The following is a 110960-nucleotide window of genomic DNA, read 5'->3' on the forward strand; positions in this document are numbered from 1 at the left end:
CGTGCCGGCAATGCCGTCCTGTGCGTTTTGCACGGGCGAAGCGCCCCGCGCGCGATACGCGGCATGCTGGAGATGCACCTCGCGGCTGAGCGCATCGTCGAAGAACAGCTGGCTGGTCAGTACCTCGGTCTTGCCGAGATGGATCTTCAAGTGGATATGCACCGCGCGCGGCGCGTACCAGCCCGGGTAGATCGTCAGGAACTGCGCGGCGCCATCGGCGCCGGTGGGCTGCACGCCGCGCAGGAAGCGGGCGGGACTGGCCGGCACGGCGTGCATGCCGCCGCCGTCCGGGCCCTGGCCCGGTCCTTGCCCCGGGCCGGAGCCTTCCGCTGGCGGCGGCGGCATGCTGCCCTGGTCGTAGCCGCTGTAGCTGCCGCCGGCATCGCAATGCCAGATGCTGGCCAGCGCGCCGGCCACGGGCGTGCAGCCGCGGCCGGTGTCCACCACGAGTAGCCTGAGCCGCAGCAACTGGCCCGGCCGGCCATCGCGGATATCGGTGCGCACCAGCGCCTGGTCGATATAGAACGGGCCCTCGGTCAGGGTCGGCGTGAGCAGGCAGGCGGCAGGTTGCGCGGCGGCGTCGCCCGCCAGCCCGATCAACCCGGCACCGAGTGATCCTCCCAGTACACCGCCGAGGAAACGGCGGCGGCCGCCGTTAGCGGCTATCGGGCCTGCGTGGTCGAGGGGCTTACTGGGCATCTGGCGCTCCTTGTTGGTGAAGCCCCGCAGCGCCGGGTACGCCGAATGGGCCATTCGCGCCGAAGGCGCAGGGCATGGGTGCAGGTCCACGGCCGGGCATGGGGCCTGCCATGGCGCCGGGGAAAGGGTGGGGGCCGGGGCCGAATGCGCCCCGCGGCGAACCCGCCAAGCGGCCCTCCGGCATGTCGCGCAGGCGCTTACGCTGGCCGGCATCCAGGCTTTCTTCAAATGCGATCCAGCGATCGCGCGCGGCGCGGCGATCCTTGTCGAGCGCATCGTGCAGGCGGTCTTCCCGCTCCGCGCGGGCGCGCAGCGACGACTCGGGACCCTGCGGCTGGCCGGGGCCGCCGCCTTCGCGGACAAAGCGAGCCTGCAGTTCCAGCGCGTGCGCATGCGCTTCCCGCGCCGCGTCCAGGGCGGCTTGCCATAGGATGGCCTGGGCAGGCGTGAGCACCAGCGCTTCGCGCAGCGATGCGGGTGCCACCGGCCGGCCGTGGCCGGCAACTGCCTGCGGGCTGGTTTGCAGCGCGTGCGCCGGCAGCGTCAAGGCGCAGGCGCCGCACAGCACGGCAAGGGACAACAAGGCGCGGATGCGGGGCAGCAAGGCTTGGGGCTGGGTCACAAGGATTCTCCATGGAGGTCATGCGGGGAGAGGCCCGGGATTGCCGACGTGATGCCGATGGCTTCAAGCATAGCGGGGGCGCCGGGCTGCCGTGGCCTGCCGGTCAGGAACTGGCAGGCACAAAAGCGGCGGGATAACGACATGCCATATTAGAAAGGCCCGCCCGCCGTTGCTTGAGCGCTTGGTCAGCGCGCGGAAGCAATGCCGTACAAAGCGGGCCGCCGGGCGCGCCGCTTTGTATCAAGCCCGGTACAAAGCGGCCACACCCTGCCTATCAGGCCGCCGCGCCGGGCTGGTAGAGTGAATCCCTGGCGGCGGCGGCTTGCCGGGCCGCCTCAATCCGCCCAAATCCGCTGCAATACCGGCATGCCGGCGCACAAACCTGCCGCGAACGACGCGGCGAACCGCTGCAAAGCACGACGAAACCCGATGGACCATTCTCCCGCCTCGCCCCTTCATTTGCTGATCGTCGACGACGATCCGCAGATCCGCGCCATGCTGGCCGAGTACCTATCCACCTTTGGCATCGAAGCGGATGGCGCCGAGGGCGGCGCCGCCATGCGCGCCGCCATGGCCACGCGCGACTACGACCTGGTGGTGCTCGACCTCTCTTTGCGTGGCGAAAACGGCCTGACGCTGTGCCGCGAGATCCGCGAGCGCGGCGACCTGCCGGTGATCATGCTCACCGCGCGCACCGAGCTGGCCGACCGCGTGGTCGGGCTGGAGGTCGGCGCCGACGACTATGTCACCAAGCCCTTCGAGATGCGCGAGCTGGTGGCGCGCATCCACACCGTGCTGCGCCGTGCCCGGGGCGGCGGCGTGAAGCGCCCGCCGGCGGCGGGCGGCCATGAACTGCGCTTCGGCAGCTGGCGCCTGAACACCACGCTGCGCCAGCTGGTCGATGGCGAGGAAACCGTGGTGCCGTTGTCCAATGCGGAATTCCGGCTGCTGCTGGCGTTCATCGAGCATCCGAACCGCGTGCTGGATCGCGAGCTGCTGATCAACCAGGCGCGCGGCCGCGATCTCGACGTCTTCGATCGCAGCATCGACCTGCTGGTTTCGCGCCTGCGCCAGAAGCTGCGCGACGATCCGCGCGACCCGACGCTGATCCGTACCGTCCGAGGCGAGGGCTATGTCTTTACCGGTGCCGTCGAAGCCTGAGCGCGCGGGCTGGGTGGCCCGCCACGACTCCATGTTCATCCGGCTGTTCCTGGTGATGGCCGCGATCATGCTGGCCGTGCACCTGCTCGGCGTCACGGTCATCGAGAGCGTGTTCCCGCGCCCGGGGCATACCGGGTTCAACTTCGTTCCCAGCGACGAGATGCCGCCACCCCCGCCCCCGGGTGAAGAGGGGCGGCGGGGCGAGTTCCCGCCGCCGCCGGATGCCGAGGCGCGCGCGGACAACGGCCAAGGCGGAGCCGGGGCCCCAGTGCCGCCACGCCGCCCGCGCCGCACGCACGGTCTTGGGCCGCCGCGCCTGGGCCAGCTGTTCCAGCTCGCCGCCATTGTGGCCGCGTCCTGGGTGGGCGCGCGATTGCTGGCCAGGCCGGTCCAGCGCCTGGCCAGCAGCGCCGGCCGGCTGGCCCAGGACGTGCATGCCCCGCCGCTGGACGAAGACAGCGGCCCGGCCGAGGCTCGCGCCGCAGCCCAGGCCTTCAACCACATGCAGCAGCGCATCCGCACCCAGCTGGCACAGCAATCGCGCTTCCTGGCTGCCGTGTCCCACGACCTGCGCACCCCGCTCACCCGCATGAGCCTGCGCATCGAAGGCGTCGACGACAACCAGGTCCGCTATCGCCTGCGCCAGGACCTGGCGGAGATGAATGGTCTGATCGATGCCACCCTGTATTACCTGCGCGAGCGCGACGGCGCCGCCGCGCCGCGCCAGCGGGTGGACGTGCATGCCTTGCTGCAGGCCGTGGTGGACGATGCCACGGAAGTCGGCCAGGACGTCACCTTGTCTGGCGACGCCGAGCCGCTGCTGGCCTATCCGCCTGAACTGCGCCGGGCCGTGGTCAACCTGGTCGAGAACGCGCACCGCTACGGCGGCAGCGCGTGCATTGAACTGGCGGACAGCCCCGAGCGGGTGGTGATCGATGTGTGCGACAGCGGCCCCGGCATTCCGCCGGAGGAAATGGCGCGCGTGCTGGAGCCGTTCTACCGGCTCGAATCCTCGCGCAACCGTGCCACCGGCGGGGTCGGCATGGGCCTGTCGATTGCCGCGGATATCGTTGCGCGCCACGGCGGCGAGCTCAGCCTGGCCAACCGGGCGGAGGGCGGCCTGCGGGTGCGCATCGTGTTGCCGCGCGCCTGAGCCGCGGGCGGCCCGGTGCCAGCGCTACCGCTCACCGTGCCGTGCCGCCCCCCATTGCCGCAAGCTGCACATACTGCGAGCCGCGCGAGCCGTGTGTGAAATCCAGCACGAAATCGCCCACGTCGACGCGGGCCTGCAGCGCGCGCCGCAGGTCCGCCGGGGTGGCCCCGCGCGGCGCGGCCAGCGCCGTGCGCACCAGCCAGGCCGCGCCGATATAGCCGGCCAGCGTGGCCGGCGAGGCGGGTTCGTCCAGGAACTGCTTCATCCGGCCCACGTGCTCCTTGACCACGCGCAGGGTCAGGTCCTGCGGCCCGGGGGCGATCTGCGTCAACACGATGCCGCCGGTGTAGCCGGCGCCAAGAATCTCGCGTGCCGCCAGCGAATTGACCGCCGACAAGCCCACCAGGAAGCCGTACCAGCCCCGCGCCGCCAGCGCGCGGCCGAGGTTGCCATAGGCCAGCGTATCGCCCGCCACGATCACCGCGGCCGGGCGCGCGGCGGCGATGCGTTGCGCCACCGCGCCGGCGTCGCTGCCCTTGCCCGCATCCAGCGTGAGTGCCTGCAGTCCCGGCTCCTGCTCGGCCTGGCGCCGCCACGGCGTGCCGCTAGCCAGGCTGCCGGCCGCAAAATCCGGCGCCACGGCCAGCATCAGTTGCTTGAGGCCATAGCTGCGCAACTGCCGGATGGCCGCATCCAGCTCGCTGCGGTAGTCGGCCCGCGTGTACCAGACGTGATCCGCCGCGAGCGACAGGCCTGACAACGGCGCCACGATCTGCACGCCGCGCCGGGCCAGCTCGGGCGAGGCGGCCAGCACCGGCAGCAGGGCATCGCTGGGGCCGAACAGCAATTCAGCCCGCTCCCCGTCAACCAGCGACAGCGCCTGCGCGGTGGCTGCGCGCGGATCGGCGTCGACCTCGCGCACCACATGCACCACGCGCGGCTCGCGCGCGCCGGCGTTGGCCGCATCGAACATCACTTTGGCCCCCGCCAGGTAGTCGCGCGCCAGGTCGGCCTGGGCGCCGCCCCGGTCCACCAGGTGGCCGATCACCAGCGGGCGGCGCGGCGGCGCCTGCGCCAGCAAGGAGGCAGGCGCCAGCATGGCGCTGCCAAGTGCGGCCAGGACCCGGCGGCGCGGCGGTCGTGCGGGGTTGGCGATCAGGGAAGAAGCGTGCATGGGAATCCGCGAGGCCAGGTGCAGAGCAATTGCATGATTGGGGAGAGCGCCGCGCAGCCTATACGGCCCAGGTGACGCTGGCATGACGCCGGCCATGTTCCGGCCGTGGCGCGCGGCATGTCATGGGCCGCGGCTTGACCCCGGTCAACGCAGGCGCGGGCGGCGCGCCCTACGATGGGTCATCGAATCCACGACAAAGGCCGCCCCATGGCTGCGACTGCCCCCGCCCAGTTCCCCAACGCAATGCCCGTCCCCGTTGCCGTCCCGAGCCAATCCCGCACCTGCTCCGGCAAGTGCGGCGCCGCCTGCACCGGCAAGCCGGCGGGACGGGGCGCGGCAGCGCCGGACCGGCATGCCTTGTCGGACTTTCGCGCGTTGGCGGGCCGCATGGATATCAACGGCCCGCGCTACACCTCCTACCCGACGGCGGACCGCTTCCACGGCGGCTTCGGCGCGCAGGACTACCAGCAGGCGCTGGCCGATTGCGCTGCTAGCGCCACCCACGCCGCCAACACGGCCAAAGCCGCCGCACCGCTCTCGCTGTACGTGCACGTGCCGTTCTGCGAGAACATCTGCTACTACTGCGGCTGCAACAAGATCATCACCAAGGACCACCGCCGCAGCGCCCGCTACGTGGACTACCTGGCGCGCGAGATGGCGCTGGTGGCGCAGCAGCTTGGCACGCGGCGCGAGGTGGTGCAGTCGCACTGGGGCGGCGGCACGCCGACCTTCCTCGATCCCGCCGAGATGCGCCGGGTCATGGATGCGCTGCACCAGCACTTCCACCTGCTGCCCGAGGGCGAGCACTCGATCGAGATCGACCCGCGCCGCATCGGCGACGCACAGATGGCGCTGCTGGCCGAACTTGGCTTCAACCGCATCAGCCTGGGCGTGCAGGATTTCGACGCCGAGGTCCAGCACGCCATCCACCGCGTGCAATCGCTGGCCGAGACGCAGGCGGTCGTCGACGCCGCGCGCCGGCTGGGTTTCCGCTCGGTCAGCATGGACCTGATCTACGGCCTGCCGCACCAGACCACGGCGCGTTTTGCCACCACCGTGGAGCAGGTACTGGCGATGCGCCCGGACCGGCTCTCGGTGTACAGCTACGCGCACCTGCCGCACGTGTTCAAGCCGCAGCGGCGCATCGATGAAAGCGCACTGCCGGCAGCCGCCGAAAAACTCGACATCCTGGTCGGCACGATCGAGCAGCTGACCGCCGCGGGCTATGTCTACATCGGCATGGACCACTTCGCGCTGCCGGACGACGCGCTCGCCGTGGCCCAGCGCGAGGGCCGGCTGCAGCGCAACTTCCAGGGCTATTCCACCCACGCCGGCCATGACCAGCTCGGCTTCGGCGTTTCGTCAATCGGCGCAGTGGCGGGCCGTTACGTGCAGAACGCCCGCACGCTGGATGACTACTACAGTGGCCTCGACGCCGGCGTGCTGCCGGTGATGCGCGGTTTCGCCATGCGCGACGAAGATCACTTGCGGCGCGATGTGATTGGCGCGCTGATGTGCAATGGCGTGTTGGATATGGCGGCGGTCGAAGCGCGCCACCGCATCGATTTTGCCGTGCACTTCGCGCATGAGCTTGCGGAGCTGGCGCGGCTGGCCGAAGACGGGCTGGTGCGCTGTGAGCCTGGCCGCATCGAGGTGACTCCGCTGGGGCGTTTGCTGGTGCGCCGCCTGGCCATGGTGTTCGACGGCTTCCTGCGCGAAGATGCCCGGCGCACCGAGCCCGCTGCCATCCGGAGCGCTGATGTAGGTACGCCTTTGCCGATGCCAAAGCGCTACTCGCGCGTGGTTTGAGTCACACCGGAAAGCAAAAAGCCCGCGGCATGCCGCGGGCTTTTTTGTTGAGAGCTGCTTGCGCTTACTTCGAAGCGTTGGCCATGTAGTCCACTGCGGCCATCACGTCGGCGTCGGGGCCGGCGTAGCCGCCCTTCGGCGGCATCACGCCCTTGCCCTTCAGGGCGAAGGCGTGCACGGCGTCCATGCCTTCCTTCAGGCGCGGTGCCCAGGCTGCCTTGTCGCCGAACTTCGGCGCACCGGCAACACCGGCTGCGTGGCAGGCGGCGCAGACTTGTTCGTAGACCTTCTTGCCTACTTCGGCGGAAGCCGGCGCGGCAGCTGCAGCAGCCGGTGCGGCGGCAGCGGCAGCGGGGGCAGCTGCGGGAGCGGCCGGAGCAGCGGCGGCTGCAGCCGCCACCGTGGCGTCCGAAGCGGCAGCCGTAGCCGGAGCAGCGGCGGGCGCGGCGGGTTCCGGGAACTTGGCGCCACCGGCGTCGGCCATGTAGACCACGGCGCGGCCGAGTTCGTAATCGGAGTAGTCGTCGGCGGTGGTGCCGGCGCGGGCTTGCATGGCGCCCTTGCCGTGCAGCACGGAATTCAGCAGGCCAGCAAAGCCCTGGCCAATACGCGGAGCCCAGTCACCGGCAGTGTTGTACTTGGGCGCGCCGGCAGCACCGGTGGCGTGGCAGGCAGCGCAGACTTCCTTATAGACCTGCTCGCCCGTCTTGTAGACGCGCGGTGCGTTCGGGTCCTTCAGTTCGAGCGAGGCGACCGGCTTGATGCGGTCATTGACAGCTTCCACGGTAGCGGTAGAACCCGCGCCTTCCTTGGCACCGTGTCCGACAAAGTTGACCAGCAGGATGATCACGATGATTGGCACCAGGAAGGCGGCAATCACCACAGCGATCAGCTGCTTGGGGGTCTTGATGGGAGACTCGTGTTCGTCTTGTGCGTTATGGACGTCGCTCATACTCAACTCTCAATTTTGCAGGAAACCTGTGGCCGCTCGCGATCGGCTGCTTATGTGGCCGCTTGCTCGGTGGCCAATTCCCCCTGGCCAATTGCGCGCATCGGACTATTATCCGGTGCCAACTGCCCCGAAACGGGCCAGCCAGCAGGGCGCGGCACCATCATCCCCGGACCTGAAGTGGACGTTGCGCAGCCCCGTTTTTACACAAATAACTCGCGATTATAGCCTCAAAGACCTACCGTATGGAGGCAAAAGCGGCTTGCAAGAGACGTCATCTGGCTGCACTTTTCAGCCCGGCGTGGACGTCTTTCGCCAAACACGGTATGCTATGCGACTTTCCGGCAGCGGCACTCGCGCGCTGCCCGCGTTGTACCCCGTCATACCCTGTGCGCCCGTAGCTCAATGGATAGAGTACTGCCCTCCGAAGGCAGGGGTTGCTGGTTCGATCCCAGCCGGGCGCACCAATCCTGACAAGGGATTGCGGCACTTCCCTCCACTACCTTGAACGCCCACTGTAGCTAAATTGCACCTAGCTTCAGTATCGGCACTTCTGTCAGTGGCATCACCCCAGCTTCCCCATTTCCTTGCCTCCCGTTTTTGGCCGGCCTAGAGGATCAGCTTGTAGCCTTCGTGGCTGGCAACAAAGCCAAGCCTTTCGTAGAACCGGTGCGCATCCGCACGGCCCTTGTCGGTGGTGAGTTGCACGATGGCGCATCCGCGGGACCTGCATTCCGCGATCGCCCATTCGAACATCTTCTGGCCGAACCCTGCGCTGCGAAACGGCGCCGCGATGCGGACCGCTTCGATCTGCCCCCGCCATGCACCTGCGCGGGCGATGCCGGGTATGAACGACAGTTGCAGCGTGCCGATTACCGTGTCGCCATCCACGGCTACCACGAGACGCTGATTCGGGTCCGCAGCGATGGCGTGGAAGGCGATAACGTACCTTTCGTCCACGGGCGTGCTGACGATCTCTCGCTGGCTGCCAAGCGCATCGTCCGCCAGCAATGCCACGATGGCGGGAAGATCGGCCAAGACTGCAGACCGGAAGAGGATGTGTTCCATGTCAGAACCGGGGGTAGCGCAACGCTGAAGGGTGAGTATATCGTCGCGCAAAAGAGAGAACGGAATGGGGAGCACGGAATGCGCTCAGGACAGTTCAGGATCCTTCGCTGCGAGATGCCTGGCGTGGAGGCCGTCGAGGCGAGCACGCGCCACACCTTTGCGCGGCATACCCACGAGCAATTTGGCATTGGCGTGATCTGGCAGGGCGCGCACAGGTCGCACAGCGGGCGCGGCATGGTCGAGGCGGGCCCGGGCGACATGATCATGGTCAACCCGGGCGAGGTGCACGATGGCATGCCCATCGGCGACGCCGGGCGCTCGTGGCGGATGCTTTACTTCAATCCTGCATGCATCGCGCGGGCCAGCCTGGACCTGAGCGAAGGCAGGACGAGGCAGTGCGAATTCCCTAGCCCGGTCGTCAGCGATGCCGCGGTGGCGGCCAGCTTCCAGCAGCTCTATCTGCTCGTTACGGCCGGCGGCGGCGCTGGCTCGGATCTGCAGTGCGAAGCGATGCTGCTCGCCCTGCTGGCACGGGTAGCGGAGCCCGGCCTTGCGCGCAGCGCCGGCGCGCAGGCGGGGGCACAGGCGGAGGCGATCGCTCGGGCGCGCAGCCTGATCGACGATGATCCGGCCGCAGCCGTCTCGCTGGCCGAACTCGCCGAGGTTGCCGGGCTGAGCCGGTTCCAGCTGCTGCGTGCGTTCTCCAAGGCAACCGGGCTGACGCCGCACGCGTACCTCTTGCAGCGACGCATCCATCTGGCTCGCGCGCTGATTGCGCAGGGCAAGGCCCTGGCCGATGCGGCCGCCGCCAGCGGCTTTGCCGACCAGAGCCACATGACGCGGATGTTCGTGCGCCAGTACGGCGTGTCGCCGCGCGCCTATGCAGCCGTGGTGAGCTGAGCTGAGCTGCAATTTCATTCAAGACCCGATGCGCCGGCCCGGCTAGCCTGCTGCTTTTCCATGGCGGGGGCTGCGCATGCCGGGCAAGCGGGGAAGCTATCTGGGGTATTGCTATCTGACCCTTGCGATGGTGCTGGTTGGCAGCACCGTGATTGCAAGCAAAGTCATTGCGTCCGGCCTGCCGCCGTTCACGGCCACCGCGCTGCGGTTCGCGATCGCCTTGCCTTGCTTGCTGGGCGCGTTGCGGCTGACCGGGGCGTCGTGGCCAAGGCCGCGCGGCCGTGACCGGATCACGCTGGTGGTGCAGGCGGCGGCGGGCAGCGTGGGCTATACGACGCTGCTGATCTCCGGTCTGCGGCTGACCTCGGCCGCGGATGCTGGCGTCATCATTGGTACGCTGCCCGTGGTATCGGCGGTGATTGCGATCCTGCTGCTTGGCGAGCGGCCCCATCGTTTCCTCATGCTCGCGATCGGGCTGGCCACGGCTGGGATTGTCATGGTTGCCTTTCCTTCCGGCGCTGGCAGCGGGCATTCCCTGCTCGGTAACGCGCTCGTCCTGGGAGCCGTAGTGTGCGAGGGGCTGTTCATCCTGCTCAACCGGCGGCTGGACCAGGCGATTGCGCCACTCGCGCTATCAGCGGTCATGTGCGGCATCGGGCTGGTCGCATCCGCGCTGTTTGCTGTGTTCGAGGCGCCGTGGACTTTGGCGTTTTCCACGCAGGCGGTGGCTGCGGTGATCTACTACGCAATCGTGCCAACGGTCGGCGGATTCCTGCTGTGGTACGCAGGTTCGGCGCGCACGAGCGGCAGCGAGGCAGCGCTGTTTACCGCGCTTGCGCCAGTGTCGGCGGTTGTGCTGGCGGCGGTGTTGCTGGGCGAGCGGGTCAGCGTGGCCCAGGTGGCCGGGGTCGGTTGCGTGCTCCTGGCTGTGGCAAGCCTGCTACTGGTGCGGCCGGCAAGCCAGGACGCGGTGCAGGGTCCTTGAGCGCAATCATTGCGCTGCGCGCGTTGTGCCGTTGATACAGCTGCGCGCGCCTCGGCAGGATTTGGGCAGCGGCGGAACCGCCGCCGGCGATTTCCGGCGGCGCTCGCGGTATGGCGCGTGGAGCATTCCGGTCTTGCGCCGCGCGGCTTGTCGAGCACGTGCCTTCCCGGAAAGTGCCATGACCGGCGCGTAGCCGCACCTGCGCGCGCTCCGGCTGCCCGGCGCGAGGCACTGTCAATCCGCAAACAGAAGCAATTTCTCCCCTTAATTGCGCCTTTTCGCCCGATCGGCCCAATGCGTAAATGGCCCGCATTAAACGCCTAGGGAAGCCATTCCATGTGCCATATCGCAGACAAAGTGCCCCGCGAACGGTCGCGCCGGGCCGTCGCTCACTCTCGGCTGCAGGGCGCGTGGGCAAAGCGCCTGGCGATGCCGCTGGCCGGCTCGGCAGCCTTGCTCGCGCTGGCGGGTTGTGCCCAACTGCCTGCCACTGCGACGGCGGACGCGCCGGCGCCGCAGAGCACGATTGTGAGCTTCGTGATCCCGCCCGATGCGCTTGGCGCGCGCGATGCGCAACTCGCGGCCGTGCTTACCAAGGCCGGTGCGCTGGCGGCCCGGCAGAAGCAGCCGGCGACCATTGTCGTCACCGCGCTCGGCCAGGACTTGCCCTACCTCAACCAGGCGATCTGGAAAGGCGTACCGGCACAGCGCACCACTGCCGTCCACCTCGAGAACCTGACGGCCGGCACGAGCCAGCCGTACAGCGTGACGATCAAGACGGCGCAATCGCAGTAGCACCGCGACAACACTGCAATAACACCGCAACAAGGAGCTGCAGCCGATGCACCGCCTCATCCTGTTTGCCGTCAGCCTGGCGCTGGCCATGCCGGCCCTTGCCACCGAGCCTGGCGCCGATGTCCGTCCTGCCTTGCCGGCAGCCGCACCGGCGGCGGACAAGGTTTATCCACCGCTGCCAACCCTGGCCATGTTGCCGCCCGCGAGCGGCAGTGACGAGCTCAGCGCGCCGCGCGTGGGACACACCGCCAGGGCCCGGATCAAAGCGCTGCCCGCGCCGGAACGCAAGAGCCTCGCGCCGGTGGTGCGGCTGGTGGTTTCGGACACCTCGCGTGCGTACCTGGACACCATCGGACGTCAGCTCGACCTGGCCCTGCAGCAGTCGTCCCCGCCCGGGTCGGCTGAAGATCATCGCCAACGTCTGGCAAGCGAGGGCATCAATCGTGTCCGTTAACACCCATACGAAGGCAGCCCGCCTGCGCCCGCACCGCGGGCATGCCGGCACGCTCGCCGGCAGCTTGCCGGCGGTTTCGCTGTTGCTGCTGATGATGCTCCATGGTGCGGCCCGCGCGCAGGATTGCTTCGAGCAAGCGGGCACCTACCAGGGCGTCAATCCCTCGGTGCTGCGTGCCATCGCGTGGTTCGAGTCGAAGGGCGATCCCGCCGCGGTGAACCGCAATGCGAACGGGTCGATCGACGTTGGGCAGTTGCAGATCAACTCGGTGCATTTCAACGATCTGGCACGCCACGGCGTGCCGAGCCGCGCGCTGACCGACTCGTGCGTCAACGTCTATGTCGCTGCCTGGCTGCTAAAGCAAAAGATGGTGAGGCATGGCAACACCTGGCGCGCCATTGGCGCCTACCACTCCGAATCGCCGGGGCAGCGCGACGCTTACGCGCGCAGCATCCAGCGAATCCTGGTGGCCTGGGGCGAGCTGCCGTCGGCCCGCTAGCGCATGGGTAGTGCATGGGTAGTGCATGGGTAGCGCATGGGAGCGGGCCGCATCGGCCCTTGCTATCATGCGTGCCATGCAGCCCGACATCACCATCCTCCACACCGAATACGAGATCACCGCGATCCGCGCGCAAGGCGCGGGCGGGCAAAACATCAACAAGGTGTCCAACGCGGTGCACCTGCGCTTCGATGTCCGCGCCTCGTCGCTGGAGGAAGGGCACAAGGCGCGGCTGCTGCAACTGCATGACCACCGCATCACGCGCGACGGCGTGGTCGTGATCAAGGCGCAGCAACACCGCAGCCTGGAGATGAATCGGGAAGAGGCGGTGCAGCGCCTGCACGACCTGGTGCGCAGCGTGGCTACGCCGCCGCGCACGCGCCGCCCCACGCGGCCCACCTTCGGCTCGAAGATGCGGCGCCTCGAGGGCAAGAGCCAGCGCAGCCAGGTCAAGGCGCAACGCGGCAAGGTGGTGGACTAGGCGCGACGCTCAGGCGGCCAGAGGCAGGCGCACCGTCAGCGTGACGCCGCGCCCGCCGATGCCCGGGCTCAGGCTTACCTGGCCTTGCGCCGTCAGCACGATCTCCTTGACGATGGCAAGCCCCAGGCCACTGCCTTCCTGGTTCGGCAGCGCGTTGCGGTAGAAACGATCGAATATCTTGGGCCGCGCTTCCGCGGGAATGCCAGGACCGTTGTCGCTCACCGCGAGGACGGCACTGTTCGCCTCGAGGGTCAGGGCCACGGTGACCTGGCCTTGCGCCGGCGTGTAGCGGATCGCGTTGTCGACCAGGTTCGATACCACGGCTGCCATCATCCACTCGTTGACGCTCACCCGTGCACTGTCGACCGCCAGCTCGGCGCCCAGGTCTATGCCCTTGCGCTGCGCCAGCACCACCATGTCTTCCAGCACGTTGGTCACCAGCGGCACCAGGTCCGCGCCTTGCTGCGCGGCACCGGCACTGCGCGCGGCTTCCGCCTGCGACAGCAGCAACAGCTTGTTGGCCAGGTTGGTCATGGCCTGTGTGCTGGTCTCCATCGAGCCGAGGATCTCGCGCAGCCTGGCTTCATCGTCCACCCGCGCGGCAAACTCCAGCTGCGCTCCCAGCACCGCGAGCGGCGTGCGGATCTGGTGCGCGGCATCGGCAATAAAGCGCTTTTGCTGGCGCACATATTCGTTCAGGCGCTGGATGCATTGGTTGATCGCCTCGACAATGGGCCGCAACTCCTGCGGCAGGTCGATTGCGCTCACCGGTACCAGATCCATCGGGTCGCGTCCCGCCACTTCGTCTTTCACGCGCAGCAGCGGGCTCAGCTCCACCGTGAGCCCGATCATCACCAGCCCCACGGCCAGCACCAGCATCACCACTTCGCGCAGCAGCGCCGGCATGCGCAGGCTGCGAACCAGCTCGTGGTTGCCGATCAGTGTCTGCCCCACGGTGACGGTGACCTTGCGGGCCTCGCCGGAGTCGAACATCGTGCGGGTGGCTTGCACTACCCGCACTGGCTGCGACTGGAAACGGGAAGAGTAGAACACCGGGCTGGCGGCACCCGCCATCGGTGGCTGCTCAAAGCGCGGATTGCCGGCCAGGATCCGGCCGCGATCGTCGACCACGTTGTAGAAAACGTGGTCGCCATAGGGCGAGTCGAACAGGGACAGCGCCGACGGTGGCACCTGCACCGTGATGCGTCCGTCCGCCCACGCGATGTGGCCCGCGATGACGTCGGCCGAAGCTTGCAGCGCGCGGTCTTGCACGCGGTTTGCGGTATCGGCCGCACTCAGGTAGGCGGCATAGCTGCTGATGCCCACAAAGCCCGCCAGCGGCACCAGCAGCCATAGCAGCAAACGTACGCGCAGGCTGTGGATCATTGCTTTTGCTGCAGCAGGTAGCCCAGGCCGCGCAGCGTCATGATGGTGGCCTGGCAGCCCTCGAGCTTCTTGCGGATGCGATGGATATAAATCTCGATGGCGTCCTCGCTAGCCTCCTCGTCGAGCGAATACACGCCCGACATGAGGCTCGCCTTGGACACGGTCTTGCCGAGCCGCATCATCAGGATTTCCAGTGCGGTGTGCTCTTTCAGGCGCAGCGAAAGCAGCTCGCCCGCGACATAGAACTGCCGCGTGTCGGTGTTGTAGGTGAGGTCGCCGCAAGCCAGTTCGGCTTGCTTCTCCCCGGTCTGCCGCCGCGCCAGGGCTTTGATGCGCGCGACCAGTTCCCGCACTTCGAAAGGCTTGACGAGGTAGTCGTCGGCGCCCAGGCCCAGGCACTCCACTTTTTCGTCGATCGACGCGCTTGCCGTCACCACCAATACCGGCACGTTGTTGCGGCGCGCGCGCAGCCGGCGCAATACGCTCTTGCCGGCCAGGCGCGGGATCTGCAGGTCTAGCAGCACCACGTCGTAGCTCTGCGTCTGCAGCAACTGATCGGCGTACTCGCCGTCCAGCGCGGTATCGACCATGAAGCGCTCTTCCTTCAGCAGCCTCGCTAGCCAGTGGATGAGCGAAGCGTTGTCTTCGATCAGCAATACCTTCATGAACCGCTCTGGTGAGGACCTACTGTTGCCGGGGTCTCCTTTTACCACTGCCCGCCACGCCGCAGACACAGCACCGCATCGGGATATTCCCTGAGATGCGGCGAAAGCTGCGTGAAGGTTTGCGCTGCCTAGAATGCTTCGAACCCCGCGCTGTGGCCCCGGCGAGCGCGGAGGCACGCCGTAACCAGAGCCCAATCATGCCCCGGCCACCAAGACCTGGCGCCAGCAAAACAAGGGAGACAAAGATGAATGCATACAGGAAGGGCGCGCTTGCCATGGCCTCCGCAGCACTTGCGGCACTTGCAGCTGCGCACACGGCGCAGGCGGCCGATGGAAAGCTGTCGATCATGGTGGGCGGCGCGACCAAGATCATCTACCTGCCGGCCAGGCTGACCGAGCAGCTGGGCTACTTCAAGGAGGAGGGGCTCGATGTCGAGATCCTCTCGCAGCCGGCCGGGGTCGACGCCGAAAACGAACTGCTGGCCGGCGCGGTGCAGGGCGTGGTGGGCTTCTACGATCACACCATCGATCTGCAGAGCAAGGGCAAGGAAGTGGAGGCCGTGGTGGTGTTCGGCAAGGTGCCGGGCGAGGTGGAGATGGTGGCCACGCGTGCGGCCGGCCAGATCAAGAGCATGGCCGATGTGAAAGGCAAGACGCTCGGTGTGACGGGCCTGGGCTCGTCGACCAACTTCCTGACGCAGTACCTGGCCTTCAAGGCGGGTGTGGCGCCCAGCCAGTACACGGTGCTGCCGGTCGGCGCCGATAACAGTTTCATGGCCGCGATCCGCCAGAGCCGCATCGATGCCGGCATGACCACCGAGCCCACCATCTCGCAATTGCTCAAGACCGGTGAGGCGCAGGTGCTGGTCGACATGCGCACGGCCGAGGGTACCACCCAGGCGCTGGGCGGGCTCTATCCGGCCTCCAGCCTTTATATGCAGCGCACCTGGGTGGAAGGACACAAGGAGCAGGTGCAGAAGCTGGCGCGCGCCTTCGTCAAGACCATGCGCTTTATCAAGACCCACAGCGCTGAGGAGATCGCGCAGAAGATGCCCAAGGACTACTACGGCAATAACCGCGAGCTCTACGTCAAGGCCCTGGGCGCCTCGCTGCCCATGTTCACCGACGACGGCAGAATGCCCGCCGGCGGCCCCGAAACGGTGCTCAAGGTGCTCGCCTCGTTCGATCCGACGGTCAAGGGCAAGCACATCGAACTGGGCCGCACCTTTACCAACGAGTTCGTCGACCGCGCCGCCAAGTGAGGCGCCAGGCGAACAACCGGTTCGCGCCGCCGGCGCGCGCGCACTGCAAGGAAACCTCATGACCAATACCATGCCGCAAGATGCGCCGGCCATCGAATTCGAGCGCGTCTCCTGCCGCTTCATCGCACCCGATGGCACTGCCACCGTGGCGTTGCGCGACTTCTCCATGTGTGTGGGCAAGGGCGAGTTCGTCGCCATTGTCGGGCCGACGGGATGCGGCAAATCGACCACACTGAGCCTGATCACCGGCTTGCTCAAGCCGAGCACCGGCGAGGTGCGCCTGATGGGCAAACGCGTGACCGGCATCGATCCGCGCATCGGCTTCGTGTTCCAGGCCGATGCGGTCTTCCCGTGGCGCTCGGTGCTGCACAACGTGGCGGCCGGGCCGCTGTTCCGCGGCGCCGGCCGCGACCAGGCCTATGGCCTGGCCGAGGAATGGGTGCGCAAGGTCGGCCTGGCCAAGTTCAGCAACCACTACCCGCATCAGTTGTCGGGCGGCATGCGCAAGCGCGTGGCGCTGGCGCAGACCTTCATCAACAACCCGCAGATCCTGCTGATGGACGAGCCATTCAGCGCGCTGGACATGCAGACCCGCACGCTGATGCAGGACGAGCTGCTGCAGCTCTGGTCGCAGAACGCCGGCTCGGTGGTGTTCGTCACGCACGACCTGGAAGAAGCCATCGCCATGGCCGACAGGGTCTTCGTGCTGAGTGCGCGTCCGGCCACCCTCAAGCGTGTCTATGAGATCGACCTGCCACGCCCGCGCGTGACTTCGGAGATCCGCTACGAAAAGCACTTTGTCGAACTGTCGCGCGAGATCTGGGCCGATCTGCGCGAAGAAGTCCACATCGACTGATGCCGCGCCGCCAACCGTAGCCAATGCCAACGCCAATGCCAATACCAATGAATATGGAAGCAAACACGGCCCTTGCCGACGAACTCGACGTCTTTGAACGGGAAGCCAGGCTAGCCATGCGCCGGCGCCGCCAACTGATCATCACCCTGCGCATTGCCTTGCTGGTGGTGGCGCTGGGCGGTTGGGAGCTGGCGGGGCGGCTGCACTGGATCGACCCGTTCTTCTTCTCCATGCCCTCGCTGATTGCGGAGCAGATCTATGACTGGTTCGTCAACGGCACCTCGCAGGGCCCGCTGCTGGAGCAGGTGGCGGTCACGCTGGAAGAGACCGGGCTGGGCTTCCTCATCGGCTCGGTCGCCGGCGTGATCTGCGGCATCGTGCTCGGGCGCAACAAGCTGCTGGCCGATGTGTTCAGCATCTACATCCAGATTGCCAACTCCATTCCACGCGTGGTGCTGGGCTCGATCTTCGTGATCGCGCTGGGCCTGGGCATGGCCTCCAAGGTGGCACTGGCGGTGGTGATGGTGTTCTTCGTGGTGTTCGGCAATGCCTTCCAGGGCGTGCGCGAAGCCGACCGCTACCTGATCGCCAATGCGCAGATCCTCGGCGCGTCCAAACGGCAGCTGACCTTCGCCGTGGTGGTGCCGTCGGCGTTGAGCTGGATCCTGGCCAGCCTGCACGTCAGCTTCGGCTTCGCGCTGGTCGGCGCCGTGGTGGGCGAGTTCCTGGGTTCCAAGCAGGGCATCGGCCTGCTGATCGCCACGGCGCAGGGCGCCTTCAATGCCAGCGGCGTGTTCGCCGCCATGATCGTGCTGGCGGTGGTGGCGCTTGCCGCGGATTTCTTGCTGACCACGCTGGAAAACCGCCTGCTTAAATGGAAGCCGGGCAACCTGGCCTGACCTTACGTCGCGGCGGCACAGCGCAATAGCGCTACGCACGCGCCGGGACGCCATCTCCCTTGCCCACGCCGACTCCCCGTCGGGGTGGGCCTTTTTACTTGGTTCGCCGGACTTCCTGCGAGCGCCCGCCCTCTCCCCCGGCCCCTCCCACAAGTGGGAGAGGGGAGCAGACCAGTGGCATTGAACGGAGCCGACGGAAGGGCCAACACCGCACGCCATCACGACGGCAGTCTCTTCCTCTCACCCCAGCCCATCTCTCACAAGTGGGAGATGGCGGCACACTTGAAGCACGGAAGAAGCACGGAACGATGCCGCCAGGCGAAAAAAACCCGGCTTGTGGCCGGGACAAGGAAAGTTCGGAGCCAGGCCCGCGCCGCCAGGCGCAGGCCGATGCAACGGGGGTCAGAAGCGCGTGCGCATGCCCACCGCGAATTCGCTCTGGTGCGCGAAGCCGTTCGATTGCGCGGCGTGATAGCCGTGCTGCAGGAACATGTAGTCGGCCGCGAGGTAGACCTCGGTGCGCTTCGAGAAGTGGTAGAAGATCGAGCCGTACACCGTGTTCTTGCGGCCGCTGTCGGTCGCGGTGGAGCCAGCGGTGTTGCCATAAGCATTGATGGTGAAGCCGTCGGCATTCAGGGCGGCGTGGCCGGCCTTCATCATCTGGTAGCCGATCTCATAGTCGAAGGCGCCTGCCGGGTCGATCTTGAGCGACACAGTGTAGGCGTCGTCCTTGCGCTGGCCCAGCGCGCCCTGCTCCGCGGTGTAGTGGAAATAGCCCGCGCTGGCGCGCACGATGCCCCACACATAGTTGCCGCCAGCCGAATAGGTTCGGTTGCGCTGGCCATTCACGTTGGCCTGCGTGAAGAAGCTCGAGACGTGGAAGTTCCCGCCGTTGTAGCCCAGGGTGACCGTCTCCGTGGTGTTGCGCGACGGCGCGCCCGGCACTTCGCCGAACTGGTAACCCGCGCCGGCGGTCAGGCCGTTGTCGAACAGCTTCTTCCACACCACGCCGTTGTCCATGCGCGTGCCGGTGGCGCTGCCCGCGTAGAACACCAGCTGCTTGAAGTTGTTGTTGTTGGTGTAGCCGCCTTCCTCGGTCGTGATCGCGGCCGGGCCGTAGGGGTCTCCATAGAGGCCCGAAGCCATCGGGTCGCGCCCGAGTGCATTCTGGCGGCCAAAGGTCAGCTTGCCGAAGACATCGCTGTTGATGCCGACCCAGGCGTCGCGGTTGAACAGCACGCCGGGGGTGTCCATCGCGCCGTTGTAGCTCTGGAATTCGCTCTCCAGCTTGAAGATCACCTTGGTGCCGAAGCCGATGTCTTCCGCTCCAGTCAGGCCCCAGCGGTTGCCGCTGAACCACGCCGGCTGGTGGTAGCCGGTGAGGCGGTCACCCTTGGCGTCGGCGTTGCTGATGGTGCTGATGGTGGTGTCGATGAGGCCATACAGCGTCACGTTCGATTGCGCGTTGGCGTGGCCGGCAAAGGCCGCGCCGATTGCCAGCGCGAGGGCTGTGGTTTTGGTTTGGGCTTTCAAGTTGATCTCCTCGGGGCTCGCTAGTCTTGTCGATGAATCCGGCTGCTCGGGGGCGGGACGCGTGTCCCGGCCATGAGAGAAGCCCCTGCATCGTAGGCATGGCAAGCCTTCATCCAGCTTTCCCGCCGTTGCGCGGCTGGCTCAGGGAAAATACCGAGGAGACCCGGCAGGGCTGGCGTTCAGCCGCTTGTTCAGGCGCTTGCCGCCCGCATTGCAAACGCAGCCGCAGCGGCCGGCGCGCTCAGTGCGGCCGGCGTTCCGTTGGCTTGCGCTTGCGCGCAGGTGCGGGTACGGGCGCCGGCTGATCCTGCGCCCGCTGCTGTTCGGCTGCGCCGCGCAGCAGCCAGCTGATCAACTGCTTGGATTGCTGGATGCGCAGGCGGCGTCCCTTGGCGTTATCTTCGAGATAGTCCGTCGACAGGTGGAACAGGTAGGACACCACGTAGCCGCAGAGGTCGTCGACGATGGGGCGCGACAGGCCCGGGCAGAGCGCCAGCCTCTCGATGTCTTCCGCCATCTCGCCGGCGATATCCGCCAGCACCTGGCGCACCGCTTCGCGCAGCGCCGGCTGCGGGCCGGTGCTGCCGCACACGCCGACAAAGAAGGCGTCGGGGTGGGCATCGGCGTAGGCGAAGAAGGCGTCGCAGGCGCGGGTGGCGACCTCGCCCGGGTTGTCCTGCGCCACCGCCCAGCGCACCGCGCGCAGCATGGGCCGCAGTTCGTTGCCGACCTCGGCCACGGCGCTCAGCGCCAGGTCTTCCATGTCGCGGAAGTGGCGATAGAAGGTATTGGGGTTCAGCCCCGCTTCGCGCGCGAGCTCGCGCAGGCCGAGGCCTGCGAAGCTGCGCCTGGCTGCCGCCAGGCGCAGCGCCGCGTCGATCAGTTTGCGTTTGCCGCCGGCAACGTCTTCCATGGTGTGAGGCAAAAAAGTTAAGGCCGGGATACACCGGCTTGAATACGCCGGCTAGAGCGAATCCGGTTTGGAATTGACACTCGGTCTACATTCGTCTACTTTGCTGCAAAAGTAGACGGTTGTCTACGTCGACTTGCAGGGATAGCCTTGTACGTCATGTACGTCATGTACGTCATGCACCCGGCAGAAAACAGAAAAACGAACAAGAGACACAAGGCGGCGCCTGAGCCCCTTGGCCCAACCCCGGCGTTTCGCCCGCCGACTACCATCTGGTGACCTGAACATGCAGCGCGCCTCCACTCCCGCCTCCGCCGCTCCGGCCGCAATCTCGGCAACCGCAGCAACCATTCCGGCGGCGCAGCCCGCACGCTCGCTCGAACCTATCCCGCGCGACCCGGGCTGGCCGCTGGTTGGCAACCTGTTGCAGGTCACGCCGGGCAAGGTCGGGCAGCACCTGCTGGCGCGCAGCCGCGCCTTCGATGGCATTTTCGAACTGGATTTCGCCGGGCGCCGGGTGGCGTTCGTGAGCGACGCCGCGCTGGTGGGCGAGCTGTCGGATGGGCAGCACTTTCGCAAGATCGTCGGGCCGCCGCTGTCGTACCTGCGCGACCTGGCTGGCGACGGCCTGTTCACCGCGCATGCCGAGGAAGAGAACTGGGGCCGTGCTCACCGCATCCTGATGCCCGCCTTCAGCCAGCGCGCGATGAAGGGCTACTTCGACGTGATGCTGCGCGCGGCCAACCGGCTGGTCGACAAGTGGGACCGCCAGGGCGCCGACACCGACATCCCGATCGCCGACGACATGACCCGGCTCACGCTGGACACCATTGCGCTGTCAGGCTTCGGCTATGACTTCGATTCGTTCTCGCGCGAGCAGCTCCATCCCTTTATCGACGCCATGGTCGGCGCGCTCGAGGAGGCCATGGGCAAGCTCACGCGCTTTGCGCTGCAGGACAAGTTCATGCACAAGGCGCACCGCAAGTTCGCCGACGATATCCAGTACATGCGAGAGCTGGTGGATGACGTGGTGCGGCAGCGCCGCGCCGCGGCCGGCAAGAACGCCGGACAGCCGCCCGCGCACGACCTGCTCAACCTGATGCTGGAGGCGCGCGACCCCGATACCGACCAGCGCCTGGACGACGTGAACATCCGCAACCAGGTCATCACCTTCCTGATCGCGGGGCACGAGACCACCAGCGGCCTGCTCACGTTCGCGCTGTATGAGCTGCTGCGCCATCCCGGCGTGCTGGCGCAAGCCTATGCCGAGGTGGACGCGGTGCTGCCGGGCGACGCGCCGCCGGTCTATGCCGACCTGGCGAAGCTGCAGGTGATTGACCGCGTGCTCAAGGAAACGCTGCGCCTGTGGCCCACGGCGCCCGCCTTTGCGGTGGCGCCATTCGAGGACACGGTGATCGGCGGGCGCTACCTGATCCGCAAGGATCGGCGCGTCTCGGTGGTGCTCACCGCGCTGCACCGCGACCCGAAAGTGTGGGCCGATCCGGAGACCTTCGACATCGACCGCTTCCTGCCCGAGAACGAGGCCAGGATCCATCCCCACGCCTACAAGCCGTTCGGCAATGGCGAGCGCGCCTGCATCGGCCGCCAGTTCGCGCTGACCGAAGCCAAGCTCGCGCTGGCCCTGATGTTGCGCAATTTCCAGTTCAGCGATCCGCACGATTACCAGTTCCGCATCAAGGAAACGCTGACCCTGAAGCCGGATGCGTTCACGCTGCGTGCACGGCGGCGCCGGGCGCATGAGCGCATTGCTGCCGCGGCTGCGCCCGGCGCTGCCAGCGCGCAGTCGCAAGCCCCGGCGGTGCGCGGCAACGGCCAGCCCCTTGCTGTGCTGTGCGGCTCCAGCCTGGGCACCGCGCGCGAGCTGGCCGAGCAGATCCACGCCGGCGCGCTGGCGGCCGGCTTTGCCGCCACGCTGCGCGACCTGGACGAAGCCGTAGGCGCCTTGCCCACCGATGGGCTTGCCGTGATCGTGGCGGCGACCTACAACGGGCGCGCACCCGATTCAGCGCGACGCTTCGAAGCGATGCTCGATAGCGGCGATGCCGGCGGCTACCGCGCAGAAGGCCTGCGCTTTGCGTTGCTAGGCTGCGGCAATTCGCAATGGGCCACGTACCAGGCATTCCCCAAGCGGCTGCACGACTTCTTCAGCGCGGCCGGCGCGGCGCCTTTGCTCGCGCGGGGCGAGGCGGATGGCAATGGCGACTTCGACCAGGCTGCGGAGTCGTGGCTCGCCGCGCTGTGGCAATCGCTGCAGGCGCTGCGCGTGGAGCAGGGCGCGGCACCCGATGCGGCGGGCGCCAGCCAGATCGCGGTGCGGCTGCGCGATATCGCCACCATCCGTGCCAGCACGCTGCCGCCGTCGACGCAGGCCTTCACGGTGCTGGCCAACACGGAGCTGGTGAACGATCCGGCGGGGCTGTGGGACTTCGCGCTGGAAGCGCCGCGCACCGCCACGCGCGACATCCAGCTGCGCCTGCCGGAAGGCGCAAGCTACGCGAGCGGCGATCATCTTGCGGTGTATCCACAGAACCATCCCGCCACCGTGCGGGACCTGTGCGAGCGGCTCGATCTCGATCCCGACGCCATGGTGACGCTGTCCGCCGCGCCTGGCTGCGCCGCGCGCGGGCTGCCACTGGACGAGGCATTGCCCTTGCGCGAACTGCTGACGCATTTCATCGAGCTGCAAGACGTGGTGTCGCGCCAGACGCTGCGCACGCTGCTGCAATACACACGTTGCCCGTTCACGCGTGCGGCGCTGGAGCGGCTCGGCTCGGACCACGCGCAAGAGGGCTACGCGGCGCGCGTGGCGTCGCAGCGGCTGGGGCTGGTGGATGTGCTGGTCAGCCACCCCGCCATCGCGCTCACGCTGCCGGGCCTGCTGGCTTGCACAGTGCCGATGCGGCCGCGCTTCTATTCCATCGCGTCGTCGCCCCTGGTCGCACCGGACGTGGCGACGATCACGGTCGGCACCGTGTGGTCGCCCGCGCTTTCGGGGCGCGGCATGTTCCGTGGCGTGGCATCCACCTGGCTGCAAGGACTCGCACCTGGCGCGGTGGTGGCGGCCGCGATCCGCACGCCCAACCCGGCCTTCGCGCCCGATCCCGACCCGGCGCGGCCGATGATCCTGGTCGGGCCAGGCACGGGCATCGCGCCGTTCCGCGGCTTCCTGGAAGAGCGCGCGGCGCAGAAGGCCGCCGGACAGGCGGTAGCCGCCAGCCAGTTTTATTACGGCTGCCGCCATCCCGGGCACGACTGGCTGTACCGCGATGACGTCGCACGCTGGCAGGCCGAGGGCGTGGTGCAGGCGCATGCGGCTTACTCCACTACCGCCGCTGCGGACCAGCGCTATGTGCAGCATCTGCTATGGCGCGATCGCCAGGCCATTTGGGCAATGCTGCAGGACGGCGCCACGATCTATGTGTGCGGCGATGGCCGGCAGATGGCGCCGGCGGTTCGGCGCACGCTGATCGAGATCGCGGCGCAGCAGGGCGGCATGAGCGAGGCCGCGGCCTCCGACTGGCTGGCAGGCATGGTGGCGCAGGGACGTTACCGCCAGGACGTGTTCAACTAGCCCAGCCAGGAGCGAGTTGGCAGGATTCTGCGGATCATTGTCAGCCACCACGCTCGCGCTTTTCGTACGCTCGGTGCCATCCCCGTCTCTTCCTCACCGGAGCGCCCGATGGCACGTCCCGCGATGTCCCAAGCCCGGGTCCTGGCAATCTGCCAGGCCCTGTTCACCTCGGCGCTGTCGGTCGACCTGACCCTGACCGGGCTGGTCGGCTACACGCTCGCGCCCGACAAGGCGCTGGCCACGCTGCCGTTCGCGCTGATCACGGTGGCGTCGGCGCTCACCGCCATCGCGGCCGCTTTCCTGATCGAGCGGCTGGGGCGCCGCATCGCTTTTTCGCTCGGCGGGCTCGCGTGCTGCGCAGGCGGGCTGGTGTCGGTGTGGGCCATCTCGCACCATGACTTCGTGGCGTTCTGCGTGGGCACGGCGCTGGTCGGCGTGTTCCAGGCGTTCGCGCGCTTCTACCGGCTGGCCGCGGCGGACGCCGCCGCGCCTGTGGATAAGCCGCGCGCCATTTCCACCGTGCTCACCGGCGGCGTGGTGGCCGCCGTGTGCGGGCCCGCCATCGCCGCGTGGAGCAGCGACCTGATGGTGGCGCAGCCCTTTGCCGGATCGTATGCGGTGGTCGCGGTGTTCGGCATGGCCACGGTCCTGCTGCTGGCCCTTGGCTACCGCGAGCCAAAGGCGCACGCAGGCGCGGCGGCGGCCGATCATGGCGCCGCGGCGTTGCCCGCGCGCCCGCTCGCCGAGATCGCGCGCCAGCCGGTGTTCCTGGCGGCGTTTGCCAACAACGGCATCGGCAACGCCGTGATGATGTTCGTGATGACTGCCACGCCGATTGCCGCGGTGGCATGCAGCCATACCATCACGCAGGGCGCGCAGATCATCGAGTGGCACCTGGTGGGCATGTACGCGCCGTCCTTCTTCTCCGGCTGGCTGCTGCAGCGTTTTGGGCGCGGGCCGATGTTGATGTGCGGCATCGCGCTCGCTGCAATGGGTTCGCTCGTGGCCCTGGCCTCGACGGCGTTGCCAGCCTTTTATGTCGCCTTGTTGTGCCTTGGCATTGGCTGGAACTTCATGTTTGTCGGCGGCACCACGCTGCTGGCGGAAAGCTACCGGCCCGCCGAGCGCGCGCGGACCCAGGCGCTGGCCGAATTCTCCGCCGCCGCGCTGACCGCGCTGGCCACGCTCGCGGCCGGGCAGGTGCTGTACCGCTATGGCTGGCAGGCCGTCAACCTCGCCGTGCTGCCAGCGCTGGCGGTGGCGCTGCTGGTCACGCTAGGCTGGCGGCGCGGCACGCCGCGCGCGGCGGTGCTGGCCGGATAAGCGCCGGCGCCGGTATGATCGGCGGCAACCGCACTAGCGCACTAGCGCACTAGCGCACTCGCGCACGCACACTCTCGCCCTGGGTCACCGTCCATGCCTGCCAGCCATCCCTTGCCGAATGATCCGCCGCGCATCGTCGTGCTCGTCGCGCCGGACCCGGCGCAGGAACTCGACGTGACCGGGCCCAGCGCGGTCTTCGGCCATGCCAACCGGCTCCCCGGCCGGGCCTCGCCGGCCTACGACATCCGCATTGCCAGCGTGCGCGACGACGGCCTGGTGTGCACCGAAAGCGGGATCCGGCTGCTGGCCGACGCGCCGTATCATCGCATCGGCGACATGCTGCCCGGGCCGATCGACACCTTGCTGATCGCCGGCGGCTCAGGCCACGCCGCGGCAGCCAACGACGCGCGCCTGATTGACTGGATCCGCGCGCAGGCACCGCGCGTGCGCCGCCTCGGCGCGGTCTGCACCGGCGCGTTCGTGCTGGCGCGCACCGGGCTGCTGGACCGCCATCGCGCCACCACGCACTGGCGCCACGCCGCGCGGCTGGCGCAGCGCCATCCGCTGGTACAGGTGGACCCGGACCCGATCTGGATCCGCGCGGGCGATCTGTACACCTCGGCCGGCGTGACCGCTGGCATGGACCTGGCGCTGGCCTTGGTGGAGGACGATCTCGGCCATGCCGCCTCGCTGGCCGTGGCGCGCGAACTGGTGCTGTTCCTGCGCCGTCCCGGCAGCCAGGCACAGTTCTCCACGCTGCTGCAGGCGCAGAGCGCGCAAAGCCCGGAGTTGCGCGAATTGCAGGCCTGGATGGCGGAGCACCTGGCGCGCGACCTGTCGGTGCAGGTGCTGGCCGAGCGCGTGGCGATGAGCCCGCGCAACTTCGCGCGCGTGTTCGCGCGGCAGGTCGGCGAGACGCCGGCGCGCTACGTGGAGCGGCTACGTGTGGAAGCGGTGCGCAGGATGCTGGAGGAAGATGGGCGACGCCTGGATGGCATCGCCCGTGCGACGGGATTTGCCAACGCCGACGTGATGCGGCAGGCGTTCCAGCGGCATGTGCAGACCACGCCGGAACGCTATCGGGCAGCGTTCCGGGCGAGGCCAGAGGAGTCCGGCAAGGGCCTCAGGCCTTAGCTTGCAAGGCGGCAATGCGCTGCTCGATCGGCGGATGGCTGGAGAACAGCGACATCCACGACTTGCCACCGGCAATGCCCATCGCCTGCATGTTCTGCGGCAGGCCTTCGGAGTCCAGGCCGCCCAGCCGGCGCAGCGCCGCCACCATCGGCGTGGGGCTGCCCATGAGCTTGGCCGCGCCGGCATCGGCACGGTATTCGCGATGGCGCGAGAAGGTGGCCACGATGATGCTGGCCAGGATGCCGAACACGATCTCGCAAACCACCACCGTGATCATGTAGCCGATGCCGGGGCCGCTCGATTCCTCATCGTTCTTGCGCAGCATCGAATCCACGAAGTAGCCCACCACGCGCGCCAGGAAGATCACGAAGGTGTTGACCACCCCCTGGATCAGCGTGAGCGTGACCATGTCGCCATTGGCGATGTGGGCGACTTCGTGCGCGAGCACGGCCTCCACTTCGTCGTGCGACATGGTTTGCAGCAAGCCGGTGGAAACGGCGACCAGCGAGCTTTTCTTGGTGGCGCCGGTGGCAAACGCATTGGCTTCGCCTTCATAGATGGCGACTTCAGGCATCGGCAGGCCGGCGCGGTCAGCCAGCTTCTGCACGGTCTGCACCAGCCAGACTTCGGTGGCGTTGCTGGGCTGGGTGATGACTTGCGCGCCGGTCGACCACTTGGCGATGGTCTTGGACATCAGCAGCGAGATGAAGGAACCACCGAAGCCCATCAGCGCGGCGAATGCCAGCAGCATGCCGAGGTTGAGGCCGTTGCCGGTGAGGAAGCGGTTCACGCCCAGCAAGCTGGCGGTGAAACTGAGGACAAGCATGACGGCGAGGTTGGTCGCCAGGAAGAGCAGGACGCGTTTCATTTTTTGTGTGAGGAAGTGATCAATGCCATGGTGAAAACAGGGGCGCGCATCGCCAGCACGCGCAGCGCCAAGGCCTGGCGCGCCGCGTGCAGGAGACTAACGACAGGAAAACCGGGAACCTGACTACGAGCGCACGCAAGGCCAGCGCGCGCGGGGGAGGCTCAGGCGTTGGGAGGGCGCTGCTGAAGGGGAAGGTCGGGGTCGGGCATGACGCCCGCGCGGTGCACGGGCGTTGCGCTGCGGGCAAGCCCTGCGGTGAAGCGCGGGGGCGAGGCCGGCAACAGGGATTCGGCGAGGTCGGCGCCGGGCTGCGACGGATCCTTGGCGTCGCCGGCACTGCCAACGTCAACGTCAGCGGGGCCCGGGGCGACAGCGGCATCTTGTGCCAAGGTGCTGCATGAATCCGCCTGCATCGTGTTGCCCACTGCGCACGTGCGCACGCCTGCCCAGCTTTGGAAGGGCATGACGGCAAGCATCAGGAGCAGCAGCAGGAAGCGGATTGCGCGCACAAAAAAATTGGGGTTGGGATCACGTGTCGGGGGATTCGACACGAAATCGAGCAAGGAATTCTACAGGATGCGCCGCCGCGGCATGTTATGGCGAAAGCATCACTCTGCCACGCTCAGCCCAGGATATTCCGCGCGGCGTGCGTACCCCACCACGCCGCTTCCTCGAACACCGACACGCCCGACAGGTCCGCATGGGCAAACAGGATGCGGCCATCGGCCGCGCGCAGGGCCGCGGCGCCGGCATTGCCCAGAAAGCCCGTGCGCGGCGAGGCCATGGCGTGCCCGCGCACCGTGATTTCCACCGCATCCGCGTGGCGCCAGAAGGCGCGCCCGTAGACCGTGCGCAGATCGGTGGTGGCATAGTCCATCAGCTCGGCGGCGCTGGCCTCGGCCAGCCAGCGGCGGGTGTCGGCGAGCGAGCGCGGCGCCGCGCCGGGGCTGGCCGCAACGTCCAGCGGACAGTACGCGGTAAAGACCGTGGCTGCCGGCTTTGCCTGCCGGATCAGTTGATGGGTACTCACCACATAGCCCAGCCCGCGTCCGCCATGCACCACGTTGTCCCACGCCAGCGGCACGCCCGGCGCTTCCGGCGGGAAGCCCTGCAGGCGGAAGCTGGACACCATCCAGGACGCGGTGGGCGGCAGGTGACGCGCCGGGTCGAAGCCGAATTCGCGCAGCGGCGCCACGCGGGCGGCCACATGCAGGGGCATGGCGCAGATCACGCGGCGCGCACGGATGCGGTAGAGGCGCGGCGGCCGGGCGCCAACGCCATCCGGCCACCAGGCGCACAGCACCGACACCCCACGGCCCTGCTCCTGCACTTGCAGCGCCATGCCGGGACGGCGCCAGGGCTGGGCGCCAGGTTTGACGCCGCGGTGCGCATCGATGCGCGCCGAGAGCCGCGTCACCAGCGCGTGCAATCCATCCGGCCAGGTCAGCACGGCGCCGTCGGCCGCATCGCTTGCATGGCCCGCGCGGCTGGCGAAGTAGTACAGGCCGGCCCAGGCCGAGATCAGCTCGTGCCCCGCGCCGTAGTCGTCGCGGCAGCAGTAGTCCACATAGGTATGCAGGGTGGGCGCGGTAAAGCCTTCGGCCAGCATCCACTGCCGCATGCTTTGCTGGTCAAGCCGGGTCCAGGCCGGGTCTTGCGAGGCCAGCGCCAGCGGGATGGCAAAGGCCTTGCGGCCGTCGCTGCCGCGCGCGCTCTTGAGCTGCTCGACGCGCGCGAGAAAGCGCGCGTGCTGCGCCGCTTCCTCGTCCGGCGCAGCGTCGCCAGGCAGCAGGCCGTCGTGCCACTTGCCATCGAAGAACAGGCGCTCGTCCGGCGCATGCACCAGCGCACGCTCGTCGAACTCGGGCCGCGCGGCGAACGGGTCGCGCTGGATTACGCCGGTGTCGGCCAGCATCTCGCGGATGTGCGTGGATTCGGGCGAGGGCAGCGGCAGATAGTGCGCGCCGCGCGGGAAGGCCAGGTCGCCGCCGAAACTCCCGGCTGCCGCGTTGCCGCCGAACTCCGGGCCATCCACCAGCAGGAAATCCTTCAGGCCGCCGCGCGCCAGCTGCCACGCGGCGCTGAGCCCGGCCACGCCACCGCCGAGAATGGCAACGTCGGTCACGATCTCATCCTGCGCGGAAACGGTCGACGGCCAGCTGGCGGCATCGCGCAGCGCGTGGCCCTCGGCCATGCCGGGGCGCAGCACCACGGGCACGGGCTCGCGCAGGCCGACGCCGGCCAGGAAGCGGCTGGCATCGTCGCCCAGGCGATCGCAGCCGGATAGCAAGCCCAGGCCGCTCGCGCCAGCGCCGGCGATCAGGAAGTGGCGGCGGTCCATGCCAGCTCCGATTGCGGGGGATGCAGATCAGCGAATGACATTGCGCCAGTCCTGCTCAAAGTCATGCACCAGCGACTGCTCGTTGAGCCGGTTGGCACGCGCCTCGCGCGGCGCCATGTCGGCGGGGAAGCGGAACATCAGCGCGGTGCTGTCGGCGTCGAGGAACTTGAGCGGCACGGTGTAGCGTGTGGGCGGCGTGTAGTCGTCGCGCTTGCCCGCAACGATGAAGCCCCACTCGCCGAATGACGGCACATAGGCGTGGTAGGGCCAGGTATGCAGGCCCGCCTCGCGCAGCGTGGCGTCGATATCCCAGAACGAGCGCGGCGCAAAGTACGGCGAGGTGGACTGCACCACCGCATAGCCCTTCTCCGCGAGGTGGTGCGACATCAGCTTGTACATCGGCACCGAGTACAGCTTGCCCAGGCCGAAGTTGGACGGGTCGGGCAGGTCGACGATGATGGCGTCGAACATCTCGTTGTGCTGCTCCATCCATTGCGCGGCATCCGCGTTGACCACCTGCACGCGCGCGTCCTTGAGCGAGCCCTGGTTCAGCGCCACCAGCGGCTCGCTGCGCGAGAACAGCGTGGTCATGGCGGGGTCGAGGTCGACCAGCGTCACGTGCTCGATGTTCTTGTGCTTGAGGATCTCGCGCACGGCCAGCCCGTCGCCGCCGCCGATCACCAGCACGCGGCGCGCCCACGGCAGCGCCTGCAGCACGGGATGCACCAGCGCCTCGTGGTAGCGGTGCTCGTCGCGCGAGGAGAACTGCAGGTTGCCGTTGATATAGAGGCGCATGTCGTCCTTCCAGCGCGTGATCACCAGGCGCTGGTACGGCGTGCTTTCACTATGGATGATCTCGTCGCCGAACATGCCGCGCTCGGCCCAGTGGGTCAGCCGCCCCGAGGCCAAAAAGCCACCCGCCAGCAGCACCAGCACCAGCGAGGCGCGCAGCATGCGCGACATTACCGGCTTGAGCTCGTCGCGGAAGATATGGATGGTGACAAGCGCCACGCCCGCATTGAGCATGCCAAACAAAAAGCCGGTGCGCGACAGCCCCAGGCGCGGCGCCAGCACCAGCGGGAACACCAGCGAGACAGCCAGCGCGCCAAGGTAGTCGAACGTCAGCACGCGGCTGACCAGCTCGCCAAAGGCGGTGCGGCGCGTGTTGAGCACTCGCATGACCAGCGGGATCTCCATGCCCACCAGCACGCCAAGCACGAACACCATGGCGTAGAGCGCGGTGCGAAAGGGCGCGGACAGCCAGGCGAACACCACGAACAGGAGCGCCGCGGAGATGCCGCCGAGCAGGCCGATCAGGATCTCGATATCGATGAAGCGCGCCAGCACGTCTTCGTCCTTCACATAGCGCGACAGCCAGGAACCCACGCCCATGGCGAACAGGTAGCAGCCGATGATGGAAGAAAACTGGAGAATGGAGTCGCCCAGCAGGTAGCTGGACAGGGCGCCGGCGATCAGCTCGTAGCCGAGCCCGCAGGACGCCACGATCAACACCGAAAGAACAAGGGTACGGTCGCGCATCGGGGCTAGGGAATCGGGGTTCGAAGAGGAAGCCGGGAAGGAAGCCGGGAGGGCAGGCGTGACGCTCAGGCGAGCCGCCGCGCGATGCGCGCACGCCTGGCAAACCGCAAAAAGTTGTAATGAACCGAAATGGACAACGGATATACTTGGGCGCGAACTGCCGACGATGCTGATATCGCCAATATGGCTTCACGATTCACGGCTCGCTTACTGTTGCGGCAGCCCGGAACACCGTCGTAGAACCAGCCGGAGAACAATCAAGATGCAAGCCATCTACGCCTATGTGCTGCACCTGCTGGCCGGCCTTGCCCTGCTGGCGGTGTTCGTCGGAGTCTACACCAGGATCACGCCGTTTCGCGAGTTCGCGCTGATCCGCCAGGGCAACCTCGCGGCGGCGCTTTCGCTGTCGGGGGCGATGATCGGTTTTTGCTTTACGCTGTCGTCCAGCATCCAGCACAACGACACCTTCCTGCTGTTCCTGGTGTGGTCGGTGGGGGCGATGCTGGTACAGGCGCTGGCCTACGCGGGCCTGGCGCGCGCGCTGCCCGACATGGATGCAGCGATCGAATCGAACAACATCGGCATGGGCGGCCTGATGGGCGCTATTTCAGTGACGGTCGGCTTGATCAATGCCGCCTGCCTGTCCTGACTTCCTGAACATGCTGGAACAACGCTGAGAACCTGGGGATTGCCATGAGCATCGGATCGTTCATCAAGAAGCAGTTTATCGACATCCTCCAGTGGACGGAGGACACGGACGGCGTACTGGCCTGGCGCTATCCGATGGAGGATATGGAAATCCAGTACGGTGGCAGCCTGACCGTGCGCGAGTCGCAGATGGCGGTGTTCGTCAACGAAGGCAAGATCGCCGACGTGTTTGGGCCCGGCATGCACAAGCTCACCACGCAAACGCTGCCGGTGCTGACGTACCTGAAGAACTGGGACAAGCTGTTCGAGTCGCCCTTCAAGTCGGATGTGTACTTCTTCAGCACGCGCCTGCAGATCGGCCGCAAGTGGGGCACCGCCCAGCCGATTACCATCCGCGACGCCGATTTCGGCATGGTGCGGCTGCGCGCCTTCGGCCTGTACTCGTACAAGGTGGCCGACGCCGCCAGGTTCTATACCGAGATCAGCGGCACGCGCGCCGAGTACACCCGCGACGAGGTGGAAGAGCAACTGCGCAACCTGCTGATCGCCACCATGACCGCCACGCTGGGCAGCGCCTCGGTGCCCTTCCTGGACATGGCCGCCAACCAGGCGCTGATGTCGCAGACCATCCGCGACAAGCTGGCGCCGGAGTTCGAGCGCTATGGCGTGGCGCTGGATAACTTCGCGGTGACCAATGTGTCGCTGCCGGAAGAACTGCAAAAGGCCATTGACACCCGTATCTCCATGGGCATGATGGGCGATATGGCGAAGTTCACGCAGTACCAGGTCGCCACCTCGATCCCGCTGGCCGCGCAGAACGAGGGCGGCGTGGCCGGCCTTGGCGCCAGCCTGGCGGCCGGCGCGGTGATGGGCCAGGCGATGGCGGGCGGGCTTGGCGCCGCCGCCGGCGTCCAGCCTGCCGCACCCGCTGCGGCAGCGGCGCCGGCCGCAGTGGCCGCACCTGCCGACGATCCCGCCGCACGCCTGCAAAAGCTCAAGGACCTGCTCGACAAGAGCCTGATCTCCCAGGCGGAGTTCGACACCGCCAAGGCCGAGATCCTCAAGAAACTGATCGGCTGAGCGCGCGCCCTTATCCCTTAAGCATGCAAGAAATCAACTGCCCAAGCTGCGGCGCGCCGGCGGCCTTCCGCTCGTCTGCCGCGGTGATGGTGGTGTGCGAGTTTTGCCACAGCACGCTGCTCAAGGACGCCGACACGGTCAAGGACGTCGGCAAGATGTCCACCGTGCTGGAGGACTACACGCCGCTGCAGATCCACACCTCGGGCCAGTGGGACGGGCAGGGCTTCACCCTGGTCGGCCGCATCCAGCTGCGCTACGACTCCGGCCTGTGGAACGAGTGGTACCTGCTGTTCGACGACGGCAGCGACGGCTGGCTGGCGGATGCCTCCGGCCAGTACATGCTGACGCGGCGCGTCACGGCCGAGCAATCCGCCGCCCAGCTCAACGGCGTGGCGCTGCCGCGCTATGACCAGCTCACGCCCGGCACGCCCCTGTACTTCGACAAGCATCGCTACCTGGCCAGCGACGTGCGCAGCGCGCGCTGCACCGGTGGGCAGGGGGAGCTGCCGTTCGCGGTAGGCGCCGGCTGGACCGCGCAGGTTGCGGACTTCCGCGACGAAGGCCGTTTCCTCACGCTCGACTACGCCGATGGCGATCCGCCCGCCATCTATACCGGCCAGGCGGTCACGCTCGACCAGCTCAAATGCCAGCTGCTGCGCGAAGCCGACCAGATCGCCGGCACCGCCGACCGCTACCGCGGCAAGGCCGTGCCGCTGGCCTGCCCGGGCTGCGGCGGCCCGATCGCCTACCGCGCGGGTGTGGCCAGCTTCGTGGTCTGCCCGAGCTGCCACAGCGAAATCGACTGCTCCACCTCCACGGCGCTCGTGCTGGAAAAGCAGCGTGAGCTCGACGCGCTCAAGACCAGCCTGGCGCCGGGCGACATCGGCAACATCGACGGCAAGCCGTACACGGTGCTGGGCCTGATGCAGTGCACCGACAACGACGAGGAAGAAGCCTCCACCTGGGTCGAGTATCTGCTGTTCAACGAGCAGCGTGGCCTGATGTGGCTGGTGGAGCAGGACAGCGGCTGGGACCGGGTCGAGGTACTGGATACCTGGCCGCGCATGGTCTCCGGCACGGCCGCAAGCTACCAGGGCCAGACGTTCCAGCAGGGCTACGACTACGAGAGCGAGGTGCTGTACGCAGCCGGCACCTTCAACTGGCGCGTCAAGGTGGGCGACACCACGCGCCTGACCGAATTCGGCAAGCCGGCGCGCCGGCTCACGCGCGAGACCTCCGGCACGGAGATCGTCTGGACTTTGTCCACCACCGTGGCGCGCGCGCAGCTGGCGCAGTGGTTCAAGTCCAGCCCGGGGCTGGCCGAGGCCGCCCGCGCGCCGCAGGCAGCGCGCGCATCGGCTGCGGGCAATAGCGCCGACCTCGCCTTTTGCCGCAAGAGCGCCAAGGTCTACGCCATCCTCCTCGCCATCCTCAATGTCCCGGTGGCGCTCGTCACCGATCGGGGCTGGTTCACTATCGTCATCGGTTTCCTGCTGCTTTGGGTGCCGATCTGGCTGGTCCAGCGCTGGGCCGGAAAGGATTGAGTCAGCGTGCGCCTGCTTTATCTTGTCTACGGCATCATCGTGCTGTTCGGCACGACCTTCTTCAACATCGGCGAATCCACCGGTTCCGGCTCGTCCGGATACGCGAGCTCGCGTGGCTGGAGCGGCGGTTCCTCCGGCTCCAGCGGCTGGTCCTCCGGCGGCGGCCACAAATGAGCCCGCGGCCATGAACGCGCCAGCCCTGCCTTGCCCGGCCGTGCTCGGCCACCACCTGCTTGCCGACATGCAAGGCGTGGCGAGCGATCTGCTGGCCGATGCCGCACTGGTCGAGCGCGTGCTTTACCAGGCGGCGCAGGCCGCCGGCGCCACCGTGGTGGATGCGCGCTTCCGGCACTTCGGGCCGGGGCTGGGCGTGACCGGGGTGCTGCTGCTCAAGGAGTCGCACATCAGCATCCATACCTGGCCCGAGTACGGCTTTGCCGCCGTGGATGTGTTCATGTGCGGCGCCGCCCGGCCAGAGCTGGCGGTGGAGGTGGTGCGCGCGGCCTTCGTGCCGCGCACGCTTACGCTGCGCGATCAGGCGCGGGGCCCGGCGCCTGGCTGAGCGCGAAGCTGGCAAGGCTTGCCGCGATGGTCTACACTGCTGGGTAACCCCGTAATTACTACAGGGTATTTGTTGCGGTCGGGAGTGACCTGGAGTCGGCATGCGTATCGGTGAGCTTGCAAAGCACAGCAGTTGCGACGTGGAGACCATCCGCTATTACGAGCGCGAAGGCCTGCTCGACGCGCCCCAGCGCGAGGACAACGGCTATCGCCGCTACGGCGACGGCCATTTGCTGCAGCTGAACTTCGTGCGGCACTGCCGCTCCCTCGGCATGAGCCTGTCCGATGTGCGCAGGCTGCGCGACTTCGAGCGCGATCCGGCCCTGGCCTGCGACGATATCAACAGCCTGCTGGATCGCCAGATCGAGCAGATCCACGCCCAGCGCGTGGCGCTGGAGGCGCTGGAAGGGCAGTTGCGGGCACTTCGCCATACTTGCGACCAGCCCCATCCGGTCAGCGAATGCGGCATCCTGCAGAACCTGCAGCAAGCTGCCGCCGGCGCCGCCTGCGAGTGCCATCCGCATCCGGAGCGCCACGCGTAAGGGTTGCGCCCCGGTGCCTGAAAGGTGCCGGCTATGCTACGATCCCTTTACCTGCCGCGCACCAAGCTGGTGAAAAAGCGGCGGGCCGAGCCCGCGACGAAGCCTTTGAGTGAGCCATTGCTCTCGTCAGTTTCGCCGCATGGCGCGCTTTCCGGATTTTCCATTCCAATTGCTGCCGCACCCAATGACGCCTTGCTGCCTGTCGCCGATTGCTGTCGAGCTTGCCCCTGTCGGGCAGGCTGGCGCGACCGTGCGCGCAGTCCAGGCGCCGCGCGCACAAGCCAAACAGGCGATTGCCTGCCGCCGGATCAGCGCACCGCTTGATCCTGCCCGGTTCCCAGCCTGACGTTCCCCCCAACGCAGGCAGACGCTGAACCGGGCCGAGTCACTCCCTGTTCGCGGTTTTCCCGCCGGTACTGACCGCCGGTAACGGCCCACCTTGTTTCATGACCTGGCAACGCCAGGAGCCGATCCCCGACGGATCGCTCCAGCCTGTTCCGGGTCGCCGCATCGCCACTTAGCGAGGATTCATCATGACGGCATCGTCCAAACAACAACCGACCCTTTACCTGACCGAGCTCGACGTGACCCGTCTGGAGCGCATCGCGGGCCGCGCCGGCGCCGCGCCGCTGGCTGAAATGCTCGACAGCATCCTCGAGCGCGCGGCCATCGTGCCGGCCGAGGCGATTCCCAAGGATGTGGTCACCATGAACTCCAGCCTGCTGTGCGCGCTGGAGGGCGAGGCCACACCGCGCCGCTGGACGCTGGTCTACCCGGACACCGCCGATTTCGATGAAGGCCGCCTGTCGGTACTGTCGCCGATCGGCCGTGTGCTGCTGGGCGCGCGCGCCGGGCAGACCGTGAGCTACCGCCTGCCGGACGGACGTGAGCAAAGCGTCACCGTGGTGGAGCTGTCTTTCCAGCCTGAGGCCAACGGCCAGTACACCGTATAAGGCCTGGTCAAAAACTTATCCGGCACTTTTTGGGTACTTTCAGGCCGATTCAAGGCTGATTCCGGGCGCCGGTCGTGGCGCCCTGGCGCGCGCGCATCGGCGCCGCCCATCCCGCAAAACGCTAGCCCGCCAGCAAGCTGTTCGCCCGCAGACCGGCCTGAGGCCTGGGCTGGCGGGCCATCAGGCATCGCTTCGGCCACCCGCCGCGCCCCCTCGCAAGCCCTCCCGTCACGCCATTGGGCGGCCAATCCGCGCCGTTCGTCCGACTTTCCAGCGTTTCACGACTCGCAACGCACCATTCGTCGCAGTGGTATTTCTCCTTGCCCGCCAAGCCACTAATCTTCAGTCCGTGCCTGCAGCGCAACATAGATTTGCCGGGGCAGCTAGTACAGCAAATTAAAAGCAAGAACGACACAATCAGTTGAAGGAGTCCCAAATGAATGCCAAACGCATCCTTGGCGGCGTTCTCGCCGTGCTGATGGTGGCCTCGTCGGCCGCGGCACTGGCAGCGCCCGCCAACAGCAAGGTCGGCAAGTTCGACGTGTACGCCGACGCGTTGCGCACCGGCAAGTTTGATACGTTCACCGATGGCGCCAAGGCCGGCAAGTTCGACACGTTCACCGATGGCGCCAAGGCTGGCAAGTTCGACACGTTCACCGACGGCGCCAAGGCTGGCAAGTTCGACACGTTCACCGATGGTGCCCGCGGCGCTTTCCGCGGCGAGATCGCAGCCAGCTCGCTGGACAACTCGCGCGGCGGCGACGGTTCGCTGTACGGCTACCGGGTCTGAAACCGACCCGTGTGGTACTTGGAGGCCACTTTGGTGGCCGCCAAGTACTGCTTTTGCTCCCCGTTTTATCTCCCACCTGCCCGGCTGACCTCCTCCTCCTTTTCTCTCCCGCCGGGTGGGTGATTTTTACCCGCCGCTCCCCGCACTAGCTGCCTTTCGTATTTCCTCCGGCAGCCTCGCAAGACCCCCACCCCGACTATCCCGAACGCCGCAGGCCGGCACGCGCCTTGTCATTCCCGTTCGCGCCCGGCACGCCTGCGCCCGATCAAGACATAGAGCAATGGCACCGCCAGCGAGCCGATCACGGTGGCGCCCAGCATGCCGCCCAGCACCCCGGTGCCGACCGCGCGCTGCGCGGCCGCACCCGGGCCGGTGCTGATCGCCAGCGGCACCACGCCCAGGATAAAGGCCAGCGAGGTCATCACCACCGGGCGCAACCGCTGGCGGGCGGCCTGGCCGGCGGCTTCCAGCAGGTCCATGCCGCCGCGGCGCAACTGCTCGGCGTATTCCACCACCAGGATGGCGTTCTTGGCCGCCAGCCCCATGATCACCACGCCGCCCACCTTGAAGTAGACGTCGTTCGGCATGCCGCGCAGCCAGATCGCCACCAGCGCGCCAACGAGGCCCGCCGGCACGATCAGCAGCACTGCCAGCGGCAAGGTCCAGTTTTCATAGAGCGCCACCAGGCACAAGAAGATGAACAACATCGACAAGGCGAACAGCCACGGCGCCTGCGTGCCGCTTTGCTGCTGCTCGAAGGCGCGTCCGGTCCAGCGCACGTCGTAGGCGCCGCCCAGCTCGCGCACCCTGGCCGTGAGGCGTTCCATGGCTGTGCCGGTGCTGTGGCCCGGCGCCACTTCGGCGTTGATGCGCACCGAGGTGAGCCCGTTGAACCGCTCCAGCGTCGCTTCGCCCTTGCCCCAGGCCAGTTCGGCGAAGGCACCCAGCGACACCATGCCACCGCTGGCATTGCGCACATGCACGCGGGACAGCTTGGCCGGGTCCATGCGGTAAGGCGCATCCGCTTGCAGGATCACCCGGCGGATACGGCCTTCGCGCGCGACTTCGTCGATATAGCGCGAGCCCAGGGTGGCCGACAGCGCATGGTGGATGGCCTGCGGCTCCACGCCAAAGCTGCGCGCGCGCTCGTAGTCGATGTGCAGGTCCAGCGCCGGCGCCGGCTGGCCGGTGGTGGCGCGCACCTCGCCCAGCGACGGCTCAGCCTTGATGGCGGCAAGCAGCTTGTCGCGCGCGGCAAACAGCGCTTCGCGCCCGGAGCCGGCCTGCGCCACCAGCCGCATGTCGAGCCCGCCGGTGCTGCCCAGCTCGGGCAGGGCCGCGCCGTTATACGCGTACAGCTGCGCCTGTCCCCGCCCAGGCCACGCTTCCAGCCCGGCCTGGAGCCTGGCCAGCACTGCGTCCGCGCGTTCGTCGGCGCCGCGCTCCGACCAATCCCGCAGCGCCAGGTACATGCTGGCGCGCTGCTCGCCGTTGCCGGAATTGCTCCAGCCCAGCACGGCGAAGGTCGAGCGCACGGGATACTTGCCGGCTTTCAGCCACGCCTCCAGCGTCGCCACGGTGGCGCGCGTCTGCTCCTGCGTGGCACCCGCGGGCAGTTCCATATCGATCACCAGTTCGCCGGTGTCCTCCTCTGGCAGGAAGCCGGCGGGGATCTGCCACATCAGCACGCCACCGGCCACCGCCAGCGCCAGGTAGATGCCCAGCCAGCGCAGGCGGCGCCGCTGCAGCGCCAGTACCCAGCCGGCATAGCGCGCGGTGAGCGCCGTGAAGCCGCGCTCGAACCAGGCCAGCGGGCCGCGCTGCGGGTGCGGGGCATGGCGCAGCAGGCTGGCGCACATGGCCGGCGCCAGCGAAAGCGCGAAGAACAGCGAGAAGGCAATGGAGATCGCCAGCGTGATGGCGAAGTGCCGATAGATCACGCCCACCGCACTGCCCAGGAACGCCATCGGCACGAACACCGCGCACAGCACCAGCGTGACACCTACCAGCGCGCCGGACACTTCGCGCATCGAGCGGGCCGCCGCCTCCATGGCGTCCACACCATCTTCGCGCATGATCCGCTCGACGTTCTCCACCACCACGATGGCGTCGTCGACCAGGATGCCGATCGCCAGCACCACGCCAAACAGCGTGATCACGTTGAGAGACAGGCCAAACGCGTACAGGCAGGCCACAGTGCCAAGCAGCGAGACCGGCACCACGATCACCGGGATCAGCGTGGCGCGCAGGTTGCCGAGGAACAGGTAGAGGATCAGGAAGACCAGCGCCGTGGCTTCGCCCAGCGTGGTCAGCACGCGCCAGATCGAGCGTTCGACGAACTGCGCGCTGTCGGATGAGATCTCGTAACGCATGCCCGCGGGGAAGCCGCGCGCGGCTTCGTCAAGCGCGGCGCGCACCGCGCGCGAGGTGGCCAGTACGTTAGCGCCGTCTGCCAGCTTGAGGCCGATCGAGGCTGCCACCTGGCCGTCGTGGCGCGAGCTGTAGCGGTAGTCGCTGGCGCCCAGCTCCACCCGCGCCACGTCGCGCAGCCGTACCAGCGAGGCGTCGCCGCCGGCGCGCACCACGATCTGGCCGAAGGCCTCCGGCTCGGCGAGCGGCCGGGGCGGGCGCACCAGCGCCTGGTAGGGCTGGCCCGGCACCGCCGGCGCACCGCCGAGCTGGCCCGGGGTGACGTCGCCGTTGCGCGCCTTGATGGCCTGCTCGACGTCCGCGGCTGTCAGGCCGTAGGCGTTGAGCTTGTCGGGGTCGAACCAGATGCGCAGTGCGTACTCGGCACCATAGGGTTCCGCCTTGCCGATGCCGGGCAGGCGGCGCAGCATCGGCAGCACCGAAGCGGCGGCAAAATCGCCGAGCGCGGTTTCGTCGAGCTGGCTGTTCTGCGACACCAGCGAGACATACATGAAGGGGCTGCTGCCGGCCTGGTCCACGAAGATGCCGCCGCGGCGCACCGCCTCCGGCAACAGCGGCTCGGCTTGCATGACGCGGTTGCGCACGTTGACCTGCGCCAGCTGCGCATCGGTGCCCTGGCGGAAGCCCAGCGTGATGGTGGCGGCGCCGCCCTCGCTGCTGGCATCCAGGTAGAGCAGCCCGGGAATGCCGTGCATCTGCTGCTCCAGCACTGCGGTCACCGCATCTTCCACGGTACGCGCCGACGCGCCGGCATAGTCCGCGTAGACGATCACGGTGGGCGGCGCCACCGCCGGATACTGGGCGATGGGAATGCGGGTGAGGGCGATCAGGCCCGCCACCATGGTGAGAATGGCAATAACCCACGCGAACGCGGGCCGGCGAAGAAAAAAGGACGCCATGGCACATTGGATTGTTTTGCGCCGGCGCGGCAGCTAGCCGCCGCGCCGGCGCGGTGGAACGGATCCGGCGCGCGGGCACTGCGAGATGCGAGCGGTGAAACGCGCCGGGCAGCGTGGCACAAACGCTGTGAGGGAAGTGTGTCTGGCCGTCGCTCTAGCGGGACGGTCGGGAGAAGCCGCGCAGCAGCGCCGTGAGCAGCACCTGCTGCCGATGCACCAGCGGCTGCCAGTCCTCGCGGGGCAGGTGCTCGAACGTGATATCGAGCGCGGCCAGCCCGTGCACGGCAGTCCACAGCGCGTTGGTGACATCGCCGGGGTCGTACATGGAATCGATCAGCGCGGTGGCTTGCTGGTCATGCACGCAGGCCATCAGCACCGCGTTCACCGGGTCTTCCGGGAAACGCTCGCCCCAGCGCAGGTCGATCGCGCGCTCGGCGTCGGCCGGCAGGCCCATCATCATCATCAGGTGATAGCTGTGGCGGTTGGCCAGGGCCCACGCCACATAGGCATCGAGCACGGCCGGCAACGCCAGGGCAGGCGTACCCGCGGCGGCGCGCGCGGCGGCCAGTGCCGCCGCGAGGCGTACCCAGTCCTGCGCGCACAGCTCGAACAGCAGTGCGGTCTTGTCGTCGAAATGCCGGTAGATGGCGGCCGCGCTATAGCCGCAGCGCTCGCCGATGCGGCGCAACGTGACGCCGCTGAAGCCCGCCTCGGCAAACAACGCGCGGGCAGCATTGAAAAAGGCTTCGCGCACACTTTCGCGCCGCAGCTCGGCACCGCTGACCCGCGCAACGGGCGCGCCGGCGCGTGCGGCAACCGGCGTGGCGGGTGCACTCACAGGCGGGGCCGACAGGCTGGATTGCGTTGGGCGGGTGGCGGACATGGCCGCGATTATAAACACCGCTCACTTTGTAAACAACGTTTACATGGCGAATTCAGCACAAATAAGTGCCCCACCAGCGAGGGGGCGCTGCCCGGAGCGCCGGCGCAGCGCGGTCATCCAGCGGCGTGGCTCAGAGTTGCTTGGCCGCGAAGGTGTCGCACTTGCGGATGTCGCCGCTGGTCAGGCCCTGGCGCAGCCAGCGCGTGCGCTGCTCGCTGGTGCCGTGGGTGAACGCCTCTGGCACGACATAGCCCTGGGCCTGCTTTTGCAGGCGGTCGTCGCCGATGGCGGCGGCGGCCTTGAGGCCTTCCTCGATATCGCCGGGCTCCAGCAACTGCTGGTTCATGCGCTCTGCGGTAGCGGCCCATACGCCGGCCAGGCAATCGGCCTGCAGTTCCACGCGCACCGACAACTGGTTGGCCTGCGCCTCGCCCATGCGGCGGCGCGCGGCGTCGACCTTGCCCGACACGCCGAGCAGGTTCTGCACATGATGGCCAATCTCGTGGGCAATCACGTAGGCCTGGGCAAAATCGCCGCCAGCCCCGAAGCGCTGGCGCAATTCATCGTAAAAGGCCAGGTCGATATAGACCTTCTGGTCGCCCGGGCAATAGAACGGCCCCATGGCCGACTGGCCCGTGCCGCAGGCGGTAGGCGTGGCGCCCGAGAAGATCACCAGCGTGGGCGGCGCATAGCGGCGGTTGAGATCGGTCTCGAAGATATGCGACCAGGTGCGCTCGGTGTTACCGAGCACCTTGCGCACGAAGACCGTCATCTGGTCCTTGGCGGGGGGATGGCTGGGCACATGCTGCTGTTGCGGCGCTTGCTGCTGCGAGCCCTGCAGCACCGAGGCGCCCTGCATGATCACGGAAGGGTCGACGCCAAAGAAATAAGACGCCGCCAGCGCCACCAGGATGGTGCCGATGCCGAGCGTCTTGGGCCCCGCGCCAAAGCCGCCGAAACCGCCGGAGCCTTCACCCCGGCGGTCTTCTACATTCTGGCTTTCGGCTTCGTCGTCGAGACGCATGGTGGCTCCGCATTACTGGTTGATCGCCGCGGCAAAAAGGTGGCCGCAGCGTGTCGATCAGTATAGCAACGGCAATGCCGCCAACGCATGCGTGTGGTGTATCAGGCGGTAACCGCCGGTGCCGTGCTGGCAGTGGCTTGCCCCTGCGCCTTGCCCGGCTCCGCGCCGCCGATTTCGGCCACGCGCAGCAGGTTGGTGGTGCCGCCCTGGCCAAACGGCATGCCTGCCGCGATGGTGATCTGGTCGCCGGGTTCGGCATAGCCTTCCGCCAGCGCCGCGCGGGTTGCCGCATTCACCATCTCGTCCACGCTTTGCACGTCCGGGCTGACGGTGGAATGCACGCCCCACGCAATCGCCAGCCGCCGTGCGATTTCCAGGTTCGGCGTGATGCTGACGATGGGCGCGCACGGCCGCTCGCGTGCGGCGCGCAGCGCGGTGGAGCCCGACGAGGTGTAGGTGACGGTAGCCACCGCGCCGATGATCTGCGTGACCTCGCGCAGCGCCGCGCAGATCGCATCCTGGCGGGTGGACAGCGGCGCCTCATGCCCCGCGTCCAGCAGGTTGCGGTACAGCGGATCGCGCTCCACCTCGGTGATGATGCGGTTCATGATGGCCACCGCCGGCACCGGGTGGCGGCCGTTGGCCGACTCGGCCGACAGCATCACCGCATCGGCGCCGTCATAGATGGCGCTGGCCACATCGGACGCCTCGGCGCGCGTGGGCACCGGCGAATCGATCATCGATTCCAGCATCTGCGTGGCGATCACGATGGGTTTGCCGTGCTGGCGGCAGATGCGCAAGATGCGCTTCTGCACACCCGGCACACGCTCCGGCGGCAGTTCCACGCCCAGGTCTCCGCGCGCCACCATCACCGCATCGGACACGCGCACGATTTCCTCGAGCTGCTGCAGCGCGGCGGGCTTTTCGATCTTGGACAGCACGCCGGCACGGGTGCCGATGATCTCGCGCGCTTCCACGATGTCGGCCGGGCGCTGCACGAACGACAGCGCGATCCAGTCGGCGCCCAGCGCCAGCGCGAAGTCGAGGTCCTTGCGGTCCTTCTCGGTCAGGGCGGGGATCGGGATCACGGCGTCGGGCACGTTCACGCCCTTGCGGTCGGACAGCGTGCCGTGGTTGACCACGCGCGTGGCGATGCTGCCGCTGGCCACCGCCTCGATCTTCAACTGCACCTTGCCGTCGTCGATCAGCAGCGACTGACCCGGCGCGGCCACCCGGAACAGTTCCGGATGTGGCAGGTGCACGCGGGTGGCGTCGCCCGGGCTGGGGTCGCTGTCGAGCACGAAGGCGTCGCCGGCCTTGACCGCCACCTTGCCCGCGGCGAAGGTGCCGATGCGCAGCTTGGGGCCTTGCAGGTCGGCCAGCACGGCGATGGGGCGGCCGGTCTCGGCCTCGACCTGGCGCACGGCGTCGTAGCGGCGCTTGTGGTCGTCGTGCGAGCCGTGGCTGAAGTTCAGGCGGAAGACATCCGCTCCGGCTTCGAACAACTGACGGATCACCTCGATGTCGGTGCTGGCCGGTCCGAGCGTGGCAACGATCTTGGCTTTGCGCTGGCGTCTCATTTTGTCTCCTCTTCCAATCTCGGGCGGCGCGCCGCGATGGGCGCGCCGTTGTTCAAATTCAGGGCTTACACAATCAGGATGGCGCGGAAATCGTTCACATTGGTACGGGTCGGGCCGGTAACGATCAGGTCGTCCAGGCCGGCGAAGAAGCCGTAGCCGTCGTTGTTGCCGAGGTGCGCGCGCGCGGACAGTCCGCGTGCCTCGGCACGGGTCAGCGTATCGGGGGCGAGCAACGCACCGGCGTTGTCTTCGGAACCATCGATGCCGTCGGTGTCGCAGGCAATGGCATGCACGCCCGGCAGGCTGTCCAGTGCGACCGCGAGCGCCAGCAGGAATTCGGCATTGCGCCCGCCGCGGCCGCTGCCGCGCACCGTCACCGTGGTCTCGCCGCCGGACAGGATCACGCAAGGCTTCCTGAACGGCTGGCCATGCCGCGCAACCTGCCGCGCGATGGCGGCATGCACCAGCGCCACATCGCGCGATTCGCCTTCGATGCTGTCGGACAGGATGTGGGCTTCAACGCCCAGCTCGCGCGCGCGCGCCGCCGCGGCTTCCAGCGATTGCTGCGCGGTGGCCAGCGTGACGCTGCGATGGCCGTCGAAGCGCGCATCGCCGGGCTTGGGCGTTTCGCCCGCGCCGCTCTCCAGGTGCGCGCGCACATTGGCGGGCACGTCGATGCCGTACTTGGCGATCACCGCCAGCGCATCGGCGCAGCTGGTGGCGTCGGGCAGGGTCGGGCCGCTGGCGATCAGCGTGGGATCGTCACCGGGAATATCGGAAATCAACAGGGTCTCGACGCGTGCGGGCGCACAGTGCAATGCCAGCCGGCCGCCCTTGAGCGCCGACAGGTGCTTGCGCACGCAGTTCATCTCGCCGATGTTGGCGCCGCTCTTTAGCAGCGCGCGGTTCACGGCTTGCTTGTCGGCAAGCGTGATGCCGTCGGCCGGCGCGGCCAGCAGCGCGGAGCCGCCGCCGGAGATCAGGCACAGCACCAGGTCGTCGGCGGTCAGGCCCTTGACCAGCGCCACCATGCGCTGCGCGGCGCGCTGGCCGGCTTCGTCGGGCACCGGGTGCGCGGCCTCCACCACCTCGATACGCTGGCACGGCGCGCCATGTCCGTAGCGCGTCACAACCAGTCCGGAAATCTCGCCTTGCCAGTGCGCCTCGACGGCTTGCGCCATGGCGGCGGCGGCCTTGCCGGCACCGATCACCACCGTGCGGCCCTTGGGCGGCGTGGGCAGTTGCGGCGGCAGGCAATGGCTGGCGCTGACGGCGGCAACCGCGGTATCGAACAGGTCGCGCAGCAGGGCGCGCGGATCGGTGAGTCCGGCAGGGCGCTGGGGCGCCAGCAAGGTAGGGTAGGAATCGGTGGCGAGCATGACGGGATCCGGAAGTGCTGCGTTCCCGGCCGCGAGCGGCCGGGAGTGATGCTGGCCTGCCGAGGCAGGCCGTGATGGCGCTGCTGGCTTACTTGGCGCCGCCCTTGGCGATCTCATGGTTGGACATGATCTCGATGGCGCGGCACAGTGCCGAGTGGTCCTGTTTGCCCAGACCGTTGGCGGCGCAGGTGTTGAACAGCTCTTGCGCGGTGGCGGTGTTGGGCAGTGCCACGCCCAGCGCCTTCGCGCCTTGCAGCGCGAGGTTCAGGTCCTTCTGGTGCAGCTCGATGCGGAAGCCCGGATCGAAGGTGCGCTTGACCATGCGCTCACCATGCACTTCCAGGATGCGCGAAGCCGCGAAGCCGCCCATCAGCGCCTGGCGCACGCGCGCCGGATCGGCGCCCGCCTTGGAGGCGAACAGCAGCGCTTCGGACACGGCCTGGATGTTCAGCGCCACGATGATCTGGTTGGCCACCTTGGTGGTCTGGCCGTCGCCGTTGCCGCCGACCAGCGTCACGTTCTTGCCCAACAGGTCGAACAGCGGCTTGACCTCGTCGAACGATTCTTGCGGACCACCGACCATGATGGTCAACGATGCGGCCTTCGCGCCCACTTCGCCGCCGGACACCGGTGCATCCAGGTAGGCAGCGCCGAGCTTGTTGACGCGCGCGGCGAAATCCTTGGTGGCGATCGGCGAGATCGAGCTCATGTCGACCACGATCTTGCCGTGCGCGGCTTCCTTGCCGGCGCCCTTGAGCGCGGCGGCCACGCCCTTCTCGGCGAACAGCACGGCTTCCACGTGCGGGGTGTCCGGCACCATGATCACGATGATGTCCGCGCGCTTGGCCACTTCCTCGGCGCTGGTGCAGACCGTGACGCCGGCATCGACCAGCGCTTGCGGTGCGGGGTTCACGTCATGCACGAACAGCGTGTGGCCGGCCGCGCGCAGGTGGCCCGCCATCGGTGCGCCCATGATGCCCAGGCCGATAAAGCCGATGTTGCGTTGGTTTGCCATGTGATGTCTCCTTGATGGGATCGTTGAATGTTTGTGGATTTGCTTGTTCCGCTTACTGCACGCCGTGTTCCGCGCGCCAGCCCAGTCCTTCCACCGTGGTCGTGCGCGGCTTGTACTCGCAGCCGACCCAGCCGCCGTAGCCGATCTCATCGAGCCACTTGAACAGGAAGTGGTAGTTCAGCTCGCCGGTGCCCGGCTCATTGCGCCCCGGGTTGTCGGCCAGCTGCACGTGCTTGATCTTTGGCAGGTTGGCTTTGAGCGTGGCGGCGATTTCGCCTTCCATGCGCTGCATGTGATAGATGTCGTACTGCACGTAGAGGTTGGGCGCGTTGACCTGTGCGATCAGGTCCAGCGCCTGCTGCGTGCGCGACAGGAAGAAGCCGGGGATGTCGAAGGTGTTGATCGGCTCGACCAGCAGGTCGATCTGCTCGGCGCCGAGCGCCTGCGACGCGAAGCGCAGGTTTTCCACCAGCGTTTCCTGGGCCTGCTCGCGCTTGACGTTCTGCGGCTGGATGCCGACCAGGCAATTCAGCTGGCGCACGCCCAACACCTTGGCGTACTTGATCGCCTCGCCCACGCCGTCCTGGAACTCGCTCACGCGGTCCGGGTGGCAGGCAATGCCGCGCTCGCCCGCTTCCCACTTGCCCGCGGGCAGGTTGTGCAGCACCAGGTCGAGCTGGAAGCGGTTGAGCCGGTCGGCGATCTGGTCGGCGTGAAAGGCGTAGGGGAAGAGGAACTCCACGCCGCGGAAGCCCGCGCGCGCGGCGGCTTCAAAGCGGTCGAGGAAAGCCACTTCGTTGAACAGCATGGTCAGGTTGGCGGCAAGTTTTGGCATGGATGTCTCCGGATGACTTGTCTTGTGATTCCGCTCGCGCGGAGGCGGTGATTGGGGGGCGCATCAAGGGTACAGCGGGGATGTAGCGCTGCGCGCGGGCTCGTGGCCCGCGCTTGTCAGCCTGCTGTGCTTACGCCGTTTCCACTTCTTCCTTGAGGATGGCTTCCTCGATGTCTTCGATCGGCTCGAACTCGTTGATGTTGTCGATCTCGGTGCCCATCGCGATATTGGTCACGCGCTCCAGGATCACTTCCACCACCACGGGCACCGAGAACTCGGCCATCAGGTCGCGCGCTTCGGCAAAGGCCGGCGCGATGTCTTCCGGCTTGAACACGCGGATCGCCTTGCAGCCCAGGCCTTCCACCACCTTCACGTGGTCCACGCCGTAGCCGTTGAGCTCAGGCGAGTTGACGTTGTCGAAGGCCAGCTGCACGCAGTAGTCCATCTCGAAATTGCGCTGCGCCTGGCGGATCAGGCCGAGGTAGGAGTTGTTCACCACCAGGTGGATGTACGGCACCTTGAACTGCGCGGCCACGGCCAGTTCTTCGATCATGAACTGGAAGTCGTAGTCGCCCGAGATGGCCACCACATCCGATTCCGGCGAGGCCACCTTCACGCCGATCGCGGCGGGGATGGTCCAGCCTAGCGGGCCGGCCTGGCCGCAGTTGATCCAGTGGCGCGGCTCGTTGACCGACAGGAACTGCGCGGCGGCGATCTGCGACAGGCCGATGGTGGACACGTAACGCACATCGCGCGGGAAGTACTGGTTCATCTCGCGGTACACGCGTTGCGGCTTGACCGGCACGTTGTCGAAATCGCTCTTGCGCTGCATGGTGCGGCGGCGCTTTTGCACGTCCGCCACCCAGCTCTTGCGGCACGGCAGGCGGCCGGCCATCTTCATCTCGCGCGCCACTTCCACGAACTGCTCCAGCGCGGCCTTGGCATCGGAGACGATGCCCAGGTCCGGGCCAAACACGCGGCCGATCTGGGTAGGCTCGATATCCACGTGCACGAACTTGCGGCCCTTGGTGTAGACCTCGACGCTGCCGGTGTGGCGGTTGGCCCAGCGATTGCCGATGCCGAGCACGAAGTCCGATGCCAGCATCGTGGCGTTGCCGTAGCGGTGCGACGTCTGCAGGCCAACCATGCCGGCTTGCAGCGGGTGGTCGTCGGCCAGCACGCCCCAGCCCATCAGCGTGGGGACCACCGGCACGTTGACCAGCTCGGCGAATTCCACCAGGAGCTCGGCCGCGTCGGCGTTGATCACGCCGCCACCGCACACGATCAGCGGGCGCTCGGCCGCGTTGAGCATGGCGATGGCCTTCTCGATCTGCGCTCGTGAGGCAACCGGCTTGTACGGGGCGAGCGGCTGATAGGTTTCCGGATCGAACTCGATCTCGGCAACCTGCACGTCGAACGGCAGGTCGATCAGCACCGGGCCCGGGCGGCCCGAGCGCATCAGGTGGAAAGCTTGCTGGAACACTTGCGGCACCAGCGCCGGCTCGCGCACGGTCACCGCCCACTTGGTCACCGGCTTGGCGATCGACTCGATGTCGACGGCCTGGAAGTCTTCCTTGTACAAACGGGCGCGCGGCGCCTGGCCGGTGATGCAGAGAATGGGGATGGAGTCAGCCCAGGCCGAGTACAGGCCGGTGATCATGTCGGTGCCGGCCGGGCCCGAGGTGCCGATGCACACGCCGATATTGCCGGCTTCGGCGCGGGTGTAGCCTTCGGCCATGTGCGAGGCGCCTTCCACGTGGCGGGCCAGGAAATGGTCGATGGTGCCGGCCCGGCGCATGGCCGAGTAGAACGGGTTGATGGCGGCGCCGGGCACGCCGAACGCGGTGGTGATACCTTCTTTTTCCAGCACGGCGATGGCCGCGTCAACTGCTCTCATCTTCGGCATGTCTGTCTCCAATCGTTGATGCGATGTTTTGTGAATGGCTATGAATGGCTGCGAATCACTGTTGGAGTCCATGCTATTCCCGCAAGCGGGTTGGGATAAAGGGAAGGGAGATCAGTTGATTCGATACCCGTGATATCGAATGAGGGCGCCCGAGGCAGAAAACACGATCGCCCGACGCGGTCTGGCGCGTGTCATGGAACTACGTTGTGTGACGGCAACGATACGTAGGAAATTGCGGGAAAAGCCCGCCCGACGGTCCCGGTGCGCACCCTGCGGCCCGCTAAATGGCGACAATGTGCGGGTATCGCGCCAGTACCTGTGCCAAGGCACGGCGCAGGAACCACCTATTGCCAACCCAACCGCCATGCATACCAGGCTCCCTCCCACCCGCGAGCTGCTTGACGCGCTCAAGCGCAAGCCGCCCGCCGCATCCGATACCGCCGGTTCGCCCGCGGCCGCCATGAACCTGATGCGGCTGCAAAGGGGCCTGCTGGTGCTGTTCTGGGCTTGTTCGGTGGCTGCGCTGCTAGTGACCGGCGCTGTGCTGTACACCAAGTACCAAATCAGGCAGACGCCGGCGCCATGGCTGGCGCGGCTGGTCTATAGCTTGCTGGGCGGCAGCGTGGCGGGGCTGGCAGCGCTGCTGCTCACGCACCTGCCGGCGCTGGCGCGCAAGTTGCGCGATCCGCTCGGGGCATTGGCCGACCAGGTCGACCGGCACGATGAGACGGAAAGCGCGCTGCTGCGCTCGCTGGCGCGCGTCCCCGCCCAGGCGCTGCGCGCCAGGGCACGGCGGGTGGAGATGCAGTTACGGATGTGGGAGGGCATGGCGAGGACGATCGGTTTGCTGATCGCGGTCAGCCCGGCCGCGCTGGTGCTGGTCACGGGCCTGTTCGAGTTGCCGCGCAAAGGCGGCAGCCTGCTGCCGCTGCTGTCGCTCTACGGCCTTGTCTTCGTGTCGGGCGCGGCGCTGGCGGTCTTCCTGCAATTGCAGGTCAGCCGGCCGTTGCGCCGGCTTGCCTACGTGCTCGGCGAAGCGGCGCAGATCAGCGCGCAGCTGGAAAAGGCGCCAACGCCGCCCGCGGCGGCATCGGCAGTGGTCGCCGCCGTACCCGTTGCAGCGCCCATTGCAGCGCCCGCATCCGCGGTCCCATCTCCGGCGCCGGTACCGCCCGAAGTCCTCCATGCAAGCGCGCTCGGGGATGCAGCCGCGACCTCGCCAGAAGAGGATGCCGCGGCGCAAGTGGACCACGCGGACCACGCAGCAGCGGGTCCGCCCACGCTGCCTGCGCTGCCTCAACCCGCCAGGTAGGTCTGGGCCAGCCGGACCCAGCAAGCCGCGCCCAGCGGCAGCACCTGGTCGTTGAAGTCGTAGCCCGGGTTGTGCACCATGCAGCCGCCAAACTCGCCTTCGCCGTTGCCGAGGATCAGGTAGCAGCCCGGCACCTCGTTGAGCATCCACGCAAAGTCCTCGCTGCCGTTCAGGCCCTTGGGGGCTTGCGTCACGACTTTGTCGGTGCCGACCAGATCGGCGCAAACCTGCTGCGCCAGCGTTGTTTCGGCCTGCGTGTTGACCATCGGCGGCGTTAGCTGGCGATAGTCGATGTGCGCCTCCACGCCGTGCGCCTGCGCGGTCAGGCTGACGATCTCGCGGATGCGCTGCTCCACCAGCGCGCGCGTCTCCGGGCGCGCCGCGCGCACGTTCAGGCCCAGCGTGACTGATTCCGGAATCACGTTGTGCGTGGCGCCGCCACGGATAAAGCCCACCGACAGCACGGCCGTATCGTCCGGCGCCACATTGCGCGCCACCACCGTCTGCAGCGCGGTGACGATGGCCGCGGATGCTGCGATCGGATCGCGCGCGCGGTGCGGCATGGCGCCATGCCCGCCCACGCCCTTGATGGTCACGTCGGCCACGTCGGACGACAAGCTCACCGGGCCGGGCAGCACGCGGAAGGTGCCGGCGGGCACGCCCGGCATATTGTGCAAGGCGAACACGGCATCGCACGGGAAACGCGTGAACAGGCCATCCTCGATCATCGCGCGCGCGCCGCAAAGGTTTTCCTCGTCGGGCTGGAAGATCAGGTTGAGGGTGCCATCGAAATCGCGGCTATCTGCCAGCGCCTTGGCGGCGGCCAGCAGGATGGCGGTGTGGCCGTCGTGGCCGCACGCGTGCATCTTGCCCGGGATCTTGCTGGCATACGGCAGGCCCGTGGCCTCGACGACCGGCAACGCATCCATGTCGGCGCGAATGCCCAGGCGGCGCTTGCCGTTACCCAGCTTCAACTGCCCCACCACGCCGCTCTTGCCGATGCCCGTGTGCACCTCGTAGCCCCAGCTCTCCAGCAAGGTGGCCACCAGTTTGCTGGTGGCGCCAACCTCGAAGCCGAGCTCAGGCTGGGCGTGGATCTGGCGGCGGATGCCGATAAAGGTCTCGGCATCGATCTGGATCGCCGGCAGCAGATGCGGCAGCAACTGGAAGGGCGTCAGGGTCGGTTCGCGGGTCATGTGTTTATCCTTTGCTGCAAGTCGGCCAGCCTGGCCGGGTAGAGGAGGAGAGCGCTCAATGCGCTTGGGCGTTTTCGCGGATCGTCAGCACCGCGAGGATGGTCACCGTGCCGCAGGCCATCATGTAGAAGGCGGGCGCCATCGGGTTGCCGGTCTTGGCCAGCATCCAGGTGACGATGAACTGGCAGGAACCGCCGAACACCGTCACGCCAACCGCGTAGATCACCGACAGGCCGCTGGCGCGCACATGGGCCGGCAGGAGTTCCATCATCATCAGCAGCATCGGCGTGGAGCCCAGGTAGACGCTGGCGGTCAGCAACGCGGACAGCGACAGCACCAGCGGCACGCTCGGGTAATGGGTCATCAGCCAGAACGCGGGATAGAGGCACACCAGCGTGAAGGCCATCGAGCCCAGCACCAGCGGCTTGCGGTGCGGCAAGCGGTCGGCCAGCGTGCCGGCCACCAGCGACATCACCAGGCACACCACACCCGTCACGCAGCCCGACAGCAGCGACAGCGATGGCGGCAGATGCAGTTCGCGGATCATGTAGGTGGGCATGAAGTACACCACCAGGTAGGTGGCGACCGTGCCGCCGATGATGGTCAGGATGCCCTTGACCACAGTGCCGCCATGCTCGCGGAACAGCGTGCCGAGCGGGCTGGGCGCGTGCGCCTCGGCCGTGTGCGTCTCGTCCAGGTGAGCGCGGATATACAGGCCCACAGGTGCAATCAGCAGGCCCAGCACGAAGGGCACGCGCCAGCCCCAGCTTTCCAGCGAAGCCTGCGGCAGCACGCCATAAAGAATGGCGGCCGTGAGCGCGCCCAGCGTCGCCGCGATGCCCTGGCTGCCGAGTTGCCAGCTGACGCGAAAGCCGCGGCCCTTGACGCCGCCGGACTCCATCAGCATGGCGGTGGATGCGCCAATCTCGCCGCCCAGCGAAAAGCCCTGCAGCAGGCGTCCGGCCACGATCATCACCGGCCCGAACAAGCCAGCGACCGCGTAGGTCGGGGCAAAGGCCAGGCACATCGTGCCAATCACCATCAGGCCGATGGTCAGCGTCATTGCCGCCTTGCGGCCATGGCGGTCCGCGTAGTTGCCGATCACAAAGCCGCCCAGCGGCCGCATCACGAAGCCGATGCCGAAGGTCGCCACCGCCAGCAGCAGCGAGCCGTATGCGCTGTCGGACGGAAAGAACAGCTTGCCGATCAGCAACGCGAAGAAGCTGTAGACGGTGAAGTCGTACATCTCGAGCGCATTGCCGATCGAGCAGGCGGCGATCAGGCGGGACTGGCTCTGGCGCGGCGGGCTCGCGGGCTTGGCCTGAGAAGGGGCCAGCGAGGGCGCCGCGGGCAGGGTGGCATCGTTCATGTCGGATCTCCACGAACTGGTTGAGGGGGTGAGGGGGTGGGGGCCGTGGAGGCCGGCGCTTGCCGGGCATCCATCGCGGGAAAGTGGGGACTCCCTGGCGATGAAGTATTGAGGCAAACACGGCAAGCCAAAAATCATATATTTTCATCCTGATAACCAAATGGCATCGCCGTCATAACCACCGTCGCGCCGCTATCGGTACAAGTACCGAGAAGCCTTGTGCCATGGGCATTCGCGGCGCAGCACCGGGTGCGCGCAGTAGTGCCGCCAACGGCGCTTGGGCACGGCTCCGGGGCGGCGCGCACCGTTGCGGGGCGCCTGGAAGAACATAAAAAGAGGAAAAGCCAAGATGAAGCTGCAGCAACTACGCATCCTGCTGGCGGTGGCCCAGCACGGCAGCATCCACGAAGCCTCGCGCAGCCTCCATGTGTCGCAGCCGGCGCTGTCCAAAGCCATCGCCGAACTGGAACGCGAACTCGGCGTCACCCTGATGTCGCGCTCCGTGCGCGGCGTCAGCCTGACCGCCTATGGCGTGGCGCTGGTCAAGCGCGCCAGCCTGGTGGAGCAGGAACTGCGGCATGCGCTGGAAGACATCGAAGCCATCCGCGGCCACGCCGACGCGCAGCTCAACATCGGCTTCACCGCGGTGGCCTCCAGCGGCCCGCTGCCCGACGCCATGGCCGCGTTCCGCAAGCGCTTTCCCAATGTCGCCCTGCGCGGCTTCGAGCTGCGCCCGCAACAGATCCTCGAAGGCCTGCGCGAAGGCCGGCTCGACCTCGGCCTGATCTCCACCAACAGCGGCCCCGGCACCGGCACCTTCCAGTGGGAACCGCTGTTTTCCACCGGAATGTCGCTGGCCGTGCGCGCCGGCCATCCGCTGCGGCGGGTACGCCGGCTGAGGCCGCTGCTCGACGCCGACTGGCTCGTCCTCGACCCGCTCGACGACCCCGGCAGCCCGCTCGCCAGCGTGATGCGGCTGCACCGGCTCGACATGCCCAAGCGCGTGGTGCAGAGCGCCTCCAACCTGCTCGGCCTGCAGCTGGCCACGCGCACCGACCTGATCAGCATGTGGTCCGACTTCGTCTTCGACGGCACCGGCCCGCTGCGGCTCGATCCTTCGTCATTGATCCGACTGCCGATCAGCGACGAACTACCCGAGTTCCGCGTGTTCCTCGTCTACCGCTCGGAAGACCTGATGACCCACGCCTGCGCCGAGTTCAGCAAGGAGGTACGGCATTGCGCGCAAACGATGCCGCGAGGGCGGCCCGCGGTGCGTGCGGGCAGGTGAGTGCAGTGATGCATTGTCGGAGCGCTTGATCGGGCACGAATGGCCCGATGGCGGACGCCAGGTCCGGGCCTCCCGCCTGATATCTCATTCCTCATTCCTCATTCCTCATGCCCCCACCCAAATCGCCTCCATAGCCCCCAGCACATGCCCGCCGCCTTCAAATGCGCCACAATGACGCCCAGGAGACACACAGCATGGACAAGCTAAAACAGATCGAAGCCTTTATCGCTGTCGTCGAACACGGCAGCATGGCTGCGGCCGCGCTGACGCAGGGGGTGACGCCGGTGATGATCGGGCGCCGCATCAATGCGCTGGAGGCGCGCATCGGCGTGAAGCTGCTGCACCGCTCAACGCGGCGCATCGTGGTGACGGAGCAAGGCGCGGCGTTCATGGAGCAGTGCAAGAAGGCCCTGGCGGACCTGGACCGGGCCGAGATGCTGATCGCCGAAGGCAAGCACAAGGCGACCGGCCACCTGATCGTGTCGGCCCCGGCGGCGTTCGGGCGCAAGCATGTGGCGCCGCATGCGCCGGCGTTCCTGGCGGCGAACCCCGAGGTGCAGATTTCCTTCAACCTGACCGACCGCGTGGTGGACCTCGTGCGCGAGGGCTATGACGTGGGCATCCGCATTGGCGGGGCCATCGATCCAAACTTTGTCGCGATCAAGCTGGCGACCAACAAGCGCGTGGTCTGCGGCACGCCGGCTTACTTCGCACGCTACGGCGTGCCGCAGACACTGGACGACCTGGCGCAGCACAACTGCCTGGCGTTCAACCTGCAGGGAGGCCAGCAGCGCGGCTGGTATTTCCAGCAAGACGGCAAGACGGTGACGGTGCGCGTCAATGGCAACCTGGATTGCAACGACGGCGAGTTGCTGCATCGCTGGACGGGCGAGAGCCTGGGGCTGGGCTGGCGCTCCACCTGGGAAATCCTGCCGCAGCTGGAGAGCGGGGAGCTGATCACGGTGCTGGATGAGTATGCGCTGCCCGATTACGACATCCTTGCGGTGTACCCGCAGCAGCGTCCGGTGCCGGCAAAGATCCGCTTTTTTATCGAGCACCTGAAGGCAGCGTTCGCGGTGCCGGGCTACTGGACCGGGCGGCAAGGACGATGATGGCGGCGTGGCTCGCGGACGCGGTCGTCCTTTTTCACCTCGCCTTTATCGTCTTCGTCATGCTGGGCGGTTTGCTGGTGTTGCGCTGGCCGCGCATGGCCTGGCTGCATCTGCCGGCAGCGGCCTGGGGCGTGGTGGTGGAGTGGAGCGGATGGATCTGCCCGCTCACGCCGCTGGAAAATGCGCTGCGCCAGCGCGCGGGGCAGCAAGCCTATGGCGGGGATTTTGTGCAGCACTACGTGCTGGCGCTGATCTATCCCGATGGCCTCACGCGCGAGATCCAGATGGTGCTTGGCGCCGTGGTACTGGCGCTCAACCTGGCGGTCTACGTGGCGCTCTATTGCCGGATGCGGCGCCAGCGAACGCGTCGGCACGCCTGAGCGCGCAAGACGCAAAACGCAAAACGCAAAACGCAAGGCGCAAGGCGCAGATCGCAGATCGCCAGGCACCTCAGCCCGCACCACGCAACACTACGACGCCGGCTTGAACGTTGCTGCCCGCTTTTCCATATTGGAGATCACTGCTTCGCGCTGGTTGGCGCCGCCGATCAGCCGGTCCTGCTCGACCGATTCGGCCAGCAGAATGGCGGCACCGTCGCCGTCTTCGCTCACCTGCATCAAGCGCTTGGCGGCGCGGATTGCGTCCGGGCTGCGGTTGGCGATGTCGCGCGCGGTGGCTAGCGCGGCGGCGCGCGGGTCGTCCACCACGGCGGTGGCCAGGCCCAGCGCGCAGGCTTCTTCGCCAGTGACGATGCGGCCGCTGTAGATCAGCTCGCGCAGGCGGTCAGGGCGCACCAGGCCGCGCATCAGCAGCATGCCGGCCATGTCGGGCACCAGCCCCCACTTGATCTCCATCACCGACATGCGCGTGTCCGCGGTGACATAGCGCAGGTCCGCGCCGAGCGCGACCTGCAAGCCGCCGCCGAACGCCACGCCGTGCACAGCGGCGATCACCGGCACCGGCAGTTCGCGCCACACCATGCAGGCGAACTGCGGGCGATTGGCGATGCCGTGGCTGCGCGCCGCGAGGCGGCCCGCGGCGATGGCGTCGCCCTGGCCATCGCCCAGCCCGGCCATGCTCTGCATATCGAGCCCGGCGCAAAATGCGCGGCCTGCACCCGACAGCACAACGGCGCGCAAGTCCGGTTCGCGCGCGAGACGCTGGCCGGTCTCGATCAGCGCGTCGAACATGGCGGGGTCGAGCGCGTTCATCTTGTCGGGCCGGTTGAGCCTGACCTCGGCCACGCCATCTTCGAGGGTCAGGATGATGCGTTCGCTGCTGGTGCTCATCTTGCATGGCTCCTTGCTGGAATCGGGTCCTGCGCCGTGGGCAGGACATAGTCTTTGAATTGCTCGCGCAGCTTCACCTTGAGCAGCTTGCCCGTGGCGGTGTGGGGCAGCGAGTCGACAAAGGCGACGTCGTCGGGCACCCACCATTTGGCGACGCGCGCGGCGAGAAACGCGAGCAGTTCGGCGGCGCTCACGTCCTTGCCCGCGCGGCGCACCACCACCAGCAGCGGGCGCTCTTGCCACTTGGGATGTGGCACGCCCACGACGGCGGCTTCGGCCACGGCGGGATGGCCCATGGTGGCATTCTCCAGGTCGATGGAAGAAATCCACTCGCCGCCGGACTTGATCACGTCCTTGGCGCGATCCACCAGCTGCACATAGCCGTCGGCATCGATATTGGCGACGTCGCCGGTGTCGAACCAGCCGTCGGCGTCGAGCGCGTCGTGCTCTGCCTTGAAGTACGCCGAGGCGATCCACGGCCCGCGCACCTTGAGCCGGCCAAAGGCCTGGCCATCGTGCGGCAGCACGTTGCCCTGGTCGTCCTCGATGCGCAGGTCCACGCCCCACAGCGCGCGGCCTTGCTTGAGCTTGATCTTCAATTGCTCCTGCGTGCCCAGCGCTTGATGCTTGGGCAAGAGCGTGCTGATCACGCCGATCGGGCTGGTCTCCGTCATGCCCCAGCCCTGGACGAAGCGCGCGCCGAACTGCTGCTCGAAGCGCTCGATCATCGCCGCCGGCGCGGCGGAGCCGCCTACGCCGGCCAGCTTCAGCCCGAGCGAGCGCGGATCGATCTCTGGATGCGCATCCAGGTACTGGAACAGCATCAGCCACACCGTGGGCACCGCGGTGGAAAAGGTCACGCGTTCGTCGCGCAGCATGCGGTAGACGTTTTCGCCGTCCAGGTGCTGGGCGGGCAGCACCATCTTGGCGCCCGTCATGGCGCATGCGTAGGGCATGCCCCAGGCGTTGGCGTGGAACAGCGGCACGACCAGCAGGATCGCGCTGTCCGCGCTCACGCCAAAGGTGTCGAACGCACAAGCCTTGAGGCTGTGCAGCACGGTGGAGCGATGCGAATACAGCACGCCTTTAGGGTTGCCGGTGGTGCCCGATGTGTAGCAAAGCGACGACGCGGTGCGCTCGTCGAACTGCGGCCATGCATAGTCCTCGCTGCCGGCCTCGACCAGGTCTTCGTAGCACAGCAGGCTGGGCAGCTTGCCGGCGAGGCCAAGCGCGTCGGTGCCGGCGCGGTCGGTCATTGCCACGTAGTGCGTGACGCTGGACAGGCGCGGCGCGAGTTGCGCCACCAGCGGCGCGAAGCACGGATCGAAGAAGAGCACGCGGTCTTCCGCGTGATTGATGATGTAGTCGATCTGCTCGGGGAACAGGCGGGGATTGACGGTATGCAGCACCACACCCGCGCCCGACACGCCGAAGTACAGCTCCAGGTGGCGGTGCGTGTTCCACGCCAGCGTGCCGACGCGGTCGCCTTGCTGAATGCCAAGCCCGGCGAGCGCGCTGGCCACCCGCTTTGCGCGGAGGTGCACCTGCGCGTAATTGGAGCGCACCGTGCCGCCATCGATCGTGCGCGACACGATCTCCTGCAGCGGGTGGTACTGCGCGGCGTACTCGATCAGTGAGGAAATCAGCAACGGACGGTCTTGCATGAGGCCTAGCATGGTGCGCGTCTCCTGGTTTCGAATTGGTGGTGCGATGCGTAGCCAGCGGTGGTCAGCGGCCCTTGAATGCGGGCTTGCGCTTTTCCAGGAATGCCGCCACGCCTTCCTTGAAGTCCTCGCTCTTCGAGGCGCGCGACTGCAGCGTGGCTTCTCGTTCGAGCTGTGCCGGCAGGTCGCTCTCCAGGCTGGCGTTGAGTGCTTCCTTGATCAGGCCGTAGGCAAAGGTGGGCATCTGCGCCAGGTGGGCGGCCAGCTTGGCGGTCTCGGCCGGCAGGGCTTCGTCTTCATGCACCTTCCACACCAGGCCGATGCGATGGGCTTCTTCGGCGTCGATTTTCTCGGCCAGGATGGCCAGCGCGCGGGCGCGCATCTCGCCCGCGTAGCGCGGCAGGAAGTAGGTGCTTCCCGCATCGGGCACCAGGCCGATTTTCGAGAACGCCTGCAGGAACGACGCGGAGCGGCCAGCCAGCACCACGTCGCCGGCCAGCGCCAGGCTCATGCCGGCGCCGGCCGCTACGCCGTTGACCGAGGTGATGACGGGCTTGGGCATATTGCGCAGCGCCAGGATGATCGGGTGGTAGCGCTCGCGCAGCAGCGTGCCCGAATCCTGCAGCCCGGGCTCACGCCCGGCCAGGTCGGCGCCCGCGCAAAAGCCGCGGCCATTGGCGGTCAGCACCACCGCGCGCACGGCCTCGTCCTGCGCGGCGCGCTCGACGGCGGCGCGCAGCTCGAGCATCAGCGCGCTGTTGAGCGCATTGAGCACGTCGGGGCGGTTCAGGGTGATGGTGGCCACGCCCTCGGCGGCGTGATAGAGCACGGGTGATGTCATGGCTGTCTCCTTGTCGTAGGTGTTCTGATGCGCAAATGCACAAATGCACAAATGCACGAAGGCTTGAGTGTGTGTAGCGCCGCGCGGCTCAGGCCGCCTTGCCCGGCGCCTTGGGCGGATGCAGTGCATCGGCCGACGCGTCGCCCAGCTTGCTGCCGCCATCGCAGTCGACGATGGTGCCGGTGATATAGCGGGCGTTGTCGGTGGACAGGAACAGCGCCGTATTGGCGATATCGTCCTTGTCGCCGTAGTCGCGCAGCGCCAGGCGCGCCTTGAAGCGCGCCTCCATTTCCGGCGTGGGCGCGAGCCGCGCCATGCCCTCGGTGCCGGCGATGGGGCCGGGCGAGATGGCGTTGACGCGCACGCCGGCCGGGCCCCATTCCATGGCCAGGCATTTCACCAGCATGTTGATGCCGGCCTTGGCGGCGCATACGTGGGCCTGGAACATCATGGCGTTGACCGCCTGCGGCGCGGTGATGGCGATCAGCGAGGCGCCCGGCGCATTGAGAAAGGCAAAGCAGGCGCGCAAGACATTGAAGGTGCCGATCAGGTCGATATCCACCACGGTCTTGAAGCCGTTGGCGGACATGCCTAGCGCCGGTGCGACAAAATTGCCGGCCGCGCCCGAGATCACGATATCGATCGGGCCAAGCTCGTCGCGCGTGCGCGCAAGCGCCGCCTCCACCGCGCCATAGTCGCGCACATCGGCTGCCATGCCGATGGCGCTGCCGCCGGCGTCGTTGATGCTAGCCGCCGCCGCGGCGATGCGCTCGGGGTCGCGGCTGACCAGCGCCAGCCTGGCGCCCGCCTTGGCAAAATGCCGGGCGATGCCCAGGTTGATGCCGGACGAGGCGCCGGCGATAAACACGACCTTGCCGGCCAGGACGTCATCTTTGAACGCGTTGGACATGGATTTCCCTCACCAGGATGGGTTGGATGATGAAAGCGGATGGCCCGGCACGGTGGGTCGGGCGGGAAGATCAGCCGCGCCCGCTGCGCGGGCGCACGGATGGCGGGGCCGCCAGGGGTGGCAAATAGGGGAGCAGGATGGCGCGGGCTGGTGCTGGCGATGCCTCGAACATCGCCACTGGACGGCTGGAACGGGTCATGTCTGTCTCCTGGCTTTTATCTTTTGCCATTGATCTTTTAAGCGGCCTCTGACTTGGGCCTCCGACATCCTACTCCGAAGCCGTGATTCGATCACGCGCGGATCTGGCAATGACGGCACGCGCGGCGCGCAAAAGAAAAAGCCCGCACCCAAGCCGGCGTGCGGGCTGCCGTCCGCGATGGACGGGCCAGGGTGTCATGAAGCGCGCCCCCGCAGCTTCATGACGAGGTCGATGATGGTGCAAAGGCGCGTGGCGCGCATTGACCTGGGTCAAGCGCGCAGCAGCATGCCGGGATCAGGCCAGCAGCGCCGTCACCAGGTCCTTGCTGCGGGCGGCGGGCACCTGCTCGAAATGCAGCGCCGCCTCGACGTGGTTCAGGTGCTCCACCATCAGGGTCACCGCGCGCTCGGTGTCGCCGGCGCGGGCGGCCTCGATGAAGTCGCGATGCTCGTCCGAGGAGCAGGCGGCGTCGCGGCGGGACTGGTAGAGCATGGTGATCACCGCGCTGCGCAACGACAACTCCTGCAGCATGCCCGTCAGCACACCATTGCCCACCACGTCCGCCAGCATGATGTGGAAATCGCTGAGCAGGCGGGTGCGCACATGCGCATCGCTGCCGCCCAGCGCTTTCTTCTCGGCGACGAGGTGCCGGTCGATGCGCTTGTAGTCGGCGGCGGTGGCGCGCGCCACGAATTCACGCGCCAGGGCTGCCTCCAGGATGCGGCGCACCGCGAACACTTCGCGTGCCTCCTCGGCACTGGGCTTGGCCACGAAGGCGCCCTTGTCCGGGACGATCTGGATGAGCTTGTCCTTGGACAGCATCAGCAGCGCGGCGCGCACCTTGGTGCGGCTGACGCGGTAGACGCTCGCCAGGGCCTCTTCGCGCAGCTTGGTGCCGGGCGGCAGGCGGTGCGAGACGATCGCCGCGACGATGTCTTCGGCGATCGCTTCGGCGGTCATGGCAGGGTCGATATGCTCAGGCATGGTTGCGCACTTGCGCAGCGTCTCGGTAGGAGGAATCCCGAGATTCTAGCGCCCCGCGGCCGTGCCGGGCAGCGGGGATGCCCCGGGGGTAGCCAGGGCGGCCTCGTGCGGCGCCGGGCCAAAGCCCGCTTCAAGGTCGCTGGCGTCGATCCTGCCGTTGAGCACGTCGTGGGCGCGTGCCCGGTCGATATCCTTTTCCCAGGCGGCGACCACGACCGTGGCTACGCAGTTGCCGATCAGGTTGCCGACCGCGCGGGCAATGCCGATGAACCAGTCCACCGACAGCACCAGCACCAGCCCGATGGCGGGAATGGCCGGGTGTGCCGACAGCGTGGCCGCCAGGATCACGATGGCCGAGCCGGGGATGCCGTGCGCGCCCTTGGAGGTGACCAGCGCCACCGCCAGGATGCCGAGCAGGTCGCCCAGCGCCAGCGGCGTATTGGTGGCCTGGGCGATAAACACCGCGGCCAGCGTCAGGTAGATCGAAAAGGCATCCAGGTTGAAGGAGTAGCCCGTGGGGATCACCAGGCCCACCACCGATTTCTTGATGCCGAGGAACTCCAGCTTCTTCATCACCTGCGGCAGCACGCTGTCGGACGATGCGGTGCCCAGCACCACCAGCAGCTCGGCGCGCAGGTAGCGGATCAGCTTGAAGACGGAGAAGCCGCACAGGCGCATCACCGTGCCCAGCACCACCATCACGAACAAGGCCACCGCGCCGTAGAACACCAGCACCAGGTAGCCCAGCTGCTTGAGCGAGCCGATGCCGTACTTGCCCACGGTGAACGCCACCGCGCCCAGCACGCCCAGCGGCGCCAGCTTGATGATGAAGCCCATCATCTTGAACAGCGTATGCGAGAAGTTGTCGATGATCGTCACCAGCGGCTGGCCGCGCTCACCCACCAGCGACAGCGCGCAGCCGAACAGGATCGAAACGAGCAGCACCTGCAGCACGTCGCCGCTGGCGAACGCGCCCGTGATGGTGCTGGGAATCAGCTTGAGCAGGAAATCCACCATGCCCGCGCTCTTGACCTTCTCGGCGGTGTCCACATAGGCAGACATGGCCGAGGCGTCGAGCGAGGCCGGGTTCACGTTCATGCCGGTGCCGGGGTGGAAGATGTAAGCCAGCGCGATGCCCAGCGCCAGCGCGATGGTGGTGACCACCTCAAAGTAGAGCACGGCCTTGACGCCGACCCGGCCCACCTTCTTGAGCTCGCCGGCGCCGCAGATGCCGGCCACCACCACGCAGAACACGATCGGGCCGATCAGCATCTTGATCAGCTTGATAAAGGCATCGCCGAGCGGCTTGAGCTTGGCGGCAAATTCAGGGAAAAACAGCCCGAGCGCAGTCCCGAGCACCAGGGCGACGAGGACCTGGCCAAACAGGGATCGGAAGAAGCGGGAAAAGGCGGCTTGCGGGCGGCCGGAAGCCGGCCGTTGCTGGACTGCTGGGTGCATCGTTGTCTCCATGCGGACGCGTCCTAGACTTTGGCTGGCGCATCCTGTCATTGCTGCAGGAATTGCCGGTTGCCCGCGTGGCGGGACAGCCGGCCTGACGTGCCGGGCGCGTGGCCGGGTGAGGGCTGCGGCGCTTCGCGGATTGGCCCGCTTGTTGGAGCGGAATCCACGCAACTCGCTGTCCGGATCAGATTGTCCGCAGCGAATTGTCGGAACGTGGAAGCCAATATAGTGCATATCATTTTTGTATGCAATTTTTGAATTCACTGTGCTACCATGAATCGCACAAAATAGAGCTCTCGCACGAGAGTCAGGGCGCACCGGGATGGTCCGGCGGCGCCGGCCCGGCACCCGAGGCACCGCTGGCGCGGGGCTTGCATGATCCGGCGCCACCCGCATTCGCGCACTTCCAGCAGGAGACACGCATGGCAGCAACCCTCACGCCCGCTACCGAAACCGGGGCGCGCATCATGGCCTGGGCCGATACCCTGGCCGTCCACACCGAGCAGCCAGGCATGCTCACCCGCACCTATCTCACCGAGGCCCACCATGGCGCCGCCGCACAGCTCACCGAGTGGATGCAGGCTGCCGGCATGACGGTGCGCCGCGACGCGGCCGGCAACGTGATCGGCCGCTACGAGGGCACCGCGCCCGATGCGCCGGCGCTGCTCACCGGCTCGCACTTCGACACCGTGCGCGATGGTGGCCGCTATGACGGCAACCTCGGCGTGATCCTCCCGGTTGCCTGCGTGGCGCAGTGGAACCGCCAGGGCAAGCGCTTCCCGTTCGCCATCGAGGTGGTCGGCTTTGCCGAGGAAGAGGGCGTGCGCTTCAAGGCCACGCTGCTGGGCAGCCGCGCCATCGCCGGCACCTTCGACACCAATGTGCTCGACAACGTGGACGACTCGGGCAAGACCATGCGCGAAGTGATGCGCGCGGCAGGTTTCGATCCCGCCGGCCTGCCCGCCGCCGCGCATGCGCGCGAGCAGGTGCTGGCGTTCGTGGAAGTCCATATCGAGCAAGGCCCGGTGCTGCTCAACGAAGGGCTGTCACTGGGTGTCGTGACCGCGATCTCCGGCGCCACCCGCTTTATCGTGGAACTTGAAGGGCTGGCCGGCCACGCCGGCACCGTGCCGATGGACATGCGCCGCGACGCCGCCATGGCCGGCGCCGAGATCGGCCTGTTTATCGAGCGCCGTTGCAGTGGCCTGCCGGGCCTGGTCGGCACGATTGGCCAGTTCAACGTGCCTAACGGCGCCGCCAATGTGGTGCCGGGCCGCGCGGTCTTCTCCATCGACATCCGTGCCGGCGAAGACGCCGTGCGCCAGGCTGCCGTGAATGACGTGCTGGCGGAGATCGAGCGCGTGTGCGCCCGGCGCAATGTGCGCGTGCAGATCCGCAAGACCCACGAGGCCGTCAGCGTGCCGTGCGCGCCCTGGCTGCAACAGCAATGGGCGGATGCCATCGCCCGCCAGGGGCTGCCGGTGCGGCACCTGCCTTCCGGCGCCGGCCACGACGCCATGGCCATCGCGGCCATTGCCGATGTCGCGATGCTGTTTGTGCGCTGCGGCAACGGTGGCATCAGCCATCACCCCACCGAGATCATGACCGCGGAGGATGCCGCTAGCGCGGCTGCCGTGTTCAACGATTTCGTCGAGCATTTCGACAAGCATTCCGCGCCGCAGCAGTAAAGCGCCCGCATCCGCCATCCTGAAAGACTTTTTCGAGAATCAACATGACCGCAAGAGACAACGTGAACCCGCTGCAGACCACGCTCACCAACTACATCGACGCCCAGCGTCCCGCGCAGGAAGCCTTCCTCGCCGAACTGGTCAAGGTGCCGTCGGATAACCCGCCGGGCGATTGCGACGCGCACGGTGCGCGCGCCAAGGAGCTGCTCGAAGGCCTGGGCTTCAAGGTCGAAGCGCACAAGGTGCCGGACGAGCTGGTCAAGGCCGCTGGCATGATCAGCGCCACCAACCTGCTGGTGCGCAAGACCTTCGGCACGGGCGGCCCCACCATCGCCATGAACGCCCACGGCGACGTGGTGCCTCCGGGCCTGGGCTGGACCAAGGACCCGTACGGCGGCGAAATCGCCGACAGCGAGCACGGCCCGGTCATGTACGGCCGTGGCGTGGCGGTGTCCAAGTCGGACTTCGCCACCTACACCTACGCTGTGCTGGCGCTGATGGAAGCCGAAAAGCAAGGTGCCAAGCTCAACGGCACGCTGGAGCTGCAATTCACGTACGACGAGGAAACCGGCGGCGACATCGGTCCCAAGTTCCTGCTCGACCAGGGCTTGAGCAAGCCGGACTACGCCATCTCGGCCGGCTTCTCCTACGGCATCACCTCGGCCCACAACGGCTGCCTGCACGTGGAAGTGACGGTCAAGGGCAAGCAAGGCCACGCCGCCATGCCGCACACCGGCGTGGACGCGATCGAAGCTGCCACCCACATCCTGCAAGCCATCTACGGCCTGCGTGCCGAGCTGGCCACGCGCAAGTCGAAGACGCTGGGCATCGATACCGCCACGCTGAACGTCGGCCTGATCAAGGGCGGCATCAACACCAACGTGGTGCCGGACCTGGTGACCTTCCGCGTCGACCGCCGCATGATCCCCGAGGAAATCGGCTTCGACGCCGAGGGTGAGCTGCGCGCCGTGGTCGAGAAGGCCGCCAAGGACCGTCCGGGCATCGAGGTCAAGGTCGAGCGCATCATCCTGGCCGAGCCGCTGTCGGAACTGCCGGGCGTGGAAAAGCTGATCGGCGCCCTGAAGGGCCGTGCCGAGGAAGTGTTCGGCGTGGAGATCCCGGTGCAAGGCGTGCCGCTCTACACCGATGCCCGCCACTACACCAAGTACGGCATCCCCACCGTGCTGTACGGCGCCGGCCCGCGCACGCTGATGGAAGCGCGCGGCCACAACTCGGACGAGAACCTGCGCCTGAACGACCTGAACCGTGCCACCAAGGTGGTGGCGCTGGCGCTGTCGGATCTGATCGGTTGATCCGTCATGGTCCCGGGGCTGATATCAGCCCCGGGACTAGAAGAGAGGGCAGGCGCTCGCCGCGCCCTCTCGTCAGCCTTGATCGCAAGATCATGCACATGACAAATATATCTACCTAGTTATATCCACTTATAATTCCTAATTGGAATTAATTCAGGGAAATCGGCTGTCTGCCGGCTTGGGGCCGGCCAGGTCTTACGGCCTGGCAGAACGCTCCACCGGCGGCGTTTCGTCCCCATCTCCCAGCGACCGCTGCATCAGCACCGTATCGATCCACTGCCCGTGCTTGAACCCGACGGACTGCAGCCGGCCGATGGTGCGAAAGCCCACCCGCTCGTGCAAGGCCAGCGAGCCAGCGCCTTCGCCGCTGGCGGTGCAGGCCACTACCGCCACCATTTGCCGCCACGGGCCGCTCTCGCAGCGCGACACCAGCGCGGCAAGCAGCGCCAGGCCAAGGCCCTGGCCCCGGTAGCGCTCGTCGATGTAGACCGAATCCTCAATGGCAAAACGGTAAGCACTGCGCGTGCGGTAGGCGCTGGCGTAGGCATAGCCCAGCACCTCGCCGCCGCGCTCGGCCACCAGGTAGGGCAGGCCCTGGCGCTTCACCTCGGCGTGACGCAGGCGGATGTCGTCCACGCCCGGCTCGACCTCCTCGAACGACGCGCGGCCGTGACGCACGTGGTGCGCGTAGATGGCCTGGATGGCGGGGATGTCGGCAGCGGTGGCGTCGCGGATCGACGGGCTGGCGCAGGCCTGGACGGCGGCGGTGGCATTGGCCACGGCCATAGGCGTGGCAGAGGCGGCGCTGAGTGTGGCGAGAGGGGCTTTCATGATGCTGGCGCGGCGAGCGGTCTGGGCGGGTAAGCCGGTTCGAGCGTAGTCGAGGCCGGGGGAAAAACGATACGTGGAGGAAAGCCGTGTTGCAGCAAGCTGCCCCGCGATGGCAAGGGCCGGGGCACGCCGCTACCTTAACGTGCGCCGATGCTATAAAGGAAGCTTCGCTGACTTATGCGGCGCATAAGAAATTCTTTGGTATGCGGCATCTCAATCCCGACTTCCTGCAGGCCTTTTCGCTGGTTTGCGATCTTGGTAGCTTCTCGGCGGCGGCCGAGCGCCTCGGCTTGAGCCAGCCGGCCGTCAGCCTGCAGGTGCGCCAGCTGGAGCAGCGTTATGGCCTGCGCCTGCTCGAACGGGTGGGGCGCCACGTGCTGCCCACCCCTGCCGGCGAAGACTTGCTGGCGCACGCGCGCGGCGTGGCCGGGGCGCTGGCCGCCGCCGATGACAGCATGGCGCGCCACGCCGGTGGTGTGATCGGCCGGGTGCGGCTGGGCACGGGCGCCACCGCCTGCATTTACCTGCTGCCTGCGGTGCTGCGCGACCTGCGCCGCGCCATGCCTGCGCTGGAGATCGTGGTCAGCACGGAAAACACCGGCGAAGCGCTCAAGGCGGTGGAAGACAACGCCCTGGACCTGGCCTTCGTGACGCTGCCAGCCTCTGGCCGGATGTTCGACATCACGCCTGTGCTGGAAGACCCGTTCGTGGCCATTGGCCCCGCCGACGATGAGCCGTTGCCCGCTACCGTGACGCCCGCCGACCTGGCTGGCCGGCCGCTGGTGCTGTTCTCGCCCGGCGGCAATACGCGCCGGCTGGTGGACGAATGGTTCCTGCGCGCCGGCATCAGCGCGCGCCCGGTGATGGAGCTCGACAGCGTCGAGGCGATCAAGGAGCTGGTGGGTGCCGGGCTGGGCTATTCGGTGCTGCCGGGCATGGCGCTGCCGCCAGGCCAGCCGCGCGCGCGGATCGCCGTGCGCCCGCTGGCCCCGCCGCTGGCGCGCACGCTGGCGCTGGTGCTGCGCCACGACAAGCCGCTGCGCGCCGGGCTGCGTGCCACCGTGGCGGCCCTGCTGCGGCTGGCGCCGGAAAGGCAAAGCCCGGCCTGAGCCGATATGCCACCTCTCGGGGGCATGCGGGCGGGCAACGCCGCTTGTATAGTGCGGGTTTCAGCCCCGACGCCGGGGCATCGGTCGAACCAGGAGTGCCGCCATGATCACCATCTATCACAACCCCCGTTGCTCGAAGTCGCGTGAAACCCTCGCGCTGGTCGAGGCAGCCGCTGGCCGGCTGGGCGAGCCCGTGGAGATCGTGGAATACCTGAAGACGCCGCCCACGTTGTCCACGCTCAAGCAGCTCCACACCATGCTGGGCGTGCCGGTGCGCGAGATGGTGCGCGACAACGAAGCGCCCTACAAGGAGCTGGGCCTGGCCGATCCGGGCCTGACCGATGCCGAGGTGCTGGGCGCGGTGGCCGACCACCCCATCCTGCTGCAACGCCCGCTGGTGGTGCGCAACCGCCGCGCCGCCATCGGCCGCCCGCCCGAGAACGTCTCCCCCTTGCTGGCCTGAGCCGGCGCCGGCATACCTTGGTCCCGGAATAAAACCGGCCCCCACCAAGGTGGGGGCCGGCCCGGTCAGGGAGGCTGAACTGCTTCAGGCGGGTCGTCTAATGAACACCCAGCCAGTGCATGGCCTCCTGGCCGAAAGCGATTGCCGCCAGGACCACCAGCAGGATCACCAGCGTCACCGCGCTCACGTAGACCGTGGCCTTGGCGACGTCGGCGTCGTCCTCCAGGGAATGCGAGCGTGTGGACTCTCGCGAGGATGCGCTCACGTGCGGCCAGTGCAACCGCCCGGCCATATGGCGCAAGTGCAGGTCGGGATGGAAACGCATGGGCGACACCTCCTGGGCGTGGCTCGCGAGGCCGTGTAAGCGTATATGGCGTGGCGCCGCGGCAGCCCTGTGACGGGGTGGGTTCGGATGCCATATACGTCTTAACTATAGCTGGCGCGGCCCAGGATGCGAGGCCGGCGCACGGCCCGCGGCAATCCGCAGGCAAACCTGCTCAGGCCGTGGGAGCCGGTGGCGCACCATCGCTTTCGGCCAAAGCTTGCGCGGCGGCCAGCGTGGCCTCCCGCGCGCGCAGCTCGGCGAGCATGTTGCAGAACAGCGCACCTTGCTCCAGCGCATCGTCAAGCGCCACATGGGTGTGCGGCAGCGGGTCCTTCCACTCGGCCGGCAGTGCCGGCTTGACGGTCTTGCGGTAGGGCAGCCCGGTCATGGCGAACCCCAGCGTCTTGATGTCGAGCGCGGCCCAGCCAAACGGCGAGCGGCCGGCAAAACGCATCATGTACCAGAACATCCAGGTGAAGTCGAAGCCAGCCGGAAAGGCCACGAAGACCGGCTTGCCGGGCAGGCTTTCCACCCACTCCACGTAGCGCACCATGGCCCGCTCGGGCGGCTCCAGGTCCTGCCGGCAGGCGGCCCAGGCTTCCGGCTGGCTTTGCCACCACTGCATCTGCGCCGGATGCCCGGCCGCGCCCGGCAGCGTTTCCAGGTTGGCCGAGAAGGTGCTCACCACGGTCTTGTCCGCCAGCATCGCGGCGGAGGCGAACGACAGCATGGAGTGCGGCCCGGGGATGGGGCCGTCGGCCTCCACGTCGGTGCTGACATAGATTTCGGGACGGGTGTCAGGTGCCTGTCGCTTGGCCATGGCCTGCCTTGGAAATGAGGTTCGAGAAAAGCGGCGGCGGGTTTAGCCCACTAGCCCACTAGCCTGCCAGGCCACTAGGCCACATCGATCAGGTGGTCCGCCACGTACGGGTTGTTCTTGCGCTCCTCGCCAAAGGTGGAGACGGGCCCGTGGCCGGGCACGAAGGTGACGTCCTCGCCCAGCGGCCACAGATGGGTGCGGATCGAGCGGATCAGGTCGGCGTGGTTGCCGCGCGGAAAGTCGGTGCGGCCGATCGAGCCGGCGAACAACACATCGCCCACGATGGCAAGCCGGTTGGCGCGCGAGAAAAACACCACGTGGCCGGGCGTGTGGCCCGGGCAGTGGTAGACCTCCAGCGTCTCGCTGCCGAACTGCACGGTGTCGCCCGTGTCGAGCCAGCGCTGCGGCTCGAAGATCTCGGCGTGGCCAAAGCCGAAGCGGCGCGTCTGCTCGGGCAGTTGCTCGATCCAGAAACGCTCGTCCTCGTGCGGCCCCTCGATCGGGATTCCAAGCTCGCGCGCGAGCGACGCGGCGCCCGCGCAATGGTCCACATGGCCGTGGGTGAGAAAGATCTTCTCCAGCGTCACGCCGTGTTCTTTGACCGCGGCATGGATGCGGTCAAGGTCGCCGCCGGGATCGGTCACCGCGGCGCGGCCGGTGGTCTCGTCGATCAGCAGCGCGCAGTTCTGCTGGAAAGGCGTCACGGGAATCAATAGGACTTGCATGGGGCGGAATTCAGGAGGGGGAACGCGGGATATCGCGAAAGCCGCGGAAGCCGTGGAAGCCGCGGGCGCCTGATGCGCCACAACGGGCGCAACCGCCGGGACGGCCCGCGATTGGAATCGTCCTCGCATTGTAGCGTCGGGCACACTGGAACGTGCTGCGCCCGGCAGCACGGCCAAGCCATGAAGCCATGCGGGCAGCACACCGTGAAAGCCTTGCCAGGACTGGCATTGCGCCCGACCGCCGCCGAATCGGGTACGGTTTTTGCCGCGCGTTACAGACAATTCGTAACATAATCAAGACCATAGGTGTAACTGCGTGATGCTAGACTCCCGCGATGTCTTGGTTACCCCCCCATTTTCCCCGCCCCGGGCGGATCGTCCGCCTGTGCCTGCACGCCACGTGCGCGCTGGCGCTGGCCGCCTGTGCGATCCCGCCGGCGGATGAAGCGCAGGAGGGCATGCCCACTGCCGCCACGCCGGGAAGTGCCAAGGCTGCCAAGCCGGGCAAGACGGCCAAGGGCGACAAAAACGGCGGCAAGCATGGCAAGGCCGATGACGCCACCAGGGGCGAGGCGACCGATCATGCCCAGAAAGACAACGGTAACGGCTGGGGCCTGTTCCGCTGGGGCGGCGGCAACGATGCGCTGGGCGAGGGCGCCGGCCAGGGCTCGCTGGAAGGCTTGCGGCCCGACTTGGGCTCCTTTGAGCAGCGCGGCACGGCGTCCTGGTATGGCAAGGGCTTCCATGGCCGCAAGACCGCCAATGGCGAGCGCTTCGACATGCGCGCGATGACCGCCGCGCATCCCTCGCTGCCGCTCGACAGCTGGGTGCTGGTGCGCAACCTGCGCAACGGCAAGGTCGCGGTGGTTCGCATCAACGATCGCGGGCCGTATCACAGCAACCGCGTCCTCGATGTCTCCTATGGCGCCGCCAAGCGCCTCGGCTTCACCGACCACGGCTCGACCCAGGTGGAAATCCGGCGCCTGTCGCGCTCCGAGGTCGCGGCGCTGGGGCCACAGATCGCGCCGGGCGATGACGATGCGGGCGATGGCGGCGACGATGCCTCCACCGGTTCCGAGATGGCAGACAATCCCGCCAAGCCGGCGCGCACGGCCCGCAAGGCGCGCAAGCCTGCCACCACGAAGCGCAAGAGCCGTTGAGCCGGGGCGCGGACCATGTGCCCTGCCAGGTCCGCGAGGCCGACGGCGCCAGCCTCGCGCTTGTCTCCGGCTTACTCCGTGGCTTCGTCCTCCGCGCCACCCTCGGCGCGCTGGGCCAGCGCCAGCCGGTACAGCGCATCCGTTGGCGCACCGGTAATGGCGGCGGCAAGCTTGGCAGCCCGCTTGGCCGGCAACTCGGCCAGCAGCAGGCCCAGCACCTGCTGGGCGCGGGCGTCGGGCAGGCCGGCATCCGCCGCCGCCGGTGCTGCCCCTTCCACCACCAGCACGAACTCGCCCTTGGCGCGCGACGGATCGGCGGCGAGCCAGGCCGGCGCCTCGCTCACGGGCAGCACCTTGATTTCCTCGAACAGCTTGGTCAGCTCACGGCCGATCAACAGCCGCCGGCCGGCCGGCAGCGCGGCAGCCAGCGCCGCCAGCGTGTCGGCGATGCGGTGCGGCGCCTCATACACCACCCAGGCATGGTCCAGTGTGGCCAGCCCGGCGATGGCATCGGCGCGCGCACGCGCCTTGGGCGGCAGGAAACCGGCAAAGGTGAAGCGGCCGTCACCGCTGTCGAGCATCGCGCCCGCCACCGACAACGCGGCCACCGTCGCACTCGGGCCGGGCAGCGGCACCACCGCGTGGCCCGCGGCGCGCGCCGCTTCCACCAGCCGCGCGCCCGGATCCGAGATGCCGGGCGTGCCCGCGTCGGACACATAGGCGATGCGCTCGCCGGCCGCCAGCCGCGCGTTGATGCGCTCGGCCGCTTCGCGCTCGTTGTGCTCGTGCACCGCCAGCAAAGGGCGGTGCAGGCCCACGCGCGTGAGCAGTTGCCCGGTGTTGCGGGTGTCCTCGCAGGCCACGGCGTCGACCAGGCCGAGCACATGCAGCGCCCGCAGCGAGAGATCGGCCAGGTTGCCGATCGGGGTGGCCACCACATACAGGGTGCCGGACGGGTAGGACTGGCCGGCCGCCAGGGAGATCCAGTCAGTCATGCTTGAGAACTTCCGTTGAAACCATCATTCAAATCCACGATGTCGCCGACGCAGGCGCGGGGAGCCCGGGCCGAGTCGCGCGCGCTGGACTACCTGGAAAGGCAGGGCCTGGCGCTCGTGGTTCGCAATTATCGCTGCAAAGGCGGCGAGATCGACCTGATCATGCGCGCGGCCGACGGCACGCTGGTGTTTGTCGAGGTGCGCCAGCGCGCCAGCCGTGCTTATGGCGGTGCAGCGGCCAGCGTCACGCCCGCCAAGCAGCGGCGCATCCTGCTGGCGGCGGCGCATTACCTGGCGGCGCAGGCAGGACAGGGCTTCGAGCCGCGCTGCCGGCTGGATGTGGTCGCGCTGGAGCCGGGCCGCCTCGAATGGATCCGCGACGCGTTCGATGCTGGCGCGGCGCAATGAAGCGGCAGGCAGCCCAGGCGCCTGCGTCATAATGCAGCGGTATCTTGCGGCGCATGCCGTATTTGAAAAGCGTTTGAAAACAAGAAGGCCGATCGAGCCATGCATATCGATAGCATCCAGCAGCATTTCTTCGACAGCGCGGAGACCAAGCGCCAGGCCGCCACGGTGATGGCGCCGCACATCGCCGCGGCGATCGAGCGCCTGGTTGGCGCGCTCACCAGCGGCAACAAGATCCTGGCCTGCGGCAACGGTGGTTCCGCCGCCGATGCCCAGCATTTCGCGGCCGACCTGATCGGCCGCTTCGAGCGCGAGCGCCCGGGCCTGGCGGCCATCGCGCTGACCACCGACAGCTCCATCCTCACCGCCATCGGCAATGACTACGATTTCAGCGTGGTGTTCTCCAAGCAGGTGGAAGCGCTCGGCCAGCCGGGCGACGTGCTGCTCGCCATGTCCGCCTCCGGCAACGCCGCCAACGTGATCGCCGCGGTGCTGGCCGCCAAGCAGCGGGACATGAGCGTGGTGGCGCTGACCGGCCAGGGCGGGGGCGAGCTCGCCGGCCTGCTCGACGAATTCGACGTCCACCTGTGCGTGCCCAGCGAGCGCGCGGCGCGCATCCAGGAAGTGCACCTGTTGACCCTGCATTGCCTGTGCGACGGCATCGACGAAGCGTTGCTGGGCGAGGGGTAAGGCCTGCGCCCACCCAAGCTCGCCGCGCGGCGCTGCCGCCTTTTGCCACCACAGCCCTTTTTTTGCCTCACCGCTTTCAGCAAGGACCGCATGACGACTCTGCCCAACCCGCGTGAATCCCGCGCCGCCCGGCTGACCGGGCACCTGCCGCGCCTGGCCCGCACCGCCGCCATGATGGCGGCCCTGACCGTCGCGGCCACGCAGCTCGCCGGCTGCTTTCCGGTCATCGCTGCCGGCATGGCCAGCGGCGTGACCATGGCCACCGACCGCCGGCCCACCGCCACCCAAACCATCGACCGCGGCCTGCAGCTCGAAGCCGAGAACACGCTGAACTCGCGCTACAACGGCCAGGCCCGCGTGAGCGTGTCGGTCTTCAACCGCAAGGTGCTGCTGACAGGCGAGGCCAAGGACAACACGGTCAAGCAGCAGATCGAGCAATACGTAAAGGGCCTGCCCAATGCGCGCGAAGTGGTCAACGAGCTCGAGATCGTCTCGTCGCCGTCGTTCGTCACCCAGAGCCAGGACACCTTTATCACCAGCAAGGTCAAGACCATGCTGGTCACCGCCGATGGCGTGCCCTCGAACTCGATCAAGATCGTCACCGAGAAGGGCGTCGTCTACCTGCTCGGCGTGGTCACGCCGCCCGAGGGCGAGCGCGCCACCGATGTGGCGCGCAATGCCAGCGGCGTGGTCAAGGTGGTCAAGGCATTCGACTATGTGACCGAAGCCGAGGCGGCCAGGCTCGACGCTGCCTCCACCGGGCGGACCACGCCGCCAGACGCAGCGCCCGCCGACTCTGCCGGCTGCTGCCGGCCGCCGCCCGCGCCTGAGAGCAGCCGGCGCAGTTCGATCTGCGGATTTCGCATCACATGCGCGCGCTGCGCTGTGCTAGGGTTGGCACGCCCTCGCGGCGCGACCCCGGAGCGAACACCATGAACCAGACCCTCACACCAGCTGCCCTGCCGACGCTAATAGCGTTAATAGCGCTGACGCTACTGGCCCTGCCTGCCTGCGCGCGCGCGCAGGCGACCGACGCCACCGCGCTGCAGGCGCGCAACTGGGCCGCCGCCTGCGCCGGCTGCCACGGCCCGGCCGGCCGCGCGCCTGCGGGCAGCGTGGTGCCGGCACTCGCCGGGCGCAGCCAGTCCGAGCTGGTCCGCCAGCTGCAGGACTTCAAGCAAGGCAAGCGCGAGGCCACCGTGATGCAGCAGATCGCCAAGGGCTACAGCGACCAGCAGATCGAGGCCATCGCGGGCTGGTTCGCCGCCGTGCGCTAACCCTGCAACCCGGCAAGGAGATTTCCAGATGCAACGACGTGAGTTTCTCGGCACGCTGGCCGGCGCGGCCATGTTCGGCACGCTCGGCGCGCAAGCCGCGACCCGCAGGGCAAAGGTGGTGGTGGTGGGCGGCGGCTATGGCGGCGCCACTGCCGCGCGCTACCTGCGCGAATGGAGCACGCAGGGCATCGAGGTCACGCTGGTCGAGCCCAACGCCAGCTTTGTGTCCTGCCCGCTATCCAACCTGGTGCTCGCCGGCAGCAAGCGCATCGACGACATCACCTTGTCCTACGATGCGCTGGCAAAGCGCCACGGCGTCAAGGTCGTGCGCGACCACGTCAGCGCCATCGACGCCGCGCGCCGCGAGGTACGCCTGGCAGGTGGCGGCACGCTCGCCTACGACAAGCTGGTGCTCTCACCTGGCGTGGACGTGCTCTCCGGCGAGATCCCGGGCCTTGCCCAGCCCGGCGGCGACCAGATCCTGCACGCCTGGAAGGCCGGCCCGCAAACGGTGGGCCTGCGCCGCCAGCTGGAGGCCATGCGCGACGGCGGCACCTTCGCCATCAGCATTCCGCTGGCGCCGTATCGCTGCCCGCCTGGCCCCTATGAGCGCGCCTGCCTGGTCGCGGACTATTTCACCCGGGCCAAGCCGCGCAGCAAGGTGCTGATCCTTGACGCCAATCCCGACGTCACCTCCAAGGCAGCGCTGTTCAAGCAGGTCTGGGCCACGCGCTACCAGGGCATGGTCGAGTACCGGCCGCAGTACAACGCCGTCGATGTGGACCCTGTCACCCGCACGCTCAAGTTCGAGGTGCAGGACGACGAGCGCGCCGACGTGCTCAACCTGCTGCCGCCGCAGCGGGCCGGGGCCATCGCCGTTGCAAGCGGGCTGGCCACCGCCAACGGCCGCTGGTGCGAGGTCGATTTCCTCACCTTCGAATCCAAGGCCGCGCCCAATATCCACGTGCTCGGCGATGCCATCCAGATTGCGCCGCTGATGCCCAAATCGGGCCATATGGCCAACCAGCATGGCAAGGTGGCGGCCGCTGCCATCGTGTCGCTGCTAGCCGGCCACGCGCCCAACCCCGAGCCGCTGTACAACAACACCTGCTATAGCTTCACCTCGGAGCGCGAAGCCATCCATATCGCCAGCGTGCATCGCTACGATGCCGCGCAGAAGACCATGGTCACGGTGCCCGGGTCAGGCGGGCTGTCGGCGGCGCCGAACGCGCTGGAAGGCACCTATGCGCAGGCGTGGGCGGATGCCATCTGGGCCGACATGCTGGGCTGAGGGCAGTCCGCGGCAGTCACGATCTGCGTTGTCGTGCTGGAGAACACCACGGGCTTCGCTTCAAGTGGTTCCTGGCTAAGCCTCCCTCTCCCCCTGAGGGGAGAGGGAGAGACAGCCTTCGTCATGGCGCGCGGCTATGGCCCGTTCGGCGGCTTCGGCTATGCGAAGGGGTAAACACTATATGCGCAATTACGCATATACGAATATATTGAACGGCATGGATGAGATGGATCGCGTGTTCGAGAAAGTGTCGGGGTATTTCAGCCTGCTGGCAGAGCCCACCAGGCTGAAGATCCTGCACGCCCTGTGCGATGGCGAGAAGCCGGTGGGCACCGTGGTGGAGACGGTGGGATCGTCGCAGACCAATGTGTCGCGCCATCTCACCGCGATGTACCGCGCGGGCGTGCTGTCGCGCCGCAAGGAGGCCAACCTCGTGTTCTACGCCATCGAGGACGAGAGCGTGATCGAGCTGTGCCGCACGGTCTGCGTGCAGGTCGCCAGCCGGCTGGAAGACAACGCTTTGCCAGCCAGCATGGTCGATCGCTTCATGCCGCAGGCCACCCCGGCACCGCGCCGGCGCAGCCGCTGAGCAACGCGCCGGGTGCCAGGCAGCAACGCTCGCACCAAGGTTCGACGGCAGCCGTCCGCTTGCGCGGGCGCTGACCCACAACAGGTTCGCCGACGGTGCCTCTGGCGCCGCACGCGCGAGCCGGAGGAGACCGCAGTGCCGCAACAGAGCCGCCCCGGGCGCATCGTGCGTGCGCCGGAGCATTTCGTCAGCGCCTCGCTGCAGCAGGACATCACGCAGCATGGCGTAGGCGCGTCCGACAGCCCTCGCCGCGACTTCCTGCGCAAGAGCTTCCTGGGCGCCGCAGCCGCGCTGGCCGCTGGCGTCGCCAGCCGGGCCCGCGCAGCGGATGGCGTTGCCGGCGACGACGCCATCCTCACCCCGCAACCCTGGGCCACCACGCTCGGCCAGCCGGTTGCCGCGCATCCCTACGGCCAGCCGTCGCCGTTCGAGAAAAACCTGGTGCGCCGCGAGTCGCCAGGCCTGACGCGGGTATCGGCGGCCTCGGTCTCCTTTGCCCCGCTGCAAGGCTTCTTCGGCATCATCACGCCCAACGGCCTGCACTTCGAGCGCCATCATCAAGGCTGGCAGGACATCGATCCGGCCCGCCACCGCCTGATGATCAACGGCCTGGTGAAGGCGCCACGCGTCTACACCATGGACGACCTGATGCGCCTGCCCGCGGTGTCGCGCATGCACTTCATCGAGTGCGGGGCCAATACCGGCATGGAATGGGGCAACGTGGCGGTGCCCACGGTGCAATACACCCACGGCATGCTGTCGTGCTGCGAGTTCACCGGCGTGCCGCTCAAGGTCCTGCTCGACGATGCCGGCGCGGACTTCAAGCGCGGGCGCTATCTGCTGGCCGAGGGCGGCGACGGTTCAGGCATGACCCGCACCATCCCGATGGCGCTGGCCGACGAGATCATCGTCGCCTGGGGCATGAACGGCGAGATGCTGCGCCCCGAAAACGGCTACCCGCTGCGGCTGGTGGTGCCCGGCGTGCAGGGCGTGTCGTGGGTCAAGTGGCTGCGCAGGCTGGAGCTCGGCGACCAGCCGTGGAACACCAAGGACGAGACCGTGCACTACGTGGACATGATGCCCGACGGCATGCTGCGCCAGTACACCTCGATCCAGGAGTGCAAGTCCGTCATCACCACGCCCTCCGGCGGGCAGCAGCTGGTGGGGCGCGGCTTCTACAACATCAGCGGCCTGGCGTGGTCCGGGCGCGGGCGCGTGAAGCGCGTCGATGTCTCGGTCGACGGCGGGCGCAACTGGCGCACCGCAAGGCTGGAAACGCCCGTGCTGTCCAAATGCCTGACGCGCTTCAACCTGGACTGGGTGTGGGACGGCTCCCCGGCCATCCTGCAGAGCCGCGCCATCGACGAGACCGGCTACGTGCAGCCCCGCCTGGCGCAGCTGCGCGCGGTGCGGGGGGCGCGCTCGATCTATCACAACAACGCCATCCAGAGCTGGCAGGTGGCCGATGGCGGCGAGGTCTCCAATGTCCACGTTGACTAGCGCCGGGCGCGCGGCACTCCTGGCCATCGCCGCCGCGCTGTGCGGGCCAGCGGCGATGGCCGCCGCGCCGGACGGCAGCGCGCGTGCGGCGCTCGGCCGCACTGCCACGCCGGCCGAGGTCAAGGCCTGGGATATCGATGTGCGCCCCGACTTCCAGGGCCTGCCCAAGGGCAGCGGCACGGTGTCGCAGGGACAAACAATCTGGGACGGCAAATGCGCCTCGTGCCATGGCGACTTTGGTGAGTCCAACGAGGTGTTCTCGCCCATCGTCGGCGGCACCAGCGCCGAGGATATCCAGCGTGGCCGGGTGGCCTCGCTGACCGGCAACCAGCCGTACCGCACCACGCTGATGAAGGTCAGCACGGTCAGCACCCTGTGGGACTACATCCACCGTGCGATGCCGTGGAACGCGCCCCGGAGCCTGTCCGCCGACGACGTCTACGCAGTCACGGCCTACCTGCTCAACCTGGGCGATATCGTGCCGGCGGACTTCACGCTGTCGGACGGCAATATCGCCGAAGTGCAGCAAAAAATGCCGAACCGCAATGGCATGACCCTGCAGCACGGCCTGTGGCCCGGGCGGGGCCAGGCGGATACGCGCAATACGGCGTGCATGAAGGATTGCGCGCCCACGGTCAAGATCGTGTCGACCATGCCGGCCTATGCCCGCGATGCCCACGGCGACCTGGCGGCGCAACAGCGCACCGTAGGGCCCACGCGCGGCTGGGCTGCCGGCGGCGGCGCCAGCGCACCCGCGGCCGCCATCCCGGCCACCTCGGCCACACCCGGCGAGACGGCGGGTGCGAAGCTGGCCAGCCAGTACCAGTGCATGGCCTGCCATGCCACCGATCGCAAGCTGGTCGGTCCGAGCTTTGCCGAGGTCGCGCGCAAGTACAAGGGGCAGGATGCACAGGACGCGCTCGTCCACAAGATCCGGGCAGGCGGGCAGGGCGCCTGGGGCAGCATGCCGATGCCGCCTCAGGCGCAGATTCCCGATTCCGACCTGCGCACCGTGGTGGGGTGGATTCTTGAGGCAAAATAGCGGACTGGCCGCCCCGTGGCGCGGCCAGCGCGCCGCCGCGCCGGCCGTGCCGACAGGCAACACTGGCAGCGAGCGGGCTTTTCGCCGTCCCCACGGCTCTTCAAAGTTCGGAGCATATCCATGAAGCAGTTTGTCATCGCAACGCTGATGCTGGCTTGCGCCGCCTCGGCCAACGCTGCAGTCGATGCCGCCAAGGCCCAGGAAATCGCCAACAAGAACGCCTGCATGGGCTGCCACCAGGTCGACAAGAAGCTGGTTGGCCCGGCCTACAAGGACGTGGCGGCCAAGTACAAGGGCGACAAGAACGCGCTGGCAACGCTGACCAAGAAGGTCAAGAGTGGTGGTGCTGGCGTCTGGGGCCCGGTGCCGATGCCCGCCAATGCCGCTTTGAGCGACGCCGACCTGAAGACGGTCGTGGAGTGGGTGCTGGCAGGCGCCCCGGCCAAGTAAGCACAGCCAGGGCAAGCCCTGCCCGGACCGGTTACGGCTTCGGGACCAAAGGGGCGCCGATGGCGCCCCTGTGCGAAGGCGGCAATGCACCGCCCGCTGCGGCGCGAAAAAGGCGCGGCAGGCCAACAGAAAACCAAGCCGGAACGGAAAACGCAGGAGAAGAGGAAACAATGCATTCAAAACGACGAGACGTATTGCGGGTCACCTCCGTGCTCGCACTGATGGCCGCCACCGGCCTGATCAGCAAGGCGCAGGCGGCGGAGTGGAACAAGACCGCCTTCGACGGCAAGAGCGTGGCCGACGTCATCAAGGCATTTGGCGGCAGCGGCACCGAGAAGAGCACCGCCATTGTCTTTACCGCCCCCGACATCGCCGAGAACGGCGCCGTGGTGCCGGTCGCCGTGACCAGCAACATCCCTGGTACCGAGCAGATCGCCATCCTGGTGGAAAAGAATCCCAACACGCTGGCAGCGGATTTCATCATCCCGGCCGGCACCGAGCCCTTTGTCTCCACGCGGGTGAAGATGGGCCAGACCTCGATGGTGTACGCCGCCGTCAAGGCCGGCGGCAAATGGTACGTGGCGTCCAAGGAAATCAAGGTGACGCTGGGTGGCTGCGGCGGCTGAGGCCACGCTCCCATCCACCCAAGCGGATTTCCCGCCCCACCATTACCTGAAAGAGGAAAGAACATGGCAGACCCGATGCGCGTACGTGCCGCCGAGAGCGGCGGTGTGGTCGACGTCAAGATCCTGATGAAGCACGACATGGAAACCGGCCAGCGCAAGGACGCGTCCGGCAAGATCATTCCCGCCTGGCATATCCAGAGCGTGACGGCGCAGTGCAAAGGCAAGGATGTATTCCAGGCCCAGTTCGGCCCGGCGGTATCCAAGGATCCCTTCCTGAACTTCAAGTTCAAGGGCGGCGCCAAGGGCGACAAGGTCACGGTGACCTGGGTCGACAACCGCGGTGACAAGCGGACCGACGAAGCGACCATTTCCTGATCGAACCGGGTACGGGTCAGTACCGGCCTGGCCGAGCGGGCAGCGGCATCCTCTGCTATGGTTCAGGTCGAATGTCGGGCCCGGGCCGGCGCATGGTGCGCGCGGGGGCGCGACCGGAAGGATAGCAATCATGCGGCGAGCATTTATTCGAGCAACGGCGGCGCTGGCGGCGATCGGCCTGGCCGCCAAGGCGGCGGCGCAAGCGGCGCCGGCGGCCGCCGGCAGGGGCGGGCGCGTCAAGGTGGTCTACCAGTTGTCCGAAGGCACGGACCAGGCGGTGCGCGCCATGGCTAACCTGCGCAACCACCTGAACGCCGCGCCGGATACCAAGATCGTGGTGGTGGCGTTTGGCTACGGCGTGGACTTCATCGTGGAAGGCGCGCGTGACGCACGTGGCAACACCTTCGAGGCGGCGGTCGGCGCGCTGGCCAGTTCCGGCGTCGAGTTCCGCGTTTGCCGCAATACGCTCATGGCGCGCAAGATTCCGGAGTCCAGCCTGCTGATGGAAGCCAAGGTGGTACAGGCTGGCGTGGTGGAAGTGGCCAAACTGCAGTTCGATGAAGGCTATGCCTATATCAAGCCGTAAATACGCAAGCCGTAAATACAGGATGTAAGCAGACAGGTTGTAAGCAGCACCCGCGCAAGAGCCGGCCCGCACCGGGCGCCGATAACGGGAAGACAAGCCATAAGATGGGCCCGCGCGGCCTGGCGCCACACGGCGGCAGGCTCCCGAGGCCCCGAGGAGAAGCCCCATGAACACGATCAGACGCCGCCACACCGGCGCCGCGCTGGCGCTGGCCGGCACCGTGGCGCTCGCCGCCGCGGCGGTGCACGCCCAGGGCAGCACCGCCGAGGAAATCGCCAAGTACCGGCAGATGCTCGCCGAGGGCAACCCCGCAGAATTGTGGGAAGCCGCCGGCGAGGAACTCTGGAAAAAGCCCGCCGGCCCCAAGAACGCCTCGCTCGAGCAATGCGACCTGGGTAAGGGCCCCGGCGTGACCAAGGGCGCCTACGCCGAGTTGCCGCGCCTGTTCAAGGATACCGGGCGCGTGATGGACCTGGAGCAACGCCTGGCCTACTGCCGCGTGACGCTGCAGGGCCTGACCCAGGAAGAGGCCCTGAAGAATCCCTTCGCCTCCACCGGCAAGCCCTCCGACATCGAGCGCCTGGTGGCCTTCGTGGCCGGCGAGTCGCGCGGCATCAAGATGAACGTGGAGCTGAACCATCCCGAAGAAAAGCGCGTGTACGCCCTCGGCCAGAAGATGTTCTTCTACCGTGGCGGCGCCTACGACTTCGCCTGCGCCACCTGCCACGCCGTGGACGGCCAGCGCATCCGCCTGCAAGAGCTGCCCAACCTGCTGACCAAGCAAGGCGCGCAAGCCGCGTACACCACGTGGCCCGCCTATCGCGTCTCGCAGGGCGAGGTACGCTCGATGCAGCACCGCCTCTATGACTGCCTGCGCCAGCAGCGCTTTCCCGAACCCGCCTATGGCTCCGACGTGATCACCGCGCTGAGCCTGTTCCTTGCCAGGAACGCAAACGGCGGCACGTACGACGGTCCGGCCATGAAGCGCTGAGGCAAGGGAGAGCAGAGATGAAACAAGCGCATAAATACGCACAAGGCACGCTGGCCACGTTCGCCATGCTGGCCTGCATGGGTGGCATGGCTCACGCGGAGGACAGCGCCAAGCCGGCCAAGGCCACAAAGCCTGCGAACGTCACCGCCAAGGTCGCCGCCGTCAGCGACGCCGACATGAAGAAGCTGATCGAAAGCTCCTTCACCTCCAAGGGCCCCGCCACGGTCGAAGGCGTGCTCGATCGCGACGCCATGCAGAAGGCTTGCAGCGACTACCCCGACCGCTCCAAGGTGCCGGCCGCGGTGGCCAGGAAGATCGAGGCCGCCGAGTTCAAGCAGATCAAGTACCCCGCCGACAAGCAATGGCTGGGCGACTGGAAGGAAGGCGAGAAGACCGCCCAGAACGGGCGCGGCATGCAGTTCTCCGACGCAGTCGGCAGCCCCAACGGCGCTAACTGCTACGCCTGCCACCAGATGACCAAGGCCGAGATCTCGTTTGGCAATATCGGCCCGTCGCTGTACCAGTACGGCAAGCTGCGCGGCGACTCCGAGGCGGTGATCAAGTACACCTGGGGCAAGATCTGGGATTCCAGCGCGTTCGCGGCCTGCTCCAACATGCCGCGCTTCGGGCACAAGGGCATCCTCACCGAGCAGCAGATCCGCGACGTGATGGCACTGCTGCTGGACCCCGCCTCGCCGGTCAACCAGTAAGGCTGCGCAATGACACCCAGCCGCATGGCAGGCTCCCTCCGGCGCGCGCGCGTGCTGCTGCTTGCCGCACTGGCCTGGAGCGGCGCGGCCGCCGCGCTGGAGGTGGGCGACACCGTGCGCCTGCCGCCGGTGCAGTTGCTCGACGGCCGGGTCGTGACGCCCGCCGACCTGGCCGGCAGGCCGCTGGTGGTGGAAGTCTGGGCATCGTGGTGCCCCTTCTGCGCACTGCAGAACCCGCGCCTGCAAAAGCTCTTTGAGAGCACCGGCGGCGCGCGCGGCGGGCTGCAGGTGCTGGCGGTCAGCATCGACAAGGACCCTCGCGACGCCACTACCTACATGGCGAAACACGGCTACACCTTCCCGGCCGCGATGGACACGCCCGCGCTGCGCGCCGCGCTCGGCAAGCGCCGCGGCCTGCCCGAGCTGTACGTGATCGACGCCCACGGCAAGGTCGTGCAGAAGGAGGTCGGCGAGATGCTGGAAGAGGAAGTCGCGGCGCTGGCCAGGTACGCCACGCCAACGCAGAAGTAGCCGCATTGGCCATATCGGCCATATCGGCCACAAGATGCCGGGTCGCAAGAGCCAGACACCGGCGCATGACATGCACAGGACGAGACAATGAACCGACGCGAGTTCCTGCAGGTGCTGGCTATCGCCGGCGCCGGCGGCATGACCTTTCCCGCCACCGACGCGCAAGCCGCGCAGGCCGCCGGCAAGCTCTATGACGTGCCACGCTTCGGCAATGTGCACCTGCTGCATTTCACCGATTGCCACGCGCAACTGCGCCCGCTGCATTTCCGCGAGCCCAACGTCAACCTCGGCGTGGGCGACTACGCGGGCAAGCCGCCGCACCTCGTCGGGCAGGCCTTCCTGCGCCACTACGGCATCGCCCCCGGCAGCGCGCAGGCCCACGCCTTCACCTATCTCGATTTCACCGAAGCCGCGCGCCGCTACGGCAAGGTTGGCGGCTTCGCCCACCTCGCCACGCTGGTCAAGCAGCTCAAGGCCGGGCGGCCCGGCGCGCTGCTGCTCGACGGCGGCGACACCTGGCAGGGTTCCGCCACCGCACTGTGGACGCGCGGGCAAGACATGGTCGACGCCGCGCTGGCGCTGGGCGTGGACGTGATGACCCCGCACTGGGAGATGACGCTCGGCGCCGAGCGCGTCACCGAGATCGTCGAGCGCGACTTCAAGGGCAAGGTCGCCTTCCTCGCGCAGAACATCAAGACCAACGACTTCGGCGATCCCGTCTTCGACCCCTACGTGATCCGCGAGATGAACGGCGTGCCGGTGGCCATCATCGGCCAGGCGTTCCCCTACACGCCGATCGCCAACCCGCGCTACTTCACGCCAGACTGGACCTTTGGCATCCAGGAAGAAAACCTGCAGCAGGTCATCGACCAGGCGCGCGGCAAGGGCGCGCAGGTGGTCGTGCTGCTGTCGCACAACGGCATGGACGTGGACCTCAAGCTCGCCTCGCGCGTGCGCGGGCTCGACGCTATCCTCGGCGGCCACACGCACGACGGCATGCCGGCGCCGGTGCCAGTCAGCAACGCCGGGGGCACCACGCTGGTGACCAACGCCGGCTCCAACGGCAAGTTCCTCGGCGTGCTCGACTTCGACGTCAAGGGCGGCAAGGTCAGCGGCTTGCGCTACCGCCTGCTGCCGGTCTTCGCCAACTATCTCGCAGCCGATCCCGCCATGGACGCGCTCATCGCCAAGGTGCGCGCGCCGTATGAGAAGCAACTCGGCGAAGTGCTGGCGCGCAACAGCGGCCTGCTATATCGACGCGGCAACTTCAACGGCACGTTCGACCAGTTGATCCTGGACGGCCTGATGGACGTGCAGGGCGCCGAGATTGCCTTCTCGCCGGGCTTTCGCTGGGGCACCACGCTGCTGCCCGGGCAGGCCATCACCATGGAACACCTGATGGACCAGACCGCCATCACGTATCCCCACACCACCGTCACCGCGATGAGCGGCGAGACCATCAAGACCATCCTCGAAGACGTGGCCGACAACCTGTTCAACCCCGATCCCTACTACCAGCAAGGCGGCGACATGGTGCGCGTGGGTGGCCTCCAATACACCATCGACCCCACCGCGTCGATGGGAAAACGCATTACCGAGATGCGCCTCAAGGGCCAGCCCATCGACGCCGCCAAGACCTACAAGGTAGCCGGCTGGGCACCCGTCTCGGAAGACGCCCGCCAGAGCGGCAGCCCGCCGATCTGGGACCTGATGGCCCAGTGGCTGCGCGCCTCCGGCGAGGTCACCGCCCGCCCGTTGAACCTGCCGACCGTGCGCGGCATGACCGGCAACGCAGGCATGGCAACGTGATTGAACAGCCGCGAAAAACTGAGCTACAATCGTTCGTCACGGGCCGATAGCTCAGCTGGGAGAGCGCTGCGTTCGCAATGCAGAGGTCGGGAGTTCGATCCTCCTTCGGTCCACCAGGATTCGCAGTACAAGACAACGCACTACGTTTAACGACGTAGTGCGTTTTTTGTTTTGGGGGTACGGCATTCCCTGATGCGCCCGCAGGGCACACGTCGTTCTCACGGCTCACCGCGGTTACTCGCGGCGCGTCTTTTGCGAAACCGGGACCACCGACGGATTTGCGGCCGTGGGTGCCGGTGCGGACGGCGCCGGGGACGGCCTGATCTGCGGGCTAGGCGAATGCGGCAACCGCACGGGTGCGATGCCCTCGGATCCCAGCAGCGCCTGGCCGTTGTCATAGCCGGTGGAGACGGCTTCGAGGTAACCCTGCGCAAACGTCTGCTCGGGCGTGACCAATGACTGGGCTGGTGCGGGGGGCTGGGCATAGGCGATGCTGTTCGCGCATAGCGCGAGCACGCGCATCAACAGGACACCTCGGCGCAGCGTTCGCATCCCTGCCTGCATGCGCGAGCAGGGCAGGCTCTCTCGTGGTGCATTGCGGTTGATCTTCATGACGGTTCTCCAAAGGAGCGATGGCTCCGGGTGGGACGGTGGGACGGTGGGAACGTGGAAGGAAACGAGCATCGGCGCCGCGCTCTGAACCCTTAACCGCATGGACCATGCCATCCGCCTGGCGGCGCCAATAGCGCAGGCGTCGCCACTTTTCCGGGTAAACCTGTTGGAGAACGACAGACACGCAGGCTGGCCGCGGTTGGGCAGGACACAACATGCGATCGATGAAAGCGAGAGGCGACTACCTCGGCCGGGCTGTGGATAACCTGGCAAAACCCTGGGGATAAGCAGGCAGGAAAGCTGTGCCCGGGCTGGGGGTGGGTTGTGGGGCGTATACGAACAACTTCGAGGCGATTTTTTCTCGCCACGTATACGCCCGGTAGATATCCCGCGAGATCAGGGTATTCCCTAGGGCTTATCCTATTCGCAAGTCATTGAGCGGAAAGGGAAAACCCGGCTTATCCACGGGAAAACGGGCCGTTTACCTACTACTACTATATTGGTATACGTAAACAATAAAGAAAGACATAGGGCAACCATTGCGCCGGGCGTATACGTTGCCCGCCTTTGTTGCAGCGCTTCGCACGTATACCTGCACGGGCATCCTCGCCAGCAGGTATACGTGCCGCCGTCGCGTGCTACCGTCGCCTGCCCGACGTTTACCTCACCTTCGCGGCACCTTGAACGCTTGCCTTGCGCGCAAGGCCTCCTCTCGCGTCGCACAGCCTTCCCGGTGATCGTTGACCAGGCCCATCGCCTGCATCAGCGCGTACATCGTGGTGGGGCCGACAAAGCGCCAGCCGCGTTTTTTCAGGTCCTTGGACAGCGCGGTGGATTCCGGCGAGATGGCCATGGTGCGCAGCACTTCCGGCGTCAGCAGCTTGGGGCGGCTGGCCGGATCGGGCTCGAAGCGCCAGAAGTACGCGGCCAGCGACGGCTCTGTCTCCAGCAGTTCCAGGGCGCGCTGCGCGTTGTTGATCGCCGCCTCGATCTTGCCGCGGTGCCGCACGATGCCGGCGTCGCCCAGCAGCCGCTGGATATCGCCTTCGCCGAAACGGGCCACCTTTTCAATCTCGAAGTTGGCGAAGGCGCGGCGAAACGCCTCGCGCTTGCGCAGGATGGTGAGCCAGCTCAGGCCGGCCTGGAAACCTTCCAGGCATAGCTTCTCGAACAGGCGCCGGTCGTCGTCAACGGGAAAGCCCCATTCGTTATCGTGGTAGTGGCAGTAGTCTTCCAGCGTGCCGCACCAGCTGCAGCGCTGGCGCTCCGTGTCCGCCACGGTGTTAGTAGCCGGTAGCGCCGCTTTCTTCGCTGCTTTCGGTGCCACGTTCTTCGGCGCCGTCGTCGGCACCTTCTTCGGCCCCTTTGTTGTCACCTTTTTTGTTACGTTGCTATCTGTTGCCATGGGTGCGGTCTCCTTCGATCTGTCATCTTAAAGCGACTCGCGCGGCATGTCGCGCCCACGCGGCCTCGGGGCGCATTTGCTACGATGCCGCCCGTAAAGGACGAATTGATTAAGAGGACTGACATGGAAAAACGACTGGCGACCATCGAAGAAGACGGCTGGCAGCTCGACGACGGCGAGGTCATCGGCGAGGCGCACCCCGAGACGTTCTGGGTGCCGGCACTGGCGGAGCGCCAGGCCCTGCAGGCCGGCCAGCTGGTGAAGCTGATCTTTCGCATCGTCACTGCTGACGAGCAGGACCGCGAGGAGCAGCACGTGGAACGCATGTGGGTGGTCGTGACCGGCCGTGAGGGCGATCTCTACAGTGGCGAGCTGGACAACCAGCCTTATTGCACAGAGGAAATGGCGCCCGGCATGCCGCTCTGGTTCGAGGCGCGGCATGTGATCAATATCCATAAAGAGGGCGAAGAAGAATAACCCGCCCCGGTTAAGCGCCCAGCCGGCGCATATCGACTGGAATCGCCCGGAATCGCCTGGAAATGTCGGTCTGGCGTTACACTGGACATGCATGATGCAGGCGGTGATGGGTGCCGGCAAACGCAGTATCCGCACCAACGGCCGCCGCCTTCCCCAACCTTCTTAGGCGAAACCTCATCTGATGCGCTGGATATTCGGGGTGATTGGCTTGGTGCTCGGCATGGTGGCGGCCGGGTTTGGCGGTGCGCTGACGGGCGCGGTCCTGGGCTTCGGTTTTGGCTGGATGGTCAGCGACCGGCCCACCCGGCCTCCTGGTGAGGGCGAAGCGCAGGGCGCGGCGGCGGCTCCGCTCGAAGCCCGCGTGCTGCGGCTCGAGCAGGAGCTGTCCACGCTCAAGCGCGAGCTGGCGAGCCTGCGCGGCGAGAGCATGGGCACCCCATCGGCCACATCGACCCTTGGCGCAGCGCCGGGTACGGTTGCCGCCAGCGATGTCCCGTCCTTCGAGCCGGCTGCCAGCGTCGCCGTGCCAGTGCCGTCCATCCCGGCGGCGATCCCGATCCCGGTTGAGGCGGCACCCGTGCCGAACTCCACGCCAGCTCCGCCGCTGGCACCCGCTCCCGCACCTGTAAGCGCGCGCCACATCGAACCACCGCTTTCGTCCACGCTCGGGCCGGGCGAACCCGATTTCGTCGAGCGCGCGATATCCGCCGCGCGCGGCTGGCTGCTTGGCGGCAACAGCGTGGTGCGGGTGGGCATCCTGATCCTGTTCTTCGGCGTGGCGTTCCTGCTCAAGTACGCCTCCGACAACGCCATGCTGCCGGTCGAGTTCCGGCTGGCTGGCGTGGCGGCCGGCGCGGTGCTGCTGCTGCTGGCGGGCTGGCGCCTGCGCGAGCGGCGCGCCGCCTATGCGCTGGTGTTGCAAGGCGGTGGCGTGGGCGTGCTGTATCTCACCGTCTTCGCCGCCACCAAGCTCTATGGCCTGCTGCCGGCCGCGGCCGCGTTCGCGCTGATGGTGGTCATCTGCGCGCTCGCCGGCGGCCTCGCGGTGCTGCAGAACGCCCCGGCGCTGGCGTTCACCGGCAGCGCCGGCGGCTTCCTTGCCCCGGTGCTGATCGCAACGGGCGGCGGCAGCCATGTGATGCTGTTCAGCTACTACGCGCTGCTCAATGCCGGCGTCTTTGCCATTGCCTGGTTCCGGGCCTGGCGCCAGCTCAACCTGCTCGGCTTTGCGTTTACCTTTGGCATCGGCACGGCCTGGGGCGCGCTGAACTACCGGCCCGAACTGCTCGCCACCACGGAGCCGTTCCTGATCCTGTTTTTCCTGATGTATACGGGCATCGCGTTGCGCTATGCGCTGCGCCGGCGGGTCAGCCTGAAGGACTACGTGGACGGCACGCTGGTGTTCGGCACGCCGCTGCTGGCCATGGGGCTGCAGGCCGCGCTGGTGCGCAATATTCCTTTTGCCATGGCATGGAGCGCGGTGGCGCTCGCGGCGTTCTATCTCGGCCTGGCGGCGTGGCTGGCGGCGCGCCGCGATCGCCTGGGGCTGCTGTTTGAAGCCGTGCTGGCGCTGGGCGTCATCTTTGCGTCGCTGGCGGTGCCGCTGGCGTTCGACGGGCGCACCACAAGCGCTGTATGGGCCGTGGAAGGCGCTGCCGTGGTGTGGGTGGGGGTGCGCCAGCAGCGGCGCCTTGCGCTGGCCAGCGGGCTGCTGCTGCAGCTGGCGGCCGGCGCGGCGTTTGCCGCGGGCAGCTTGTTCGAGGCCACGCAACTGGCGTGGCCGGTGCTGAACAGCCGCTACGTGGGCACGCTGCTGCTGGCGGTGGCCGGTGTTTTCAGCGGCTGGCGCCTGCACGGGCGCCCCGAGGCGCGTGCCTGGTCCGCGCCATGCGCGCCGCTCGGCCTGGGGGCGGCGTTGTGGGGACTGCTGTGGTGGCTGGGCGGCGGCGTGATCGAAATCCAGCACTGGTATGGCGTGCGGGGCTGGCAAGTGCGCGCGCTGCTCGACATGCTGGCGATGTTCATGGTGCTGAGCGCGTGGCTGGCGCACCTGGCGCGGCGCGTCCTGGCGTGGCCGCTGGCCAGCGTGCCGGCGCAGGGCATGGCGCCGCTGCTGGCGGTCCTTGCCGTGCTTAGCTGCATCGTGCCGTCGGCGTCGCCCTTGCTCGGCTTTGGCGCGCTCGCCTGGCTGATCGTGTTTGGCGCCGCCTGGCTGCTGCTGTGGCGGCAGCAGGACGATGAACGCGATGCCTTGCTGGCGCCCATGCATGCTCTGTTGTTCTGGACCGTGTGCGTGCTGCTGTCCACCGAAGCTTACTGGCGGCTGCGTGCCTATGTGCCGGAGGGCGCCTGGAGCTGGAGCGCCTGGGCCTATGGCTATGGCGGGCTGCTGGCGCTGCTCTCGGCCTGGGGCTGGCGCCTGCGTTGGCCGGTGGGGCGTTTCCAGCGTGCTTACCTGTTGTATGGCGCGCTGCCGCTGGTGGCGTTGCTGTGGCTGTGGAGCATCGCCAGCGTGTCCAGCGACGGCGACGCCGCGCCGCTTTCCTACCTGCCGCTGCTCAACCCGCTCGATGTTGCCCAGCTGCTTGCCATGCTGGCGGTGGCGCTGTGGCAGCACCGGCTTGCCGCCGCGGGCCTGGCCACGCGGCCGCGCGTGCTCGGGTACGCCGCGATCGCCACGGTGTTGCTGTGGCTAAACGCCGTGCTCCTGCGCACCCTGCACCACTGGGCCGGCGTGCCCTACACGCTGGAGGGCCTGGGCGGCTCCACGCTGGTACAGGCGTCGCTGTCGATGTTCTGGACCGTGCTGGCGCTGATCACCATGGTGGCAGCCACCCGCCGCGGCGCGCGCGCGCTGTGGTTTGTGGGGGGCGCGCTGCTTGGGGTGACGGTGGTCAAGCTGTTCCTGTTCGACCTGTCCTTCGTCAAGGGCATCGAGCGGATCATCTCGTTTATCGGCGTGGGCGTGCTGCTGCTGTTGATCGGCTACTTCTCGCCCCTGCCGCCAAAGCAAGAGGAGGCGACGTGATGGCGGCTTTCCGAACCGCGGCCGGGCGGGCGCTGCCGATGCTGATGGCCGCGCTGTTGCCATCGCTGCTGTCATCGGTGCTGTCATCGCTATTGCTGCCGCTGCCCGCGCGGGCTGAGCGGTTCGCGCTGGCGACCGAACGCGACGCGGCGTACTACGCCGTGACCCTAGACGCCGATGTCTACACCCATAGCGCGCGCCCCGGGCTGGCTGACCTGCGCGTGCGCAACGGCACAGGCGAATTGCTGCCTTACGCGCTGGATCTGCCGCCCGAGCCGGCGGCCGAGGTACGCTCGCTGCGCGATGTGCCGTGGTTCGCGCTGCCGGCCGCGCAGTCGCGGCAGTCCGCGCCCCTGGGCGTGGTGATCGGGACCGACGGCGCGCTGCGCGCCGCCACCGCCCCGCCCGCAGCCGGCACTGCCGGGGCATGGCTGCTTGACCTGAGCCAGTTGCGCGACGACGCCGGCGCGGTGGTGATCGGCCTGCCGGATGGCGATTACCAGGGCAGGGTGGACGTTGCCAGCAGCGACGACCTGCAGCACTGGCAAGCCGCGGGCGGCGCGCAGCTGCTGCGGCTGAGCCGCGAGGGCAGCACGCTGAGCCAGGACCGCATTGCGTTGGGGCGCCTGAGGGCGCGTTACCTGCGGCTGCAGTGGCAGGGCGTGCCGCCCGTGCCGGCGCGCGTGCAGGTGGAGACCGTGGCGGCCAGCCTGCCCTCGCCGCTGGCGCTGCAATGGCGCGACGGCATCGTCGCCACGCAGGCCCAGCCTGGGGGCGATTACCTGTTCGACAGCGGCGGACGCTTCCCGGCCGAGCGCGTGCGCATTCGCCTGCCGCAGACCAACACGGTGGTGCAAGCCACGCTGTGGTCGCGGCCCGATGCGCAGGCATCCTGGCGCATGGTCAGCAGCGCACAGCTCTACCGTCTTTCCGGCGCGGCGGGCACCGAGCAGGAAAGCGCGCAGCTGGCGATCGGGCGCAACACGGATCGCCTGTGGCGCCTGAGCGTGGATGCCCGCGCTGGTGGGCTTGGCGCCGGCATGCCGGTGCTGGCGCTTGGCTGGCGCCCTGCCGTGGTGACCTTTGTCGCGCGCGGCGCGCGGCCGTTCTCGCTAGCGGTTGGGGAGCCGGCGGGCGCGGTGCAACAACCCGGGGCGGTCGCGCGGGCCGAGTTGCTCGCCGGGCCGGCACCGGTGATCGCCGACGCCCGGATTGCAGGCATGACGGCATCGCCGCCGGCGGCCGTGCCTTCGGACACCCAGCGCAGCCGGCGCTTTATCCTGTGGGGTGCGCTGCTGCTGGCGGTCGGCGTGCTGGGCTTGATGGCCTGGCGGCTGCTGCGGGTGCTGGGCGCGGCGCAGGCGCCGCCGGACTGAGCGCAAAGAAAAAGGCCAACCTTGCGGCTGGCCTTTTTCATTTCAAAGCGACGTCCGGCGGTACTACTGCAGGGGCTTGCCGGTACGGTCGTGCATGAACAGCAGCGCGACAAAGCTGATCGCGGCCGCGGCAATCACGTAGTAGGCCGGCGCCAGCTTGCTGCCGCTCGATGCGATCAGCCAGGTCACGATCAGCGGGGCAAAGCCGCCGAAGATGGTCACGGCGAAGTTGTAGGCCAGCGACAGGCCGGTGGAGCGGACCTCGGTGGGGAACTGCTCGGCCAGCACGGCCGGTGCCGGGCCGGTGAAGGCCGCCAGCAGGATGCCCAGGATCACCTGGACCATCAGCAGCGTCTGGGTGGTCGGCGAGACGTTGAGCCAGTGGAACAGCGGATAGGCCAGCACGCCGATGATCAGCGCCACGGTGCCCAGCATGCGCTTGCGGCCCACGCGGTCGGACAGCATGCCCATCAGCGGGCACAGCACCAGGATGATGGCGCCGCACAGTGCGGTCGACTGGAAGGTGGCGCCCAGCGGCAGGCCGAGCTGCTGCTTGGCGTACGACGGCATGTAGAACACCAGCACATAGGTGCAGACCGTCCACAGGATGGTCACGCCCAGGCCGGCCAGCACTTCGCGCGGATGGTCGCGCAGCACCTGCGTGAGCGGCGAGAACTTGACCTTGCTGGCAGCGCGCTCGGCGCGGCGGGCCTCAAAGGCGGGCGGCTCTTCCAGGTGCGAGCGGATATACATCCCGACCGGGCCGATCAGCAGGCCGAACAGGAACGGGATACGCCAGCCCCAGGCATCGATCTGCTCCGGCTCCAGGCCGTTGATCACCAGCGCGCCCATGGCAGCGCCCAGCATGAAGGAAATGCCCTGGCTGGCCTGCTGCCAGCTCGCGTAGGCGCCGCGCTCCTCGTCAGGGGCGTGCTCGATCAGGAAGGCGGTGGCGCCGCCAACCTCGCCGCCGGCCGAGAAGCCCTGGATCAGCCGGGCCACCACGATCAGCGCCGGTGCCCACAGGCCGATCGACGAATAAGTGGGCGCCAGGCCGATGATGGCGGTGCCGAGCGCCATCATCAGGATGGTCAGGGTCAGCGCGGCCTTGCGGCCGACGCGGTCGGCGTAGACGCCGAGCACGATGGCGCCGACCGGGCGCATGAAGAAGCCCACGCCGAAGGTGGCGACGGTCAGCAGGAAAGACGTGAGGTCATTGCCGGTGGGGAAGAACAGCTTGGCAATGATCAGCGCAAAGAAGCTGTAGACGGTGAAGTCGAACCACTCCAGGCCGTTACCGATGGTGGCGGCGAGGATGGCCTTTCGTCGTTGGGCTTTGGATATTTCGTGGACTTGAGGTATTGCAGCGTTGGCTTGCATGTGGCGTTTGATGCGGTGGGAAATCGACGGGAGGCCTGCCCCGAAACCGGGCATGCACTCGGAAAGGCAGAATAGTAAGCGATTCTTTAATTAGCCAGCAGGATGGCAGCGTGTGGAGTCAGATCCGCATGGCCGGCTGCGCGGCCAGCGCCCCATGGAATGTTCCACGTGAAGCAAGCATGCGCGTGCCCGGCGCCCAGGGCGCGCGACGGCCGAGATTCAGGGCTGGCTGGCGTGATGCTGGTGCGCGCTGCGGGCGTCGGGCGCCTCGCCCGGGCCGGCTTCTTGTTGCGGCTCCGGCGTATCCGGGCGCTGGCGCGTGAGCCAGAGCCAGAGGGCGCTGCCGACCCACCCGGCCACGAAGACGGAATCGCCCACATGGTTGAGCAGCGCCGGGGCGCCAGGCGCATTGAATACATCGACCAGCAAGGGGGCGGGAAGGCGGGCGGCGATCCATAGGAGCACAGCCGGTCCGCTTGCATACACGCCTGGCTGCCACCAGTTCGCATGGGGCAGCAAGGGCCTGTGGGCTGTGCGCTTGACCACGGTGTTCTCCAACCTGACACGCTTCAGGGCGCGTCGTATCCAGTCATGCGGGGTTTGCCAGGGCCCGCGCGGACGACGCATTGCGCCGCGCAAAGCTGGGCCGGACTCCGTGCTGGAATCATAAGCCGATTGCCCGCTGCGTGTCCGAATCTTTAAAGCGTTGTGTGGTGCACCCCACGCTCGCAGGGTGGGCTGGGGGCGCATGCGGTAGCGCCGCGTGAATTCAAGTTTTTTGATGGAGGTGTCCGCAAATAGGTGGCGCAGGGGCTGGGCAGTTTTGTCAAACTGAACACCGCTATCAAAAGGATTTGAAGGCCGCCATCATGCTTCCCGCCATCTACATCTCCCACGGTTCGCCCATGCTCGCCCTTGATCCGGGCCCGAGCGGTGCCGCCTTCGACGCCCTTGGCCAAGTGCTGAGGGCGCGCAAGCCGCGCGCCGTGCTGGTGATCTCGGCGCACTGGATCTACAGCACCCTGGTGGTCGGCACCCGCGAGCGGCAGGAGGCTTGGCACGACTTCGGCGGCTTTCCGCGCGCGCTATACGAACTGCGCTACGACGCCCCGGGCTCGCCGGCGCTGGCCGCTCGCGTCAAGGCGCTGGTCGAGGCCGCGCAGGTCCCCGGCGCCGCGGTAGTGCTGCAGGACGATGAGCGCCCGCTGGATCACGGCGCCTGGATGCCGATGCGGCATTTCTTCCCGGATGCCGACATCCCGGTGGTGCAACTGGCCCTGAACCCCTATCTCCCCCCCGCAGCCCAGATCGAGATCGGCCGGGCACTGGCGCCGCTGCGCGACGAGGGCGTGCTGGTGCTGGGCTCGGGCAGCTTTACCCACAACCTGCAGGAAGTCTTCGGTGCCGGGGGCCGGCGCGAGCAGCACGGCTCGCCCGTCGAGCCCTATGTGGAGGCATTCCGCGGCTGGATGATCCAGGCGCTGGACGATGCGCTCGCCACCGGCGACACCACGCGCATCGCGGACTATCGCGCGCAGGCGCCGTATGCGCGCCGCGCCCATCCCGCCGACGAGCATTTGCTGCCATTCTTCGTGGCGCTGGGCGCTGCGCTGGGCCCGCACGAAGGCGTGCCCGCCGAGCAGGCGCCGGCCGGCGTGGCACGCGTGGCCGATGAGGTCACTTATGGCGTGCTGGCGATGGATACCTTCGTGTTCGAAGGGGCCGGCACGCACCATGCCCCGGCATGGAGCGAGGCTGCCTGAGCCTGCCTGGGCATCACGCCTTGCGGGCCAAAAGGTAAGGGCGCGCCAGGCGCGCGCCCGCCACGGCGATCCAGCCCATGGTGAGGGCAACCACGCCCAGGCCGTATCGCAGGCTGGTGACATGGGCCACGCCGCCAATCATCACCGGCCCCATCAGCAAGCCGATATAGGCAAAACGCGCCACGCGCGAGATGGCTTCGGCCGGCGTCACACCCGGCAGGCGCGAAGCCGCCACGAAGAAGATCGGCACCATGTTCGCCGCGCCCAGGCCCATCAGCGCGAAGCCGACCAGGGTCGCCGCCGGCGCGGGCCACAACAGCGCCAGCAAGATCCCCGCGAACGCCACCCAGGCGCTGGCGCCGAGCGTGCGCGCATCCGACCAGCGCGCGCGCAGGCGGTCGCCGCCAAAGCGGCCGCAGGCCATGCCACCGGAGAAAGCGGCATAGCCGGCGCTGATCCAGGCGTCCGGCGCCAGCGCCACCTCGCGCATGTAGACGCTGGACCAGTCATACATCGCACCCTCGCCAACCAGGCCCAGGAACGCCATCAGGCCCAGCAGCCAGAGCGCGCGCACCGCATGCGCGCGGTGATGCGCGGAAGGTGGCGGCACGGGATGGTCGTCCAGCAGCCAGGGTGCCACGCCCGCCGTGACCGCCGCGGTCAGCACCGCCATGCCGAGGGCGTGCGCCAGCGGCGGCACGCCCAGGCCCAGCAGCACGCCGCCAACCGCCGCGCCCGCCATGCCGCCCAGACTGAACATGCCGTGCAGCGCGGACATGATGGGCCGCGCGCGGCTGGCCTCCACGGTGGCGGCCTGCGCGTTCATGCCCACGTCGAAGGCCGCGTTGGCCATGCCGAAGGCGATCAGTGCCAGGATCAGCAAGGCAAACTCCGGCATGGCCAGGATGGCCACGGTAGCCACGGCGTAGACCAGCCCGCTGCGCCGGCAAGCGGCCGCGCTGCCCACGCGCCCCACCCAGCGTCCCACCGGCCCCATCGCCGCGATGGCGCCCCCGGCCACGGCCAGCATGGCCAGCGACAGCACCGCATCCGACAAGCCGAAGCGCGCCTTGATGGTCGGGATGTGCACGCCCCAGGTGGCAAAGGTGGCGCCGTTGACAAAAAACAGCGCCATGGTGGCGCGCGCGGCATGCTCCACTCGCCGCGCGCTGACTGGCGCGGCGGCGGGTGTTGCGCAGGAGGGGGAGGGCGGCTGGGTCAGGTTGGGGGAAGCGGAATCGGGCATATTGGCGGCGGGCACGGCCAACCGCGCCTGGCGGTGCGGGAGGTGCCCTGGCGGGCGCTGCAGGGTAATCGAGCCCTGCATCGTCGCACATCGGTGCGTCGGGCGCATGACCGGCGGCGCAGCCGGCCGGCGTGGCCGGCTACGCCGCCGCCGTGTGGCTGGCCGTGCGCAGCAGCCCGCGCCGGTGCAGGGCAAAGCCGAAAGCCGCCAGCGCCATCAGCGCCAGCGCCACCATCACCCACAGCATCAGCCAATAGCCGCCCGCGGCGCGCCACAGCAATGCGCCCAACCAGGGCGCGGCGGCTTGCATCAGCAGCACCGGCGTCATCATCAGGCCGTTGAGCGTGGCGTAATGGTGGCGCGAGATCAGTTCCGGCATGGCCATGGCGCGCAGCATGGTATTGATGCCGTTGGCGCAGCCGTACAGCACCGCCGCCAGCATCAGCCATTTGCCATAGCCGAGCGCAAAGCACAGCAGGCCCAGGCACATCACCAGATAGACCGGCAGCGACAGCCGCAGCGGGTGGCGCACGGGAAAACGCATCATCACCAGGCGGCCGACCACCTGCGCCGGGCCGATCAGCGCCGCCACCACCAGTTGCTCGCCCAGCGGCAAGCCCTTTTCGGTCAGCATCGGGATCAGGTGGGCACCCAGCAGCGAGGCAATCACCGCCAGCGCGGTGAAGGCCAGCACCACCGCCCAGAACACCGGCTGGCGCAGCGCGATCCCGGCGATGCCCGGTTGCGCGGCATCCGCCAGCGGGGCCGGCGCCGGCGCGGCCGCGTAGGTGGCATGTGCCGCGTAGCGCAGGCGGGCGTGCAAGGGCGCGCAGACGAAGAGGTTGAGCCCGGCGAAGCACAGCAGCGTCTCGCGCCAGCCCAGGTGCAGCACCAGCCATTGCGCCAGCGGCACGAAGATGGTGCTGGCAAAGCCCGCCATCAGCGTCACGGTGACGATGGACTTCTGGTAGCCATCGCCAAAGGCCTGGCGCAGCGCGACGAAGGCGGGCTCGTACAGCGTGGTCGCCATGGCCAGCCCGATCGGTATCCACATCAGCAGGAAGGTCGCCTGGTTCGGGCTCCACGCCCACAGCAGCAGGCCGGTGCCGGCCAGCACGGAGCCCGTGCACATCACGGCGCGCGCCGGCACGCGGTCTAGCAGGCGGCCCACCGCGAACGAGCACATCGCCCAGACCAGCAGCCCGAGCGAATAGCCGCCGGCAAGGAAGGGCTTGGAGTAGCCCAGTGTCGCGCTCATCGGCCCGATGAACACGGTGAAGGCGAAATACAGCGTGCCCCAGGAAATCGTTTCGGTAATGCCAAGGGTCCAGACCAGCTGGCGTGGCGAGATGGCGCGTGGGCCGGGTGGGGCGTCTTGTCGTGTCATGGCGCGCCTGGACGCGGTATGTACCGCCGCGCAATGGCCGCCGTGAGGAGGGGGATGGCGCGCTGGGCGGCGAGGGGGGTGAGCGGGCATTGTAGCGGGCATCCAGGCGGAATGCCCACCTTGCGTCACATGGGCTAGCGGCTATTGCTTACCCGTGGGCGGCCCTTTGAGCTCCACCATATTGCCGTCCGGGTCGTGCACGTAGATCGACGGGCCCTTGCCTTCGGCGCCGAAGCGCATCTCCACGGGACCCGGTTCCACGCCGTGCGCACGCAAGTGGGTGCCGATCGTATCGGCATCGAACGGATCGAGGCGCAGGCAGAAGTGGTCGAGGTTGCGGCCTTCCCTGCCCGGCCCAGCGCCGCCGGCACGGCCCAGCGGGCCGTCCAACGCTACCAGGTCGATCAGCCCGCCGCCCGCGCGTAACTGGATCAGGCCGAATTCCGCCTGCACACGTTCGACGCTGCAGCCAAGCACGTCCACATAGAAGCGCATGAGCGCCGTCACGTTGCCGGTACGCAGGACAAGGTGATCGATGCCGAGGATGCGGAACATGGCCAAAACTCCCTGCGCTCCCAGCGCTCAGATATCCGGAATCAGCCGCTTGCCCAGGCTCACCGCCTCGTCCTGCGCGTACCCGAGGCTGCGGTAGAAGTCGATGACCTTGCTGTTGCCAGTGCGCACCAGCAGGTTGATCTTGGGGCAGCCGCGCTCGATCAGCAACTGCTCGGCGTGCGCCATCAGGCGGCGGCCGTAGTCGCGGCGCTGGTGATCCGGGTGCACCGCCAGGTAGTAGACCCAGCCGCGATGGCCGTCAAAGCCGATCATGGCCGATGCCACCGGGCGGCCCTCCACTTCGCCCACCAGGAACAGCTCGGGCTGCTCGGTCAGCTTGCGGGCAATGTCCTTCTTCGGGTCGTTCCACGGCCGGGTCAGGCCGCAGGCTTGCCAGAGGTCGATGATGGCGGCTTCGTCGGCGGCCAGGTAAGGGCGGATCTGCATGCGGATTGATGCGCCGCGGCATGCGGCGGCAATGTTAAGTCCTTGACAGTGTAGCCGCCAAACCTGTGCCAGAATCGTTGCTCAATGTTTGTTCAATCGTTGTTCATCACAAGCAAAACAAGCAGGATCACCCTGCACGGAGACCCCACAATGAGCGAAACGACCACGCACGCCCGCGCCACCTTCAGCCACATGGAACAAGGCACGCGCGAGGACTGGGCGGCGATATCCGCCGAGTTCATGCCCTTTGCGCAGGCGCTGGCCGACCGCGTGCTCGATCACCTGCGGCTGCTCGAGGGCGACTGCGGCGGCTTTCCCATCGACCGCCTGACCCACTGCCTGCAGACCGCCACGCTGGCCCACCGCGACGGGCGCGACGAGGAGTACGTGGTATGCGCGCTGCTGCACGATATCGGCGACACACTCGGCAGCTTCAACCATCCCGACATCGCCGCCGCCATCCTCAAGCCCTTCGTCAGCCCGGAGAATCTGTGGATGGTGGAGAAGCACGGCGTGTTCCAGGGCTACTACTTCTTCCATCACCTGGGTCTGGACCGCAACCTGCGCGAGCAATTCCGCGACCAGCCCGCGCTGTTCGAGCGCACCGCGGAGTTCTGCGCCAAGTACGACGGCGCGGCCTTCATGCAGGACTACGACACGCTGCCGCTGTCCTTCTTCGAGCCGATGGTGCGGCGCGTGTTCGCGCGTCCGCGCAACTCGATGTACGTGAAGGAGAACGAGAGTACGCTGGCGCAGCCGGCCTGAACCTGGCCGCCATGGGTTGACTGCAGGAAGTTGAATTTCTGTCTTGACGGAAATTTCCGAACAGATAAACTGTCAGGCATGGAACTTCAACCGGTCGCACAACGCTTCGTCCTGCACTGGGGCGAAATGGGCTCTAAGTGGGGCGTCAATCGCACCGTCGCGCAGATTCACGCCCTGCTGTTCCTTGCCGAGCATCCGCTGCCGGCCGAGGAAATCGCCGACACGCTCAACGTCGCACGCTCCAACGTCAGCAACAGCCTCAAGGAGTTGCAGAACTGGAAGCTGATCCGCACCGTGCACATGATGGGCGACCGGCGCGATCACTTCGAGACCATCACCGATGTGTGGGACCTGTTCCGCACCGTGGTGCGCGAGCGCAAGCAGCGCGAGTTCGATCCCACCATCGATGCCTTGCACGAATGCGTGAGCAATCCCGCGTTCTCCAAGGAGAGCAAGGAAGTGCAAAAGCGCATCATCGCCACCTTGCAGCTGATGGAAACGCTGGGCAGCTGGGGCGACGAAATGCTGCGCCTCTCGCCCGATACCCTGGTCAAGGTGATGAAGCTCGGCGCGCGTATCCAGAAGCTGGTGCGTGGCGACCAGCGTGCCCGCGAAGCCGGCAAGTAGCACAGGCATGAAAAGCAGGCCACCGCGGTGGCCGCTTTTTTTGACCAGATATTTCTCTTAAGACAGAAATTAATGTAAATAAGGATGCTTGAGATGGACCCCACCAGCGGCACGCTCTACACCGTCATCCTCAACCTGCTGATCATGCAGGGATTGATGGGTGCCTTCGATACCGTCTGGCATCACGAACTGCGCTGCGCCTTGCCGCAGCAGCACAACGCCGCGCCGGAGCTGCGCCTGCACGCGATCCGGGCAGTGCTGTACGGCGTGCTGTTTGGCGGCCTGGCCTGGTTTGCCTGGGGCGGCGCCTGGCTGGTGCCGCTATGGGCCATCGTTGCCATCGAGATCCTGCTCACGCTGCGCGACTTCGTGGTGGAAGACCAGACCCGCAGCCTGCCGCCGAGCGAGCGGGTGACGCATACCGTGCTGGCCATCAACGGTGGCGTGATCTTTGGCCTGCTGGCCTGGCATTCGCAAGCCTGGTGGGAACTGCCATCGGGCCTGCACTTCCATCCACAAGGCTGCCAAAGCTGGGTGCTGAGCGTGTTCGCGCTCGGCGTGGCCGCCTCTGGCGTGCGCGATGCGTTCGCAAGCCGCTCGCTGGCGGCCCGCGCCGGTGTTACGCCGTCGTTCGATTTCACCGGCGCCGATCCCTCCCGGCGCGCGCAATCGTTCCTGCTGACCGGCGGCACCGGCTTTATCGGGCAGGCGCTGGTGCGCTCGCTGCTGGCCGATGGCCATCGCGTGACGATCTGGGCGCGCAACCCGCGCGTGGCTGCACAGTTGTTCGACGGCCGCGCCGCATGCGTCGGTTCGCTGGCGCAGATCGATCCGGCCGTGCGCTTCGATGTGGTGATCAACCTTGCCGGCGCGCCCATCCTCGGCCCGCGCTGGAGCGCCGCACGCAAGCGCAGCCTGGTGGAAAGCCGGGTGGGCACCACGCGCGCGCTGGCAGCGTGGCTGGCCGCCGCAGCGTACCGGCCGCGCCTGATGATCAATGGCTCGGCGGTGGGTTTCTACGGCATCCAGGGTGACGACGACCTGAGCCAGCGTACGGAGGCCAGCGCGCCGCAGGACATCTTTGCCTCGCAGTTGTGCCAGCAGTGGGAGGACGCGGCCCGCGCCGTGACGCCGCTGGGTATCCCGCTAGCCATCCTGCGCCTCGGCGTGGTCTATGGCCATCAAGGCGCGCTGCCCGCCATGCTGATGCCGGTGTGGCTCGGCTTTGGCGGCCCGATGGGCAGCGGCCGGCAAGCGCAGAGCTGGGTACATATCCACGACGTGCTCGGCGTGATCGCCTGGCTCTGCCGGGGCGACGCCGCGCAAGCCGCCCCGGCGGCTGTTGCCACCTATAACCTGGTTGCGCCGGATACCCCGAGCCAGGCCGGGTTTGTGCGCGCGGCGGCTGCGCTGCTGCACCGGCCCGCCTTCATGCCCACGCCCGCATGGCCGATGCGGCTGGCATTGGGCGAGCAGGCCACGCTGCTGCTCGACGGGCTGCGCGTGGCGCCGGCGCGCCTGCAGCGGGAAGGCTATGCCTTCCGCTTCCCGACCCTGCAACTGGCGCTGGAGGACCTGCTCGGCAACGGGCGGGCACGTCGATGAACACGTTAGCCGCGCATGGCACGGACGCTGGCCCGCAAAGCCTGTACGGGACCATGCTGGGTGCCGCTCTTGCCAGCCTGCCGCCGGTGCTGCAGCGCGTGCATCGTGCCGAGGGCGTGCACCTGCGCGGCACGCTGCGCGTGCGCTGGAGCGCGCGGCGCTGGCTGCGCGCGCTGATGCGGCTGTCGGCGCTGCCCCGGCCCACGGCGGCGGCGGCGACCCTTGTGACCATCTCACCGGAACCCGCTGGCGAGCGCTGGCACCGCAGCATCGGCGGGCACATCGTGGCGAGCCGCATGCGGCTCGCGCGAGCCGGGCAGGTGACGGAACGCATGGGGCCGCTGGCAATCGTGCTGGCAACGCGTGTCGATGGCACCGGCCGGTTGTGGCAGGCCAGCCGCGGCGTCAGCCTGCTCGGCCTGACCGTGCCGTGGCTGCACGTGCTGGCCAGCGAACGCGCACGGGATGCGCACAGCTATCGCTGCGATGTGCGCATATGGGCGCCACGCCTGGGCTACCTGCTGCGCTATGACGGCGTGCTGACCATCCGCGAACCTGAATCTGAATCTGAACCCGAGACTTACCTGGAGAATATGGCATGAAGTCCAATCCAACCATCGGGCGCAATGCGTCCATCAGCCTGCCCCGCGTACCGGGGTGGATGCCTGCCGTACTGCGGCTGGCAGCCCTCTACAACCTGCTCTATGCGATTGCGCTGAGCCTGTGGCCGTCGCAGATCTTCGACTGGCTGGGCATGCCGGCCACGCCCGATGCCATGATCCGCTGCATTGGCATGATGGTGGGCGTCTACGCGCTGGGCTACTGGATCGCGGCGCAGGACATGCTGCGCTACTGGCCGCTGGTGGTGGTGGGACTGGTGGGCAAGACCCTGGGGCCGCTGGGCTTCTTGCATGGCGCGCTGACCGGTGTGTTCGCATGGCGCAGTGGCCTGTTCGTGCTGTGCAGCGACCTGATCTGGTGGGTGCCGTTCTGGGGGATGACGCTGTTCGCGTTGAAGCACCGGGACCGCTGATATCGCTGCGTCAGCAGTGTCTTTACCCCTGCCTTCGCGCAATCCCCAAGCAAAAGCAGAAATTTCCTACTCTTTTATCGCACCGTGTTGGGTATAGATTGAGGCACCCCGAATGTAACCTATAGGAGGTGCACTTTTATGGCGCTGCCCAACACGCCCTTTCGCCCATGCGGGCACGTTCTGCACACCCGGCCAGCGCTGTTCGTGCTGATCAACTACGCGCCATGCGAGGGCCAGCCGGACTGGTGCAACGCCTCATGCGAATTCGTGGAGGAGGGCAATGCCGATGCCGGCTCGGCACTGGCCGTCCATATCTCGCCCTTTGACGCACTGCTGAACGCGGCGTTCGTGTCTAGCCCGGGCAAGCCGTATCACGTCGCGCATGCGGCGGCTTTCGATCCCCGGACCTTGATCCGGGATAGCGGCGGAAAGCTCCATATCAACCTGCACTGCGGCTGGGCTGCGAGCGACGGCCGGATCGTGGTCAGGCGCAAAGGGGGGCTCGCCAGCGTTTGCATGGTGCAGACCGACGAGATCCCGCCATCGGCGCACGATGCCATCGAGCTCGAGATCGACCAGCAAGGCATTGCCAGGTACGAACGCGTGCGCGAACACGCCGGGCTGTTCGCGCACGCGGATTCGCATAGCCTGATCGAAACGTGGACGGAACAGCAACGGCATCAGGCCGTGGCGCTGGCCATACAGCGCATGCCGGGAACGGTCTGCGTGGGCGCGCAGATCAACCAGGTTGCCCTCTACGACCCCGAAGCCGCGCAATGGCACTTCGTGCCCATCGAGGTTTTCTTCGCCGAGCCGGATCGCAACGCGAATGCCTGAACGGTCGGCTTCAGGCCGGAATCGAGTTTCCGCAACCGGAGCGCCCCTTCGCGGCGGCGCTCCGTTCAACCTGAAACTCAAGCCACCTGCTGCGCCGTCTCCGGATGCCGGAACTGCTCAAGCAGCGCCGTCCAGCGCGTACGCACCTTCGCCAGGTTGTCGTCCTTGACGTGCCCGAAGCCGCGAATGTCGTCGGGCAGGCTGGCCAGCGTGATCGCGGTCGCGTGATTGGCTGCGCTCAAACCACGCGTCAGCTCCTCCAGCAACGCACGATACTCGCCGATCAGGGCGCGTTCGGTGCGGCGCTCGGCGGTCTTGCCGAACACATCGAACATGCCACCGCGCAGGCCTTTGAGCTTGGCCAGCACGCCGAAGAGCTTCATGGTGGAGGGACCGAAGCGGCGCTTCACAAGATGCCCCTTCTCGTCGCGCTTGGCCATCAGCGGCGGCGCCAGCCAGAAATTGAGCTGGTAGTCGCGCCCGGGCTCGCCTTCGAACTGATTGCGCAGCTTGTCGAGGAAGACGGGATCGGTATAAAGGCGTGCGACTTCGTACTCGTCCTTGTAGGCCATCAGCTTGGACAAGTTGCGTGCCGCCGCTTCGGTCAGCGGCAGCGGCTTGCCGCTGCCAACCAGTGCGATTTCCGCCGTGCGCACACGGTTCACCGCGTCGCGGAAGGCCTGCGCGTAAGCGGCATCCTGATAGGCAGTCAGGTGCTCGGCGCGGTGCGCGATCAGCTTTTCCAGCAGGGCGCCGGAGGAGGTGGGCAGCTTGACCACTTCCGCGCCTTCGGCGGTGTTGCGCAGCTTGCCGGTGAGCGACAGCACGTGCTCCGGGTCGTGCGCCATGTGGCGGCCCCAGTCGAAGGCAGCCTTGTTCTTTTCCACCGCCGTGCCGTTGAGCTCGATGGCGCGCACCAGCGCGTCCAGCGATAGCGGCAGCCAGCCCTTTTGCCAGGCGTAGCCCAGCACCAGCGGGTTGGTGAAGATGGCGTCGCCGATCAGCGCCACGGCCAGGCCGCTGGCGTTGATGAAGTCGCAAGCCTCGCCCACTGCGTTGCGCACATCCTGTTCCGCCGACAGGCCGGGGAACTGCCACTTGGGATTCTTGATGAACTCGGCGGTGGGCGTCTGTGCCGTGTTGACGATGGCGCGCGTGCGTCCTACCTGGGTCTTGGAGATGACATCGTCGGTGGCGCTGACGATGGCGTCGCAGCCAATCACCAGGTCCGCTTCGCCCATGGCGATGCGGGTGGCGTGGAGCTGGTCCGGGTGCGCGGCAATCTGCACGTGCGAGAGCACCGCGCCGCCCTTTTGCGCCAGGCCGGCCATGTCGAGTACGGTCACGCCCTTGTTTTCCAGGTGCGCGGCCATGCCGAGCAGGCCGCCGATGGTGACCACGCCAGTGCCGCCCACGCCCGTGACCAGTACGCCGTAGGGATGCTCAAGGCCGGGCAGCGCCGGTTGCGGCAAGGCCGGCAGGTTGTCCATCGACACGCCGTGGCGCTCGGGCTTCTTCACCTGTGCGCCTTCGGCCGTGACGAAGCTCGGGCAGAAGCCGTTGACGCACGAGAAGTCCTTGTTGCAGGACGACTGGTTGATCTGCCGCTTGGTGCCAAGCTCCGTTTCCAGCGGCTCCACCGACAGGCAGTTCGACTTCACCGAGCAATCGCCGCAGCCTTCGCAGACCGCGTCGTTGATGAAGGCGCGCTTGGCCGGATCAGGGTAGGTGCCGCGCTTGCGGCGCCGGCGCTTTTCGGTGGCGCAGGTCTGGTCGTAGATCAGGATGGTGGCGCCGGGCACCTCGCGCAGCTCGCGCTGGATCTTGTCGAGCTCGTCGCGGTGGTGCACTTCCACGCCTTGCGGCAGCTTGATGGCGGCGCTGTATTTTTCAGGCTCGTCGGTGACGACGACGATCTTCTTCGCGCCCTCGGCCGCCACCTGGAAGGCCACATCCTGCACCGACAGCTTGCCGTCGATCGGCTGGCCGCCGGTCATGGCGACGGCGTCGTTGTAGAGGATCTTGTAGGTGATGTTGACGCCTGCCGCGATCGATGCGCGAATCGCCAGCAGGCCGGAGTGGAAGTAGGTGCCGTCGCCCAGGTTGGCGAACACATGCTTGTCGCCGGCGAAGGGCGCTTGCCCGATCCATGCCACGCCTTCGCCGCCCATCTGGCTGAAGGTGCTGGTGCTGCGGTCCATCCACACCGTCATGTAGTGGCAGCCGATGCCGGCCAGCGCGCGCGAGCCTTCGGGCACGTTGGTGGAGGTGTTGTGCGGGCAGCCCGAACAGAACCAGGGCTTGCGCTCGGCCGCCACGCGCGGCACGGCCATGGCTTTTTCCTTGGCCTCGATCACCGCGATGCGCGCGGCAATGCGCGCGCGCACGTCGGAGGGCAGCTCGAACTTGTCGAGCCGCGTGGCGATGGCGCGCGCAATGATGGCGGGCGACAGTTCATAGTGCGCTGGCAGCAGCCAGTTGCTCTGCGGGATCGACCATTCGCCGCCTGCGTTGTCTTTTTCGTCGAACTTGCCGTAGACCTTGGGGCGCACGTCGTCGCGCCAGTTGTAGAGCTCTTCCTTGAGCGCGTACTCCATGATCTGGCGCTTTTCCTCGACCACCAGGATTTCCTGCAGGCCTTCGGCAAAGGCACGCGCGCCGTGCGCTTCCAGCGGCCACACGCAGCCCACCTTGTACAGGCGGATGCCGATGCGTGCGCAGGTCTCATCGTCCAGGCCCAGGTTGGCCAGCGCCTGGCGCGTGTCGAGATAAGCCTTGCCGCCGGTCATGATGCCGAAGCGCGCATGCGGCGAATCGATCTCGATACGGTCGATCTTGTTGGCGCGCACATAGGCCAGGCCGGCGTACCACTTGTAGTCGAGCAGGCGCGCTTCCTGTTCCAGCGGCGGATCGGGCCAGCGGATATTCAGGCCGCCCGGCGGCAGGACGAAATCCTGCGGCAGCACGATTTCCACGCGATGCGGATCCAGCTCCACCGATGCCGATGACTCCACCACATCGGTCACGCATTTCATCGACACCCACAGGCCGGAGTAGCGGCTCATGGCCCAGGCATGCAGGCCGTAGTCGAGATACTCCTGCACGTTCGAGGGATAGAGCACCGGCAGGCCGCAGGCCTTGAAGATGTGCTCGGACTGGTGCGCCAGCGTGGACGATTTGGCGGCGTGGTCGTCGCCCGCCAGCACCAACACGCCGCCGTGCCTGGAGGAGCCGGCCGAGTTGGCGTGCTTGAAGACGTCGCTCGTGCGGTCCACGCCCGGGCCCTTGCCGTACCACATGCCAAACACGCCCTCGAACTTGGCGTCCGGATACATATTCACCTGCTGCGAGCCCCATACCGATGTGGCAGCCAGGTCTTCATTCAATCCCGCCTGGAACACGATGTCGTGCGCAGCCAGATGCTGCTTGGCCTTCCATAGCGACTGGTCCAGCGCGCCTAGCGGCGAGCCGCGGTAACCAGAGATAAAGCCGGCCGTGTTTAGGCCGGCGGCGCGGTCGCGCTCGCGCTGCAGCATCGGCAGGCGCACCAGCGCCTGCGTGCCGCTGATATATACGCGGCCACGCTCCAGCGTGTATTTGTCTTCCAGGGAAACGTTTGCGAGCGCGCGGCGGATGGCGTCGCTGACCGGAGGGGTCAGGGGGGCATTCATAGGTGCTCCTCTATGGGGCATGCAGTCGGGATCACCGACTCACTTCAGTTGTGGGCGACCGTGCGCCGCCTCTTGTGAAGGCGGAAAACGACCGTGTCTCGTTGCAGCATGGTAGCACCGCCCCCAAGGGGGCGGCACCTTGCGACGCAGCAAAAAGCGCGCCCGACACAGGCGTGCTTTCCCGAATGGACACGCTTCGCGTGTACACTGCGTTGCAAACAGGTTTACGCAACAAACGGGCAGATGCGGACCGTGCGCCATATCTTCAGGGATTGTGCCCCGGTGCAACCCGCCCCATCCGAGGCCGACCGGCCTCCAGGACCCAACATGACTATTTCCTCCCGCCAGGGCACTGCGACCCTGGCTGTGCTGATCGACGCCGACAATGCGGCGCCCGCCATCGTCGAAGGCCTGCTGGCCGAAGTCGCCAAGTACGGCGTAGCCGCCGTCAAGCGGATCTACGGCGACTGGACCAAGCCCAACCTGGCCGGCTGGAAGGAGCGCCTTCTGTCGCACTCCATCCAGCCGATCCAGCAGTTCCGCTACACGGTCGGCAAGAACGCCACCGACAGCGCGATGATCATCGACGCGATGGACCTGCTGTACACGGGCCGCTTCGACGGCTTCTGCATCGTCTCCAGCGACAGCGATTTCACCCGCCTGGCCTCGCGCATCCGTGAGCAGGGCCTGACCGTGTACGGCTTTGGCGAACGCAAGACACCCAAGCCCTTCGTCACGGCCTGCGACAAGTTCATCTTTGCCGACGTGCTGCGCAGCGACGCCGACACCGACACCGATACGGAAGCCGACGGCGCCGCCGCGCCCGCGCGCAAGCGCAACAGCGGCGAGCTGCGCCAGGATTCGCGCCTGGTGCGCCTGCTGCAAAGCGCCTCGCAAGCGGTCTCGGACGAAGAAGGCTGGGCCACGCTCGGCGGCATGGGCAACCACATCGCCAAGCAGGCACCCGAGTTCGACTCGCGCAACTACGGCTACGGCAAGCTCTCCGAGCTGGTCGCTGCCACGGGCCTGTTCGAAGTCGAGACCCGCAACGGCAACAACAACAAGACGCTGTGGGTGCGCCTGAAGCGCCGTTCCAAGACCGGCGAAGCCGAGCCCCGCCAGGGCGACGAGCGCCAGCCCGAGAACCGCCAGCCCGAGAGCCGTCAGGGCGAGAACCGCCAGGGCGAGAACCGCCAGGGCGAGAACCGTCAGGGCGAGAACCGCCAGGGCGAGAACCGCCAGGGCGAGAACCGCCAGGGCGAGAACCGCCAGGGCGAGAACCGTCAGGGTGAGAATGCCCAGGCAGAAAGCCCTCAGGCTGAGAACCGTGACAACCGCGAGCGGCGCGAGAATCGCCGCAACAAGCGGCGTGGTGGCGATCGCCAGCCTTTCCCGCAGCAACAAGGCTCACGGCCGGAGCGTGCGCAGCAGGCCGCACTGCCTGTGCAGCCCGCGCCGGTGCCCGAATTTGCAGCGCCGGCCCCCGCTCCCGTTAGCGAAACCGCCCCGTCGTTCGTGGTCGATCCGATGGACGTGCTGGAGCGCGTGGAGCAGGCTTACAACGGCGCCGAGTCCGAGGACGAGCAGGACGACGCCGATGCTGGCGAAAACGGCGAATCGAACGGTGGCCGCCGCCGCAAGCCGCCCAAGCCCGAGGTCACGCTGAGCGAGATCCCGTGGCCGATCGACAGCTCGATCTTTGTGGCACCGTCGTCCACCGTGGTGGCGGCGGTCGTCGAAGCCGCTGAAGTCATCGAGATTGTCGAGGTGGCGCCGGTCGTGGAAGCGGTCGAGGTTGCCGAGGTCGTCGAAGTCGCTCCGGTTGTGGAAATGGCCGAGGTGGTCGAGGTTGCCGAGCTGGTCGAGCCGGTCGAGCCCGTGGTTGAGGTCAAGGCGAAAGCCAAGGCCCCGGCCCGCGCGAAGAAGACGGCTGCACCCGCCAAGAAGGCTGCCGCACCGGCCAAAAAGGCAGACGCACCCGCCAAGAAAGCGGAAGCACCAGCCAAAAAGACCGCTGTAGCCGCCAAGAAGGCTGCTGCGCCGGCCAAGAAGGCCGCCGCTCCCGCCAAAAAGGCTGCGCCTGCAGCCAAGAAGGCGGCCGCCGCCGCGCCGGCCAAGCGCGCACCGAAGAAGACGGCGAAGGCTGCTGAATAAGCCAGACTCGTCAGAACGCAAAACGGCGCCGCAAGGCGCCGTTTTGCATTTCGGCAGCTTGCGCCGCCAGCCGCATGACTACCGTACCAACTGGTTGATCTCGATGATCGGCATCAGCACCGCCAGCACGATCAGCAGCACCACCACGCCCATGCTGAGGATCAGCAGCGGCTCGAGCAGGCTGGTGAGGAACAGCGTGCGGCGCTCCAGCTCTGCGCCTTCGCCCTGCGCCGCGCGCTCCAGCATGATCGGCAGGTTGCCGGTGGCTTCGCCAGAGCGGATCAAATGCACCAGCACGGAAGGAAACTGGTTCTGCGCCGCCAGCGCGCGTGCCAGCGAGGCGCCTTCGCGCACCCGCGTGGTGGCGTCATCCACGTTGGCCTTGAGCGCCTCGTTGGTCAGCGTTTCCCCGGCTGCCTGCAGGCTGCGCAGGATGGGCACGCCAGCGGATACCAGGATGGCGAGCGTGCTGGCGAAGCGTGCGGTGTTATAGCCGCGGATCAGCTTGCCGACCAGCGGCGCGGTCAGCAGCCAGCGGTGCCACTCCAGGCGCACACCGGGCTGGCGCAGCAGGCTGCGTATGCCCAGGCTCACCGCCACGATGAACGCCAGGGCGGCCCACCACCAGTTGCGCACGAAATCCGACAGCGCCAGCATGATGATGGTCAGCATCGGCAGCTTCTGCTTGGTGTTGGCGAAGACGCTCACCACCTGCGGCACCACATAGGACAGCAGGAAGATCACGATGGCGAACGCCACCACGGTGACGATGGCGGGGTAGGTAAAGGCCAGCCGGATCTTGGCGGTGAGCGAGTTGCGCGTCTCGATATAGTCCGCCAGCTTTTCCAGCACCAGGCCGAGGTGGCCCGAGTGCTCGCCGGCGGAAACCAGCGCGCGGTAGATATCCGGAAAATCGCGCGGATGCTGCAACAGCGCCACCGAGAGCGAACTGCCGCCGACCACGTCCGCGCGGATGCCGGCCAGCAGCTCGTGCACATAGCTGCGCTCGGCCTGGTCAGCCAGCGCCGCCAGTGCTTCGTCCAGCGGCAGGCCAGCCACGATCAGGCTGGCGAGCTGGCGCGTGAACAGCGCTTGCTCTTGCGTGGAGAGCCGGCGCACGAAGGCAGCGGTGCTGCTTTTCTGCACGCCGCCGACGCCTGCCAGCGGATCCACATTGAGCGGTGTCAGGCCGCGCGCGCGCAACTGGCCGCGGGCCTGCTTGGGGCTGTCGGCTTCGATGACGCCGCGATCGGTCTTGCCGGCGGCATCGACGGCCTCGTAACGATAGGCTGGCATGTCTCTGGGCTCGCCCTTAGTCGCGCGTGACGCGCAAGACTTCTTCCAGCGCGGTTGCGCCCGAGTCGATCCAGCGCTGCGCATCGCGACGCATGGTGTGCATGCCGCGCGCCAGGGCCACCTTCTTGATCTCGGATTCGGCCGACTGGCGGTGGATCATGGTGCGGATCTCGTCATCCACGCTGAGCAGCTCGTACACGCCCATGCGCCCCTGGTAGCCCGAGTGGCCGCATTTGTCGCAGCC

General features: G+C 67.5%; 104 protein-coding genes, 2 tRNA genes and 1 pseudogene (2 of these 107 cut by a window edge). 61 read left to right on the forward strand and 46 right to left on the reverse strand.

Features of this window, described 5'->3' with window-relative positions:
* Positions 1–699 carry the 5' portion of a dioxygenase family protein gene (locus AC1RQK_RS23425; protein WP_492373522.1) on the reverse strand. Its footprint begins 87 nt before the window's first position, so 699 of the gene's 786 nt are visible here — the first part of the coding sequence; it begins with the start codon at positions 697–699; the stop codon falls past the left edge of the window.
* The gene (locus AC1RQK_RS23430; RefSeq protein ID WP_492373521.1) at positions 689–1321 is read right to left on the reverse strand and encodes a hypothetical protein; all 633 of its coding nucleotides are present in this window, start codon (positions 1319–1321) and stop codon (positions 689–691) included. Before AC1RQK_RS23430 ends, AC1RQK_RS23425 begins: the two co-directional genes overlap by 11 nt.
* Positions 1322–1750: 429 nt before the next feature.
* Between AC1RQK_RS23430 and AC1RQK_RS23435 the strand changes: the two genes are divergently transcribed.
* Positions 1751–2482: a response regulator gene (locus AC1RQK_RS23435; protein WP_492811433.1), complete on the forward strand. Its 732-nt coding sequence runs from the start codon at positions 1751–1753 to the stop codon at positions 2480–2482.
* Positions 2454–3635: an ATP-binding protein gene (locus AC1RQK_RS23440; protein WP_492811435.1), complete on the forward strand. Its 1182-nt coding sequence runs from the start codon at positions 2454–2456 to the stop codon at positions 3633–3635. The genes AC1RQK_RS23435 and AC1RQK_RS23440 overlap by 29 nt, the downstream gene beginning before the upstream one ends.
* Positions 3636–3666: 31 nt before the next feature.
* Here the strand turns inward: AC1RQK_RS23440 and AC1RQK_RS23445 are convergent, their stop codons facing one another.
* A complete protein-coding gene (locus tag AC1RQK_RS23445) occupies positions 3667–4809 on the reverse strand; it encodes an ABC transporter substrate-binding protein (RefSeq protein WP_492811437.1) in 1143 nt (380 codons plus the stop codon).
* Positions 4810–5016: 207 nt separating this feature from the next.
* Here AC1RQK_RS23445 and hemN point away from each other — a divergent pair, with 207 nt between their 5' ends.
* Positions 5017–6618 carry an oxygen-independent coproporphyrinogen III oxidase gene (gene hemN, locus AC1RQK_RS23450; RefSeq protein WP_492373517.1) on the forward strand — a complete coding sequence of 534 codons (1602 nt, stop codon included), beginning with the start codon at positions 5017–5019 and terminating at the stop codon, positions 6616–6618.
* 64 nt (positions 6619–6682) lie between these two features.
* On the opposite strand, the gene AC1RQK_RS23455 is transcribed toward hemN, so the two are convergent.
* The gene (locus AC1RQK_RS23455) at positions 6683–7570 is read right to left on the reverse strand and encodes a c-type cytochrome (protein WP_492811439.1); all 888 of its coding nucleotides are present in this window, start codon (positions 7568–7570) and stop codon (positions 6683–6685) included.
* Between the two features lie 388 nt (positions 7571–7958).
* On the opposite strand from AC1RQK_RS23455, the gene AC1RQK_RS23460 reads away from it, so the two are divergent.
* Positions 7959–8034, forward strand: a tRNA-Arg gene (locus AC1RQK_RS23460).
* A 142-nt stretch (positions 8035–8176) separates the two neighbouring features.
* Here the strand turns inward: AC1RQK_RS23460 and AC1RQK_RS23465 are convergent.
* Positions 8177–8635 (reverse strand): GNAT family N-acetyltransferase, encoded by a 459-nt coding sequence (locus AC1RQK_RS23465; RefSeq protein ID WP_492373515.1) that lies wholly within the window; start codon positions 8633–8635, stop codon positions 8177–8179.
* 78 nt (positions 8636–8713) lie between these two features.
* Here AC1RQK_RS23465 and AC1RQK_RS23470 point away from each other — a divergent pair, with 78 nt between their 5' ends.
* From AC1RQK_RS23470 to arfB, 6 genes are all read left to right on the forward strand, one after another.
* Entirely contained in the window at positions 8714–9535 is an 822-nt protein-coding gene (locus AC1RQK_RS23470) for an AraC family transcriptional regulator (protein WP_492811441.1), read from the forward strand.
* Positions 9536–9611: 76 nt separating this feature from the next.
* Entirely contained in the window at positions 9612–10520 is a 909-nt protein-coding gene (locus AC1RQK_RS23475) for a DMT family transporter (protein WP_492811443.1), read from the forward strand.
* Between the two features lie 429 nt (positions 10521–10949).
* The gene (locus AC1RQK_RS23480) at positions 10950–11315 is read left to right on the forward strand and encodes a hypothetical protein (protein ID WP_492373537.1); all 366 of its coding nucleotides are present in this window, start codon (positions 10950–10952) and stop codon (positions 11313–11315) included.
* Between the two features lie 46 nt (positions 11316–11361).
* Positions 11362–11769: a hypothetical protein gene (locus AC1RQK_RS23485; protein WP_492373512.1), complete on the forward strand. Its 408-nt coding sequence runs from the start codon at positions 11362–11364 to the stop codon at positions 11767–11769.
* A 91-nt stretch (positions 11770–11860) separates the two neighbouring features.
* Positions 11861–12268, forward strand: a complete 408-nt coding sequence (locus AC1RQK_RS23490; protein ID WP_492811553.1) for a lytic transglycosylase domain-containing protein — start codon at positions 11861–11863, stop codon at positions 12266–12268.
* Between the two features lie 76 nt (positions 12269–12344).
* On the forward strand, positions 12345–12749 hold the full coding sequence (gene arfB, locus AC1RQK_RS23495) for an alternative ribosome rescue aminoacyl-tRNA hydrolase ArfB (RefSeq protein WP_150992873.1): 405 nt from the start codon (positions 12345–12347) through the stop codon (positions 12747–12749).
* Between the two features lie 9 nt (positions 12750–12758).
* Here arfB and AC1RQK_RS23500 read toward each other — a convergent pair whose 3' ends face one another.
* Positions 12759–14135 carry a sensor histidine kinase N-terminal domain-containing protein gene (locus AC1RQK_RS23500; protein ID WP_492373511.1) on the reverse strand — a complete coding sequence of 459 codons (1377 nt, stop codon included), beginning with the start codon at positions 14133–14135 and terminating at the stop codon, positions 12759–12761.
* Positions 14132–14800, reverse strand: a complete 669-nt coding sequence (locus tag AC1RQK_RS23505; protein WP_441635701.1) for a response regulator — start codon at positions 14798–14800, stop codon at positions 14132–14134. The genes AC1RQK_RS23500 and AC1RQK_RS23505 overlap by 4 nt, the downstream gene beginning before the upstream one ends.
* 245 nt (positions 14801–15045) lie before the next feature.
* Here AC1RQK_RS23505 and AC1RQK_RS23510 point away from each other — a divergent pair, with 245 nt between their 5' ends.
* From AC1RQK_RS23510 to AC1RQK_RS23520, 3 genes are read left to right on the forward strand one after another with little or no spacing between them, the layout of a single operon-like run.
* On the forward strand, positions 15046–16062 hold the full coding sequence (locus AC1RQK_RS23510) for an ABC transporter substrate-binding protein (RefSeq protein ID WP_492373510.1): 1017 nt from the start codon (positions 15046–15048) through the stop codon (positions 16060–16062).
* A 58-nt stretch (positions 16063–16120) separates the two neighbouring features.
* Positions 16121–16918 carry an ABC transporter ATP-binding protein gene (locus AC1RQK_RS23515; RefSeq protein WP_492811447.1) on the forward strand — a complete coding sequence of 266 codons (798 nt, stop codon included), beginning with the start codon at positions 16121–16123 and terminating at the stop codon, positions 16916–16918.
* 35 nt (positions 16919–16953) lie between these two features.
* Entirely contained in the window at positions 16954–17817 is an 864-nt protein-coding gene (locus AC1RQK_RS23520) for an ABC transporter permease (RefSeq protein ID WP_174425798.1), read from the forward strand.
* 402 nt (positions 17818–18219) lie between these two features.
* Here the strand turns inward: AC1RQK_RS23520 and AC1RQK_RS23525 are convergent, their stop codons facing one another.
* Together AC1RQK_RS23525 and AC1RQK_RS23530 are read right to left on the reverse strand one after the other, a co-directional pair.
* Positions 18220–19350 carry a porin gene (locus AC1RQK_RS23525; protein ID WP_492373508.1) on the reverse strand — a complete coding sequence of 377 codons (1131 nt, stop codon included), beginning with the start codon at positions 19348–19350 and terminating at the stop codon, positions 18220–18222.
* A 241-nt stretch (positions 19351–19591) separates the two neighbouring features.
* A complete protein-coding gene (locus AC1RQK_RS23530) occupies positions 19592–20263 on the reverse strand; it encodes a TetR family transcriptional regulator (protein WP_492811450.1) in 672 nt (223 codons plus the stop codon).
* Between the two features lie 283 nt (positions 20264–20546).
* Here AC1RQK_RS23530 and AC1RQK_RS23535 point away from each other — a divergent pair, with 283 nt between their 5' ends.
* From AC1RQK_RS23535 to AC1RQK_RS23545, 3 genes are all read left to right on the forward strand, one after another.
* A complete protein-coding gene (locus AC1RQK_RS23535; RefSeq protein WP_492373506.1) occupies positions 20547–23852 on the forward strand; it encodes a bifunctional cytochrome P450/NADPH--P450 reductase in 3306 nt (1101 codons plus the stop codon).
* Between the two features lie 108 nt (positions 23853–23960).
* Complete coding sequence (locus AC1RQK_RS23540) at positions 23961–25175, forward strand: MFS transporter (RefSeq protein ID WP_492373505.1); 1215 nt, start codon at positions 23961–23963, stop codon at positions 25173–25175.
* Positions 25176–25268: 93 nt separating this feature from the next.
* Positions 25269–26309: a GlxA family transcriptional regulator gene (locus AC1RQK_RS23545; RefSeq protein ID WP_492373504.1), complete on the forward strand. Its 1041-nt coding sequence runs from the start codon at positions 25269–25271 to the stop codon at positions 26307–26309.
* Here the strand turns inward: AC1RQK_RS23545 and htpX are convergent.
* The 4 genes from htpX to AC1RQK_RS23565 form a co-directional block, all read right to left on the reverse strand.
* Positions 26299–27177 (reverse strand): protease HtpX, encoded by an 879-nt coding sequence (gene htpX, locus AC1RQK_RS23550; protein ID WP_492373503.1) that lies wholly within the window; start codon positions 27175–27177, stop codon positions 26299–26301. The two genes, AC1RQK_RS23545 and htpX, sit on opposite strands and share 11 nt — an antisense overlap.
* Before the next feature lie 161 nt (positions 27178–27338).
* Entirely contained in the window at positions 27339–27740 is a 402-nt protein-coding gene (locus AC1RQK_RS23555; protein WP_492373502.1) for a hypothetical protein, read from the reverse strand.
* A 59-nt stretch (positions 27741–27799) separates the two neighbouring features.
* Positions 27800–29518 carry an NAD(P)-binding protein gene (locus tag AC1RQK_RS23560; RefSeq protein ID WP_492811454.1) on the reverse strand — a complete coding sequence of 573 codons (1719 nt, stop codon included), beginning with the start codon at positions 29516–29518 and terminating at the stop codon, positions 27800–27802.
* A gap of 27 nt (positions 29519–29545) precedes the next feature.
* Complete coding sequence (locus AC1RQK_RS23565) at positions 29546–31126, reverse strand: polyamine aminopropyltransferase (protein WP_492811555.1); 1581 nt, start codon at positions 31124–31126, stop codon at positions 29546–29548.
* Positions 31127–31319: 193 nt separating this feature from the next.
* Here AC1RQK_RS23565 and AC1RQK_RS23570 point away from each other — a divergent pair, with 193 nt between their 5' ends.
* The 8 genes from AC1RQK_RS23570 (at position 31320) to AC1RQK_RS23605 (ending at position 37175) form a co-directional block, all read left to right on the forward strand.
* Positions 31320–31706, forward strand: coding sequence for a DUF350 domain-containing protein (locus AC1RQK_RS23570; protein WP_492811456.1), 387 nt, complete (start codon positions 31320–31322; stop codon positions 31704–31706).
* Between the two features lie 44 nt (positions 31707–31750).
* On the forward strand, positions 31751–32785 hold the full coding sequence (locus AC1RQK_RS23575; protein WP_492373499.1) for an SPFH domain-containing protein: 1035 nt from the start codon (positions 31751–31753) through the stop codon (positions 32783–32785).
* A 23-nt stretch (positions 32786–32808) separates the two neighbouring features.
* The gene (locus AC1RQK_RS23580; protein WP_492811458.1) at positions 32809–34329 is read left to right on the forward strand and encodes a DUF4178 domain-containing protein; all 1521 of its coding nucleotides are present in this window, start codon (positions 32809–32811) and stop codon (positions 34327–34329) included.
* A gap of 6 nt (positions 34330–34335) precedes the next feature.
* Entirely contained in the window at positions 34336–34503 is a 168-nt protein-coding gene (locus AC1RQK_RS23585) for a hypothetical protein (RefSeq protein WP_158001334.1), read from the forward strand.
* Positions 34504–34513: 10 nt separating this feature from the next.
* The gene (gene speD, locus AC1RQK_RS23590; protein ID WP_492373497.1) at positions 34514–34891 is read left to right on the forward strand and encodes an adenosylmethionine decarboxylase; all 378 of its coding nucleotides are present in this window, start codon (positions 34514–34516) and stop codon (positions 34889–34891) included.
* A gap of 100 nt (positions 34892–34991) precedes the next feature.
* On the forward strand, positions 34992–35432 hold the full coding sequence (locus AC1RQK_RS23595; RefSeq protein ID WP_492373496.1) for a Cd(II)/Pb(II)-responsive transcriptional regulator: 441 nt from the start codon (positions 34992–34994) through the stop codon (positions 35430–35432).
* A gap of 533 nt (positions 35433–35965) precedes the next feature.
* On the forward strand, positions 35966–36385 hold the full coding sequence (gene rnk / locus AC1RQK_RS23600) for a nucleoside diphosphate kinase regulator (RefSeq protein WP_492373495.1): 420 nt from the start codon (positions 35966–35968) through the stop codon (positions 36383–36385).
* Between the two features lie 436 nt (positions 36386–36821).
* Positions 36822–37175 carry a hypothetical protein gene (locus AC1RQK_RS23605; protein ID WP_492811461.1) on the forward strand — a complete coding sequence of 118 codons (354 nt, stop codon included), beginning with the start codon at positions 36822–36824 and terminating at the stop codon, positions 37173–37175.
* A gap of 230 nt (positions 37176–37405) precedes the next feature.
* On the opposite strand, the gene AC1RQK_RS23610 is transcribed toward AC1RQK_RS23605, so the two are convergent.
* The 8 genes from AC1RQK_RS23610 to gcl form a co-directional block, all read right to left on the reverse strand.
* Positions 37406–40504, reverse strand: coding sequence for a multidrug efflux RND transporter permease subunit (locus AC1RQK_RS23610; RefSeq protein ID WP_492811463.1), 3099 nt, complete (start codon positions 40502–40504; stop codon positions 37406–37408).
* Positions 40505–40658: 154 nt separating this feature from the next.
* A complete protein-coding gene (locus AC1RQK_RS23615; RefSeq protein ID WP_492373492.1) occupies positions 40659–41387 on the reverse strand; it encodes a TetR/AcrR family transcriptional regulator in 729 nt (242 codons plus the stop codon).
* A 130-nt stretch (positions 41388–41517) separates the two neighbouring features.
* Complete coding sequence (gene ypfJ / locus AC1RQK_RS23620) at positions 41518–42411, reverse strand: KPN_02809 family neutral zinc metallopeptidase (RefSeq protein ID WP_492811466.1); 894 nt, start codon at positions 42409–42411, stop codon at positions 41518–41520.
* 101 nt (positions 42412–42512) lie between these two features.
* A complete protein-coding gene (gene pyk, locus AC1RQK_RS23625) occupies positions 42513–43991 on the reverse strand; it encodes a pyruvate kinase (RefSeq protein ID WP_416049927.1) in 1479 nt (492 codons plus the stop codon).
* A 65-nt stretch (positions 43992–44056) separates the two neighbouring features.
* Positions 44057–45370, reverse strand: a complete 1314-nt coding sequence (locus tag AC1RQK_RS23630) for a glycerate kinase type-2 family protein (protein ID WP_492373491.1) — start codon at positions 45368–45370, stop codon at positions 44057–44059.
* Between the two features lie 88 nt (positions 45371–45458).
* Positions 45459–46385, reverse strand: coding sequence for a 2-hydroxy-3-oxopropionate reductase (gene glxR / locus AC1RQK_RS23635; RefSeq protein WP_492373490.1), 927 nt, complete (start codon positions 46383–46385; stop codon positions 45459–45461).
* Between the two features lie 52 nt (positions 46386–46437).
* Positions 46438–47220 carry a hydroxypyruvate isomerase gene (hyi, locus tag AC1RQK_RS23640; RefSeq protein WP_492373489.1) on the reverse strand — a complete coding sequence of 261 codons (783 nt, stop codon included), beginning with the start codon at positions 47218–47220 and terminating at the stop codon, positions 46438–46440.
* A 130-nt stretch (positions 47221–47350) separates the two neighbouring features.
* Positions 47351–49126 (reverse strand): glyoxylate carboligase, encoded by a 1776-nt coding sequence (gene gcl / locus AC1RQK_RS23645; RefSeq protein ID WP_043350593.1) that lies wholly within the window; start codon positions 49124–49126, stop codon positions 47351–47353.
* Between the two features lie 364 nt (positions 49127–49490).
* Between gcl and AC1RQK_RS23650 the strand changes: the two genes are divergently transcribed.
* Positions 49491–50438, forward strand: coding sequence for a hypothetical protein (locus AC1RQK_RS23650; protein WP_492373488.1), 948 nt, complete (start codon positions 49491–49493; stop codon positions 50436–50438).
* Here AC1RQK_RS23650 and AC1RQK_RS23655 read toward each other — a convergent pair.
* Entirely contained in the window at positions 50423–51634 is a 1212-nt protein-coding gene (locus AC1RQK_RS23655) for a M20 aminoacylase family protein (protein ID WP_492811470.1), read from the reverse strand. The two genes, AC1RQK_RS23650 and AC1RQK_RS23655, sit on opposite strands and share 16 nt — an antisense overlap.
* A 55-nt stretch (positions 51635–51689) precedes the next feature.
* Positions 51690–53003 carry an MFS transporter gene (locus AC1RQK_RS23660; protein ID WP_492373486.1) on the reverse strand — a complete coding sequence of 438 codons (1314 nt, stop codon included), beginning with the start codon at positions 53001–53003 and terminating at the stop codon, positions 51690–51692.
* 349 nt (positions 53004–53352) lie between these two features.
* Between AC1RQK_RS23660 and AC1RQK_RS23665 the strand changes: the two genes are divergently transcribed.
* The 3 genes from AC1RQK_RS23665 to AC1RQK_RS23675 all read left to right on the forward strand — a co-directional run bounded on the left by AC1RQK_RS23665 (position 53353) and on the right by AC1RQK_RS23675 (position 55783).
* Positions 53353–54291: a LysR family transcriptional regulator gene (locus AC1RQK_RS23665; protein ID WP_416049920.1), complete on the forward strand. Its 939-nt coding sequence runs from the start codon at positions 53353–53355 to the stop codon at positions 54289–54291.
* Between the two features lie 194 nt (positions 54292–54485).
* Complete coding sequence (locus AC1RQK_RS23670) at positions 54486–55403, forward strand: LysR family transcriptional regulator (protein ID WP_416049919.1); 918 nt, start codon at positions 54486–54488, stop codon at positions 55401–55403.
* On the forward strand, positions 55400–55783 hold the full coding sequence (locus tag AC1RQK_RS23675; RefSeq protein WP_492374134.1) for a DUF2784 domain-containing protein: 384 nt from the start codon (positions 55400–55402) through the stop codon (positions 55781–55783). The genes AC1RQK_RS23670 and AC1RQK_RS23675 overlap by 4 nt, the downstream gene beginning before the upstream one ends.
* Positions 55784–55873: 90 nt before the next feature.
* Here the strand turns inward: AC1RQK_RS23675 and AC1RQK_RS23680 are convergent, their stop codons facing one another.
* From AC1RQK_RS23680 to AC1RQK_RS23710, 7 genes are all read right to left on the reverse strand, one after another.
* Positions 55874–56692: a crotonase/enoyl-CoA hydratase family protein gene (locus AC1RQK_RS23680; protein WP_492811474.1), complete on the reverse strand. Its 819-nt coding sequence runs from the start codon at positions 56690–56692 to the stop codon at positions 55874–55876.
* Positions 56689–58368 (reverse strand): long-chain-fatty-acid--CoA ligase, encoded by a 1680-nt coding sequence (locus tag AC1RQK_RS23685; protein WP_492811476.1) that lies wholly within the window; start codon positions 58366–58368, stop codon positions 56689–56691. The genes AC1RQK_RS23680 and AC1RQK_RS23685 overlap by 4 nt, the downstream gene beginning before the upstream one ends.
* 52 nt (positions 58369–58420) lie before the next feature.
* Positions 58421–59197, reverse strand: a complete 777-nt coding sequence (locus AC1RQK_RS23690) for an enoyl-CoA hydratase-related protein (RefSeq protein ID WP_174425825.1) — start codon at positions 59195–59197, stop codon at positions 58421–58423.
* An 88-nt stretch (positions 59198–59285) separates the two neighbouring features.
* Positions 59286–60107: an SDR family oxidoreductase gene (locus AC1RQK_RS23695; protein WP_416049915.1), complete on the reverse strand. Its 822-nt coding sequence runs from the start codon at positions 60105–60107 to the stop codon at positions 59286–59288.
* A gap of 70 nt (positions 60108–60177) precedes the next feature.
* Positions 60178–60306, reverse strand: a complete 129-nt coding sequence (locus AC1RQK_RS23700; RefSeq protein WP_492811479.1) for a hypothetical protein — start codon at positions 60304–60306, stop codon at positions 60178–60180.
* Between the two features lie 294 nt (positions 60307–60600).
* Positions 60601–61290: a GntR family transcriptional regulator gene (locus AC1RQK_RS23705; RefSeq protein WP_043350559.1), complete on the reverse strand. Its 690-nt coding sequence runs from the start codon at positions 61288–61290 to the stop codon at positions 60601–60603.
* Between the two features lie 45 nt (positions 61291–61335).
* Positions 61336–62748, reverse strand: coding sequence for a C4-dicarboxylate transporter DctA (locus AC1RQK_RS23710; protein WP_492811481.1), 1413 nt, complete (start codon positions 62746–62748; stop codon positions 61336–61338).
* Between the two features lie 425 nt (positions 62749–63173).
* On the opposite strand from AC1RQK_RS23710, the gene AC1RQK_RS23715 reads away from it, so the two are divergent.
* Positions 63174–64439 carry an allantoate amidohydrolase gene (locus tag AC1RQK_RS23715; protein WP_492811483.1) on the forward strand — a complete coding sequence of 422 codons (1266 nt, stop codon included), beginning with the start codon at positions 63174–63176 and terminating at the stop codon, positions 64437–64439.
* Between the two features lie 44 nt (positions 64440–64483).
* Entirely contained in the window at positions 64484–65752 is a 1269-nt protein-coding gene (locus AC1RQK_RS23720) for a M20/M25/M40 family metallo-hydrolase (RefSeq protein ID WP_492811485.1), read from the forward strand.
* 195 nt (positions 65753–65947) lie between these two features.
* Here AC1RQK_RS23720 and AC1RQK_RS23725 read toward each other — a convergent pair whose 3' ends face one another.
* Positions 65948–66538, reverse strand: coding sequence for a GNAT family N-acetyltransferase (locus AC1RQK_RS23725; protein ID WP_150992589.1), 591 nt, complete (start codon positions 66536–66538; stop codon positions 65948–65950).
* A 248-nt stretch (positions 66539–66786) separates the two neighbouring features.
* Here AC1RQK_RS23725 and AC1RQK_RS23730 point away from each other — a divergent pair, with 248 nt between their 5' ends.
* Both AC1RQK_RS23730 and arsC read left to right on the forward strand, forming a co-directional pair.
* On the forward strand, positions 66787–67692 hold the full coding sequence (locus AC1RQK_RS23730) for a LysR family transcriptional regulator (protein ID WP_492811487.1): 906 nt from the start codon (positions 66787–66789) through the stop codon (positions 67690–67692).
* A gap of 103 nt (positions 67693–67795) precedes the next feature.
* Complete coding sequence (arsC, locus tag AC1RQK_RS23735; RefSeq protein WP_492374141.1) at positions 67796–68155, forward strand: arsenate reductase (glutaredoxin); 360 nt, start codon at positions 67796–67798, stop codon at positions 68153–68155.
* A 97-nt stretch (positions 68156–68252) separates the two neighbouring features.
* Here arsC and AC1RQK_RS23740 read toward each other — a convergent pair whose 3' ends face one another.
* The 3 genes from AC1RQK_RS23740 to AC1RQK_RS23750 all read right to left on the reverse strand — a co-directional run bounded on the left by AC1RQK_RS23740 (position 68253) and on the right by AC1RQK_RS23750 (position 70025).
* A complete protein-coding gene (locus AC1RQK_RS23740; RefSeq protein ID WP_492374142.1) occupies positions 68253–68480 on the reverse strand; it encodes a hypothetical protein in 228 nt (75 codons plus the stop codon).
* Positions 68481–68652: 172 nt separating this feature from the next.
* A complete protein-coding gene (locus AC1RQK_RS23745; protein WP_492811489.1) occupies positions 68653–69300 on the reverse strand; it encodes a 3'-5' exonuclease family protein in 648 nt (215 codons plus the stop codon).
* A 74-nt stretch (positions 69301–69374) separates the two neighbouring features.
* Positions 69375–70025 carry an MBL fold metallo-hydrolase gene (locus tag AC1RQK_RS23750; RefSeq protein WP_477133553.1) on the reverse strand — a complete coding sequence of 217 codons (651 nt, stop codon included), beginning with the start codon at positions 70023–70025 and terminating at the stop codon, positions 69375–69377.
* Between the two features lie 335 nt (positions 70026–70360).
* Between AC1RQK_RS23750 and AC1RQK_RS23755 the strand changes: the two genes are divergently transcribed.
* Positions 70361–71185 carry a septal ring lytic transglycosylase RlpA family protein gene (locus AC1RQK_RS23755; protein ID WP_492811491.1) on the forward strand — a complete coding sequence of 275 codons (825 nt, stop codon included), beginning with the start codon at positions 70361–70363 and terminating at the stop codon, positions 71183–71185.
* Positions 71186–71256: 71 nt separating this feature from the next.
* On the opposite strand, the gene rsmI is transcribed toward AC1RQK_RS23755, so the two are convergent.
* The gene (rsmI, locus tag AC1RQK_RS23760) at positions 71257–72180 is read right to left on the reverse strand and encodes a 16S rRNA (cytidine(1402)-2'-O)-methyltransferase (protein WP_492374146.1); all 924 of its coding nucleotides are present in this window, start codon (positions 72178–72180) and stop codon (positions 71257–71259) included.
* A gap of 39 nt (positions 72181–72219) precedes the next feature.
* Here rsmI and AC1RQK_RS23765 point away from each other — a divergent pair, with 39 nt between their 5' ends.
* The 17 genes from AC1RQK_RS23765 (at position 72220) to AC1RQK_RS23845 (ending at position 85168) form a co-directional block, all read left to right on the forward strand.
* A complete protein-coding gene (locus AC1RQK_RS23765) occupies positions 72220–72588 on the forward strand; it encodes a YraN family protein (RefSeq protein WP_492374177.1) in 369 nt (122 codons plus the stop codon).
* A 99-nt stretch (positions 72589–72687) separates the two neighbouring features.
* On the forward strand, positions 72688–73275 hold the full coding sequence (locus AC1RQK_RS23770; RefSeq protein ID WP_043350515.1) for a phosphoheptose isomerase: 588 nt from the start codon (positions 72688–72690) through the stop codon (positions 73273–73275).
* A 90-nt stretch (positions 73276–73365) separates the two neighbouring features.
* The gene (locus AC1RQK_RS23775) at positions 73366–74211 is read left to right on the forward strand and encodes a BON domain-containing protein (protein WP_492811494.1); all 846 of its coding nucleotides are present in this window, start codon (positions 73366–73368) and stop codon (positions 74209–74211) included.
* On the forward strand, positions 74208–74552 hold the full coding sequence (locus AC1RQK_RS23780; protein WP_492374148.1) for a c-type cytochrome: 345 nt from the start codon (positions 74208–74210) through the stop codon (positions 74550–74552). The genes AC1RQK_RS23775 and AC1RQK_RS23780 overlap by 4 nt, the downstream gene beginning before the upstream one ends.
* A 28-nt stretch (positions 74553–74580) precedes the next feature.
* A complete protein-coding gene (locus AC1RQK_RS23785) occupies positions 74581–75843 on the forward strand; it encodes an FCSD flavin-binding domain-containing protein (protein WP_492811497.1) in 1263 nt (420 codons plus the stop codon).
* 181 nt (positions 75844–76024) lie between these two features.
* The gene (locus tag AC1RQK_RS23790) at positions 76025–76432 is read left to right on the forward strand and encodes an ArsR/SmtB family transcription factor (RefSeq protein ID WP_043350505.1); all 408 of its coding nucleotides are present in this window, start codon (positions 76025–76027) and stop codon (positions 76430–76432) included.
* Between the two features lie 135 nt (positions 76433–76567).
* A complete protein-coding gene (gene soxC / locus AC1RQK_RS23795; protein ID WP_492374150.1) occupies positions 76568–77932 on the forward strand; it encodes a sulfite dehydrogenase in 1365 nt (454 codons plus the stop codon).
* Positions 77916–78974 (forward strand): c-type cytochrome, encoded by a 1059-nt coding sequence (locus tag AC1RQK_RS23800; RefSeq protein ID WP_492811499.1) that lies wholly within the window; start codon positions 77916–77918, stop codon positions 78972–78974. The genes soxC and AC1RQK_RS23800 overlap by 17 nt, the downstream gene beginning before the upstream one ends.
* 120 nt (positions 78975–79094) lie before the next feature.
* On the forward strand, positions 79095–79424 hold the full coding sequence (locus AC1RQK_RS23805) for a c-type cytochrome (protein WP_150991213.1): 330 nt from the start codon (positions 79095–79097) through the stop codon (positions 79422–79424).
* Between the two features lie 170 nt (positions 79425–79594).
* The gene (gene soxY, locus AC1RQK_RS23810) at positions 79595–80050 is read left to right on the forward strand and encodes a thiosulfate oxidation carrier protein SoxY (RefSeq protein WP_043350495.1); all 456 of its coding nucleotides are present in this window, start codon (positions 79595–79597) and stop codon (positions 80048–80050) included.
* Positions 80051–80113: 63 nt separating this feature from the next.
* Positions 80114–80425: a thiosulfate oxidation carrier complex protein SoxZ gene (soxZ, locus tag AC1RQK_RS23815; RefSeq protein ID WP_150991211.1), complete on the forward strand. Its 312-nt coding sequence runs from the start codon at positions 80114–80116 to the stop codon at positions 80423–80425.
* 130 nt (positions 80426–80555) lie between these two features.
* Entirely contained in the window at positions 80556–81011 is a 456-nt protein-coding gene (locus AC1RQK_RS23820; RefSeq protein ID WP_492811502.1) for a DsrE family protein, read from the forward strand.
* 166 nt (positions 81012–81177) lie between these two features.
* On the forward strand, positions 81178–82002 hold the full coding sequence (soxA, locus tag AC1RQK_RS23825) for a sulfur oxidation c-type cytochrome SoxA (protein WP_492374152.1): 825 nt from the start codon (positions 81178–81180) through the stop codon (positions 82000–82002).
* Positions 82003–82067: 65 nt separating this feature from the next.
* Positions 82068–82712, forward strand: coding sequence for a sulfur oxidation c-type cytochrome SoxX (gene soxX / locus AC1RQK_RS23830; protein ID WP_492374178.1), 645 nt, complete (start codon positions 82068–82070; stop codon positions 82710–82712).
* A 24-nt stretch (positions 82713–82736) separates the two neighbouring features.
* Positions 82737–83243: a TlpA family protein disulfide reductase gene (locus tag AC1RQK_RS23835; RefSeq protein ID WP_492374153.1), complete on the forward strand. Its 507-nt coding sequence runs from the start codon at positions 82737–82739 to the stop codon at positions 83241–83243.
* A gap of 87 nt (positions 83244–83330) precedes the next feature.
* Positions 83331–85052, forward strand: coding sequence for a thiosulfohydrolase SoxB (gene soxB / locus AC1RQK_RS23840; RefSeq protein ID WP_492811504.1), 1722 nt, complete (start codon positions 83331–83333; stop codon positions 85050–85052).
* 40 nt (positions 85053–85092) lie between these two features.
* Positions 85093–85168 (forward strand) — tRNA-Ala (locus AC1RQK_RS23845).
* A 118-nt stretch (positions 85169–85286) separates the two neighbouring features.
* Here AC1RQK_RS23845 and AC1RQK_RS23850 read toward each other — a convergent pair.
* A complete protein-coding gene (locus tag AC1RQK_RS23850; RefSeq protein ID WP_492374171.1) occupies positions 85287–85664 on the reverse strand; it encodes a hypothetical protein in 378 nt (125 codons plus the stop codon).
* A gap of 664 nt (positions 85665–86328) precedes the next feature.
* Positions 86329–87069, reverse strand: coding sequence for a DNA-3-methyladenine glycosylase I (locus tag AC1RQK_RS23855; RefSeq protein ID WP_492811506.1), 741 nt, complete (start codon positions 87067–87069; stop codon positions 86329–86331).
* Between the two features lie 123 nt (positions 87070–87192).
* On the opposite strand from AC1RQK_RS23855, the gene AC1RQK_RS23860 reads away from it, so the two are divergent.
* The 3 genes from AC1RQK_RS23860 to AC1RQK_RS23870 all read left to right on the forward strand — a co-directional run bounded on the left by AC1RQK_RS23860 (position 87193) and on the right by AC1RQK_RS23870 (position 91950).
* Positions 87193–87546: a hypothetical protein gene (locus AC1RQK_RS23860; protein WP_043350474.1), complete on the forward strand. Its 354-nt coding sequence runs from the start codon at positions 87193–87195 to the stop codon at positions 87544–87546.
* Between the two features lie 181 nt (positions 87547–87727).
* Positions 87728–90574, forward strand: a complete 2847-nt coding sequence (locus AC1RQK_RS23865) for a DUF2339 domain-containing protein (RefSeq protein ID WP_492811509.1) — start codon at positions 87728–87730, stop codon at positions 90572–90574.
* Positions 90574–91950, forward strand: a complete 1377-nt coding sequence (locus AC1RQK_RS23870) for a DUF3999 domain-containing protein (RefSeq protein WP_492811511.1) — start codon at positions 90574–90576, stop codon at positions 91948–91950. The genes AC1RQK_RS23865 and AC1RQK_RS23870 overlap by 1 nt, the downstream gene beginning before the upstream one ends.
* Positions 91951–92013: 63 nt before the next feature.
* Here AC1RQK_RS23870 and AC1RQK_RS23875 read toward each other — a convergent pair whose 3' ends face one another.
* Positions 92014–93330 (reverse strand): MFS transporter, encoded by a 1317-nt coding sequence (locus AC1RQK_RS23875; RefSeq protein ID WP_416049893.1) that lies wholly within the window; start codon positions 93328–93330, stop codon positions 92014–92016.
* Between the two features lie 219 nt (positions 93331–93549).
* A complete protein-coding gene (locus tag AC1RQK_RS23880) occupies positions 93550–93795 on the reverse strand; it encodes a hypothetical protein (protein WP_492374175.1) in 246 nt (81 codons plus the stop codon).
* Between the two features lie 404 nt (positions 93796–94199).
* On the opposite strand from AC1RQK_RS23880, the gene AC1RQK_RS23885 reads away from it, so the two are divergent.
* Entirely contained in the window at positions 94200–95093 is an 894-nt protein-coding gene (locus AC1RQK_RS23885; protein WP_492374176.1) for a DODA-type extradiol aromatic ring-opening family dioxygenase, read from the forward strand.
* A 13-nt stretch (positions 95094–95106) separates the two neighbouring features.
* Here AC1RQK_RS23885 and AC1RQK_RS23890 read toward each other — a convergent pair whose 3' ends face one another.
* The 4 genes from AC1RQK_RS23890 to AC1RQK_RS23905 all read right to left on the reverse strand — a co-directional run bounded on the left by AC1RQK_RS23890 (position 95107) and on the right by AC1RQK_RS23905 (position 98728).
* Positions 95107–96228 carry an MFS transporter gene (locus AC1RQK_RS23890; RefSeq protein WP_492374179.1) on the reverse strand — a complete coding sequence of 374 codons (1122 nt, stop codon included), beginning with the start codon at positions 96226–96228 and terminating at the stop codon, positions 95107–95109.
* 250 nt (positions 96229–96478) lie between these two features.
* The gene (locus AC1RQK_RS23895) at positions 96479–97726 is read right to left on the reverse strand and encodes an MFS transporter (RefSeq protein WP_492811514.1); all 1248 of its coding nucleotides are present in this window, start codon (positions 97724–97726) and stop codon (positions 96479–96481) included.
* A gap of 141 nt (positions 97727–97867) precedes the next feature.
* Entirely contained in the window at positions 97868–98281 is a 414-nt protein-coding gene (locus AC1RQK_RS23900) for a VOC family protein (protein ID WP_416049890.1), read from the reverse strand.
* Positions 98282–98308: 27 nt separating this feature from the next.
* A complete protein-coding gene (locus tag AC1RQK_RS23905; RefSeq protein ID WP_492375243.1) occupies positions 98309–98728 on the reverse strand; it encodes a GNAT family acetyltransferase in 420 nt (139 codons plus the stop codon).
* Positions 98729–98878: 150 nt separating this feature from the next.
* On the opposite strand from AC1RQK_RS23905, the gene AC1RQK_RS23910 reads away from it, so the two are divergent.
* The 6 genes from AC1RQK_RS23910 to AC1RQK_RS23935 all read left to right on the forward strand — a co-directional run bounded on the left by AC1RQK_RS23910 (position 98879) and on the right by AC1RQK_RS23935 (position 103595).
* On the forward strand, positions 98879–99493 hold the full coding sequence (locus AC1RQK_RS23910) for an HD domain-containing protein (protein WP_492375242.1): 615 nt from the start codon (positions 98879–98881) through the stop codon (positions 99491–99493).
* A 78-nt stretch (positions 99494–99571) separates the two neighbouring features.
* Positions 99572–100120, forward strand: coding sequence for a GbsR/MarR family transcriptional regulator (locus AC1RQK_RS23915; protein ID WP_492811517.1), 549 nt, complete (start codon positions 99572–99574; stop codon positions 100118–100120).
* A 93-nt stretch (positions 100121–100213) separates the two neighbouring features.
* On the forward strand, positions 100214–101725 hold the full coding sequence (locus AC1RQK_RS23920; RefSeq protein WP_492811519.1) for a TIGR01777 family oxidoreductase: 1512 nt from the start codon (positions 100214–100216) through the stop codon (positions 101723–101725).
* Positions 101722–102327 (forward strand): DUF4166 domain-containing protein, encoded by a 606-nt coding sequence (locus AC1RQK_RS23925; RefSeq protein ID WP_492811521.1) that lies wholly within the window; start codon positions 101722–101724, stop codon positions 102325–102327. The genes AC1RQK_RS23920 and AC1RQK_RS23925 overlap by 4 nt, the downstream gene beginning before the upstream one ends.
* Entirely contained in the window at positions 102324–102758 is a 435-nt protein-coding gene (locus AC1RQK_RS23930) for a hypothetical protein (protein WP_492811523.1), read from the forward strand. The genes AC1RQK_RS23925 and AC1RQK_RS23930 overlap by 4 nt, the downstream gene beginning before the upstream one ends.
* Before the next feature lie 138 nt (positions 102759–102896).
* Positions 102897–103595, forward strand: a complete 699-nt coding sequence (locus AC1RQK_RS23935) for a hypothetical protein (RefSeq protein ID WP_492811525.1) — start codon at positions 102897–102899, stop codon at positions 103593–103595.
* A 77-nt stretch (positions 103596–103672) separates the two neighbouring features.
* On the opposite strand, the gene AC1RQK_RS23940 is transcribed toward AC1RQK_RS23935, so the two are convergent.
* Positions 103673–107266 carry an indolepyruvate ferredoxin oxidoreductase family protein gene (locus AC1RQK_RS23940; protein ID WP_492811527.1) on the reverse strand — a complete coding sequence of 1198 codons (3594 nt, stop codon included), beginning with the start codon at positions 107264–107266 and terminating at the stop codon, positions 103673–103675.
* 327 nt (positions 107267–107593) lie between these two features.
* Between AC1RQK_RS23940 and AC1RQK_RS23945 the strand changes: the two are divergent.
* Positions 107594–108365: pseudogene (locus AC1RQK_RS23945) on the forward strand (NYN domain-containing protein); the annotation flags it as partial.
* Between the two features lie 1133 nt (positions 108366–109498).
* Here AC1RQK_RS23945 and gspF read toward each other — a convergent pair.
* Positions 109499–110716 (reverse strand): type II secretion system inner membrane protein GspF, encoded by a 1218-nt coding sequence (gene gspF, locus AC1RQK_RS23950; protein ID WP_492811529.1) that lies wholly within the window; start codon positions 110714–110716, stop codon positions 109499–109501.
* A gap of 16 nt (positions 110717–110732) precedes the next feature.
* Positions 110733–110960 carry the final stretch of a type II secretion system ATPase GspE gene (gene gspE, locus AC1RQK_RS23955; RefSeq protein WP_492811531.1) on the reverse strand. It continues 1311 nt past the right edge of the window, so only the last 228 of its 1539 coding nucleotides appear in the window; its start codon lies off the right edge, out of view; its stop codon occupies positions 110733–110735.

The organism is Cupriavidus sp. GW822-FHT02D05 (assembly GCF_058802485.1).

What these genes read in the sequence shown, in the direction of transcription:
- AC1RQK_RS23435 (WP_492811433.1), top strand. Translation starts at nt 1,751, where the DNA reads ATGGACCATTCTCCCGCCTCGCCCCTTCATTTGCTGATCGTCGACGAC.
- AC1RQK_RS23440 (WP_492811435.1), top strand. Translation starts at nt 2,454, where the DNA reads ATGTCTTTACCGGTGCCGTCGAAGCCTGAGCGCGCGGGCTGGGTGGCC.
- AC1RQK_RS23445 (WP_492811437.1), bottom strand. Translation starts at nt 4,809, where the DNA reads ATGCACGCTTCTTCCCTGATCGCCAACCCCGCACGACCGCCGCGCCGC.
- hemN (WP_492373517.1), top strand. Translation starts at nt 5,017, where the DNA reads ATGGCTGCGACTGCCCCCGCCCAGTTCCCCAACGCAATGCCCGTCCCC.
- AC1RQK_RS23455 (WP_492811439.1), bottom strand. Translation starts at nt 7,570, where the DNA reads ATGAGCGACGTCCATAACGCACAAGACGAACACGAGTCTCCCATCAAG.
- AC1RQK_RS23465 (WP_492373515.1), bottom strand. Translation starts at nt 8,635, where the DNA reads ATGGAACACATCCTCTTCCGGTCTGCAGTCTTGGCCGATCTTCCCGCC.
- AC1RQK_RS23470 (WP_492811441.1), top strand. Translation starts at nt 8,714, where the DNA reads ATGCGCTCAGGACAGTTCAGGATCCTTCGCTGCGAGATGCCTGGCGTG.
- AC1RQK_RS23475 (WP_492811443.1), top strand. Translation starts at nt 9,612, where the DNA reads ATGCCGGGCAAGCGGGGAAGCTATCTGGGGTATTGCTATCTGACCCTT.
- AC1RQK_RS23480 (WP_492373537.1), top strand. Translation starts at nt 10,950, where the DNA reads ATGCCGCTGGCCGGCTCGGCAGCCTTGCTCGCGCTGGCGGGTTGTGCC.
- AC1RQK_RS23485 (WP_492373512.1), top strand. Translation starts at nt 11,362, where the DNA reads ATGCACCGCCTCATCCTGTTTGCCGTCAGCCTGGCGCTGGCCATGCCG.
- AC1RQK_RS23490 (WP_492811553.1), top strand. Translation starts at nt 11,861, where the DNA reads ATGATGCTCCATGGTGCGGCCCGCGCGCAGGATTGCTTCGAGCAAGCG.
- arfB (WP_150992873.1), top strand. Translation starts at nt 12,345, where the DNA reads ATGCAGCCCGACATCACCATCCTCCACACCGAATACGAGATCACCGCG.
- AC1RQK_RS23500 (WP_492373511.1), bottom strand. Translation starts at nt 14,135, where the DNA reads ATGATCCACAGCCTGCGCGTACGTTTGCTGCTATGGCTGCTGGTGCCG.
- AC1RQK_RS23505 (WP_441635701.1), bottom strand. Translation starts at nt 14,800, where the DNA reads ATGAAGGTATTGCTGATCGAAGACAACGCTTCGCTCATCCACTGGCTA.
- AC1RQK_RS23510 (WP_492373510.1), top strand. Translation starts at nt 15,046, where the DNA reads ATGAATGCATACAGGAAGGGCGCGCTTGCCATGGCCTCCGCAGCACTT.
- AC1RQK_RS23515 (WP_492811447.1), top strand. Translation starts at nt 16,121, where the DNA reads ATGACCAATACCATGCCGCAAGATGCGCCGGCCATCGAATTCGAGCGC.
- AC1RQK_RS23520 (WP_174425798.1), top strand. Translation starts at nt 16,954, where the DNA reads ATGCCAATACCAATGAATATGGAAGCAAACACGGCCCTTGCCGACGAA.
- AC1RQK_RS23530 (WP_492811450.1), bottom strand. Translation starts at nt 20,263, where the DNA reads ATGGAAGACGTTGCCGGCGGCAAACGCAAACTGATCGACGCGGCGCTG.
- AC1RQK_RS23535 (WP_492373506.1), top strand. Translation starts at nt 20,547, where the DNA reads ATGCAGCGCGCCTCCACTCCCGCCTCCGCCGCTCCGGCCGCAATCTCG.
- AC1RQK_RS23540 (WP_492373505.1), top strand. Translation starts at nt 23,961, where the DNA reads ATGGCACGTCCCGCGATGTCCCAAGCCCGGGTCCTGGCAATCTGCCAG.
- AC1RQK_RS23545 (WP_492373504.1), top strand. Translation starts at nt 25,269, where the DNA reads ATGCCTGCCAGCCATCCCTTGCCGAATGATCCGCCGCGCATCGTCGTG.
- htpX (WP_492373503.1), bottom strand. Translation starts at nt 27,177, where the DNA reads ATGAAACGCGTCCTGCTCTTCCTGGCGACCAACCTCGCCGTCATGCTT.
- AC1RQK_RS23560 (WP_492811454.1), bottom strand. Translation starts at nt 29,518, where the DNA reads ATGGACCGCCGCCACTTCCTGATCGCCGGCGCTGGCGCGAGCGGCCTG.
- AC1RQK_RS23570 (WP_492811456.1), top strand. Translation starts at nt 31,320, where the DNA reads ATGCAAGCCATCTACGCCTATGTGCTGCACCTGCTGGCCGGCCTTGCC.
- AC1RQK_RS23575 (WP_492373499.1), top strand. Translation starts at nt 31,751, where the DNA reads ATGAGCATCGGATCGTTCATCAAGAAGCAGTTTATCGACATCCTCCAG.
- AC1RQK_RS23580 (WP_492811458.1), top strand. Translation starts at nt 32,809, where the DNA reads ATGCAAGAAATCAACTGCCCAAGCTGCGGCGCGCCGGCGGCCTTCCGC.
- speD (WP_492373497.1), top strand. Translation starts at nt 34,514, where the DNA reads ATGAACGCGCCAGCCCTGCCTTGCCCGGCCGTGCTCGGCCACCACCTG.
- AC1RQK_RS23595 (WP_492373496.1), top strand. Translation starts at nt 34,992, where the DNA reads ATGCGTATCGGTGAGCTTGCAAAGCACAGCAGTTGCGACGTGGAGACC.
- rnk (WP_492373495.1), top strand. Translation starts at nt 35,966, where the DNA reads ATGACGGCATCGTCCAAACAACAACCGACCCTTTACCTGACCGAGCTC.
- AC1RQK_RS23605 (WP_492811461.1), top strand. Translation starts at nt 36,822, where the DNA reads ATGAATGCCAAACGCATCCTTGGCGGCGTTCTCGCCGTGCTGATGGTG.
- AC1RQK_RS23610 (WP_492811463.1), bottom strand. Translation starts at nt 40,504, where the DNA reads ATGGCGTCCTTTTTTCTTCGCCGGCCCGCGTTCGCGTGGGTTATTGCC.
- AC1RQK_RS23615 (WP_492373492.1), bottom strand. Translation starts at nt 41,387, where the DNA reads ATGTCCGCCACCCGCCCAACGCAATCCAGCCTGTCGGCCCCGCCTGTG.
- ypfJ (WP_492811466.1), bottom strand. Translation starts at nt 42,411, where the DNA reads ATGCGTCTCGACGACGAAGCCGAAAGCCAGAATGTAGAAGACCGCCGG.
- pyk (WP_416049927.1), bottom strand. Translation starts at nt 43,991, where the DNA reads ATGAGACGCCAGCGCAAAGCCAAGATCGTTGCCACGCTCGGACCGGCC.
- AC1RQK_RS23630 (WP_492373491.1), bottom strand. Translation starts at nt 45,370, where the DNA reads ATGCTCGCCACCGATTCCTACCCTACCTTGCTGGCGCCCCAGCGCCCT.
- glxR (WP_492373490.1), bottom strand. Translation starts at nt 46,385, where the DNA reads ATGGCAAACCAACGCAACATCGGCTTTATCGGCCTGGGCATCATGGGC.
- hyi (WP_492373489.1), bottom strand. Translation starts at nt 47,220, where the DNA reads ATGCCAAAACTTGCCGCCAACCTGACCATGCTGTTCAACGAAGTGGCT.
- gcl (WP_043350593.1), bottom strand. Translation starts at nt 49,126, where the DNA reads ATGCCGAAGATGAGAGCAGTTGACGCGGCCATCGCCGTGCTGGAAAAA.
- AC1RQK_RS23650 (WP_492373488.1), top strand. Translation starts at nt 49,491, where the DNA reads ATGCATACCAGGCTCCCTCCCACCCGCGAGCTGCTTGACGCGCTCAAG.
- AC1RQK_RS23655 (WP_492811470.1), bottom strand. Translation starts at nt 51,634, where the DNA reads ATGACCCGCGAACCGACCCTGACGCCCTTCCAGTTGCTGCCGCATCTG.
- AC1RQK_RS23660 (WP_492373486.1), bottom strand. Translation starts at nt 53,003, where the DNA reads ATGAACGATGCCACCCTGCCCGCGGCGCCCTCGCTGGCCCCTTCTCAG.
- AC1RQK_RS23665 (WP_416049920.1), top strand. Translation starts at nt 53,353, where the DNA reads ATGAAGCTGCAGCAACTACGCATCCTGCTGGCGGTGGCCCAGCACGGC.
- AC1RQK_RS23670 (WP_416049919.1), top strand. Translation starts at nt 54,486, where the DNA reads ATGGACAAGCTAAAACAGATCGAAGCCTTTATCGCTGTCGTCGAACAC.
- AC1RQK_RS23675 (WP_492374134.1), top strand. Translation starts at nt 55,400, where the DNA reads ATGATGGCGGCGTGGCTCGCGGACGCGGTCGTCCTTTTTCACCTCGCC.
- AC1RQK_RS23680 (WP_492811474.1), bottom strand. Translation starts at nt 56,692, where the DNA reads ATGAGCACCAGCAGCGAACGCATCATCCTGACCCTCGAAGATGGCGTG.
- AC1RQK_RS23685 (WP_492811476.1), bottom strand. Translation starts at nt 58,368, where the DNA reads ATGCTAGGCCTCATGCAAGACCGTCCGTTGCTGATTTCCTCACTGATC.
- AC1RQK_RS23690 (WP_174425825.1), bottom strand. Translation starts at nt 59,197, where the DNA reads ATGACATCACCCGTGCTCTATCACGCCGCCGAGGGCGTGGCCACCATC.
- AC1RQK_RS23695 (WP_416049915.1), bottom strand. Translation starts at nt 60,107, where the DNA reads ATGTCCAACGCGTTCAAAGATGACGTCCTGGCCGGCAAGGTCGTGTTT.
- AC1RQK_RS23700 (WP_492811479.1), bottom strand. Translation starts at nt 60,306, where the DNA reads ATGACCCGTTCCAGCCGTCCAGTGGCGATGTTCGAGGCATCGCCAGCA.
- AC1RQK_RS23705 (WP_043350559.1), bottom strand. Translation starts at nt 61,290, where the DNA reads ATGCCTGAGCATATCGACCCTGCCATGACCGCCGAAGCGATCGCCGAA.
- AC1RQK_RS23710 (WP_492811481.1), bottom strand. Translation starts at nt 62,748, where the DNA reads ATGCACCCAGCAGTCCAGCAACGGCCGGCTTCCGGCCGCCCGCAAGCC.
- AC1RQK_RS23715 (WP_492811483.1), top strand. Translation starts at nt 63,174, where the DNA reads ATGGCAGCAACCCTCACGCCCGCTACCGAAACCGGGGCGCGCATCATG.
- AC1RQK_RS23720 (WP_492811485.1), top strand. Translation starts at nt 64,484, where the DNA reads ATGACCGCAAGAGACAACGTGAACCCGCTGCAGACCACGCTCACCAAC.
- AC1RQK_RS23725 (WP_150992589.1), bottom strand. Translation starts at nt 66,538, where the DNA reads ATGGCCGTGGCCAATGCCACCGCCGCCGTCCAGGCCTGCGCCAGCCCG.
- AC1RQK_RS23730 (WP_492811487.1), top strand. Translation starts at nt 66,787, where the DNA reads ATGCGGCATCTCAATCCCGACTTCCTGCAGGCCTTTTCGCTGGTTTGC.
- arsC (WP_492374141.1), top strand. Translation starts at nt 67,796, where the DNA reads ATGATCACCATCTATCACAACCCCCGTTGCTCGAAGTCGCGTGAAACC.
- AC1RQK_RS23740 (WP_492374142.1), bottom strand. Translation starts at nt 68,480, where the DNA reads ATGCGTTTCCATCCCGACCTGCACTTGCGCCATATGGCCGGGCGGTTG.
- AC1RQK_RS23745 (WP_492811489.1), bottom strand. Translation starts at nt 69,300, where the DNA reads ATGGCCAAGCGACAGGCACCTGACACCCGTCCCGAAATCTATGTCAGC.
- AC1RQK_RS23750 (WP_477133553.1), bottom strand. Translation starts at nt 70,025, where the DNA reads ATGCAAGTCCTATTGATTCCCGTGACGCCTTTCCAGCAGAACTGCGCG.
- AC1RQK_RS23755 (WP_492811491.1), top strand. Translation starts at nt 70,361, where the DNA reads ATGTCTTGGTTACCCCCCCATTTTCCCCGCCCCGGGCGGATCGTCCGC.
- rsmI (WP_492374146.1), bottom strand. Translation starts at nt 72,180, where the DNA reads ATGACTGACTGGATCTCCCTGGCGGCCGGCCAGTCCTACCCGTCCGGC.
- AC1RQK_RS23765 (WP_492374177.1), top strand. Translation starts at nt 72,220, where the DNA reads ATGTCGCCGACGCAGGCGCGGGGAGCCCGGGCCGAGTCGCGCGCGCTG.
- AC1RQK_RS23770 (WP_043350515.1), top strand. Translation starts at nt 72,688, where the DNA reads ATGCATATCGATAGCATCCAGCAGCATTTCTTCGACAGCGCGGAGACC.
- AC1RQK_RS23775 (WP_492811494.1), top strand. Translation starts at nt 73,366, where the DNA reads ATGACGACTCTGCCCAACCCGCGTGAATCCCGCGCCGCCCGGCTGACC.
- AC1RQK_RS23780 (WP_492374148.1), top strand. Translation starts at nt 74,208, where the DNA reads ATGAACCAGACCCTCACACCAGCTGCCCTGCCGACGCTAATAGCGTTA.
- AC1RQK_RS23785 (WP_492811497.1), top strand. Translation starts at nt 74,581, where the DNA reads ATGCAACGACGTGAGTTTCTCGGCACGCTGGCCGGCGCGGCCATGTTC.
- AC1RQK_RS23790 (WP_043350505.1), top strand. Translation starts at nt 76,025, where the DNA reads ATGCGCAATTACGCATATACGAATATATTGAACGGCATGGATGAGATG.
- AC1RQK_RS23800 (WP_492811499.1), top strand. Translation starts at nt 77,916, where the DNA reads ATGTCCACGTTGACTAGCGCCGGGCGCGCGGCACTCCTGGCCATCGCC.
- AC1RQK_RS23805 (WP_150991213.1), top strand. Translation starts at nt 79,095, where the DNA reads ATGAAGCAGTTTGTCATCGCAACGCTGATGCTGGCTTGCGCCGCCTCG.
- soxY (WP_043350495.1), top strand. Translation starts at nt 79,595, where the DNA reads ATGCATTCAAAACGACGAGACGTATTGCGGGTCACCTCCGTGCTCGCA.
- soxZ (WP_150991211.1), top strand. Translation starts at nt 80,114, where the DNA reads ATGGCAGACCCGATGCGCGTACGTGCCGCCGAGAGCGGCGGTGTGGTC.
- AC1RQK_RS23820 (WP_492811502.1), top strand. Translation starts at nt 80,556, where the DNA reads ATGCGGCGAGCATTTATTCGAGCAACGGCGGCGCTGGCGGCGATCGGC.
- soxA (WP_492374152.1), top strand. Translation starts at nt 81,178, where the DNA reads ATGAACACGATCAGACGCCGCCACACCGGCGCCGCGCTGGCGCTGGCC.
- soxX (WP_492374178.1), top strand. Translation starts at nt 82,068, where the DNA reads ATGCTGGCCTGCATGGGTGGCATGGCTCACGCGGAGGACAGCGCCAAG.
- AC1RQK_RS23835 (WP_492374153.1), top strand. Translation starts at nt 82,737, where the DNA reads ATGGCAGGCTCCCTCCGGCGCGCGCGCGTGCTGCTGCTTGCCGCACTG.
- soxB (WP_492811504.1), top strand. Translation starts at nt 83,331, where the DNA reads ATGAACCGACGCGAGTTCCTGCAGGTGCTGGCTATCGCCGGCGCCGGC.
- AC1RQK_RS23850 (WP_492374171.1), bottom strand. Translation starts at nt 85,664, where the DNA reads ATGAAGATCAACCGCAATGCACCACGAGAGAGCCTGCCCTGCTCGCGC.
- AC1RQK_RS23855 (WP_492811506.1), bottom strand. Translation starts at nt 87,069, where the DNA reads ATGGCAACAGATAGCAACGTAACAAAAAAGGTGACAACAAAGGGGCCG.
- AC1RQK_RS23860 (WP_043350474.1), top strand. Translation starts at nt 87,193, where the DNA reads ATGGAAAAACGACTGGCGACCATCGAAGAAGACGGCTGGCAGCTCGAC.
- AC1RQK_RS23865 (WP_492811509.1), top strand. Translation starts at nt 87,728, where the DNA reads ATGCGCTGGATATTCGGGGTGATTGGCTTGGTGCTCGGCATGGTGGCG.
- AC1RQK_RS23870 (WP_492811511.1), top strand. Translation starts at nt 90,574, where the DNA reads ATGGCGGCTTTCCGAACCGCGGCCGGGCGGGCGCTGCCGATGCTGATG.
- AC1RQK_RS23875 (WP_416049893.1), bottom strand. Translation starts at nt 93,330, where the DNA reads ATGCAAGCCAACGCTGCAATACCTCAAGTCCACGAAATATCCAAAGCC.
- AC1RQK_RS23885 (WP_492374176.1), top strand. Translation starts at nt 94,200, where the DNA reads ATGCTTCCCGCCATCTACATCTCCCACGGTTCGCCCATGCTCGCCCTT.
- AC1RQK_RS23890 (WP_492374179.1), bottom strand. Translation starts at nt 96,228, where the DNA reads ATGGCGCTGTTTTTTGTCAACGGCGCCACCTTTGCCACCTGGGGCGTG.
- AC1RQK_RS23895 (WP_492811514.1), bottom strand. Translation starts at nt 97,726, where the DNA reads ATGACACGACAAGACGCCCCACCCGGCCCACGCGCCATCTCGCCACGC.
- AC1RQK_RS23900 (WP_416049890.1), bottom strand. Translation starts at nt 98,281, where the DNA reads ATGTTCCGCATCCTCGGCATCGATCACCTTGTCCTGCGTACCGGCAAC.
- AC1RQK_RS23905 (WP_492375243.1), bottom strand. Translation starts at nt 98,728, where the DNA reads ATGCAGATCCGCCCTTACCTGGCCGCCGACGAAGCCGCCATCATCGAC.
- AC1RQK_RS23910 (WP_492375242.1), top strand. Translation starts at nt 98,879, where the DNA reads ATGAGCGAAACGACCACGCACGCCCGCGCCACCTTCAGCCACATGGAA.
- AC1RQK_RS23915 (WP_492811517.1), top strand. Translation starts at nt 99,572, where the DNA reads ATGGAACTTCAACCGGTCGCACAACGCTTCGTCCTGCACTGGGGCGAA.
- AC1RQK_RS23920 (WP_492811519.1), top strand. Translation starts at nt 100,214, where the DNA reads ATGGACCCCACCAGCGGCACGCTCTACACCGTCATCCTCAACCTGCTG.
- AC1RQK_RS23925 (WP_492811521.1), top strand. Translation starts at nt 101,722, where the DNA reads ATGAACACGTTAGCCGCGCATGGCACGGACGCTGGCCCGCAAAGCCTG.
- AC1RQK_RS23930 (WP_492811523.1), top strand. Translation starts at nt 102,324, where the DNA reads ATGAAGTCCAATCCAACCATCGGGCGCAATGCGTCCATCAGCCTGCCC.
- AC1RQK_RS23935 (WP_492811525.1), top strand. Translation starts at nt 102,897, where the DNA reads ATGGCGCTGCCCAACACGCCCTTTCGCCCATGCGGGCACGTTCTGCAC.
- AC1RQK_RS23940 (WP_492811527.1), bottom strand. Translation starts at nt 107,266, where the DNA reads ATGAATGCCCCCCTGACCCCTCCGGTCAGCGACGCCATCCGCCGCGCG.
- gspF (WP_492811529.1), bottom strand. Translation starts at nt 110,716, where the DNA reads ATGCCAGCCTATCGTTACGAGGCCGTCGATGCCGCCGGCAAGACCGAT.